This window comes from Paractinoplanes atraurantiacus (assembly GCF_900215205.1).
GTDB lineage: Bacteria > Actinomycetota > Actinomycetes > Mycobacteriales > Micromonosporaceae > Actinoplanes > Actinoplanes atraurantiacus.
The window spans coordinates 234,993-348,654 of record NZ_OBDY01000003.1; the positions used below are offsets into that span (position 1 = coordinate 234,993).

103 protein-coding genes, 2 tRNA genes and 3 pseudogenes (1 of these 108 running past the window's edge) are annotated in these 113,662 nt (G+C 70.6%); 50 read left to right on the forward strand and 58 right to left on the reverse strand.

What is annotated here, in order from left to right:
* The coding region (locus CRP55_RS53880; protein ID WP_218854284.1) for a hypothetical protein at positions 1-273 on the forward strand (273 nt) is incomplete at its 5' end.
* A 251-nt stretch (positions 274-524) separates the two neighbouring features.
* On the opposite strand, the gene CRP55_RS10390 is transcribed toward CRP55_RS53880, so the two are convergent.
* The 4 genes from CRP55_RS10390 to CRP55_RS10405 all read right to left on the reverse strand — a co-directional run bounded on the left by CRP55_RS10390 (position 525) and on the right by CRP55_RS10405 (position 4,093).
* Positions 525-845, reverse strand: a complete 321-nt coding sequence (locus CRP55_RS10390; RefSeq protein WP_097319491.1) for a DMT family transporter — start codon at positions 843-845, stop codon at positions 525-527.
* Between the two features lie 93 nt (positions 846-938).
* The gene (locus CRP55_RS10395) at positions 939-2,171 is read right to left on the reverse strand and encodes an MFS transporter (RefSeq protein WP_097319492.1); all 1,233 of its coding nucleotides are present in this window, start codon (positions 2,169-2,171) and stop codon (positions 939-941) included.
* A 60-nt stretch (positions 2,172-2,231) separates the two neighbouring features.
* Positions 2,232-2,810 (reverse strand): nicotinamidase, encoded by a 579-nt coding sequence (locus CRP55_RS10400; RefSeq protein ID WP_097319494.1) that lies wholly within the window; start codon positions 2,808-2,810, stop codon positions 2,232-2,234.
* A complete protein-coding gene (locus tag CRP55_RS10405) occupies positions 2,807-4,093 on the reverse strand; it encodes a nicotinate phosphoribosyltransferase (protein ID WP_097319495.1) in 1,287 nt (428 codons plus the stop codon). Before CRP55_RS10405 ends, CRP55_RS10400 begins: the two co-directional genes overlap by 4 nt.
* Positions 4,094-4,198: 105 nt before the next feature.
* On the opposite strand from CRP55_RS10405, the gene clpS reads away from it, so the two are divergent.
* The 5 genes and pseudogenes from clpS to CRP55_RS10430 all read left to right on the forward strand — a co-directional run bounded on the left by clpS (position 4,199) and on the right by CRP55_RS10430 (position 6,892).
* Positions 4,199-4,489: an ATP-dependent Clp protease adapter ClpS gene (gene clpS / locus CRP55_RS10410; protein WP_097319498.1), complete on the forward strand. Its 291-nt coding sequence runs from the start codon at positions 4,199-4,201 to the stop codon at positions 4,487-4,489.
* 19 nt (positions 4,490-4,508) lie between these two features.
* Positions 4,509-5,009 (forward strand): DUF2017 domain-containing protein, encoded by a 501-nt coding sequence (locus CRP55_RS10415; RefSeq protein WP_097319500.1) that lies wholly within the window; start codon positions 4,509-4,511, stop codon positions 5,007-5,009.
* 47 nt (positions 5,010-5,056) lie between these two features.
* Positions 5,057-5,547 (forward strand): annotated as a pseudogene (locus CRP55_RS10420) (M67 family metallopeptidase).
* Positions 5,548-5,606: 59 nt separating this feature from the next.
* On the forward strand, positions 5,607-5,921 hold the full coding sequence (locus tag CRP55_RS10425) for a MoaD family protein (RefSeq protein WP_097319502.1): 315 nt from the start codon (positions 5,607-5,609) through the stop codon (positions 5,919-5,921).
* Positions 5,922-5,926: 5 nt separating this feature from the next.
* Positions 5,927-6,892, forward strand: coding sequence for a PLP-dependent cysteine synthase family protein (locus CRP55_RS10430; protein WP_097319503.1), 966 nt, complete (start codon positions 5,927-5,929; stop codon positions 6,890-6,892).
* Here CRP55_RS10430 and CRP55_RS10435 read toward each other — a convergent pair.
* Positions 6,889-7,299 carry a hypothetical protein gene (locus CRP55_RS10435; RefSeq protein ID WP_097319506.1) on the reverse strand — a complete coding sequence of 137 codons (411 nt, stop codon included), beginning with the start codon at positions 7,297-7,299 and terminating at the stop codon, positions 6,889-6,891. The two genes, CRP55_RS10430 and CRP55_RS10435, sit on opposite strands and share 4 nt — an antisense overlap.
* 263 nt (positions 7,300-7,562) lie before the next feature.
* Here CRP55_RS10435 and CRP55_RS10440 point away from each other — a divergent pair, with 263 nt between their 5' ends.
* The 5 genes from CRP55_RS10440 to CRP55_RS10460 all read left to right on the forward strand — a co-directional run bounded on the left by CRP55_RS10440 (position 7,563) and on the right by CRP55_RS10460 (position 11,504).
* Entirely contained in the window at positions 7,563-8,309 is a 747-nt protein-coding gene (locus tag CRP55_RS10440; RefSeq protein ID WP_097319507.1) for an MBL fold metallo-hydrolase, read from the forward strand.
* A gap of 46 nt (positions 8,310-8,355) precedes the next feature.
* Positions 8,356-9,561 (forward strand): glycosyltransferase, encoded by a 1,206-nt coding sequence (locus CRP55_RS10445; protein ID WP_097319510.1) that lies wholly within the window; start codon positions 8,356-8,358, stop codon positions 9,559-9,561.
* Between the two features lie 61 nt (positions 9,562-9,622).
* The gene (gene rph, locus CRP55_RS10450; RefSeq protein ID WP_097319512.1) at positions 9,623-10,351 is read left to right on the forward strand and encodes a ribonuclease PH; all 729 of its coding nucleotides are present in this window, start codon (positions 9,623-9,625) and stop codon (positions 10,349-10,351) included.
* Complete coding sequence (gene rdgB / locus CRP55_RS10455; RefSeq protein WP_097319515.1) at positions 10,348-10,962, forward strand: RdgB/HAM1 family non-canonical purine NTP pyrophosphatase; 615 nt, start codon at positions 10,348-10,350, stop codon at positions 10,960-10,962. Before rph ends, rdgB begins: the two co-directional genes overlap by 4 nt.
* A gap of 119 nt (positions 10,963-11,081) precedes the next feature.
* Entirely contained in the window at positions 11,082-11,504 is a 423-nt protein-coding gene (locus CRP55_RS10460; protein WP_143234531.1) for a hypothetical protein, read from the forward strand.
* Positions 11,505-11,607: 103 nt separating this feature from the next.
* On the opposite strand, the gene hutH is transcribed toward CRP55_RS10460, so the two are convergent.
* From hutH to CRP55_RS10490, 6 genes are read right to left on the reverse strand one after another with little or no spacing between them, the layout of a single operon-like run.
* A complete protein-coding gene (hutH, locus tag CRP55_RS10465) occupies positions 11,608-13,143 on the reverse strand; it encodes a histidine ammonia-lyase (RefSeq protein WP_097319521.1) in 1,536 nt (511 codons plus the stop codon).
* Positions 13,140-14,291, reverse strand: coding sequence for an imidazolonepropionase (gene hutI / locus CRP55_RS10470; protein WP_097319522.1), 1,152 nt, complete (start codon positions 14,289-14,291; stop codon positions 13,140-13,142). Before hutI ends, hutH begins: the two co-directional genes overlap by 4 nt.
* On the reverse strand, positions 14,288-15,700 hold the full coding sequence (locus tag CRP55_RS10475; RefSeq protein WP_097319525.1) for a formimidoylglutamate deiminase: 1,413 nt from the start codon (positions 15,698-15,700) through the stop codon (positions 14,288-14,290). Before CRP55_RS10475 ends, hutI begins: the two co-directional genes overlap by 4 nt.
* Positions 15,697-16,869 (reverse strand): allantoate amidohydrolase, encoded by a 1,173-nt coding sequence (locus tag CRP55_RS10480; protein WP_097319528.1) that lies wholly within the window; start codon positions 16,867-16,869, stop codon positions 15,697-15,699. Before CRP55_RS10480 ends, CRP55_RS10475 begins: the two co-directional genes overlap by 4 nt.
* Positions 16,866-18,506: a urocanate hydratase gene (gene hutU / locus CRP55_RS10485; protein ID WP_097319530.1), complete on the reverse strand. Its 1,641-nt coding sequence runs from the start codon at positions 18,504-18,506 to the stop codon at positions 16,866-16,868. Before hutU ends, CRP55_RS10480 begins: the two co-directional genes overlap by 4 nt.
* A 12-nt stretch (positions 18,507-18,518) precedes the next feature.
* On the reverse strand, positions 18,519-19,343 hold the full coding sequence (locus CRP55_RS10490) for a MurR/RpiR family transcriptional regulator (protein ID WP_097319889.1): 825 nt from the start codon (positions 19,341-19,343) through the stop codon (positions 18,519-18,521).
* 439 nt (positions 19,344-19,782) lie between these two features.
* Between CRP55_RS10490 and CRP55_RS10500 the strand changes: the two genes are divergently transcribed.
* Complete coding sequence (locus tag CRP55_RS10500) at positions 19,783-20,172, forward strand: hypothetical protein (RefSeq protein ID WP_143234533.1); 390 nt, start codon at positions 19,783-19,785, stop codon at positions 20,170-20,172.
* Between the two features lie 246 nt (positions 20,173-20,418).
* On the opposite strand, the gene CRP55_RS10505 is transcribed toward CRP55_RS10500, so the two are convergent.
* Positions 20,419-21,135: a TioE family transcriptional regulator gene (locus tag CRP55_RS10505; RefSeq protein WP_218854287.1), complete on the reverse strand. Its 717-nt coding sequence runs from the start codon at positions 21,133-21,135 to the stop codon at positions 20,419-20,421.
* A 59-nt stretch (positions 21,136-21,194) separates the two neighbouring features.
* Between CRP55_RS10505 and CRP55_RS10510 the strand changes: the two genes are divergently transcribed.
* The 6 genes and pseudogenes from CRP55_RS10510 (at position 21,195) to CRP55_RS10535 (ending at position 27,625) form a co-directional block, all read left to right on the forward strand.
* Positions 21,195-22,313, forward strand: coding sequence for an erythromycin esterase family protein (locus CRP55_RS10510; protein WP_097319538.1), 1,119 nt, complete (start codon positions 21,195-21,197; stop codon positions 22,311-22,313).
* 258 nt (positions 22,314-22,571) lie between these two features.
* Positions 22,572-22,667, forward strand: a pseudogene (locus CRP55_RS52035) (hypothetical protein); the annotation flags it as partial.
* A gap of 420 nt (positions 22,668-23,087) precedes the next feature.
* Complete coding sequence (locus CRP55_RS10520; protein ID WP_097319540.1) at positions 23,088-23,540, forward strand: MarR family winged helix-turn-helix transcriptional regulator; 453 nt, start codon at positions 23,088-23,090, stop codon at positions 23,538-23,540.
* A gap of 35 nt (positions 23,541-23,575) precedes the next feature.
* Positions 23,576-25,771, forward strand: a complete 2,196-nt coding sequence (locus CRP55_RS10525; RefSeq protein ID WP_179855115.1) for a P-loop ATPase, Sll1717 family — start codon at positions 23,576-23,578, stop codon at positions 25,769-25,771.
* Positions 25,772-25,794: 23 nt separating this feature from the next.
* Positions 25,795-26,595, forward strand: coding sequence for an MOSC domain-containing protein (locus CRP55_RS10530; RefSeq protein ID WP_097319544.1), 801 nt, complete (start codon positions 25,795-25,797; stop codon positions 26,593-26,595).
* 64 nt (positions 26,596-26,659) lie between these two features.
* A complete protein-coding gene (locus CRP55_RS10535) occupies positions 26,660-27,625 on the forward strand; it encodes an expansin EXLX1 family cellulose-binding protein (protein WP_097319546.1) in 966 nt (321 codons plus the stop codon).
* A gap of 1 nt (position 27,626) precedes the next feature.
* Here the strand turns inward: CRP55_RS10535 and CRP55_RS10540 are convergent, their stop codons facing one another.
* The 4 genes from CRP55_RS10540 to CRP55_RS10555 all read right to left on the reverse strand — a co-directional run bounded on the left by CRP55_RS10540 (position 27,627) and on the right by CRP55_RS10555 (position 30,073).
* Positions 27,627-28,145 (reverse strand): GNAT family N-acetyltransferase, encoded by a 519-nt coding sequence (locus tag CRP55_RS10540; RefSeq protein ID WP_097319548.1) that lies wholly within the window; start codon positions 28,143-28,145, stop codon positions 27,627-27,629.
* Between the two features lie 59 nt (positions 28,146-28,204).
* Positions 28,205-29,311 carry a hypothetical protein gene (locus CRP55_RS10545; protein WP_143234537.1) on the reverse strand — a complete coding sequence of 369 codons (1,107 nt, stop codon included), beginning with the start codon at positions 29,309-29,311 and terminating at the stop codon, positions 28,205-28,207.
* The gene (locus CRP55_RS10550; protein WP_218854290.1) at positions 29,308-29,697 is read right to left on the reverse strand and encodes a PadR family transcriptional regulator; all 390 of its coding nucleotides are present in this window, start codon (positions 29,695-29,697) and stop codon (positions 29,308-29,310) included. The genes CRP55_RS10545 and CRP55_RS10550 overlap by 4 nt, the downstream gene beginning before the upstream one ends.
* A 292-nt stretch (positions 29,698-29,989) precedes the next feature.
* Positions 29,990-30,073 (reverse strand) — tRNA-Leu (locus tag CRP55_RS10555).
* Between the two features lie 118 nt (positions 30,074-30,191).
* Between CRP55_RS10555 and CRP55_RS10560 the strand changes: the two genes are divergently transcribed.
* A complete protein-coding gene (locus tag CRP55_RS10560) occupies positions 30,192-30,857 on the forward strand; it encodes a TetR/AcrR family transcriptional regulator (RefSeq protein ID WP_097319554.1) in 666 nt (221 codons plus the stop codon).
* Here CRP55_RS10560 and CRP55_RS10565 read toward each other — a convergent pair.
* Together CRP55_RS10565 and CRP55_RS10570 are read right to left on the reverse strand one after the other, a co-directional pair.
* Positions 30,854-31,690: a nickel/cobalt transporter gene (locus CRP55_RS10565; protein WP_097319891.1), complete on the reverse strand. Its 837-nt coding sequence runs from the start codon at positions 31,688-31,690 to the stop codon at positions 30,854-30,856. The two genes, CRP55_RS10560 and CRP55_RS10565, sit on opposite strands and share 4 nt — an antisense overlap.
* On the reverse strand, positions 31,687-32,349 hold the full coding sequence (locus CRP55_RS10570) for a hypothetical protein (protein ID WP_097319556.1): 663 nt from the start codon (positions 32,347-32,349) through the stop codon (positions 31,687-31,689). Before CRP55_RS10570 ends, CRP55_RS10565 begins: the two co-directional genes overlap by 4 nt.
* 135 nt (positions 32,350-32,484) lie before the next feature.
* On the opposite strand from CRP55_RS10570, the gene CRP55_RS10575 reads away from it, so the two are divergent.
* Genes CRP55_RS10575 through CRP55_RS10600 form a run of 6 tightly spaced genes read left to right on the forward strand, consistent with a single transcriptional unit; the run spans position 32,485 to position 41,126 of the window.
* Complete coding sequence (locus CRP55_RS10575; protein ID WP_097319557.1) at positions 32,485-33,885, forward strand: APC family permease; 1,401 nt, start codon at positions 32,485-32,487, stop codon at positions 33,883-33,885.
* Positions 33,886-33,908: 23 nt separating this feature from the next.
* The gene (gene arcC, locus CRP55_RS10580; protein ID WP_097319559.1) at positions 33,909-34,835 is read left to right on the forward strand and encodes a carbamate kinase; all 927 of its coding nucleotides are present in this window, start codon (positions 33,909-33,911) and stop codon (positions 34,833-34,835) included.
* 10 nt (positions 34,836-34,845) lie between these two features.
* On the forward strand, positions 34,846-37,536 hold the full coding sequence (locus CRP55_RS10585) for a cation-translocating P-type ATPase (RefSeq protein ID WP_218854297.1): 2,691 nt from the start codon (positions 34,846-34,848) through the stop codon (positions 37,534-37,536).
* An 11-nt stretch (positions 37,537-37,547) separates the two neighbouring features.
* Positions 37,548-38,792, forward strand: a complete 1,245-nt coding sequence (locus CRP55_RS10590) for an arginine deiminase (protein ID WP_245922909.1) — start codon at positions 37,548-37,550, stop codon at positions 38,790-38,792.
* Between the two features lie 19 nt (positions 38,793-38,811).
* Positions 38,812-39,813, forward strand: coding sequence for an ornithine carbamoyltransferase (gene argF, locus CRP55_RS10595; protein WP_097319562.1), 1,002 nt, complete (start codon positions 38,812-38,814; stop codon positions 39,811-39,813).
* Between the two features lie 29 nt (positions 39,814-39,842).
* A complete protein-coding gene (locus CRP55_RS10600; RefSeq protein WP_097319564.1) occupies positions 39,843-41,126 on the forward strand; it encodes an APC family permease in 1,284 nt (427 codons plus the stop codon).
* Positions 41,127-41,245: 119 nt separating this feature from the next.
* Here CRP55_RS10600 and bcp read toward each other — a convergent pair whose 3' ends face one another.
* The 5 genes from bcp to CRP55_RS10625 all read right to left on the reverse strand — a co-directional run bounded on the left by bcp (position 41,246) and on the right by CRP55_RS10625 (position 44,556).
* Positions 41,246-41,716, reverse strand: a complete 471-nt coding sequence (bcp, locus tag CRP55_RS10605) for a thioredoxin-dependent thiol peroxidase (RefSeq protein ID WP_097319566.1) — start codon at positions 41,714-41,716, stop codon at positions 41,246-41,248.
* Positions 41,713-42,699 (reverse strand): hypothetical protein, encoded by a 987-nt coding sequence (locus tag CRP55_RS10610; RefSeq protein WP_179855116.1) that lies wholly within the window; start codon positions 42,697-42,699, stop codon positions 41,713-41,715. Before CRP55_RS10610 ends, bcp begins: the two co-directional genes overlap by 4 nt.
* Positions 42,696-43,448 (reverse strand): DsbA family protein, encoded by a 753-nt coding sequence (locus tag CRP55_RS10615; RefSeq protein ID WP_097319571.1) that lies wholly within the window; start codon positions 43,446-43,448, stop codon positions 42,696-42,698. The genes CRP55_RS10610 and CRP55_RS10615 overlap by 4 nt, the downstream gene beginning before the upstream one ends.
* Positions 43,445-43,942, reverse strand: coding sequence for a DoxX family protein (locus CRP55_RS10620; RefSeq protein WP_097319893.1), 498 nt, complete (start codon positions 43,940-43,942; stop codon positions 43,445-43,447). The genes CRP55_RS10615 and CRP55_RS10620 overlap by 4 nt, the downstream gene beginning before the upstream one ends.
* A gap of 77 nt (positions 43,943-44,019) precedes the next feature.
* A complete protein-coding gene (locus CRP55_RS10625; RefSeq protein WP_097319572.1) occupies positions 44,020-44,556 on the reverse strand; it encodes a sigma-70 family RNA polymerase sigma factor in 537 nt (178 codons plus the stop codon).
* Positions 44,557-44,677: 121 nt separating this feature from the next.
* On the opposite strand from CRP55_RS10625, the gene CRP55_RS10630 reads away from it, so the two are divergent.
* The 4 genes from CRP55_RS10630 to CRP55_RS10645 all read left to right on the forward strand — a co-directional run bounded on the left by CRP55_RS10630 (position 44,678) and on the right by CRP55_RS10645 (position 51,912).
* A complete protein-coding gene (locus tag CRP55_RS10630; protein ID WP_097319574.1) occupies positions 44,678-46,315 on the forward strand; it encodes a copper resistance CopC/CopD family protein in 1,638 nt (545 codons plus the stop codon).
* A 138-nt stretch (positions 46,316-46,453) separates the two neighbouring features.
* On the forward strand, positions 46,454-50,869 hold the full coding sequence (locus CRP55_RS10635; RefSeq protein ID WP_143234538.1) for a hypothetical protein: 4,416 nt from the start codon (positions 46,454-46,456) through the stop codon (positions 50,867-50,869).
* Between the two features lie 271 nt (positions 50,870-51,140).
* Positions 51,141-51,737, forward strand: coding sequence for an oligoribonuclease (gene orn, locus CRP55_RS10640; protein ID WP_097319578.1), 597 nt, complete (start codon positions 51,141-51,143; stop codon positions 51,735-51,737).
* A gap of 99 nt (positions 51,738-51,836) precedes the next feature.
* Positions 51,837-51,912: transfer RNA gene (locus tag CRP55_RS10645), tRNA-His, on the forward strand.
* Positions 51,913-51,960: 48 nt separating this feature from the next.
* On the opposite strand, the gene CRP55_RS10650 is transcribed toward CRP55_RS10645, so the two are convergent.
* Complete coding sequence (locus tag CRP55_RS10650; RefSeq protein ID WP_281260774.1) at positions 51,961-54,174, reverse strand: sigma-70 family RNA polymerase sigma factor; 2,214 nt, start codon at positions 54,172-54,174, stop codon at positions 51,961-51,963.
* 199 nt (positions 54,175-54,373) lie between these two features.
* On the opposite strand from CRP55_RS10650, the gene CRP55_RS10655 reads away from it, so the two are divergent.
* A complete protein-coding gene (locus tag CRP55_RS10655; protein ID WP_245922911.1) occupies positions 54,374-55,774 on the forward strand; it encodes a pectinesterase family protein in 1,401 nt (466 codons plus the stop codon).
* Between the two features lie 14 nt (positions 55,775-55,788).
* Positions 55,789-57,219, forward strand: coding sequence for an RICIN domain-containing protein (locus tag CRP55_RS10660; protein ID WP_097319581.1), 1,431 nt, complete (start codon positions 55,789-55,791; stop codon positions 57,217-57,219).
* Between the two features lie 357 nt (positions 57,220-57,576).
* Here CRP55_RS10660 and CRP55_RS10665 read toward each other — a convergent pair whose 3' ends face one another.
* From CRP55_RS10665 to CRP55_RS10680, 4 genes are read right to left on the reverse strand one after another with little or no spacing between them, the layout of a single operon-like run.
* Positions 57,577-58,161, reverse strand: coding sequence for a CPBP family intramembrane glutamic endopeptidase (locus CRP55_RS10665; protein ID WP_097319582.1), 585 nt, complete (start codon positions 58,159-58,161; stop codon positions 57,577-57,579).
* Positions 58,162-58,202: 41 nt separating this feature from the next.
* The gene (locus CRP55_RS10670; RefSeq protein WP_097319585.1) at positions 58,203-60,098 is read right to left on the reverse strand and encodes a response regulator; all 1,896 of its coding nucleotides are present in this window, start codon (positions 60,096-60,098) and stop codon (positions 58,203-58,205) included.
* On the reverse strand, positions 60,095-61,246 hold the full coding sequence (locus CRP55_RS10675; protein WP_179855117.1) for a sensor histidine kinase: 1,152 nt from the start codon (positions 61,244-61,246) through the stop codon (positions 60,095-60,097). Before CRP55_RS10675 ends, CRP55_RS10670 begins: the two co-directional genes overlap by 4 nt.
* 11 nt (positions 61,247-61,257) lie before the next feature.
* Positions 61,258-62,532 (reverse strand): hypothetical protein, encoded by a 1,275-nt coding sequence (locus CRP55_RS10680; protein ID WP_245922912.1) that lies wholly within the window; start codon positions 62,530-62,532, stop codon positions 61,258-61,260.
* Between the two features lie 115 nt (positions 62,533-62,647).
* On the opposite strand from CRP55_RS10680, the gene CRP55_RS10685 reads away from it, so the two are divergent.
* Positions 62,648-64,369 carry an L-lactate permease gene (locus CRP55_RS10685; protein WP_097319590.1) on the forward strand — a complete coding sequence of 574 codons (1,722 nt, stop codon included), beginning with the start codon at positions 62,648-62,650 and terminating at the stop codon, positions 64,367-64,369.
* A gap of 74 nt (positions 64,370-64,443) precedes the next feature.
* Positions 64,444-65,271, forward strand: a complete 828-nt coding sequence (locus CRP55_RS10690) for a S1 family peptidase (RefSeq protein ID WP_097319591.1) — start codon at positions 64,444-64,446, stop codon at positions 65,269-65,271.
* 7 nt (positions 65,272-65,278) lie between these two features.
* On the opposite strand, the gene CRP55_RS10695 is transcribed toward CRP55_RS10690, so the two are convergent.
* Positions 65,279-65,635 carry a VOC family protein gene (locus CRP55_RS10695; RefSeq protein WP_097319593.1) on the reverse strand — a complete coding sequence of 119 codons (357 nt, stop codon included), beginning with the start codon at positions 65,633-65,635 and terminating at the stop codon, positions 65,279-65,281.
* A gap of 10 nt (positions 65,636-65,645) precedes the next feature.
* Positions 65,646-66,374, reverse strand: coding sequence for a hypothetical protein (locus CRP55_RS10700; protein WP_097319595.1), 729 nt, complete (start codon positions 66,372-66,374; stop codon positions 65,646-65,648).
* Positions 66,375-66,615: 241 nt separating this feature from the next.
* On the opposite strand from CRP55_RS10700, the gene CRP55_RS10705 reads away from it, so the two are divergent.
* On the forward strand, positions 66,616-67,611 hold the full coding sequence (locus CRP55_RS10705; RefSeq protein WP_097319596.1) for a carbon-nitrogen hydrolase family protein: 996 nt from the start codon (positions 66,616-66,618) through the stop codon (positions 67,609-67,611).
* A gap of 75 nt (positions 67,612-67,686) precedes the next feature.
* On the opposite strand, the gene CRP55_RS10710 is transcribed toward CRP55_RS10705, so the two are convergent.
* The 5 genes from CRP55_RS10710 to CRP55_RS10725 all read right to left on the reverse strand — a co-directional run bounded on the left by CRP55_RS10710 (position 67,687) and on the right by CRP55_RS10725 (position 71,445).
* Positions 67,687-68,460, reverse strand: a complete 774-nt coding sequence (locus tag CRP55_RS10710) for a hypothetical protein (protein WP_097319598.1) — start codon at positions 68,458-68,460, stop codon at positions 67,687-67,689.
* Between the two features lie 98 nt (positions 68,461-68,558).
* Positions 68,559-68,861, reverse strand: coding sequence for a hypothetical protein (locus CRP55_RS52040; protein WP_143234540.1), 303 nt, complete (start codon positions 68,859-68,861; stop codon positions 68,559-68,561).
* A gap of 51 nt (positions 68,862-68,912) precedes the next feature.
* Positions 68,913-69,146, reverse strand: coding sequence for a hypothetical protein (locus tag CRP55_RS10715; RefSeq protein ID WP_097319599.1), 234 nt, complete (start codon positions 69,144-69,146; stop codon positions 68,913-68,915).
* A 38-nt stretch (positions 69,147-69,184) separates the two neighbouring features.
* Entirely contained in the window at positions 69,185-70,189 is a 1,005-nt protein-coding gene (locus tag CRP55_RS10720) for a polysaccharide deacetylase family protein (protein ID WP_438865777.1), read from the reverse strand.
* A gap of 239 nt (positions 70,190-70,428) precedes the next feature.
* A complete protein-coding gene (locus CRP55_RS10725) occupies positions 70,429-71,445 on the reverse strand; it encodes a YncE family protein (protein ID WP_097319601.1) in 1,017 nt (338 codons plus the stop codon).
* Between the two features lie 1,149 nt (positions 71,446-72,594).
* On the opposite strand from CRP55_RS10725, the gene CRP55_RS10730 reads away from it, so the two are divergent.
* The 3 genes from CRP55_RS10730 (at position 72,595) to CRP55_RS10740 (ending at position 77,554) form a co-directional block, all read left to right on the forward strand.
* Positions 72,595-73,170, forward strand: a complete 576-nt coding sequence (locus CRP55_RS10730; RefSeq protein WP_245922913.1) for an RNA polymerase sigma factor — start codon at positions 72,595-72,597, stop codon at positions 73,168-73,170.
* The gene (locus CRP55_RS10735) at positions 73,163-73,954 is read left to right on the forward strand and encodes a hypothetical protein (protein WP_097319602.1); all 792 of its coding nucleotides are present in this window, start codon (positions 73,163-73,165) and stop codon (positions 73,952-73,954) included. Before CRP55_RS10730 ends, CRP55_RS10735 begins: the two co-directional genes overlap by 8 nt.
* 114 nt (positions 73,955-74,068) lie before the next feature.
* A complete protein-coding gene (locus CRP55_RS10740; protein WP_245922914.1) occupies positions 74,069-77,554 on the forward strand; it encodes a S8 family peptidase in 3,486 nt (1,161 codons plus the stop codon).
* 52 nt (positions 77,555-77,606) lie between these two features.
* On the opposite strand, the gene CRP55_RS10745 is transcribed toward CRP55_RS10740, so the two are convergent.
* Positions 77,607-78,554, reverse strand: coding sequence for a helix-turn-helix domain-containing protein (locus CRP55_RS10745; RefSeq protein ID WP_245922915.1), 948 nt, complete (start codon positions 78,552-78,554; stop codon positions 77,607-77,609).
* 75 nt (positions 78,555-78,629) lie between these two features.
* Here CRP55_RS10745 and CRP55_RS10750 point away from each other — a divergent pair, with 75 nt between their 5' ends.
* The 4 genes and pseudogenes from CRP55_RS10750 (at position 78,630) to CRP55_RS10765 (ending at position 83,615) form a co-directional block, all read left to right on the forward strand.
* Entirely contained in the window at positions 78,630-79,766 is a 1,137-nt protein-coding gene (locus tag CRP55_RS10750) for a type III PLP-dependent enzyme (protein ID WP_097319604.1), read from the forward strand.
* 31 nt (positions 79,767-79,797) lie between these two features.
* Complete coding sequence (locus CRP55_RS10755) at positions 79,798-81,063, forward strand: DUF4874 domain-containing protein (protein ID WP_179855118.1); 1,266 nt, start codon at positions 79,798-79,800, stop codon at positions 81,061-81,063.
* A gap of 112 nt (positions 81,064-81,175) precedes the next feature.
* Positions 81,176-82,360: pseudogene (gene mptB / locus CRP55_RS10760) on the forward strand (polyprenol phosphomannose-dependent alpha 1,6 mannosyltransferase MptB); the annotation flags it as partial.
* 121 nt (positions 82,361-82,481) lie between these two features.
* Positions 82,482-83,615, forward strand: coding sequence for a glycosyltransferase 87 family protein (locus CRP55_RS10765; protein WP_218854306.1), 1,134 nt, complete (start codon positions 82,482-82,484; stop codon positions 83,613-83,615).
* A gap of 153 nt (positions 83,616-83,768) precedes the next feature.
* Here the strand turns inward: CRP55_RS10765 and CRP55_RS10770 are convergent, their stop codons facing one another.
* The 3 genes from CRP55_RS10770 to CRP55_RS10780 are packed head-to-tail and all read right to left on the reverse strand — an operon-like array spanning position 83,769 to position 85,348.
* On the reverse strand, positions 83,769-84,152 hold the full coding sequence (locus tag CRP55_RS10770; RefSeq protein ID WP_097319608.1) for a hypothetical protein: 384 nt from the start codon (positions 84,150-84,152) through the stop codon (positions 83,769-83,771).
* A gap of 5 nt (positions 84,153-84,157) precedes the next feature.
* Positions 84,158-84,472, reverse strand: coding sequence for a hypothetical protein (locus CRP55_RS10775; protein WP_097319611.1), 315 nt, complete (start codon positions 84,470-84,472; stop codon positions 84,158-84,160).
* Positions 84,473-84,493: 21 nt separating this feature from the next.
* A complete protein-coding gene (locus tag CRP55_RS10780) occupies positions 84,494-85,348 on the reverse strand; it encodes an NmrA family NAD(P)-binding protein (protein ID WP_097319613.1) in 855 nt (284 codons plus the stop codon).
* Positions 85,349-85,418: 70 nt separating this feature from the next.
* Between CRP55_RS10780 and CRP55_RS10785 the strand changes: the two genes are divergently transcribed.
* On the forward strand, positions 85,419-86,276 hold the full coding sequence (locus CRP55_RS10785; RefSeq protein WP_097319615.1) for a LysR family transcriptional regulator: 858 nt from the start codon (positions 85,419-85,421) through the stop codon (positions 86,274-86,276).
* 30 nt (positions 86,277-86,306) lie between these two features.
* Here CRP55_RS10785 and CRP55_RS10790 read toward each other — a convergent pair whose 3' ends face one another.
* Together CRP55_RS10790 and CRP55_RS10795 are read right to left on the reverse strand one after the other, a co-directional pair.
* Complete coding sequence (locus tag CRP55_RS10790) at positions 86,307-87,611, reverse strand: ABC transporter permease family protein (RefSeq protein ID WP_097319617.1); 1,305 nt, start codon at positions 87,609-87,611, stop codon at positions 86,307-86,309.
* Entirely contained in the window at positions 87,611-88,315 is a 705-nt protein-coding gene (locus CRP55_RS10795; RefSeq protein WP_218854309.1) for an ABC transporter ATP-binding protein, read from the reverse strand. Before CRP55_RS10795 ends, CRP55_RS10790 begins: the two co-directional genes overlap by 1 nt.
* Before the next feature lie 131 nt (positions 88,316-88,446).
* On the opposite strand from CRP55_RS10795, the gene CRP55_RS10800 reads away from it, so the two are divergent.
* Positions 88,447-89,226: an ArsR/SmtB family transcription factor gene (locus tag CRP55_RS10800; RefSeq protein WP_097319901.1), complete on the forward strand. Its 780-nt coding sequence runs from the start codon at positions 88,447-88,449 to the stop codon at positions 89,224-89,226.
* Positions 89,227-89,228: 2 nt separating this feature from the next.
* Here CRP55_RS10800 and CRP55_RS10805 read toward each other — a convergent pair whose 3' ends face one another.
* From CRP55_RS10805 to CRP55_RS10815, 3 genes are read right to left on the reverse strand one after another with little or no spacing between them, the layout of a single operon-like run.
* Positions 89,229-89,549, reverse strand: coding sequence for a hypothetical protein (locus tag CRP55_RS10805; RefSeq protein WP_097319902.1), 321 nt, complete (start codon positions 89,547-89,549; stop codon positions 89,229-89,231).
* A 41-nt stretch (positions 89,550-89,590) separates the two neighbouring features.
* Positions 89,591-91,408 (reverse strand): glutamine--fructose-6-phosphate transaminase (isomerizing), encoded by a 1,818-nt coding sequence (gene glmS / locus CRP55_RS10810; protein WP_097319620.1) that lies wholly within the window; start codon positions 91,406-91,408, stop codon positions 89,591-89,593.
* Positions 91,409-91,453: 45 nt separating this feature from the next.
* The gene (locus tag CRP55_RS10815) at positions 91,454-93,625 is read right to left on the reverse strand and encodes a bifunctional polysaccharide deacetylase/glycosyltransferase family 2 protein (RefSeq protein WP_097319622.1); all 2,172 of its coding nucleotides are present in this window, start codon (positions 93,623-93,625) and stop codon (positions 91,454-91,456) included.
* Between the two features lie 55 nt (positions 93,626-93,680).
* Between CRP55_RS10815 and CRP55_RS10820 the strand changes: the two genes are divergently transcribed.
* Positions 93,681-94,661, forward strand: a complete 981-nt coding sequence (locus CRP55_RS10820; RefSeq protein ID WP_097319625.1) for a glycoside hydrolase family 18 protein — start codon at positions 93,681-93,683, stop codon at positions 94,659-94,661.
* Here CRP55_RS10820 and CRP55_RS10825 read toward each other — a convergent pair.
* From CRP55_RS10825 to CRP55_RS10850, 7 genes are all read right to left on the reverse strand, one after another.
* Positions 94,651-97,275, reverse strand: coding sequence for a putative bifunctional diguanylate cyclase/phosphodiesterase (locus tag CRP55_RS10825; protein ID WP_097319627.1), 2,625 nt, complete (start codon positions 97,273-97,275; stop codon positions 94,651-94,653). The two genes, CRP55_RS10820 and CRP55_RS10825, sit on opposite strands and share 11 nt — an antisense overlap.
* Positions 97,276-97,323: 48 nt before the next feature.
* The gene (locus CRP55_RS52045; protein WP_143234542.1) at positions 97,324-97,545 is read right to left on the reverse strand and encodes a hypothetical protein; all 222 of its coding nucleotides are present in this window, start codon (positions 97,543-97,545) and stop codon (positions 97,324-97,326) included.
* A 154-nt stretch (positions 97,546-97,699) separates the two neighbouring features.
* Positions 97,700-98,755 carry a VWA domain-containing protein gene (locus CRP55_RS10830; protein WP_097319629.1) on the reverse strand — a complete coding sequence of 352 codons (1,056 nt, stop codon included), beginning with the start codon at positions 98,753-98,755 and terminating at the stop codon, positions 97,700-97,702.
* On the reverse strand, positions 98,755-99,723 hold the full coding sequence (locus CRP55_RS10835; RefSeq protein ID WP_097319632.1) for a VWA domain-containing protein: 969 nt from the start codon (positions 99,721-99,723) through the stop codon (positions 98,755-98,757). Before CRP55_RS10835 ends, CRP55_RS10830 begins: the two co-directional genes overlap by 1 nt.
* On the reverse strand, positions 99,720-100,601 hold the full coding sequence (locus CRP55_RS10840) for a DUF58 domain-containing protein (RefSeq protein ID WP_097319634.1): 882 nt from the start codon (positions 100,599-100,601) through the stop codon (positions 99,720-99,722). Before CRP55_RS10840 ends, CRP55_RS10835 begins: the two co-directional genes overlap by 4 nt.
* Before the next feature lie 3 nt (positions 100,602-100,604).
* The gene (locus CRP55_RS10845; RefSeq protein ID WP_097319636.1) at positions 100,605-101,606 is read right to left on the reverse strand and encodes an AAA family ATPase; all 1,002 of its coding nucleotides are present in this window, start codon (positions 101,604-101,606) and stop codon (positions 100,605-100,607) included.
* Between the two features lie 15 nt (positions 101,607-101,621).
* On the reverse strand, positions 101,622-102,440 hold the full coding sequence (locus CRP55_RS10850; protein ID WP_097319639.1) for a S1C family serine protease: 819 nt from the start codon (positions 102,438-102,440) through the stop codon (positions 101,622-101,624).
* Between the two features lie 122 nt (positions 102,441-102,562).
* On the opposite strand from CRP55_RS10850, the gene CRP55_RS10855 reads away from it, so the two are divergent.
* Positions 102,563-103,048: a TspO/MBR family protein gene (locus CRP55_RS10855; RefSeq protein WP_097319641.1), complete on the forward strand. Its 486-nt coding sequence runs from the start codon at positions 102,563-102,565 to the stop codon at positions 103,046-103,048.
* Here the strand turns inward: CRP55_RS10855 and CRP55_RS53885 are convergent.
* Positions 103,041-103,352: a hypothetical protein gene (locus tag CRP55_RS53885; RefSeq protein ID WP_218854326.1), complete on the reverse strand. Its 312-nt coding sequence runs from the start codon at positions 103,350-103,352 to the stop codon at positions 103,041-103,043. The two genes, CRP55_RS10855 and CRP55_RS53885, sit on opposite strands and share 8 nt — an antisense overlap.
* Before the next feature lie 59 nt (positions 103,353-103,411).
* Between CRP55_RS53885 and CRP55_RS10865 the strand changes: the two genes are divergently transcribed.
* From CRP55_RS10865 to CRP55_RS10880, 4 genes are all read left to right on the forward strand, one after another.
* A complete protein-coding gene (locus tag CRP55_RS10865; protein ID WP_097319643.1) occupies positions 103,412-105,130 on the forward strand; it encodes a YncE family protein in 1,719 nt (572 codons plus the stop codon).
* Positions 105,127-105,552, forward strand: a complete 426-nt coding sequence (locus CRP55_RS10870; RefSeq protein WP_097319646.1) for a sigma factor-like helix-turn-helix DNA-binding protein — start codon at positions 105,127-105,129, stop codon at positions 105,550-105,552. Before CRP55_RS10865 ends, CRP55_RS10870 begins: the two co-directional genes overlap by 4 nt.
* A gap of 34 nt (positions 105,553-105,586) precedes the next feature.
* Positions 105,587-106,282 carry an anti-sigma factor gene (locus tag CRP55_RS10875; RefSeq protein ID WP_101536178.1) on the forward strand — a complete coding sequence of 232 codons (696 nt, stop codon included), beginning with the start codon at positions 105,587-105,589 and terminating at the stop codon, positions 106,280-106,282.
* Between the two features lie 117 nt (positions 106,283-106,399).
* A complete protein-coding gene (locus tag CRP55_RS10880; RefSeq protein WP_097319650.1) occupies positions 106,400-108,523 on the forward strand; it encodes a DMT family transporter in 2,124 nt (707 codons plus the stop codon).
* Position 108,524: 1 nt separating this feature from the next.
* Here the strand turns inward: CRP55_RS10880 and CRP55_RS10885 are convergent, their stop codons facing one another.
* Complete coding sequence (locus tag CRP55_RS10885) at positions 108,525-109,163, reverse strand: SDR family oxidoreductase (protein WP_097319653.1); 639 nt, start codon at positions 109,161-109,163, stop codon at positions 108,525-108,527.
* 96 nt (positions 109,164-109,259) lie between these two features.
* Complete coding sequence (locus CRP55_RS10890; RefSeq protein WP_245922916.1) at positions 109,260-109,532, reverse strand: hypothetical protein; 273 nt, start codon at positions 109,530-109,532, stop codon at positions 109,260-109,262.
* 148 nt (positions 109,533-109,680) lie between these two features.
* On the opposite strand from CRP55_RS10890, the gene CRP55_RS10895 reads away from it, so the two are divergent.
* Positions 109,681-110,628, forward strand: coding sequence for a Ppx/GppA family phosphatase (locus CRP55_RS10895; RefSeq protein WP_097319657.1), 948 nt, complete (start codon positions 109,681-109,683; stop codon positions 110,626-110,628).
* 31 nt (positions 110,629-110,659) lie between these two features.
* Here CRP55_RS10895 and CRP55_RS10900 read toward each other — a convergent pair whose 3' ends face one another.
* The 4 genes in view from CRP55_RS10900 to glxA are tightly spaced (at most 4 nt apart) and all read right to left on the reverse strand, a layout consistent with a single transcriptional unit that may run on beyond the window.
* Positions 110,660-111,622 carry a quinone oxidoreductase family protein gene (locus CRP55_RS10900; protein WP_097319658.1) on the reverse strand — a complete coding sequence of 321 codons (963 nt, stop codon included), beginning with the start codon at positions 111,620-111,622 and terminating at the stop codon, positions 110,660-110,662.
* On the reverse strand, positions 111,619-112,257 hold the full coding sequence (locus tag CRP55_RS10905; protein WP_245922917.1) for a 4'-phosphopantetheinyl transferase family protein: 639 nt from the start codon (positions 112,255-112,257) through the stop codon (positions 111,619-111,621). The genes CRP55_RS10900 and CRP55_RS10905 overlap by 4 nt, the downstream gene beginning before the upstream one ends.
* A gap of 4 nt (positions 112,258-112,261) precedes the next feature.
* Positions 112,262-113,278: a glycoside hydrolase family 6 protein gene (locus tag CRP55_RS10910; protein ID WP_245922918.1), complete on the reverse strand. Its 1,017-nt coding sequence runs from the start codon at positions 113,276-113,278 to the stop codon at positions 112,262-112,264.
* On the reverse strand, positions 113,275-113,662 hold the final stretch of the coding sequence (gene glxA, locus CRP55_RS10915) for a radical copper oxidase GlxA (RefSeq protein ID WP_179855119.1). Its footprint extends 1,565 nt past the window's final position; only the last 388 of its 1,953 coding nucleotides appear in the window; its start codon lies off the right edge, out of view; its stop codon occupies positions 113,275-113,277. The genes CRP55_RS10910 and glxA overlap by 4 nt, the downstream gene beginning before the upstream one ends.

Here is a 113,662-nt window from a genome sequence, read left to right on the forward strand (position 1 = left end):
GCCCGCGCCTGCTGCGCCCGCGCCTGCTGCGCCCGCGCCTGCTGCGCCCGCGCCTGCTGCGCCCGCGCCTGCTGCGCCCGCGCCCGCGCCTGCGCCTGTGTCTGCCGCGCCCGCGCCCGCCGCGCCCGCGCCCGCCGCGCCCGCGCCTGCCGCGCCCGCGCCCGCCGCGCGCGGGTGCTGCTCGTCAGGCGAGGGATAGGCAGAGGCGGCGGGAGCTGGGGGAGGCCCGCTGTCGGCAAGGGCTGGGGTAGCCGCGGGGTCGGCGAGGGCTGAGGGAGTCGCGGGGCTGGTGGGAGCTGAGGAAGGCAGGGGGTTGGTGGGAGCGGAGGGATATGCGGGGTTAGGAGGAGGAGCTGAGGGTTGTGCTGGGTTGGTGGGAGCTGCGGGATGCGCGGCGTCAATAAGAGCCGGGGGATCCGCTGGGTCGGCGGAAGGTGAGGCAGGGTCTTCGGGAGCGGGAGCGGGAGCGGGAGCGGGAGCGGGAACGGGAACGGAGGGACTCGGTTGGTTGGCGGGAGGGAAGGTCAATGGGCACCGCCCAGGTTGACGATGACCACGCCGGCGATGATGAGGCTCACGCCGATTACTTTGGGCAATGTCAAAGGCTCGCCCAGGAATGCCGCGCCGATGGCGACGATGGCGGCTGTGCCGACGGCTGACCAGACGGCGTAGACGACGCCCACCGGCAGGTCGCGGACGGTCAAGGCCAGCATCAGGAATGAGACGGCGTAGCCGGACAGGCAGGCGAGGGTGGGCCACAGCCTGGTGAAGCCGTCGGTCGTCTTGAGCATGCTCGTGGCGGCGACCTCGGAGGAGATGGCGAGCAGCAGGAACAGATACGGCACGACGACTCTCCCGACTTGTACGTCTGTACAAGAGCGAACGTACAAGAAAAGTCTTCACGAGTCACTGCCGTCAATTCGGCCCCAACTGACCCGCTAAGGGGTGGCGCCGGCCGTCGCGGGGGTGGGGAGGTCATCCGGCTGGGGGGAGACCGTCGACGTGCGCCGATGACGGAGCTCGGCCGGGAGGACCAGGAGGGCGATCAGAATGCCCACGCCGCCGACGGCTACGAAGCCCCACGGTGGGGAGAGCGTGTCGGCGGCCAGGCCGGCCAGCGGGCCGCCCAGGGCCACGCCCACCGTCAGGGCCGAGTTGTGCAAGCCCATCGCCTCGCCCCGGGCGGCGGCGGGGGTCATGCGGCTGACCGCGTCGGCGCTGGAGGTGATCAGCGGGGCGCACAGGGCGCCCGCCGGCAGCAGGAGCAGGGCGATCAGCCACCAGTGGGACGAGCCCAGGCTGACCGCCGCGGTGGCCAGCGCCATGGGGGCCAGCAGGACGATCGGTGGCAGGCCCCGGCGGATCGTGCCGTAGGCGAAGCCGCCGAGCAGGGAGAAGAACGCCCACAACGTCATGACCAGGCCGGTCCAGCCGAGTTCGCCGTTTTCGCGCAGCACGGCCACGACCGCGACGTCTGTGCCGGCCAGGACGACCGTGGCGGCCGACGTGATGGCCAGGATGGCGACGAAGCGCGGGGTCAGCCAGCTGCGGCGGGGGACCCTCTCGCCCGACTCGATGGAGGCCTCGTGTGCGCCCCGGACCGGCGGGTTGAGCAGCCACAGGCCGATGCCGGAGACCAGGATGCCGCTGCCGATGGCCAGCATGGCCCAGCGCGGGCCGGCGCTCGTGGCGATCAGCACGCCCAGGGCGGGACCGGTCATGAAGCTGAGCTCGGTGGTGATCGAGTCGAGCGCGAAGGCCGGCAGGCGCTGCGACTCGGGTGTCATCGCCGCGATGGCCTGGCGGGCCACCGAGAACGCCGGCAGCGCCAGGAAACCGCCGACCAGCGCGATGGCCAGCAGCACCGGGAACGGCACGGCCTGGGCCAGCGACCAGAACAGCACCTCGGCGACCGTGGTCAGCACCAGCACCAGCCGCAGGCCCCGCCGGTCGATGAGGCGGCCCATCACCGGGGCGCCGACCGAGCCGCCGATGGTGAAGGCGGCGCCGATCAGCCCGGCGGCGCCGTAACCCCGCCCGAGGTCGTTCACCACGTGCAGGGTGAGCGTCACCGCGCCGGCGGCGATGGGAATGCGCGCGAGCGTCGCGACCACCAGCAACGACTTGATGCCGGGCAGGGCGAGCGTCTCGCGGTAAGGCTTGAGCAGCATGTGGATCCTGACCTCCGGGACACATCCTGCCCCGGAGGTACGACAGAAAACCAGCGGAGATCAGGCCGAGACGACCGGTGTGCCCGTCGTCTCAATCTGCGCCGACCGCATCTCTTCCAGCGCCGACGCCGTGGTGCCCTCGGCCACGCCGGCGGTCAGCTCGAGCAGCACCGTCGTCGCGAAACCCTCCGCCTTGGCGTCGAGTGCTGTAGCCCGTACGCAATGGTCCGTTGCGATGCCGACCAGCTCGACCTCCGTAACGCCCCGTGAGCGCAACCAGTCCGCCAAGGTCTCCCCGCCGTCGGTGTGGCCCTCGAAGCCGGAGTACGCCGCCTTGTGCTCACCCTTGTGGAAGACCGCCTCGATGCGGTCGGTGCTCAGCTCCGGGTGGAACTCGGCCCCGTCCGAGCCGACCACGCAGTGTGCCGGCCAGGTGTCGTGGTAGTCGGGGTGGTCGCTGAAGTGGTTGCCGGGGTCGATGTGCCAGTCCTTGGTGGCGACCACGTGGTCCCAGCGGGCGCCCGCCTTGCGCAGGACCAGCGAGATGCCCTTGGCCACGGCGGCGCCGCCGCCGACGGCCAGGGAGCCGCCCTCGCAGAAGTCGTTCTGGACGTCGACGATGATCAGCGCGCGTGTCACGGGACCCCCACGATGGTGACCGGAATGGCCGGGTCGCCGGCCGACAGCTTCAGACCCTCCCACGGTATCGAGATCAGGCACTGGCGCAGATGTTCACGGGATTCCCGCAACGCCGGCTGTTCGACGATCTCGCCCGCGGCGACGATCGGGCGCTGGAGAAGCCGGTCGTTCGGCTCGTGATCGGGCACGCCCTGGGACACGATGATCTCTTCGGTGGCCGTGCCGGTGGGCTTGTGCCGGCGGACCGCCGTCTTGCGGCCGCCGACGGTCGCTTTGTTCTCCGAGCGCTTCACCACCGGGCGGCCCTCGACCTCGACCAGCTTGTAGACCAGGCCCGCGGTCGGCGCGCCGGAACCGGTGACCACCGCCGTGCCGGCGCCGTACATGTCGACGGGCTCGGCCGCGAGGGCGGCGATCGCGTATTCGTCCATGTCGCCCGAAACGACGATCTTGGTCTCGGTGGCGCCCAGCGAGTCGAGAAGCTCGCGCGAGTGCTGCGCGAGCACCGACAGGTCGCCCGAGTCGATCCGGACCGCCCGCAGGTCGGGGCCGGCCACCGCGATCGCGTTCCGGATGCCCTGGGCGATGTCGTACGTGTCGACCAGCAGTGTCGTGTTCTTGCCGAGGGCGGCAACCTGTGAGGCGAAGGCGGCCGGCTCGTCGTCGTGCAGCAGCGTGAACGCGTGGGCCGACGTGCCAGTGGTCGGGATGCCGTAGCGGGCGCCGGCCGCGAGGTTGGACGTCGAGGCGAAACCCGCCAGGTAGGCCGCGCGGGCCGCGGCCACGGCGCTGTCCTCGTGCGTACGCCTCGAACCCATCTCGATGATCGGGCGGCCCCGGGCCGCCGTGACCATGCGCGCGGCCGCCGAGGCGATGGCCGAGTCGTGGTTGAGCACCGAGAGGATGAGCGTCTCGAGGACCACGCACTCGGCGAACGTGCCCGAGACGGTCATGATCGGCGAACCGGGGAAGAAGAGCTCGCCCTCCGCGTAGCCGTCGATGTCGCCACTGAAGCGGTAGTCGCGCAGCCAGGCCGCCGTGGTCTCGTCGACGATGCCCGCCTCACGCAGGAAGCCGACCTCGGCCTCGCTGAAGCGGAAGTCGCGGATCAGCTCGACCAGGCGGCCGGTGCCGGCGACCACGCCGTACCTCCGCCCGCCCGGCAGCCGCCGCGCGAAGACCTCGAAGACGCACGGCCGGCCGGCGGTGCCGTCCTTGAGCGCGGCGCTGACCATGGTCAGCTCGTACTGATCGGTGAGCAGCGCGGGGGCGAAGGAGTTCACAACCCCACCCTATTGCGCCGGACGGCCCCTTACGAACTGCCCGCTGACCTGCGGTTCGGCGTTCCGGTTCACCGATGCGGCAAATCCGGTGGCAACATGGGGGGCATGGCGTTGCCTCAGGTTGCTCCCGTCGAGACGCCGGAGATCCAAGAAGCACCGGAAGACGACCGGCCGTGGGTGACCATCGTCTGGGACGATCCGGTCAACCTCATGTCGTACGTGACCTGGGTTTTTCAAAAGCTCTTCGGTTACAGCAAGGAGAAGGCCGAGGCCCTGATGCTGGACGTGCACACGAAGGGCAAGGCGGTGGTCAGCATCGGTGCGCGCGAGCGCATGGAGATGGACGCCAACCAGCTGCACGGTTACGGCCTCTGGGCCACGGTCGACCGGTCCTGAACACCGCGGGAGAGGGCAGATGTTCCGACGCAACGGCAGCCAGTGTGTGGCCACCTTCGCGATCGACGAGGTGCGTGTGTTGCGCAAAGTCGCCGGTGAGGTGGTCGGTCTGCTGACCGACGGCATGGATCACGGCGATCCCGTGGTCTCGCGCCTGTTCCCCGACATCTATCCGGATCGCCCGGACGACTCGGCCGAGTTCCGCCTCTACACCGAGGGCGAGCTGAAAACCGGCAAGATCGACCAGGCCGGTGCGATTCTCGCGGCTCTGCCGGACGAGGGCGAGGGGGAGGTACGCCTCGACGGTGAGGCCGCCGAGGCCTGGCTCCGTGCCATCAACGACGCGCGGCTGGCCATGGGCACCAGGCTCGACATCAGGGCCGACACCGATCTGAGCGAAGAGCTGGAGACGGCGGTCGTCCGCGATCCCGGCTCCAGCCGCGTCTTCCAGCTCAGCGTCTACGCGTACCTGGGCTATCTCCAGGAGTCGCTGCTGAACGCCCTGCCCGAGATAGAGTGAGCCCCGCCACGCTCGGGGTGGGGAAATCTCACGGTAATGTGAACAACGTGCTGACCATCGACAGCGCGATCGTCGACGCGATCGTCGCCCACGCCCGCCGGGACCACCCCGACGAGGCCTGTGGCGTGGTCGCGGGCCCGATCGGCAGCGACCGGCCGGCCCGGCTCATCCCGATGGACAACGCGGCCCGCTCGATGACGTTCTACGAGTTCGACTCCATGGAGCAGCTGCGCGTCTGGCGCGAGATGGACGACAACGACGAGGAGCCGGTGGTCATCTACCACTCCCACACGGCGACCGAGGCCTATCCGTCACGGACGGACATCTCCTTCGCCGGCGAGCCCGGTGCGCATTATCTTCTGGTCTCCACCCGCGAGCCGGATTCCGAAGAGATCCGGTCGTTCCGCATAGTGGACGGCGTGGTGACCGAGGAAGAGATCAACATCGTGGATGCGACGGTAGACGCGTGATGGCGAGCGCTGTGCAGTCGTACATGTTCGGGCAGAGCCCGGTGTCGGTCTTCTACGAGTGTCGCTGACGACCTCGTACAGAAGACCCTGCCCACAGTTCGTTCTTCCTTTTGGAGCATTCACCGTCATGGCTATCGAAGTTCGCGTCCCGACCATCCTGCGCAGCTACACCGGCGGCGCCAAGACCGTCGAGGGTGCCGGCTCGACCCTCACCGAGCTGATCGACGACCTGGACGCCAAGCACAACGGCCTCAAGGGCCGCCTGATCACCGCCGAGGGTGGTCTGCACCGGTTCGTCAACATCTACGTCAACGACGAGGACGTCCGCTTCCTCGGCGCGCTCGACGCCAAGCTCAGCGACGGTGACTCGATCACCATCCTGCCGGCCGTGGCCGGCGGCGCCCTGGGCTTCGCGGCCGCCGCCGCCCTGCTCGGCCGTTAATCGTCATGGCTCGCTATGAGAGCCTCCTCGACGCGCTAGGGGGCACGCCGCTGGTCGGCCTGCCCCGCTTGTCACCGGCGGTGCCCGAGGGGGCGCCGCCGGTGCGGCTTTGGGCCAAGCTCGAGGACCACAACCCGACCGGCAGCATCAAGGACCGCCCGGCGTTTTTCATGGTGCGCGAGGCCGAGGAGTCCGGGCATCTGCGCCCGGGCGACACCATCCTCGAGCCGACCAGCGGCAACACCGGCATCGCGCTGGCCATGGTGGCCAAGCTGCGCGGCTACCGCCTGGTCTGCGTGATGCCCGAGAACGTCTCCTCCGAGCGGGTCCAGCTGCTCCGCATGTACGGCGCGGAGATCATCTTCTCGCCGGCCGCGGGCGGCTCGAACCAGGCCGTGGCCACGGCCAAGCAGATCGCGGCCGAGCACCCGGACTGGAAGATGCTGTTCCAGTACGGCAACCAGGCCAACGCCCGCGCGCACTACGAGACCACCGGTCCCGAGCTGCTGCAGGACCTGCCCACGATCACCCACTTCGTGGCCGGCCTGGGCACCACGGGCACGCTGATGGGCACCGGCCGCTTCCTCAAGGAGAAGGTCGAGGGCATCCAGATCGTCGCCGCCGAGCCGCGGTACGGCGAGGTGGTCTACGGCCTTCGCAACATCGACGAGGGCTACGTGCCGGAGCTGTACGACGCGTCGGTGCTCGACCGCCGGTTCTCGGTCGGCACCCGCGACGCCGTGCTCCGCACCCGCCAGCTCGTCGAGGTCGAGGGCATCTTCGCCGGCTTCTCCAGCGGCGCGATCCTGCACGCGGCCCTGGCCGTGGCCCACGACGCGGTCAAGAACGGCAAGCGGGCCGACGTCGCCTTCGTGATCGCCGACGGCGGCTGGAAATACCTGTCGACCGGCGCGTACGGCGGCACGCTGAACGACGCCGAAGACGCCCTCGAAGGGCAGCTCTGGGCTTAATACAGGGCGGCGATCAGTACGTCGATCGCGAGTGGCCCGGTGGCGCCGAGCAGAAGCAGCCACGGGAGGACCGGGCGGTGGATCGACAGGAACGAGCCCACCGCCAGTCCGACGCTGATGAGACCGAAAAGGGTCAGCACCGGTACGTACCAGAAATCGGCGCCGCCCAGCACCGTGACGAATGCGCGCACGCCGACTCCCATGCCCGCGAGACCGAGCGCCGCGGCGTAGAGGGACAGAATCAGCAATCGCGCGGTACCCGGCGCGGGATCGTCCGGGGCCGGGAAGCGAAAGAGTGTTTCGTTGTCCCCGAATCCGGTCGGAGCCGGTGTAATCTCCCAGCCACCGAACGGCATGATCTCCGCCGCCTCGGTCTGCGTGGGGCGGCTCCTCTCGGCCGTGGTCACGTGTTGCCTCCGCCTGTTGCGTCCGTCAAAGTCGTCACTTCGTGCAACGCGAACGACTCACCGGACGTAACGGGAATTGCGTTAATGGCCGAGGTCACGGGCGGTGTGATGTACGTTGTCGATTTAGCGACAAATCGATCAGACGTTTACATGGCGCGCAGGTCCCGGCGTACGCTTCGCTCCGTGATTGACTGGTCTGACGACTCCAGCACGGACCGGTCGGGCGGGGCGTGTACGACCCAGTGTGAGCCAGAGGGACCCGCATGCGACTGACCGTTCTCGGCTGTGCCGGCAGTTTTCCCGGCCCCGAGTCGGCTTGTTCCGCCTATCTCGTCGAGGCTGAGGGCTTCCGGCTTCTGGTCGATTTCGGCTCGGGCTCGTTGTCCGCTCTTCAGCGCTACTCGGACATGAACAAGATCGACGCCATCGTCCTGACGCATCTGCATTGCGATCACGTCCTGGACGCTTGTACGTACATCGTGGTGCGCCGCTACGACCCGTCCGGCGCGCTGCCGCCGGTGCCGGTCTACGCGCCGCTCGGTGCGGCGGAGCGGATCTCCTCGGCCTACAGCCAGGAGAACGAGGCCATCGACGACGTGTACACCTTCTACGGTCTGCAGCCCGGGACGTTCCCCATCGGCCCGTTCTCGGTCACTGTCGATCGGGTCAATCATCCGGTCGAGACGTACGGGGTGAGGATCGAGCACGGAGGGCGTGTGCTCGCCTACTCTTCGGACACGGCGCCCTGTGAACCGCTGCTGCGACTCGCCGCCGGCGCAGATCTTTTTCTTTGTGAGGCGAGTTACGCCGACGGGGTCGAGAACCCTCCCGGCCTGCACCTCACCGGCCGCGAGGCGGGCGAGGCGGCGACCAAGGCGGACGTCGGGCGACTGTTGCTGACCCATCTGGTGCCCGCATGGGTCTCGGAGGCATCTATTGTGGATGCCGCCGTGGCCGCATTTGCGGGACCGGTTGAGGTCGTGCGCCCCGGTGCCCGTTACGATCTCTGAGCCGGGGGACTGAAGCACCAGCGGATCGTGATCTTGGAGTTGTTGCATGCGCATCGTTCGCCTGGCCAACTTCGTGACCCCTCATACGGGTGGCCTGCGGACCGCACTTCGGAACCTCGGCGAGGGCTATCAGCGCGCCGGCCATGAGGCCGTGCTCGTGGTGCCCGGTCGCGAGCGCTCCGACAAGATGACCAGCCAGGGCCGCGTCATCACGCTGCCCAGCGCGCCACTGCCGCGCACCGGCGGGTACCGCGTCATGACCGGCCGCCGCGACCTGGCCAAGCTCCTCGACTCCCTCGAGCCCGACCGCATCGAGGTCTCCGACCGCACCACGCTGCGCTGGACCGGCAGCTGGGCCCGGCAGCGCGGGGTCGGCTCCATCATGGTGTCGCACGAGAGCCTGGCCGGCCTGCTCGGCGTCTGGGGCATGCCCAAACGTGAGCAGCTCGCCGACAAATACAACCTGCGCACCTCCGAGTTCTTCGACCAGATCGTCTGCACCACCTCCTTCGCGGCCGCCGAGTTCCGCCGCATCGGCGCGCCCAACCTCATCGAGGTGCCGCTCGGCGTCGACCTCGACGCCTTCCACCCGTCCCGGGCCGACGGGGCCGTCCGCGCCCGCTACGCCCGCCCGGACGAGGTGCTGGTGGCGTTCTGCAGCCGTCTCTCCGGCGTGAAAAAGCCCGAGCTGGCCGTGGACGCGCTCGCCGTGCTGCGCAACGACAAGGTGCCGGCCGTGCTCGCGGTGGCCGGAGACGGCGTACGGCGGGCCGCCCTGGCCTATCGCGCGGCTCGCCTCCCGGTGCGCTTCGCCGGGCACATCAGCGACCGCTCGACGATGGCCGCCCTGCTCGCCAGCGCCGACGTGGTGGTGGCGCCGGGGCCGGTCGAGACCTTCGGGCTGGCCGCGCTCGAGGCGCTCGCCTGCGGCACACCGGTCGTGGTCAACGAGTCGAGCGCGCTGCCCGAGGTGGTCGGCGACGCCGGCGTCGCGGTTCCGGGCACGGCCGAGGCCTTCGCCCAAGGTGTACGCACGCTGCTGGAGCGCCCCGAAGCCGAGCGGCGGGCCGCGGCCCGCGCCCGCGCCGAGCAGTTCGGATGGCAGACCGCCGTGGACGGCTTCCTGCGCGCCCACCGGGCCCTGCCCGAGGTCGCGGTGGCCGGCGTGCCGGCGGCCCGTCAGCGCCCGGCCGCGGTGCTGCGCCCGGCCGTTCCCCGGCCCGACCAAGCTTTCACCGGCTGGTTCGGCTGAGTTATCCACAGGAGCCGGGGCGGCTGAGGCGCGCCGGGCCCACTGCGCATAAGGTTTGGGCATGGCACGACCCGACGGCCGAGCGGCCGACCAGCTGCGACCGGTGACTCTCACCCGTAAATGGAGCATCCACCCCGAGGGGTCGGTGCTCGTCGAGTTCGGCGACACCCGGGTGCTCTGCACGGCCAGTGTCACCGAGGGCGTTCCCCGGTGGCGCAAAGGCTCCGGCCTCGGCTGGGTCACCGCGGAATACGCGATGCTGCCCCGCGCGACGAACACCCGCGGCGACCGCGAGAGCCTCAAGGGCAAGGTCGGCGGGCGTACGCATGAGATCTCCCGCCTGATCGGCCGCAGCCTCCGCGCCAGCATCGATCTGAAGGCCCTGGGCGAGAACTCGATCGTCCTCGATTGTGACGTCCTGCAGGCCGACGGCGGCACCCGCACGGCCGCGATCACGGGGGCCTATGTGGCCCTGCACGACGCGGTCAACTGGCTGGCCGACCGCAAGTCCCTGGCCGGCAAGGTGGAGAACGTGATGCACCGCTCGATCCAGGCGGTCAGCGTCGGCATCATCGACGGCGAGCCCCGGCTCGACCTGATGTATCTCGAAGACGTGGCGGCCGAGGTCGACATGAACGTGGTCGCCACCGGCGACGGCGACTTCGTCGAGGTGCAGGGCACGGGGGAGAACGGCGTGTTCCGCCGCGACCAGATGGACGCCCTGCTCGACCTGGCCCTGGCCGGCTGCGCCGATCTGGCGGCCGCCCAGCAGAAGGCGCTCGCCTCGTGAGCGCCAAGCTGCTGCTCGCCACGGCGAACAAGAAGAAGCTGGTGGAGCTCCAGCGCATCCTCGACCAGTCGCTGGGCACCAACCGCATCCAGCTGGTCGGCCTGGCCGACTTCGAGGGCTACCCCGACGTCCCCGAGACGGGCCTGACGTTCGGCGAGAACGCGCTGATCAAGGCCCGCGAGGGCGCCAAGCGCACCGGCCTGCCCACGGTGGCCGATGACTCGGGCATCGCGGTCGACGCGCTCAACGGCATGCCCGGCGTCTTCAGCGCCCGCTGGTCCGGCACCCACGGCAACGACGACGCCAACCTCGACCTGCTGCTGGCCCAGATCGGCGACGTGACCGACGAGCAGCGCGGCGGCGCCTTCGTGTGCGCGGCCGCCCTGGTCCTCCCCAACGGCCGCGAACACCTGGTCGAGGGCCGCCAGCAGGGTAAAATCCTCCGCGCCCGCCGAGGCGACGGCGGTTTCGGCTACGACCCCATCTTCCTGGGCGACGGCCAGTCAAAAACGAACGCCGAGCTGACCCCAGCCGAAAAAGACGCGATCAGCCACCGCGGCAAGGCTTTCCGCGAGCTCTCCAAGGTGATCGCCAAAGAAGTACCGGCCTAGGCGAGCCACCCGCCACCTACCGGGAACTTCTCAGGTAGGTGGCCGGCCGGTCGATGGCGTTTGGCGTGAATCCGCCCCACCGTTTCGCCGTCGGTAGGCCCGGGCCCGAGGGGTCGCTCGTGCGGATGGCGATCGGCGGGGCGACCGTCGTGGTGCTGGCGATTGGTGTCGTGGTCGTGACCAAACCACCGGACGGCGCCTCTGACCGGCTGGTGGCGCCGCACATGGTGATGACCCGCAGCCCGGGCCCGCACGGCATGTACAAGCAGGTGGCCGTGCCCGGCCCGGTCAGCCGAGATCAGCGGGTGGCCCTGACCGGCGACACTGGCGTCCGCGTCGAGGTCGGCCAAAGCCACCAGGGCGACCACATGCGCTCGGAGATGGTCGACATGACCGCGGAACCACCTCAGCTGGAACCGGGCTGGGAGGTCGACCTGACAGCAGGTTTCCCTGTCCCCGAGGACGCCGAGTTGACCCGGCTGCACATCGCGCTCCCGATCGGCGGCGACACGCCCTACGCCGAGTGGAACCTGCGGCGATGAGACCTTCGGAGGCCACCCAGGCCATTGAACGCCACCGTGAAACGTATTCCGCGGCGCCGGCCCGCCGGTGAAGTGCTGGCCGGCGCTGGATGCCGGGTGAGCCTCAGCGGAGCGGGCCGGTGCTCTGCTCGATCTCGTTGCGCAAAGCGCGGTCGGCCACGACTCGGCGGGACTCCTCCATGACCGGGGCCAGGAAGAGGTCGGGGCCAGGGGTGCCGGCGGTGGGGGCCAGGGCCGCGACGGCGGCTGTGCCGGCCGGGGACGGGGTGAGCGGGGCGCGGAGCTGGAGGCCACGGACGGCCGACAGCAGTTCCACGGCCAGCAGGCTTGTCAGGTTGTCCAGGACTGTTCGCAGCTTCTTGGTTGCGGCCCAGCCCATCGAGACATGATCCTCCTGCATGCCGCTCGTCGGGAGGGAGTCCACCGAGGCGGGTGCGGCCAGGCGGCGGTTCTCCGCGACGATGCCGGCCGCCGTGTACTGGGCGATCATCAGGCCCGAGTTGACGCCGGCGTCCGGCGACAGGAACGGGGGCAGGTCGCGGTTGCGGGTCACGTCCAGCAGGCGGTCCACGCGGCGTTCGGCGATCGCTCCCACCTCGGCGGCGGCGATGGCCAGGAAGTCGGCGGCGAAGCCGAGCGGGGCGCCGTGGAAGTTGCCGGTCGACTCGACCCGGCCGTCGGGCAGGACCACCGGGTTGTCGACGACCGAGACCAGCTCGCGGGCGGCCACCTGGCGTACGAAATCGAGGGTGTCCCGGGCCGCGCCCGCCACCTGGGGGGCGCAGCGCATCGAGTAGGCGTCCTGGACCGCGTGCGCGAGGTCGTCGCGGTGTGAGTCCATGATCGGGGAGTTCTGGAGCAGCTTGAGAATGTTCGCGGCCGAGGCCGTCTGACCCGGATGAGGGCGGATCTCGTGCAGTTCGGGCAGGAACGGGCGTTCCGAGCCGAGCATCGCCTCGATGGCCAGGGCCGCCGTCACGTCGGCCATGGTGAACAGGTGGGCCGCGTCGTCGATGGCCAGCAGCAGCATGCCGAGCATGCCGTCGGTGCCGTTGATCAGGGCCAGGCCCTCCTTGGCGGCCAGCTCCAGCGGCTTCAGCCCGGCCGCGTGCAGCGCCTCGGCCGCGGAGTGGCGGGCGCCGTCCTTGCCGATCACCCAGCCCTCGCCGAGCAGCACGATCGCGCAGTGGGCCAGCGGGGCCAGGTCGCCCGAGGCGCCCAGCGAGCCGTGCTCCGGCACCCAGGGGGTGATGTCGTGGTTGAGCAGGTCGGCCAGGCCCTGTGCGAGCACCGGCCGTACACCCGAACGCCCCAAAGCCAAAGACCGCAAGCGAAGCAACATCATTGCCCGTACGACTTCGCGGGCCATCGGCGCGCCGACACCGGCCGCGTGCGAGCGGATCAGCGCGTGCTGGAGCTCGGCCCGGCGGGACGGCTCGATGCGGGTGTTGGCGAGCGCGCCGAAACCGGTCGACACGCCGTAGACGGGCTTGCCGGACGCCTCGATCCGGTCGACGATCGCGCGGCTCGCCTCCATCGCGGCGACGGTCTCGGCGGCGATCTCGACGCGGGCGTCGTGGCGGGCCACGGCGATGACGTCGGCGGGGGTGACCCCAGTAGGTTGAACGATGACGGTCATTGCGCCACTCCGTTGTGCAGAACGGTTCTGATCAGGGGTACGCCGGGCCGGTAGGCCAGGTGCAGGTGGGACGGCGCGTCGAGCACCGTCAGGTCGGCCTTGGCGCCGGGTCGCAGCCGGCCGACGTCGTCGCGGCGCAGGGCGAGCGCACCACCGGCGGTCGCCGCGTGCACCGCCTCGGCCGGGGTCATCCGCATGTCGCGGACGGCCAGGGCGATGCAGAAAGGCATTGAGGTGGTGTACGACGATCCGGGGTTGCAGTCGGTGGCCAGGGCGACCCGGACACCCGCGTCGATCAGCCGCCGAGCGTCGGGATAGGGCGACCGGGTCGAGAACTCGGCGCCGGGCAGCAGCGTGGCGACGGTCTGCGACCCGGCGAGGGCGGCCACGTCGGCGTCGCTCAGGTGCGTGCAGTGGTCGGCGCTCGCGGCGCCCACCTCGACGGCAAGTTGCACGCCCGGCCCTTCGGTCAGCTGGTTCGCGTGCAGGCGGGGCAGCAGCCCCCGCTTGATGCCGGCGGTGAGGATCTCCCGCGCCTGGTCACCGTCGAAGGCGCCGCGGTCACAGAAGACATCGACCCATTTGCTGTACGGGGCACAGGCGTCCAGCATCTCGCCGGTGACCAGTGCGACGTAGTCGTCCGGGTCGTGCCCGGCCGGAACGACGTGTGCGCCCAGGAAAGTGGTCTCGCTGGTCAGTTCCCGGGCGAGGCGCAGCGAACGGGCTTCGTCGGCCACGTTCAACCCGTAGCCGCTCTTGATCTCGACGGTCGTGGTGCCCTGCCGCCGCATCTCGGCGACCAGCCGCGCCGCGTTGCCGAGAAGCTCGTCGTCGGCGGCGGCCCGGGTCGCGGCCATGGTCGTGCGGATGCCGCCGCCGGTATAAGGCTCACCGGCCATCCGGGCGCCGAACTCCTCGGCCCGGTCACCGGCGAAGACCAGATGCGCGTGACTGTCCACAAAGCCCGGTAGAACGGCCGCGCCACCCGCATCGATCCGCGCGTCGGCGGCCGGGGCGTGTCGGCGCGGCCCGATCCAGGCGACGCGATCCCCGTCGGCGACGAGAGCGACGTCGCGCCGAAGCCCGAGCAGCCCGTCCCCGTCGTCGTTGGTGACGAGCTCCCCGATGTTGTCGATCAGCAGGCTCATGAGTCGGCCCCCTCGATCGCGGCGGAGGAAGACGCGGCGGGCGGGGACAGGGTGGGGGAAGGCCGCGCGGTGCAGGGGGTGTGAGCCAGGACGGCGGAGATGGCCGTGGACAGGGCGGTCGGGACGTCGATGGTGACGTGGCGGCCGTCGGCGACGATCAGGCGGCCGTCGGCTATCACGTGGGTGATGTCGGCGGCGGTGGCGGCCAGCAGCGCCTGGGCCGGGTCGGTGCCCGCGGTGCGGACGCTGTCGAGGCGGACGCAGACGAGGTCGGCGCGCTGGCCGACGGCGATGCTGCCGGCGTCGGTCCAGCCCAGCGAGGTGTGAGCGGTGGCCGCGGTCATCAGCTCGGCCGGGGAGAAACGGCCGCGCTGGAGACGGGACACGCGCTCGTTCATCTCCAGGCCGCGGATCTCCTCGAACATGTCGATCACGGCGTGGCCGTCGCTGCCGAGGCTCAGTGGGGAGCCGTGGGCGGCCAGCTCGCCGGCCGGTCCGATGCCGTCGGCCAGGTCGCGCTCGGTGGTCGGGCACATGCACACCCCGGTGCCGCTGCCGCCCAGCGCCTTCACGTCGCGGCCGGTGAGGTGGGTGGCGTGCACCGCGGTGACGTTCGGGCCGAGCAGCCCGTGCCGATCCAGCAGCTCGGTCGGCGTGCACCCGTGGACCGCCCGGCATTGCTCGTTCTCCGCGGGCTGCTCCGACAGGTGAACGTGGACCGGCCGCCGTGCCGCGTCCACAGCGGCGTGCGCGGCCGAACTGCTCGCCCACGTGGCCATCTCGCTCATCGCGGGGGCCGGCACCGCCCGTACGGAATGAACTGCCGCTCCGATCCGAGCGTGCGGGGCCGCAGCCAGCCCGGCCACCCGCGAAGCCCAGCCGTCGAAGTCGGTGTCGCCGAAGCGGCGCTGCACTCCGGTCAGGGGCGCGCCGTCGACGCCGGCCGTCAGGTAGAGCGTGTCCAGCAGCGTGATCCGGATGCCGGCCTCGGCCGCGGCGGCGATGAGCGCGTGGCCCATGGCGTTCGGGTCGGCATACCGGACACCGTCGGGAGCATGGTGCAGATAGTGGAACTCTCCCACGGCCGTGATGCCGGCCAGCGCCATCTCGGCGTAGACCGCGCGGGCCAGCTCCAGGTAGGAGGAGGGGTCCAGGCGCGCCGCGACCTCGTACATCTTGTCGCGCCAGGTCCAGAAGCTGCCGCCGTCACCATGCGTACGACCTCGCAATGCTCTATGAAAAGCGTGCGAGTGAGCGTTGGCGAATCCCGGCAGCACGAGTCCAGGCAGGACGACGTCGGGCTTTTTGTCCGAGTCCAAAGACGCGAAACGGCCGTCCACGACTTCGATGTGGACATCTCGCGCCAGGCGGTCGCCCAGCCAGGCGTACGACGCGAAATAGACCGTCATGTCAGATCCAGCAGGACCCGGGCCAGAGCCTGGATCCCCTCGACGCAGTCCGCCTCCTCGGCGTGCTCGGCCGGCGAGTGCGAGACGCCGGTCGGGTTGCGCACGAAGAGCATCGCCGTCGGCACGTGCGCCGACAGCACACCCGCGTCGTGGCCGGCGCCCGTCGGCAGGATCGGCGCGTGGCCCAGCAGCTCGGAGATGCGCGCGGCCAGCGACGTCTCGAAGGACACCTCCTGGCTGAACGACTCGTTCGTCACCGACACCTCGACGCCGTCGCGGGCCGCCCGGTCGTAGGCTCGCTTGATCACGGCCTCGACCAGGCCGTCCAGCGTGTTCGTCTCGGCCGCCCGCGCGTCCAGCCAGCCGCGCACGAGCGACGGGATGGCGTTGGTGGCGTTCGGCTCCACCTCGACCCGGGCCACCGTCGCGTGCGCGCCGGCCAGCCGGGCCTCCTTGTTGGCCGCCAGCACCGTGTAGGCGAAGGTCAGCATCGGGTCGCGCCGGTCGGCCATCCGGGTCGTGCCCGCGTGGTCGCCGTGGCCGGTGAAGTCGAAGCGCCAGCGGCCGTGCGGCCAGATCGCGCTCGCGACGCCGACCGGCACCTCCAGGGCCCGGCCCTGCTCGATGTGCAACTCGATCAGCGCGCCGATCCGGCTGGTCAGCCCGGGCAGCCGGCCGGCCGGGGTGGTGCCGAGGGCCTCGCCGAACGTGACGCCCTCACGGTCGGTCAGCGCGGCCGCCGTCTCCGGCTCGATCGCGCCGGTGAGCAGGCGCGACCCGAGGCAGGGCAGGCCGAAACGGCCGCCCTCCTCGTCGACGAAGGCGACCACGGCGATCGGCCGGCGCGGCACGTGGCCGCGGCGGCGCAGCTCGTCGACGGCCAGGAAGCCGCTGACGATGCCGAGCGGGCCGTCGTAGCCGCCGCCGTGCGGCACCGAGTCGAAGTGCGATCCGGTCAGTACGGCGTCGTGGCCCCACTGCCCGCCCCACCAGGCGAACAGGTTGCCGTTGCCGTCGTCGGTGACCGGCATGTCGCGCCGGGCCGCCTGGTTGCGGAACCAGTCCCGCAGGACCAGCTCCGGCTCCTGGAGGGCGTAACGCTCGTAGCCGTTGGCCACCCGGCCGATCGGGGCGATCTCGGCCCAGAGCTCCGCGAAAGTCGCGCTCACTTGTCGTCCTGTCGCATCGGGATGTGGACGCCGCCGGCGGCGTCCGAGTCGTAGCCGGCGTCGACGTGCCGGATGACGCCCATGCCGGGGTCGTTGGTCAGCACCCGCTCGATCTTCTGCCCGGCCAGCGCAGTGCCGTCGGCCACGCACACCTGCCCGGCGTGGATCGAGCGGCCGATGCCGACGCCGCCGCCGTGGTGGATCGACACCCAGCTGGCGCCGCTGGCCGTGTTGACCAGGGCGTTGAGCAGCGGCCAGTCGGCGATGGCGTCCGAGCCGTCGAGCATCGATTCGGTTTCCCGGTACGGCGACGCGACCGACCCGGAGTCGAGATGATCACGGCCGATGACGATCGGGGCGCTGATGTCGCCGCGGGCGACCATGTCGTTGAAGCGGGCGCCGGCCACGTCGCGCTCGCCGTAGCCGAGCCAGCAGATGCGGGCGGGCAGGCCCTGGAAGGCCACTCGCTCGCCGGCCATCCGGATCCAGCGGGCCAGGGCCTCGTTCTCGGGGAAGAGGTCGAGGATCGCCTTGTCGGTCTTGTGGATGTCGGCCGGGTCGCCGGAGAGGGCAGCCCAGCGGAACGGGCCCTTGCCTTCGGCGAAGAGCGGGCGGATGTACGCGGGGACGAAGCCGGGGAAGTCGAAGGCGCGCTCGTAGCCGCCCAGTTTGGCTTCGCCGCGGATCGAGTTGCCGTAGTCGAAGACCTCGGCCCCGGCGTCCTGGAAGCCGACCATGGCGGCCACGTGGCGGGCCATGCTGGCGCGGGCCCGATCCGTGAACTCGTCCGGTTTGTCCGCGGCAAATGTCGCGGCGTCCGCGAGCTCGACCCCCACCGGCAGATAGGAGAGAGGGTCGTGAGCGCTTGTCTGGTCGGTGACGATGTCGATCTCGACGCCCTTGACCAGCAGCTCGGGGAAGATGACGGCGGCGTTGCCGACTACGCCGATGCTGACCGCTCGCTTTTCGGACTTAGCGTTTATAGCCCGATTTACCGCATCCTCGAGGTTGTCGGCGATCTCGTCGAGGTAACGCGTCTGGACCCGGCGCTCCAGCCTTGACCGATCAACATCGACGATCAGGCAGACGCCGCCGTTCATGGTCACGGCGAGCGGCTGCGCGCCACCCATGCCCCCGCAGCCGGCGGTCAGGGTGAGCGTGCCGGCCAGGGTGCCCTTGAAGCGCTTGGCCGCGACCGCGGCGAACGTCTCGTACGTGCCCTGCAGGATGCCCTGCGTCCCGATGTAGATCCACGAGCCGGCGGTCATCTGCCCGTACATGGTGAGGCCGAGCTTTTCCAGGCGGCGGAACTCGGGCCAGGTCGCCCAGTCGCCGACCAGGTTCGAGTTGGCGATGAGCACGCGCGGCGCCCACTCGTGGGTGCGGAAGACGCCGACCGGCTTGCCCGACTGCACGAGCAGGGTCTCGTCGTCCTTCAGCTCGTCGAGCTCGCGCACGATCGCGTGGAAGGAGGGCCAGTTCCGCGCGGCGCGGCCGGTACCGCCGTACACCACAAGATCTTCAGGCCTTTCGGCCACGTCGGGGTCGAGGTTGTTCATCAACATCCGCTTGGCGGCTTCTTGCGGCCAGCCCTTCGCGGTGTACGCCGTACCGCGCGGCGCCCGGATCTCCGTCATTGGTCTTCCCCTCTACCCCTGAAAAAGTTGCCGCCGAGCCGCGGCCGCCTCGAACTCCTCGAGCCGGCGCTGAACCGGCTCCGGGTCCGCGTCACACATCGCCTGCAGAAGCACCATGGCCATGGCCATCGGCCCGGTGTGCAGGTCGAACACGAGCCGCGTGCCCACCGCGGCCGGAAGCACGACCGCGGCGTCCTCGGCGACCGGGCTCACCGCCGAATCGGTGATCGCGACCACCGCGTACCCCATGGCCCTGGCCTCTTTGACCACCTCGAGCGACTCCCGCGGATAGCGCGGCAACACCAAGGCCAGCATGGCACCGGCACCCGCCACCCGGGCCTGATCGAGCCGGTCGAGCAGCGACGTCCCACCCGTGTCCCACACCCGCACATCCGGATGCACCTTGCTAGCGAAATACCCGAAATATCCCGCCAGAGGAGCGGCTGCCCTGAGCCCCAGAACCGGCAGAGGCCGACTGGCAACGAGCAAATTCGCCGCTTTCTGTACGGCGTCAAGACTGCCCAACTGCTCTTTCAACCGTTGCAGATGCTCGGCTTCAGCCTTGATCGCCACCTGCATGGCGTTGTCCTCACCGCCGTCATCGGCGGGCCCACCACCGACGTCCCGCAGAGCCCGCCGCAGGGCGGGATATCCGGGATACCCGAGCGCGATGGCAAACCGCGTCACCGACGGCTGACTGACCCCCGCCAGCTCAGCCACCTCAGCCGACGACAGAGCAGCCGCCGTCCCGGCCCGCTCCACCAGGCAGTGCGCAATCCGCCGCTGCGTGGGAGTGAGCCGAGCCCCAGCGAACAGGTCAAGCACTCCGCCATTCACCACTGCAGACTATGCATAAAAACTTTCAGAAGCCAGGGCTCGTCCAGTGATACGGCGGCTGCCCCGCTGTGGGTTCTCAGCGAAACCAATGCACTCGTGAGCAACATCCGGCCGACAGTCGCCGGGGCGGCAGCGGGTGACGAGCTAGCCGGCGGCTATCTTCGTCACCGGATTCGAGGCGCCGCAATGACCCGGTGGCGGGAGAGGAACCAGTGGCGAAATCAAAACGCGGCGGCGGACGACCCGACGGCATCCGGGCGCTGAACCGTGACCAGCGAGCGGCAGTGCTGAGTCGCGCCGCCCGACTGGTCGCCGAAGTGAACGCCGGCCAGGCCCGATGCGTGCACAACGGCGCGCTGATGGAACGAGGCGCGAACTTGATCCGAGTCAAGCTTGAGCCGATCCCCGTTGCCGTCGCTGTGCAAGGTCCTCTCGGAAGTTGCCTGCTCGCGCCGCCGCCGATGGGATCATTCCACTCGCCGACGGCGGCACTATGCAGCGCAGCGCCGGACTCGCCCAATGGAACGGCGCTGGGCATTTGCTGATGTTCTCGCGGGAGTTGCAACACTTCTATGACCCGACCCTTGACCAGGTCGCCGCGAGGACCGGCATCGGGCGCGGGGCGCTGATCATGCGGGCCGTCGCCGACGACTTCGACCACGACCTGCCGATCGAACTCGACTCCGGCTTGCTGCTGTACCGGCCGGTTCTGTCCGACCAGTCATGGCGCAGCGGATACAACGGCGAGTACGTGAAATGCGGTCCGTTGGCCCGAGAGATGATGCAGCGAGCCTTGGAGCTCGAGGGCCTCGACGAGAACCTTATCTGACCAGCCGAACCCCGAGACTTGGTCCGCCGTCGTCCCAGTTACCTTGCCAGCCGGAATCTCCGGATCCGGGAGAACGTCTCGACCTGCGAATCACTGGCCGCGCTGGCCGGCCTCGTGACCAGCGCGATCTCGCCAAACGCCGCAGAAAGGGCGAGTAGTGCCATGTCGTCTCGCGTCTGTTCGAGCGATGCCGAAGTTGGCTTCGGAGCGTTGCCTAATCCGCCGTCGCCGGCGTCTTTCGCTACATCAAGGCCGAGGATCGGCAATAGGAAGCCGCAGGTACGAATCGAGGGCGGCCGCCCCGGCCAGCATGGCTCGGCTTCGGGACGTCAGGCGGTCGTGCCAGCCCCGCAAAGCTGACTCCAGAGGCTCTATCCCGCCGGCCGAGCGGACCTGGGCGATGAACGGGGCTATCTGCTCCAGCAGGTAGCCGCCTCGGCGTAGCTGGTGGATGAGCTGGGCGTCTCTGGTGTCGGCGGGGGAGTAGACGCGGTAGCCCGTTTGCGGGTCTCGTCGTGGGTGGACCAAGCCGGCTCGTTCCCACTTGCGCAAGGTGGCCGGGCGTAGGCCGAGCCTGCGGGCCAGCGGGCCGACGAAAGTCTCGGCCTGCGAGGGCTCCACCGGGCCCAAGTCGCGCAGCGCGGCCTCGACCGCCCGCAACGTTTGGCGGTCACTCAAGAGTTGGACGTGGCTTTCGTCGATGAGGCGGAGCGCATCAGAAAGAGCGTCCCGGTTCAGCGCCTGCATGATGGCGGCCGCTGTTCGGTGGCCGTGGCCGGGCTGAAGGGCCAGGAATGCCCGCAGTGCCAGCGCGTGCCGGGGCGTGTAGGTGCGGTAGCCGAACTCGGTGCGCTCGGCTTCGGGCAGGATGCCCAGCGCCTCGTAGTTTCGGATCGCCTGGGTCGACAAGCCGTGCTCGCGGGCCAGGTCGACCGGGCGCAGCGTTTGAGGGTTTTGGGTCACTGGCCTGCCAAGGAAGCGGGAAAGTCTCAACCGACGGTTCAACGATACTGTTGAGAGGCATGACTGACGATGTGATGGCACTGCTTCCTGAGCGGCCCCGCCTGCTGGCTCTTGGGGAGCCCACCCACTTCGAGGACTCGCTTCTTCGCGTGCGCAACGACCTCTTCCGGCGGCTTGTCGAGCGGGAGGGGTTCCGGGCCATCGCCATCGAGAGCGACTGCCTGATGGGGCTGCTAGTCGACGACTATGTCGTGCACGGTGCCGGCACGCTGGACGATGTCATGCGGCGGGGCTTCAGCCACGAGTTCGGCACGATGGCGGGGAATCGTGAGCTTGTGCGCTGGCTGCATGCGTACAACCGAAGCCGCCCTTTGCCCGAGAGAGTGCACTTCGCGGGCTTCGACGGACCGCTGGAGATCACCGGCGGCGCGAGTCCGCGGGAGGCCCTTCTCGGGCTGCACGGCCTGCTCGGCGACAAGCCCTGCACGGTGGCGGAGCTCGACCGGCTGATCGGCGACGACGAGCGGTGGCCCAATCCGGACGCGATGATGGATCCGTCGCAGTCGGTGGGCCGGACGCCCGAGGCCCGGCAATTGCGGCTGCTGGCCGATGAAATGGTCGCCCTGCTCGAGGCGGAGAGTCCGGCAAAGGACGAAATGGACCGGGGGCGGTTGTACGGGCGTACGGCAACCGGCCTTTTGCTTTATCACCACTGGATGGCCGATCCGTCGCCGGCGCGGCTGACCCGGGTGCTCGGCCAGCGGGCCGCGATGATGGCGGCCAATCTGCTTGCCCTCACACAACAGCACGGCCCGATCATGGCCTTCGCGCAGAACAGCCACCTCCAGCGCGCGAAAAGCAGCATCCGCCTGGGTGGCCCGCTGCTGCATTGGTGGAGCGCCGGCGCGATCGTCGCCGCCCAATTGGGCTCGGACTACGCATTCGTGGCCACGGCGCTCGGCACGATCCGCCATCGCGGCGTCGAAACACCGCCGATCAACACCATTGAGGGCTTGCTGTACGTCCGGACCGGCGACCATTTCATCGTCGACCCCCGAAAGCTGCCGGCCGACGCGGAAAAGCGGGAGTCCCCCTGGTTCGGCTATGCCCCGCTCGACCCGGCCCACCTGCCGGAAATCGACGCGATCGTCTACGTGAAGGACGCCATAGTGGAGTGATGATCGGGGACAACGTCTTTGTCGAGCGGTTCCGCGCGGCGTCCGGCGGCCTTCTCCCCACGACCCTGATCGCCTCGTGGGAGCAGGTCGTGGGGTGGTGTGAAGAGGGCTTCTACGACGACGAGGAACCGGACGAGTATTTCAATGACATCAGTGCCCGCAGATGGGCTGGGTCCGGAAGCGGGTGGCAGCCCTCGACGCCCGCTTCGCGGCGACCGGTAGGGCTTTGCCAGGTGCAGGGTGATGTTGGTGTCGTCGCGCGGGTTGATGCTCGATGGGCGGCGTACGTCGATCCAGCCGTTGGCCGCACGGTTGCCGGGGCCGCATGAGCAGGCGCTGAGCCATTTCGTCAGCAACCCGCGCCCACGATCCGTGATCTGCTGCTGACAGCGGGCCGTAGGCCGCGTGGCGGATGACCTGGCGCGACAGCTCCGCCACCACACCCAAGCGCACCCTGATCCGGCTCGCGAGGCTGCGCTGGCACATCGAACATGACTACCGCGAAGTCAAACCGGAGGCCGCACCTGGCAAGGCTGGCACCACCCTGCAACGCCTGGGCCCAAACCCCAGCGCCGCAATGGCTCTCGACGCCGTACTTGTTCGAGTCGGATGATGCGGCGTTCCGAAGCAACAGCGGCCCGATCACCGCCCGCGCTTCATCTGTCAGCTCGCCACGCCACCACCCGACACATCAACCAGAACTGATCAACCGATCGGCGGTACGCGAACTAATCATTCAGATTGAGAATCATCTTTGACCGCTATGGTGGCGCCATGGCAAGTGACAGGCCGCGGACGCCGGTGGGGAGCGTCTCGTTCCGGCTCGGGGTTCTCGGGGTCTCCCAGGAGGCGCAGTTCGCGGCGGGGCTGGCCGGGCTCGAGCTCAAACCGAAGCATGTGGCCGTGCTCAGCGTGCTGCGGCTCAAAGGCGCCGAGTCGCAATTGGAGCTGTCGCAGGTCATGCGGGTCGCGCCGAGCCTCGTCGTGCTGCTCGTCGACCAGCTGGAGATCCGCGGGGCGGTGCGGCGGGTTCGTGATCCGGCCGACCGGCGCAAGCAGCAGGTGCACCTCACCGTCGAGGGCGCGCGCCTGCTCGAGGCGGCCACCGAGGTGTCGGCCCGTCTCGACGAGGAGCTGATCGCCTCGCTCAGCGCCGACGACCGGGCTGCCCTCGCTCGCGTGCTCGACCGGCTCGCCGCCGGCGACGGACTGTTGTCGGGGACGTAGAAGGGACATAGAAGAGCACCGCTACCGTGTGCAGGGTGACCGACACGCTGCCGATCCGCCGCCGTGAGCTGACCGAGATCCTGGCCGACCTCGAGAACGGTCGTTCGGCCGGCGTGCTGGTGCTCGGCATCGACGGTTCGGGCAAGACGGTGTTGCTGCGCATGCTCGGCGACGACCTGCGCCAGCGGGGCCGGCTCGTCTTCCACGTCGACCTGTCCGGGGTGCGCCGGGCGGCCGAGGTGGGCAGCCGGGCGCTGGAGGCGGTGGCCGGGGCGCCGACGCTGCAGTCCTCTTCGGGCGCCCCGCCGGTGTCCGAGGTGATCGAGGTGTTGCGCGCCGCGGAGCCCGGGGTTCTGCTTTTCGACAGCCTCGACTCGGCGGTCGATCCGGCGGGCACGGCGTCCGCCATCGCCGAGCTCAGCGCCGCGCTGCCGCGCTGGCAGTTCGTGGTCGGCTCGCGGCCGCCCGTGACCGGTGGGCTGGAGCAGTTCGCCGCGTACACATTGGCCCCGCTCAGCCGGGACGAGGCGGCGCTGTTGTTCCGCCGCCTGATCCAGGGAGTCGACGGCGTGGAGACCGCCGGCGAGGCGTCGATCCGCGACTACATCGAGCGGATCATCGAGCGCGTCGTCGACGGCACCCCGGATCCCGCCAAGACCCGGTCCCTGCTCGACCGGCTCGCCCTGACCGGCGGGAGCGAGCGCATCGACGTGCTGGCCGCCCAGTCGGGGGTCCTCCCGGACGAGGCGGTCCGCCTGTTTCTGAACGGGCCGGCCGGTTCGGCGTCGGGCCCGACCGTGGTCCTGCCCGACCTGGTCCGCGACGTCTACCTGGCCTGGCGGCTCGCGGGCAGCCCGTTCGAGCTGGCCGACCTGCGGTTCGGCGCCGAGGACGCCGAGCGCGACGACCTGCTGGAGGAGAGCTTCGTGCTCTGGCAGAACGTCGGGTCGATCCTCAGCCAGCGCCGCTCGATCGTCGTCGGCGACCGCGGCGCCGGCAAGAGCGCCATCTTCCACAAGCTCTCCGCCGGTCAGGACAACGTCGAGGTCTTCCCGGTGGCCAACCCGAGCGACCTGCTCCAGCGCATCGCCGGGCCGAACACCCACGACGCCGACACGCTGCGCGCCGCCTGGCTGGTGGTGGTCGCGGCCGTGGTGGCCGCGGCGCTGCCCGAGGACGCTCCCCGCAAACTGCTTCAGGAGGGCGCCGAGCTGCGTACGGCCGTGGGACTGCCCAGCCGGGCGATCGGCCGCACCAAGCGGGCGTTGCGGGCCATGGCCCGCCCGTTCGGCGGCACCACGCTGCGGTTCGCCGTCGGGCCGGTCAACCTGGAGGCCGAGCTGCCGGTGGGCAGCGCGCCCAGCACCAGCACGGTCGACGTCGAGGCGTTCCTGAACGTCACCGACAAGATCCTGCGGGCCGAGAAGCGCCGGGCCGTGGTGCTCTTCGACCGGATCGACGAGCTTTTCAAGTACGACCGCGCCCGTCAGGAGGCCGTCGTGCAGGGCTTGCTGCAGGTGGAGGGGCGGATCAGCCTGCTCGACGGCCTCGACCTGGTCGTCTTCCTGCGCACCGACCTGTTCGAGCTCTATGACATCCAGGAGAAGAACAAGCTGGTCTCGCGCCGCCTGGTGCTCGACTGGACCGAGGAGGACTGGCTTCAGGTGCTGGTCCGCCGGGTGCTGGCCAACGCGCCGCTGGGCTGGGTGGCCGAGCGGCTGCGGCTGCCGGCCGGCGGCTTCGAGACCCGTCCGGCGCTCAGTGTGCTCTTCCCGGCCACGGTCGAGGGCCGTCCGATCGATCGATGGCTTTCCGATTCCGTACGCAATGGAAATGGTGACGTTTCGCCGCGTCTGGCGGTGCTCCTGCTTCACCTGGCGCGCGAATATTCGGCCCGTCCCCGCGAGACCGTGAGCGCGTTGCCGCTCTTCTCGGCGGCGGCGGTCGCGCGGGCCATGACCGAGGTGTCGGAGCTGAGCTTCTCCGAGGTCGTCAACGACTTCAAGGTCGCGTCGTCGTTCGTCCTGAACTGTCGCGCCGGCAAACGCACCCTGTTCAGCCTGGCCGACGTCGAGGGGCTCTTCGAGCCTTCGGAAGGACCGGTCAGTGAGCAGGTACGCCTTCTGGAGCGGCTCGGCTTCCTCGAGCGGGTGGTCCGCGACAACGGCGACGGCGCCCGCTCGATGTTCCGGATCCCGGAGCTCTACACCCGCTGCTGGGGAGCCTCTTAGACGGGCGTGAAAGGCTGGCCGGCATGCACATCACGGCCCTGTACTCGTACCCCGTCAAGGGTTGCCACCGCATCGAGCACGACGTGGCGGAGGTGGAGCCGTGGGGCCTGGCCGGTGACCGGCGGTGGCTGATGGTCGACCCCGACGGCGTCGGCATCACGCAGCGCGACACGCCTCGCCTCACCCAACTACGGGTTCGTCACCGCCCGGGCGGTCTGGTGCTGAGCGCCCCCGGCCTGCCCGACCTCGACGTCGACGAGCCGGCAGACGGGCCGATTGAGGGTGTACGGGTGTTCCGGCGCAAGCAAGAGGTGCCCGGCCGCGTCGCCGAGAAGGAGTGGAGCAGCCGTTTCCTCGAACGCGACGCGCGGCTCGTGTGGCAGCACGACACCCGGGGCCGGTCGATCGAGTCGCACGCGCGGGCGGACGACCGGGTCAGCTTCGCCGACGGCTTCCCGGTGCTGCTCGCCAACGAGGGGTCGCTGGCCGCGCTCAACGACTGGCTTCCCGAGCCCGTGCCCATGACGCGGTTCCGGCCCAACCTGGTCGTCGGGGGCGCGGCCGCCTGGGCCGAGGACGGGTGGCTGGGGCGGCGGCTGCGGGTCGGGGAGGCGACGTTCCGGGCGGCCAAGTCGTGTGCGCGCTGCCTGGTGACGACGATCGATCAGGAGACGGGGGAGAAGGGGCGGGAGCCGCTGCGGATGCTCGCCCAGCACCGGCGCTTCGACGACGGATTACTCTTTGCTATCAACCTCATTCCCGACATTTCCGGTGTGTCCATTAGGGTGGGCGATCCGGTCGACGTACTCGGACCTAATGGGTGACGCAGTCTTAGGAGTGTCTTAGGAAAGTTGCCGCTGCCCCGGCGAGCGTGCAGGGTCGGACGGCGTGACCGGAAGATTTCGCCTGCTGACGCCCCGCTGGCTCGCCGCCGGAGGCGCCGCCGTCCTCGCCGCCGTGCTGGGTCTGGCCCTCGTGTTCCAGAACAGCGGCGCGGCGTGCGCGGCCCCGCCGTCCACGAGCGCGAGCAAGGGCAAGGCGACGTACTTCTCCCTCGACGGGACGCTGGGTAACTGCTCGTTCCCGTCGGCGCCGGCGGACGACCTGTTCGTGGCGCTGGGGCAGACGAACCAGTATTCGGAGGGTGCCGCCTGCGGCACGTACATCGACGTGAAGGGGCCGAAGGGCTCCACCCGCGTCAAGGTGATCGACTCCTGTCCCGAATGCCCGGTGGGCCATCTTGATCTGAGCCTCACGGCGTTCAAGAAGATCGGCGTGCAGTCGGACGGGATCATCCCCATCACGTACAAGACGGTGCCGAACGCCGCCGTGCCGGGCCCCATCTCCGTACGAGTGAAGGAAGGCTCGTCGCAGTACTGGCTGAGCGTGCTGATCGACAATCACTCGAACCAGCTGGCCTCAGTCAAGATCGCCGGTTCGGGCGGCACGTTCAAGTCGGCGGAGCACGAGGACTTCAACTACTGGACGCTGCCGAGCGGCGCCGGCAACGGCCCCTTCAAAATCAAGATCACCGACATCTACGGCAACTCGGTGACCGTCCCCAACATCAAGCTGGCCGAGGGCAAGACCCAGAAGACGGGCGCCAAGCTGGCGTCCACCACTTCCTCCTCGGTGAAATCCTCCCCGGCGAAGAAGAAGGCCCCGGCCACCAAGAAGGCCACCCCGTCGCCCACCTCGTCGAAGAAGCCGGCGGCACCCAAGGCCGCGCCTTCGTCGGCGGCGCCCCTTGTGGAATCGACGGCGACCTCCTTGGCGACCGCCGAGCCCACGGTCACCCCGCCGGCGCAGGCGGCCGTCGACCTGGCCGCCGGCACGCCGTCGAAGTGCGGCTGACCTACGCCAGGCCGAGCCACATGTAGGTCTCGTCGCGATCATCCCCGGGCGCCAGTCGCAGGGCGCCCGGGATGCGCCCCACCTCGCGATAGCCGAGCCCCAGATAGAACCGCTCGATGCCCAGCCCGCCGCGCACGGTGACCTGCAGCGCGGCCAGCCCCATCCGCCGCCCGAGGGCTTCGGCCTCCCGCATGAGCGCGGCCCCGTATCCCTTCCCCTGGCTCTTGGGCGTGACCATCACCCGCTTGAGCACACGCCAGTGGTCCTTCAGCGCGAACCGGTTGCTGACCACGAAGAGCAGCGCCACCAGCTCGTCCCCGTCGAGCCCCACCAGCAGCCGGTCATACCCGTCCGCGACCCCCTGAAAGGCGGCCTCAGCCACCGGCCGCACCGCACTGGCCTCGACCGGCGCCACAAAGCCCACGGCCCCACCGGCGTTGGTGACGTCGACCCACAGAGCAACCGCCCGCTCCTTGAGGTCTTCGGTGAGCGGCGGATCCACGACGAACTCGATTCCCATGCCCTCATCTTCACGGCATTCCATCCGTACGCCCGTGTGCCTTCCGTCTCGCCGAGCTCTTACGGCGTTTCGGCGGCCGGGTCCGGCGCGGGGCGCCTGGCAAGGGCGGCCGCGATGAGCGCGACGGCGAAGGCGGCGATTCCCGCGAGGGCGCAGCCATATCCGTACGTCATGGTCAGTGACCAGAAGGGCTTGATCGGCGGGCCGCCGGAAATCGTGTCGGAGACGAGGATGGCCAGCCCGAGGAGCGCCTGCGGCACCAGGAACACGAGGGCGACCACGGACGAGAGAAGGGTGGTCGTGCGAGGCGCCGTCCGCGCGAACTCGGTGCGGCGGCTCGCCCAGCCGGTGACCAGCCACCCGATCAGCGCCCCGGCGAGCATCCCCAGGACCGTGGCCGCGTCGACGAAGCCGGGCGTGAGCCGGTCGAGCCGCACGCTGGCGTAGAACGACCCGGCCGGCGTGTCGACGACATCGGTCATGGACTCGACCTTGATCGCGAGACCGTCGCGGGTGGCACTGAACGTACGCCCGCTGTCATCGATCTCGCCGGTGGCGATCCAGGTCGCCCCGGTGACCTCGGCGTCCCCGACCTGCCACCCCTCTCTGACCAGCCGTTCCTGCGCCTCAGTGGTCCAGGAACGATAGTCGCCCGGTATGAACCACTTGTCCGGGGTAATCGTCACCGCGGAGAACTCGAAGTCCTCATCGTGACCCCGCAGGAGCACCTCGGCCGTGCTGCGCTCCGACACATCGTGGAACAGTTCGTCGCCGGCCGGCTCGGCATGGGCCCGCACCCCCGGGAAGATCGTCCCCGAGATGGCTTCCAGTGCCTTCCCGCTCGGATGGTCGAGCGCGAACTCCCAGGCCGCCCGCGCGCTGACGGCCGCGCCGAGAAAGCCACCGATCAGAGCGACCAGAGCGGCCAGCACAACCACGCCTTTGCTGGCCGGCCGCCCGAGCCGAGCCCGCATCCCGTGCCGGACAAGGTTGACCCCTTCCCGCACGGTGGGCCGCCGCCGATCCGAAGGCGCCGCCTCGAGAAGCGTGTCGAGCAGTTCGTCTCGACGCCGCCCCTTCGGATACGCCTTCAGGACCATCCGATAGCGAGCCCCAAGGCCGCCCCGCTCGATTTCGCCGGTGGCGCCGGCACGGTCGCGGGTCATGCGGTGACCGGGCCGAGGTCGGGCGCGGCGGCGCTGCCGAGGCCGGGAGTGATGGCGTTGCCGCGGCCGGGGCGGGCGGCCAGTTGACGGCCGGCGGTGCGCGCGTTCTGGGCCAGGCGGGCGATCTCGGCATCAAGCGCGGTGACGCCGCCGGCGGTGAGGCGGTAGTAGCGGCGGTCGCGACCGTCCACTTTCTCATCGTGGTCGACCTCGACGAGCCCTTCGGCGTGCAGCCGGTCAAGGGCCGCGTACAGCGTGCCGGCCTGCAACTTCACCTGCCCTTCGGAAAGCGAGGCAACCGCCTGGATGATCCCGTAGCCGTGCCGCGCTTGCTGCGCGAGCGCCGTCAGGATCCAAAACGTGGGTTCACGCATAGCCTTGGCCATGCGAGGCAATATAAAGATGATCTGACTATCGGGTCAACCCCTCAGCACGAGGCCGCAAGGCCCGGCTCTGCTCGCGTCGACCTCAGCTGCCCGCAGGGTGTGCGGCTCAGGCTCAGCCGCCATGCCGAGCTGGACCTCGACGCCCCAGTCCGGCCCGTGCGGCGATTCGGTCTGGGCCTGACCGTCCATGCCGAGCCTGGTTCGGGTGGCAACGCGGCCTGGCTTGACCTGTGTGTGCCGCTCTGGCTGCCGGCGTGAGGCGGCTCTGCGCGGTGACCGTATCCACGATGGGTGCGGAAGGGGGGACTTGAACCCCCACGCCCTTTCGGGCACGGGCACCTAAAACCCGCGCGGCTGCCTATTACGCCACTCCCGCTCGAACCGGCCCGGATGATCGGACCAGCGCGTTGAAGAGATTCTAGACGGTCCGGTCACGGATCAGGGGCCCGGTATTGCCTTGACGGAGTGAGTACTCACTCCGTAGCGTGGAACGCATGACATCCTCACCTTCCGCCCGGCGCCGCGCGCCGGGTATGACACCCGAGCAGCGGCGCGAAACCATCGTCAGCGCCGCCCTGCCCCTGGTCGCCGAGCGAGGTGCCGCCGTGACCACAGCCCAGATTGCCCGTGCCGCGGGCATCGGCGAGGCGACGATCTTCCGCGTCTTCGACGACAAAGACGCCCTGCTCCAGGCCTGCATCCTGCGGGCGCTCGATCCGGCCAACGTCCTGTCGCAGCTCCACTCGATCTCGCTGGACCAGCCCTTGGCCGACCGCTTGGTCGAGGCCCTGGAAGCCCTGGACGCCCACGGCGCCCGCATCGGCGCGGTGATCGGCGCCCTGCACGCCTCCGGCATGCCCCACCGCCGCCCCCGCCCAGGCGACGACGCCTTGCCCCACCGCCGTTCCGGCACGGGCGATGGCGACGGCGACCGTGGCGGCGACCTGTCCGCTCTGTCTGCCTCGCGGGACGAGTCCCAGGCCGCCACCCGCCGAGCCGTACTGGACCTCATCGAACCCGACCGGGAAACCCTGCGCCTCCCCGCCGAGGCCGTGACCGATGCCTTCCTGGGCATCATCACCGGCCGGGGCCGAGGTCCCCAACTTCCGGCCGCCGAGTTGGTCGACCTTTTCCTGTACGGGGCCCTCGCCCGCCCTTAACTCACCGTTGTCAGGTGGACGGCGGCGATGGTCACCAAGCCGGCGCCGAAAAGGGTGATGCCGGCGGCGGCCAGGACGGGAGTCACCCTGGTGGCCCTCGTCAGCAGGGCGAATGACCGCGAGCTTCGGGTGATCAGGGAGCTGCCGGCGACCGCCAGGACGCCGACGCCGAAGAGGACCACCGCCATGCCGGCGCCGAAGGTCAGCACCAGCAGCAGGGCGAAGCCGGCGCGGCCCAGGAACAGGCCGGTGGCCAGCACCAGGAAGGCGGCGGGCGAGGGAGTCAGCCCGCCCGAGATGCCCAGCAACAGGAGGCCGGGGCGGCGCGAGTGGTCATGGCCGTGGGAGTGGCCCGCGGAGGGGCCGTGGGCGTGATCATCGGAGTGGTCGTGTGACGGGCCGCCGGGGTGGTCGTGTGAATGGCCGTGGGAATGGTCGTGTGAGTGACCGTGGTGGTGGTGATGATGGCCGCTGAGATGGCGGCGCAGCATCCAGATGCCGGTGGCCACGATGAGGGCTCCGGCGGCTACTTGGAGCCACGTAGTCAACTGCTCCATGCGTACGAAATCGGAGAGTGACAAGAACGTCCAGGCTATGCCGATGACCAGCACCGAGAAGGTGTGCATCGCCGCCACCGAACCGCCGAGCCAGGCCGCGTCGCGGATGCGGCCCTTCGAACCCGCCAGGTAGGCGGCCGCCAGCGTCTTGCCGTGACCGGGGGCGACCGCATGACCCGCCCCGGCCAGGAAGGCGATGAGGAACGCCAGCGGCGTCACTCCCGGCGTGTGGATGAGGTCCTGCATCCGCTCGGACAGGACAGTCCCGTCGATCATGCCGGCACCGCCCGGCGACGGCGCTTCAGCCACAGAAATGCCACCGCCACGAGGGGCACGATGATGACCGCCGCCAGCTGGCCGAAGGCGCTGTTCGTGGCCGGCGCGCCCACCACCGTCCAGGAATGCGACTCGTTGCCGTCCTCGTAGACGTACCGCTGCCCCTCCGGCCCGGTCGCCAGCGTCCGGTAAGCCGGGTTGAGGTCGGTCAGCATCCGCACCGCGACCGTCGCCGACGTGACCGGCGACGGGCAGGCGAACTCGGCCGTAGCGCCCTTCAGTGCGAGCGCCTCGATCGGCCCCCGCACCTGCCCAGCACACTCCCGCGCACCGTCCGTGACCTCAATCCGTCGCAGGAAGTAGTCGGCGAACTGGGACGACGCCCCCACGATCCCCGGGTCGGTGTAGCGGTAGTCGACGTTCCCGTCCGCCTTCACCCGCTGTTTCGGCAGCAGCCCGAGCGCCACTCCGAGCAGGGTCAGATCGTCCGGGCCGCCGACCCGCCACTTCACGTGGATCACCGAGGGCCGCTGTTCGTCGAACGAGATCGCCACCGTCTGCGGATCACCGAACGGATGCGCCTGCGCCGGTGACGGCGCTGCGATCGCGATCCCGGCCACCACCAGGGTCAGCAGGGCGCGTGAGCTGTGCAAAACCACGGAACGCAGTCTGGCCATTCTTGGTGATCTTGGTCTGGACCGAACATGAACACTGCGAACTCATCCCTCACGGAGGAGGCGACACACGAGTATCAATCGGACCTTCTAGGTGACGCTGCCGCCCTAGGAGGGGCCATGGTTGAGCTCAAGAAGACGGGATCGAAACCGGAGGCCGGCGCCGGGCTGGGCCTTCCGCAGGCCACGGCACTGATCCTGGGAAGCATCATCGGGGTCGGCATCTTCAACCTGCCGTACTCGCTGGCCTCGATCGGGCCGATCAGCATCATCGCGATGGCCCTGACCACGGTGGGCGCGGTCGCGCTGGCGCTGATGTTCGCCGCCCTGTCGCGGCGGCTTCCGGCCGACGGTGGCCCGTACGCCTATGCCCGGGCCGCGTTCGGCAACGGCATGGGCTTCACCAACGCCTGGTCCTACTGGATCACGGCCTGGGCCGGTAACGCGGCCATCGTCACCGGCTGGGTCTTCTACGTCGAGAAGTTCCTCAACAAGGGTCACCTGGCCGGCTGGTCGGTGCTGATCGCCCTGGTCGGCCTCTGGATCCCGGCCGCGGTCAACCTCACCGGCGTGAAGAACATGGGCGCGGTCCAGCTCTGGACCTCGATCATCAAGTACGTCCCGCTGGTTCTCATGTCGACGGTCGGCCTGCTCGCCATCAGCACCGGCAACTTCACGCCGTGGAACGTCAGCGGCGACTCGAACGTGGCCGCGATCGGCAGCGCCATGGCCATCTGCCTGTTCAGCTATCTGGGCGTGGAGACGGCCGCGGTCGCCGCCGCGAAGGTGCGCGACCCCGAGCGCAACATTCCCCGGGCGACCGTGCTCGGCACTCTCGCCGCCTCCGTCGTCTACCTGCTGTCGATGGTCGCCGTCTTCGGCACCGTGCCCACGACCGAGCTGGCCCTCGACGAGAACAAAGCGTCGTACTCGGTGGCCGCGGACGCGATGGTCGGCGGCGGGTCCTGGGCCGGCACGCTGGTCGCCATCGCCGTGATCATCTCGGGGTTCGGCGCACTCAACGGCTGGACCATGATCTGTGCCGAGATGCCCCTCGCGGCGGCCAAGGACGGCCTGTTCCCGGCCGTGTTCGGGCGGCTGTCGCGGCGCGGCGTCCCGGCCGCCGGCATCATCGCGTCGACAGTGCTGGCCAGCATCGCCATGGCGGTCAGCTTCATGGGCACCAGCGGCGCCGCCGTCTTCAACACCTTGGTGCTGATGACAGGCATAACCGCGGCCATTCCGTACGCCTTCTCGGCGCTGGCCCAGCTCAAATGGCGGCTGCGCGACAGGCGAGAGCTGCACACGCCCCGCTTCGCCCGCGACGCCACGGTGGCGATCCTCTCGCTGGTCTTCTCGATTTTGTTCATCTGGTACTCGCGCAACACCGGCCAGGACCACTGGTACCAGGTCTGGGGCCCGTTCCTGATGGCCGGCGTGGCCTTGCTCATCGGCATCCCGGTCTACCTCCACATGCGCACCCGCATGTCCGCGCCTCCGCCCGTTCCGCCCTATCACTGATCCTGAGAGGAACACCACGGACCATGCGCATCGTGATCGCCATCGGCGGTAACGCGCTGCTCGAGCGCGGGCAGAAGCCCGACGCCTCAGTGCAGCAGGAGAACATCCGGCGGGCGGTGGAGGCGCTCGCGCCGCTGGCCGTCCACAACGAAGTGGTCGTCACCCACGGCAACGGCCCCCAGGTCGGAATGCTCGCGCTGGAGAGTGCCAACGATCCGGACCTCACCCGCCCGTACCCGCTGGACGTGCTGGGCGCACAGACCCAGGGCATGATCGGATATTGGCTGCTCCAGGGGCTGCAGAACGCGCTGCCCGGCCGCCAGGTCGCGGCCGTGGTCAACCAGACCCTGGTCTCGGCGGCCGACCCGGCGTTCGCCGCGCCGGCCAAGTTCGTCGGCCAGGTCTACGACGAGCAGACGGCCCGGCGGCTGGCCGCCGAACGCGACTGGGACGTCAAGCCGGACGGCAAGCACTGGCGTCGCGTCGTGCCGTCCCCGGCGCCGAAGCGGATCGTCGAGACCCGCGTCATCCGGCAGCTGCTGACCTCCGGGGCGGTGGTGGTGTGCGCCGGTGGCGGCGGCGTGCCGGTGATCCGCAACGAGGCCGGCCGTCTGGAGGGTGTGGAGGCCGTCGTCGACAAGGATCTCGCCACCGCCGTACTCGCCGAATCTCTCGACGCGGACGCGCTGCTCCTGCTCACCGATGTGCCGGCGGTGCTGCGCGGCTTCGGCACCGACAGGCAGGAGCCGATCTCGCGGGCCACCCCGGCCGAGCTGCGCCGCGAGGACTTCCCGGCCGGGTCGATGGGTCCCAAGGTCGACGCCGTCTGCCGGTTCGTGGAGCTCACCGGCGACATGGCCGCGATCGGCGCGCTGACCGACGCCGAGCAGATCGTCGCCGGCAAGGCGGGCACCGTCGTGACGCCGCGCGGCGACTACGGCGCGGTCTAGGGCGGCCGGAATGGCGATCACGCAGGAGGCGCGGGGCACCGAGTGGCACGCCATGGCGGTCGACGAGGTGGAGCGGGCGCTGACGGTCGACACCGGCCAGGGCCTGTCCGCGGCCGAGGTCACCGCCCGGCAGGCCCGCTATGGGCCCAACGCCCTGAGCTCGGCGCCGCCGCCGCCCTGGTGGCGGCTGCTGCTGGGGCAGTTCACCGACGGCCTGATCCTGATCCTGTTCGGCGCCGCGGTGCTGTCGCTGGTCATCGGCGAGATCGAGGAGGCCGTCTTCATCGCCGTGCTGCTGGCGTTCAACGGCATCCTCGGCTTCTGGCAGGAACGGCAGGCGCAGCAGTCGCTGGCCGCGATCGAGGCGCTCGTCGTGCCGCAGGCCCGGGTGCGCCGTGATGGCGGCGTGCACCAGATCCCGGCCGATCAGATCGTGCCCGGCGACGTCGTGCTGCTGGAGGCGGGTGACACCGTTCCGGCCGACGGCCGGTTGGCGGCGGCGTTCCGGCTCGCGGTGGCCGAGGCCGCCCTCACCGGCGAGGCGGTGCCGGTCGACAAGAGCATCGCCCCGGTCGGCCCGGACACCGGGCTGGCCGACCGCACCGACATGGCGTTCACCCACACCGCGATCACCGCCGGGCGAGCCGAGTTGCTGGTCACCGCGACCGGCATGGACACCGAGATCGGCAAGCTGGCCACGCTGATGTCCGAAGTGGAGTCGGAGCCGACGCCGCTGCAACGGCAGACGGCCCAGCTCGGTCACCGGCTGGCCCTGATCGCCGGCGTCGCCGTGGTGGTGCTCCTGATCATCGGGCTGGCCCAGGGCGAGGAGTTCCAGGAGCTGATCGTCGGCGCGATCGCGCTCGCCGTCGCGGCCATCCCGGAGGCGCTGCCGGCCACGGTCACGGTGACGCTCGCGGTCGGCATGAGCCGGCTCGCCAAACGCCGGGCGGTGGTCAAACGCCTGCACGCGGTGGAGACGCTGGGCTCCACCTCGGTCATCTGCAGCGACAAGACCGGCACCCTGACCCTCAATCAGATGACCGTGAGCAGCATCGTCCGCGGCGACGAGGAGCTGACGGTCAGCGGGCAGGGCTATTCGCCGGACGGGCGGATCGGCGGCGCCCACATCGACGGCCGGCCGCCCGAGCTGCGCCAGCTCACCGCGGCGCTGGCCCTCTGCAACGACGCCGTCATCCGCGACGGCGCCTGCATCGGCGACCCGACCGAGGGCGCGCTGGTGGTGCTGGCGGCCAAGGCCGACATCGACGTGGCCGGGGCGCGGCAGCGTTTTCCCCGGATGGGCGAGGTGCCGTTCGACTCCACCACCAAATACATGGCCACCCTGCACGAGGACCGCTCCGGCGGTCATCCGGGCGAGATCGTCATCTGCGTCAAGGGCGCCGTCGAGTCGGTGCTCGAACGGGTCGACCACGTGGCCGACCGGGACGGTGAGCCGCGCCCGCTCGACGACGCCGGGCGGGCCGCGATCCGCGAGGCGGCCGACCGGCTGGCCGCCCGCGGCCGGCGGGTGCTGGCGGCGGCCGGCCGCTGGGTGCCCCGCGACAGCGTCGACCTCGACGGCGACCTGGCCCGGGCCGCCACCGACCTGACCTTCCTGGGCCTGGTCGGCATCGTGGACCCACCGCGCACCGAGGCCGGCGAGGCGATCGCGGCCGCGCACCGGTCCGGCATCGGGATCAAGATGATCACCGGGGACCATCCGGTGACGGCGCACGCCATCGCGGACGCCCTGGGCATCACCGGCGACGTGGTCCGCGGGGCCGACCTCGAGGACATGGACGACGAGGAGCTGGCCCGGCGGGTGCGCGAGATCGGCGTGTTCGCGCGGGTCGCGCCCGAGCACAAGCTGCGCATCGTCCGGGCGCTGCAATCGCACGACCTGGTCGTGTCGATGACCGGCGACGGCGTGAACGACGCGCCCGCGCTGGAGCAGGCCGACATCGGCGTGGCCATGGGGATCACCGGCACCGAGGTGACCAAGGAAGCCGCCGACATGATCCTGTTGGACGACAACTTCGCCACGATCGTCACCGCGGTCCGCGAGGGCCGCACGATCTACGACAACATCGTGAAGTTCGTCCGCTTCCAGCTGGCGACCAACCTCAGCGCCATCATGACGGTGCTGACCAGCGCGCTGTTCGGGCTGGCCTCGCCGTTCACGACGATCCAGATCCTGTGGGTGAACCTCATCTGCGACGGGCCGCCGGCGCTGGCGCTCGGTGTCGACAAGCCCCGGGACGGGGTGATGGACGATCCGCCCCGCCCCAAGAAGGCCCAGATCCTGCCCGGTTCCCGGTTGCGGGTGCTGCTCTGGCTCGCGGTGATCATGGGCGCCGCGACGCTGGGCGTGGCCGCTTGGGCCGATCAGATGTACGGCGCGGCGGTCGCGGCCACGATGGGCTGGACCACCTTCGTGCTCGCCCAGTTGTTCAACGTCTTCAACGCCCGTACGGAACGCGCGTCCGCCCTGGGCGCCGGCTTCTTCACCAACCGCTATCTGTGGGCGTCGGTGATCGTCGTGGCCTTCGCCCAGCTCGCCATCGTCAAGGTCGACTGGCTGGGTGACTTCTTCGACGCCGCCCATCTGACCGGCGCCCAGTTCGCGATCTGTTTGGCGGCCGGCTCGGCCGTCCTGTGGATCGAGGAGCTACGCAAGCTATTCATTCGTCACAGATGAGGAGCGACCTCGTGTCTACGCCGAAACTGACCGGCATGTCGCTAGGAGTGCATTCCGAGGTTGGCAAGCTACGAAAGGTGATGGTGCACCGGCCCGGGCTGGAGCACACGCGGCTCACACCGTCGAACGCGGAGGAGCTCCTGTTCGACGACGTGCTGTGGGTCGACCGGGCCAAGGCAGAGCACGACGCGTTCTGCGCCGTGATGCGCGACCGCGGCGTCGAGGTCTTCGAGGCCGAGACCCTGCTGGCCGAGGCGCTGGCCGAGCCCGCGGCCAAGGACTGGGTCAGCGGCCACATCCTGAACGAGCGCGAGGTCGGCATCACGGCCGCCGCGCGCGCCCGCGAATGGGTCGGCGAGGCCGCGCCCAAGCTGGTCGCGGACTTCCTGATCGGCGGGATCACCAAGGCCGACGTGGCCCAGCCGCTGGGCCTGGTGTGGGAGTCGGCCGCGTCGACGACGATGTTGCTGCCCCCGCTGCCGAACTTCCTGTTCCAGCGTGACCCGTCCTGCTGGATCTACGACGGCGTCACCCTCAACCCCATGACCAAGCCGGCCCGCAAGCCGGAAACCATGATCATGGAGACGATCTACCGCTTCCACCCGATGTTCACCGCCGAGAAGTTCTCGACCTGGCTGGGCGGCGCCGACGAGGACTGGGGCCGGTCCCATGTCGAGGGCGGCGACGTCCAGCCGATCGGCAACGGGGCCGTGATGATCGGTATGGGCGAACGCACCACCCCGCAGGCCGTGCTCTGGATCGCCCGTTCGCTGTTCCGGGCTGGCTCGGCCCAAGTCGTGCTGGCGGTGCTGCTGCCGAAGTCGCGCAGCTACATGCACCTCGACACGGTCATCACCATGTGCGACCGCGACGTCGTGACCGCCTTCCCGCAGGTGGTGAACGGTGCCAAGATCTGGGCCATCCGGCCCGGCGACAACCCCGACGACCTGGTCGTCGAGCGCCGGGACGGCTCGCTGCCCCAGGTCATGGCGTCGGTCCTCGGCGTCGGCGACATGCGGGTCATCGAGACCGGCGGCGACACCTTCGGCGCCGAGCGCGAGCAGTGGGACGACGGCAACAACGTGGTCGCCCTGGAACCGGGCGTCGTCGTCGGCTACGAGCGCAACACCAGCACCAACGCCGCGCTGCGCAAGGCCGGCATCGAGGTGATCCCCATCGAGGGGTTCGAACTGGGCCGCGGTCGTGGCGGCTCGCACTGCATGACCTGTCCCCTCCAGCGGGACCCCGCGTTCTGATCCGATCGGGAGCTGTTCCATGGCGTTCAACCTGAAGAACCGCAACTTCCTCAAGGAGATCGACTTCGAGCCGGCCGAGCTCCGCTACCTGCTGAAGCTCGCCGAGGCGCTCAAGCTGGCGAAATACGCCGGCACCGAGGTCAAGCGGCTCGAGGGCAAGGAGATCGCACTCATCTTCGAGAAGTCGTCCACCCGTACCCGGTCCTCCTTCGAGGTCTCCGCGTACGACCAGGGCGCGCACGTGACCTATCTCGACCCCTCCGGGTCGCAGCTGGGCCACAAGGAGTCCATCGCCGACACCGCGGCCGTGCTCGGCCGCATCTACGACGCCATCGAGTTCCGCGGCAACGCGCAGACCGACGTCGAGGCGCTGGCCGAGCACGCCGGCGTCCCGGTCTACAATGGACTGACGAACGAGTGGCACCCCACCCAGATGCTGGCCGACTTCCTGACCATGCACGAGGCGAGCAACAAGCCGTACGACGCGCTGCGCTACGCGTACGTCGGCGACTGCCGCTTCAACATGGGCCGCTCCCTGCTGGTCATGGGCGCGCTCATGGGCAGCGACGTGCGGCTCGCCGGCCCGGCCGACCTGCACCCGCCCAAGGACGTGGTCGACCTGGCCGAGGACATCGCCCGCACCACCGGGGCCCGGATCAGCGTCACCGACGACGTGTCGGGCGCGGTCAACGGCGTCGACTTCATCCACACCGACGTCTGGGTCTCGATGGGCGAGTCCAAGGACGTCTGGACCGACCGGGTCCGGCAGCTCGCGCCCTACCAGGTGAACGCCGGCCTGCTCCAGCGCACCGGCAACCCGGCGGTCAAGTTCATGCACTGCCTGCCCGCGTACCACGACACCAACACGATCGTCGGCGCCGAGATCATGGAACACACGGGCATGACCTCCGGCCTCGAGGTGACCGACGAGGTCTTCCAGTCGGCCGCCAGCATCGTCTTCGATCAGGCGGAGAACCGCCTGCACACCATCAAGGCCATCCTGGTGGCCACCCTCGCTTGACCCCTCACGGCCGGGAGGAGGCGGCAGCAATGACGTCCACGGAGACGAAGTATCTGAGCGTGCGGCAGGCGGCGTTCATCGGCGTCGGCGCGATGGTCGGCGCCGGCATCTTCGCTCTCCTGGGCGCCGCCGGCGAAGTGGCCGGCGCGGCCGTCTGGCTGTCCTTCCTCCTGGCCGGCGTCATCGCGGCCCTGCAGGGCTACTCGTTCGCGAAGCTCGGCGCCCGCTACCCGTCGGCCGGTGGTCTGCTCGAGTACGTGACCAAGGGCTTCGGCCCGGGCCACGTCACCGGGGTCACCGCCTGGCTCACGTACGCGGCCAACGCCATCGTGACCGCGATGGTGGCCGTCTCCTTCGGCGGTTACGCGAGCGCGATGTTCGCCGACGAGAACGCCACCTGGGCCAAGGTCTTCGCCGTCCTGATCATCGTGATCATGACCGCGGTCAACATCGTCGGATCGGCGCTGGTGGCCCGGGCGCAGACCGTCATCGTCTACGTGGTGCTGGGCATCCTGGTCGTCTTCGCCGTGGTCACGCTCGTCAACATGGACCCGTCGCTGCTGGCCTTCTCCGGCTATCCGTCGTTCCGGGACATCGTCTCCAGCGTCGCCCTCACGTTCTTCGCGTTCCTCGGCTTCGGCATCATCACCTTCACCGCCAAGGACCTGCAACGGCCGGAGCGGCAACTGCCCAAGGCCATGTATCTCGCCCTGACCATCGCGACGGTCATCTACGTCGCCATCGCGCTGGGCGTCTTCGGCACGCTGACGGTGAACGAGGTGATCGACTCGGGCGGCACCGCGCTGGCCGTCGCCGCCCAGCCGTCGCTCGGCGACGCCGGCTACTGGCTGATGGCCGTCACCGCCCTGTTCGCCACGGCCGGCGCCACCAACGCGGGCCTCTACCCGGCGTCCGGTCTGTCCGCCCGGCTCGCCGAGACCGGGCTCTTCCCCGGCCTGATGGCGCGCATGGTCGGCGGCCGGGCCTCGGCCGGCCTCCTGATCGAGGCCGCGGCCTGCATCCTGCTGGCCGCCTTCTTCGACCTCGACGCGATCGCCTCCATCGGCAGCGCGGTCGCCCTGCTCATCTTCTCGTTCATCACCGCCGCCCATTTCCGGGTGCGGCACGAGACGGGCGCCAACGCCGGCGTGCTCGCCCTCGCCATCGGCTCGTCGCTCGTGGTGTTGCTGACCTTCATCTTCACCACGCTCATCCACGAACCGGCCTCGATCATCACCCTGGCCGGCGTGCTCGTGCTGAGCATCGTCATCGACCTGAGCTGGCGCCGTAGATCCGCACCTCAGCCCTTGTGACAGATACAGCACGGCGGCCGCCTCGCGAATCAAAGCCGCGTGACAGCCGCCGTGGGACAGGGGACCTCAGGCCGGTCGCCCTCAAGCATCGGCAAGAAGTTGCAAGACTGAAGGATTTCTCAGTCGATGCCGAGATCGCGGCGGAGCTTGGCGACGTGGCCTGTGGCCTTCACGTTGTAGAGCGCGCGCTCGATCTTGCCGTCCTCGTCGATCACGAACGTGGAGCGGATCACGCCCATGACCTTCTTGCCGTAGTTCATCTTCTCGCCGAAAGCGCCGTACGCGGTCAGAACGCTCTTGTCCTCGTCGCTGATCAGCGGAAAAGTGATCGCGTCGCGCTCGCGGAACTTGGCCAGCTTCTCGGGCTTGTCGGGGGAGATGCCGACGACCTCGTAGCCGGCCGCCTGCAGCGAGCCCAGCGAGTCGCGGAAATCGCACGCCTGCGTGGTGCAGCCGGGGGTCATGGCGGCCGGGTAGACATACAGGATGACCTTGCGCCCGCGCAGGTCGGACAGGGTCAGCCGGTCGCCGTTGTCGGTCGGCAGCGAGAACTCGGGTGCGGCGTCGCCGGCGGAGAGTCGGTCAGTCATGCTGCGACGATAGTCCGGTCGGGTTGCGCCGCCGGCAAGGCGGCACGCAGCCGCAGAACGCCGGTGAGGGCCAGTCCCGCCCCGGCGCCGATCGCCACGGCCACGGCGGCGCGTGAGAGGAAACCCGGCCCGGCCGCCGGCAACACGGCCGCGTCGAACACCCCGGTCGAGTTGAAGCCGCCGAACAGCGCCACCACCGCCCCGGCCAGGGCCAGGAAGAAGGGCGGATGGCGATAGGCGGCGGCCACCCCGATGAGCCCGGCCAGCACCAGGACCGGCGACGGGCTGCCGCCGTCGAGCGCGGTCGTCGAGGCGTACACCAAAGGACTCAAACCCGCGATCAGCGCGAGTGGCCGCACGGACCCGGACCAGCGACGGGCCAGGGCCACCGTGGCCAGGCCCACGAGGCCGGCGCCGAGCCACCAGAGCCAGGCCCGCGGCGGCGGCTCCCAGTCGAGGGTGCCGCGCAGCTCGAACGGGCGGACCTGCTCGCGCAGCGGCACCACCCAGTCGCGCAGGCGATGGGCGCGGGAGGGATCGGCCTGCGCCTGCGGCGGCAGACCGGGGCTGAGCCAATGGGTGCGCTGATCGTGCCAGCGCACGGTGGTCGAATTGGAGATCTTGCGCCAGGTGGGGGCCGAGGCGGGATTGGCGTACGCCGGGACGGGCGTGTCGCCGGTGACGGTCTCATTGATGTACGAGGCGGGGGAGCTCGTGTTCTGGTACGTCCCGTCGGGGCGGACGTCGAGGTACGGCTCGCCCGAGTAGCCCAGCACCTCGACCGAGTGGCCGGTCTCGTTGCTCAGCTCGAGCCGGGCCCCGGCCTCGACCGTACGGACGCTCAGGCCCTTCTCCGGTGTGCTGATCTCCGTGATCGCCGTCCGGTAGGCCGTGGCGTCGGGCGTGTCGCCGGCATGCGCGAACGCGGGCGTGGCCGGCGTCAGGAGAAAGACGCCGGCCACGAGCAACGCGAGTCTTTTCACCCCTCGGCGGCCTGCACGGCCTGCTCGAAGACGGCCGTCGTGGGCAGCGTGTTGTTCGGGCCCTCGACCTGCTTGCCGTTCACGACGATCGTCGGCGTGCCGTTGAAGCCGCGCGACGCGAACGTGTCGGTCACCTTGGTCATCCAGTTGTCGTACGTCTTGTCGTTCACGGCGGTCTCGAAGCTCGCGCCGAGACCGACCGACTTGCCCAGCTCGATCAGCTTGGCGTCGGTGAGGCCGGAGCTGCCCTCCTCGGGCTGGTTCGCGTAGAGCACGTCGTGGTACTCGGTGAACTTGCCGTCCACGGCGGCCGCGGCGGCGGCGCCACCGGAGCGGGTCGAATATTTGGTGCCGTTCGACGCCTCGTCGAGGATGGCCACCGGGTGGTAGCGCACGGTCACCCGCTTGTCGGTCACCATCTGCTTGATCGTGGGGCCGGTCTGCTGCTCGAACTGGTTGCAGATCGGGCACATGAAGTCCTCGTACAGGTCCACGGTGACCGGGCCCGTGCCGACGGCGAAGGCCGTGCCCTCGTCGACCGCGACGCTCGGCGTGGTCACCTGCGAGGCCTCGGTCTTCTTGTTCTGGCTGGCCAGCACGCCCCAGCCGATGCCACCGGCGATCACCAGCACCGCGACGACCGCGACGGTCGTCCAGATGGTGACCTTGCGGCGCCGCTCGGCCGCCTTCTGCGCCTCGACGATCTTGCGCGCCTGCGCGCTCTTCCGGTCTCTGTCGCCCTTGCTCATCTCTCTCCCAACAGAAGGCCGTCGACCGAGAACTTGGAGCGCGGTTTCCACAGCAGGATCCCGGCCAGGACGAGGAAACCCACGTCGCGCAGGATGTCCAGGCCGTACTCCGCGGTCCGCCCTCCGGTCAGCTCCCCGCCCTTGCTGAAGCAACCACAGTCGATCTGCAGCCCCCGCGCCCAGGCGGAGATGATGCCGCCGATGAAGATCACCAGCAGGACGGCGGCGATGGCCGCGCTCAGCCGGGTGGCTATGCCGATCAACAGCAACAAGCCCACTGCGATCTCCAGGAACGGCTGCACGGCACCGACCACCTTGGCGGTTTCCCAAGACATCAGGTCGTACGCGTTCACGGCGCGGCCGGAGGCGGCCAGGTCGGTCACCTTGAGCCCACCGGAGATCAGGAAGACCGCCGCCAGGCCGAGTCGCGCGAGGGTGGAGATCCAGGGCCATGCCGCCGTCAGCCGTGTCGACTGCTGCTGCTTCAAGTCCATGGTCACGCCCACTTAGTCGATGCCACTGTCCCGCCGGTTCCCCTCATTCTGCTGGGGTTTCGCTGGGAAAAGGCTGACTAGACGGCGCGAGCCTCGGCCACAGCGGTCACGAGCTCGTCCCGGGCCCGGGCCACCCGGGAGCGGATCGTGCCCACCGGAACATCCTCCACCTGCGCGGCTTCGGCGTAGGAGAGTCCAAGGACCTGTGTGAGCACGAACGCGGTGCGGCGCTCGTCACTCAGGCGGCTGAGAAGGTCGGCCGTGCTCAGCCGGTGGGCCGGATCGGGCGACGGCTGGTCGGTCCAGGCCTGCGCGGCCAGCCGCACGTCGAGGCGGCGCCGGCGCACGACCGCGCGCAGATGGTCGGCGCAGGTGCGGCGGGCGATGCCGAGCAGCCAGGTGCGGACGCTGGAGCGGCCCTCGAACGCGGGGAGGGCCTTGAAGGCCCGCAGGAACGTCTCCTGGGTGAGGTCGTCGGCGGCGCCGGGATCGACGAGGGCCGCGCAGAACCGCCACACCTCGGCCTGGGTGGCGCGGACGAACGCCGCCTGGGCGGCGGGATCGCCGGCGCGGGCCAGCTCGGTCGTCTCCTCCAGGCCGTCCATGGCGGTCATCGTACGCGGAAAGGCGCTCATCGATGTGTGCCGACTGCCGCCTGTTCGCCGTTTTCGCCACCTCCCAGTGGGCGTTCAGGTGGAGATCGGGCAGCATGTCGGGGTGACTAATCGGCGGCGCATGCGCGTGTACGGGGCTCTAGCCGGTCTGCTGGTCGGGTTCTTCGCGGTTCTGCTGGGGCCGGCCGCGCCCGCGAGCGCGCACGCGGCCCTGGTCAACAGCGATCCCGCCAACGGCACGATCGTGCCCGACGCGCCGAACAAGGTGACGCTGACCTTCAGCGAGTCCGTCCAGCTGCTCTCCGGCAAGATCCAGGTGCTGGCGCCGGACAGCAGCCGGGCCGACCAGGGTGAGCCGACCGTCGACGGCGGTACGGTGACGATCCCGCTGCGCTCGGGCGGCAGCCGCGGCACGTACCTGGTCAGTTATCGCGTCATCTCGGCCGACAGCCACCCGGTCGGCGGCAGCATCACCTTCTCGGTCGGCGCTGCCTCGGCGCCGCCCTCGGCCACGGTCGACGAGACCAAGGTCAACCCGGTCGTCCGCGCCCTCATCCCGGTCGGCAAATACCTCGGGTACGCCGGTCTGGTGCTGCTCGTGGGTCCCGTGCTGGTGCTGGCGCTGCTCTGGCCGCACCGGCTCAGCCGCCGCGGCCCGGCCCGGGTGATCTGGACCGGCGTCGGGCTGATCACCGTGAGCACGCTGATGGCGCTCTGGCTCCAGGCGCCGTACTCGACCGGCTCCACGCTCTTCGACGTGCGCGTCGGCGACCTGCGCGACGTGCTCGGCAGCACCTTCGGCGCGGTCATGCTGGTGCGCCTCGGCGTCGTCTGCGCGGCCGCCCTGCTGCTCAGACCGCTGCTGAAGGGCCGGGGCAACGAGTCCAAGGCCGACCTGGCCCTGCTCGGGGTGCTCGGCGTGGCCGCGCTGGCCACCTGGCCGCTGACCGGCCACCCGACCGCCTCCCCGGTGGCCGGCGTGTCGGTCGTGGTCGACGCGATCCACCTGGCCGCGATGGCCGTCTGGCTCGGCGGGCTGGTCATGCTCGTCGCCTTCCTGCTGCCGCAGGCCGACGAGCGGGAGCTCGGCGCGATCCTGCCGATCTGGTCGCGCTGGGCCGCCACCGCGGTGAGCGCGCTGATCATCGCGGGCGTCGTCCAGGCGCTGATCGAGGTGGCATCGCTGAAGGGGTTGGTCGACAGCACGTACGGCCAATTGATTCTGGTCAAGGTGGGCCTCGCGGCCGTGGTGCTCGGTGTGGCCTGGTGGTCCCGTCGACTCGTACGGTCGAAATCAGCCGAAACCGAACCGCGCGGCCTCCGCAAAATCGTGATCGCCGAGCTGGCGATCACCGCGGTGATCCTCGGCGTCACCTCGGCCCTGGTGCAGATCTCGCCGCCGCGCACGGCCGAGGCGGCGTCGTCGGCCGACACGAACACGACGGTGACCAAGACCCTCACCGATCCGAAGATGGCCGTGCAGATCGACATCTTCCCGGCTCAGGTCGGCAACAATTCGATTCACCTGTACGCCTTCACGCCCGACAACAAGCCGCTGACGGTCGTCGAGTGGAAGGCGACGGCGGCGCTCCCGGCGAAGGGCATCGAGGCGATCGAGATCCCGCTGCTGCGCATCACCGACTTCCACGCGGTCGGCGACATCGCCCTGCCCCAGCCCGGTGAGTGGACCTTCAAGATCACGGCCCGGACCAGCGACATCGACCAGTCGACACTGACCACCACGGCCACCATCAACTGAAGTTTTCCCAGGCCCGGTTCCCGCTTTTGCCGGGGGCCGGGCTTTTTCGTGCTAGTGATTCGCGGCTGTTTGACCACTTTAGGGGTATTTGGATCTGTATGGTCGGCGCAGTTAGTGCTGATACAGGGGGAGAAGCTGATGCGGGTGTTCCGCACCATCCTCGGGATGCTGCTGCTGGCCATCGGCCTGCCGTCGCTGCTCGCCGGCGCCGGCCTCTGGGCCGCCATGCAACACCGCGACCCCGGCGGCGCCTTCAGCGGCGAACTGCAGCGGCTGTCCACACCCGGCTACGCGTTCGTCGTCCCCGACGTCGACCGCCTGCTGCGCGCGGACGCGTCCTTCACCCGCATCGGCGACACACAACTGCGCCTGCGGGCCGACACCCAGGCCGGCCCGGCGTTCGTCGGCCTGGCGCCCACGGCCGAGGTGCAGCGCTACCTGGGCGGCGTGCCGTTCTCGGTCGTCCGCACGGTCGACATCGGCACCGGAGCCCTTCCGGTGGCGACGACCTTCAACCGCGGCCGTACGGCCCCGGCCACGCCCCCCACGCGCAACGACTTCTGGACCAGGAGCGGCCTGGGCCAGGTCTCCTGGACACCCGGCGACGTGACCGGCGGCCCGTACAGCCTGGTCGTGATGACACCGACGGCCCAGCCCGGCCTGCAGTTGACGGCCACGGCCGAGATCCGCCCCGGCTGGCTCAACTCGAGCACGTGGGGCCTGCTGACCTTGGGCACCCTGCTGCTGATGGTCGGCCTGATCACCGTGGCCTGGCCGTCCCGCCGCCGCGAAATCGTCTACGTGGTGGAGCCCAGCCAGGTCCCGGCCCTGATGGCGGCGATCGGCGCCCCCATGCCCACGGCCGCCCTGACCCCACCCCGCCACGGCGGCGCCCACCGCCCCCGCACCTTGGCCGACGCCCAGAAGCGCCACCCGGCGGCCCTGCCCCCGGCCCTCGACTGGCCCCCCTCCGGCGAGCCGGCCATGGCCGGCGCCCGGCCGGCGCTCGGCCCCGCCGCCTCCGGCTCCCCACTCTCCCCGGCGGGCCCCTCGGCGTCGTCCCTTTCCCCGTCGTCCATATCTCCAGCCGGCACGTCAGCTTCGACCCTTTCCTCGGCTTCAGCCGCCGCGCCTGTCTCTCCGACCGGCCCGTCGGCGTCGTCCCTTTCCTCCCACTCCGGCACGACAGCTTCCAGCGCTTCGCCTGAAGGACCTCTTGCCGCCGGACCGGGCGTCGACCGTGCGGCGTCTTCGGCCGGTGCTTCGTCCTTGGCCACGGGATCGCTTTCACCTTCCGATGGCGCCGCTGCGACGGCTTCACCCTCGGCCGGTGCGCCGCTTTCGTCCTCGGCCGGTGTGCCGCTTTCGTCCTCGGCCGGTGTGCCGGCTTCGCTCTCGGCCGGTGCTCCGGCGCAGGCGGGGCCCGGGTCGGCGCCGCAGGGACGTCAGCCGGACGGTCCGCCTTCGGCCGCCGAGTACGCGGCCGCCACGGCGATTCCCGGGCGTTCCCCGCGACCGAACGGTCAGCGAACACCCGCCCCCGGCGAACCGCTGAGCTACATCGGCGCGCACTCCGCCGCCGGCCCGGTCTCGCTCCCGATGGGCGACGCCCCCAGCATGCCCGACCCACTGTTCGGCGGTCGCCCCGAGCGAGCCGCCCGCCGCCACGCGGCCGCCCCCACCGACATCCCGATGTTCCGGGCCTCCGCGGTAGGAGCCTGGGTCGCCGAAACCGCCCCCGCCCGGGCCCGCCAGGCCGAGGCCCAGGCCGCCGCCCGGGTGGCCGAAGCCGCCCGCCGCCGAGCCGCCGCCATGGAGAACGCACCCTCCAACCTGGCGCCCGCACCGGACACCACCTCGCCGGCCCCGGCCCCCGAAGCACCGGCCACGGCCACCCCGGAACCGGCCGGTTCCCGCTTGATGACCAGCGCCGACCTTCCCACCGCGCCCCCGTCGGCGGACTCCGGCCCACGTCCGGCTACGCCGCCTCGCCGCCCCGCCGGAACAAAGCCGTCCCCGCGCCCAACCCGAAACCCGGCCGAAGCCGCTCCCACACCCGACACCTCCATCACCCCGACCGAGTCACCGGCGCAGCAGGCGCCTGACGTTGCGTCCGTGGCGGACGGTTCCGTCGCGTCGGCCGAGTCGGTGGCCGACCGCGGCGATCGCGCGCCGGGCGAGGCCGTTGGGCCGGTCACTCATGGACGAGCGAACGTCGGTTCGGCCGAGCGGGACGATCTCGAGTCGGCAACCGGTTCGGCGCGGGCGGACGAGACGATCGACGTCGATGCTGTGGCGGCCGCCTACGCGGCGGGCGCGGCGGATGCTCGGGCATTCCGCGGTGAGGCGGCGGGCTCGGCGGGCGAAGCTCCGTCGGAGGTCGATGCGGGCATGGCCGGGTCCGTCGGCGATCGGGACCTTGCGGCCAGCTCCGCCCGCGCCGCCAGTGGGAGCTCGGAGGCGTCACGTGATCCGCGCATGGCGGGTCAGCGGGTTTCCATGGTTACCGGGCCCAAGGCCACCGACTGGGCCGCGACCGGCCTGCGGCGGTCCCAGCCGCCGCGGGTTGGCCGGCAGTCCCCGTCGAACGGCCGGCCCTCTCCGAACGGTCGCCCTTCGCCCTCGCCCGCCGGGTTCGTGGCCAACGGCTCGGGTCCTGACGTGGAGGCGCCGGCTGGGTTCGTGGCCAGCGGCTCGGGTCGCGACGTGGAGGCGCCGGCTGGGTTCGTGGCCAGCGGCTCGGGTCGCGACGTGGAGGCGCCGGCTGGGTTCGTGGCCAGCGGCTCGGGTCGCGACGTGGAGCCGCCCGCCGGACTCGCGGCGAACGGGTCCATCTCTTCGTCCGGCGGGTTCGGGGCTGACGGCTCCGCCCCGGACGTGGCACCGACCGCGGACCGAAGCCGTCGTTCGGCTGGGGCGCCCTCACCCGCTGACGTGGCTCGGTCGCTTCACCGTGATGGGGTGGGAAGCCGCGGAGTGAACGGTGGTTCAGCGGTCGGTGGCGGGGCTCACCACGGCAGTGATGTTGATCGCGGAGAGGGTGTCGATTCTGGCGTTCGGGGCGATTCGGCCGTACATGTTGAATCGGTCGTCGCGGTTGACCCGGCTTCGCTGGGGAAGGTGACGACTTCGGGTGAGTACGCGGAGAGCTTCCGCGCGGAGCCCGGAACGGCTGTGTCAGGCAGCGCTGGCGGAACGGCTCGCGACGACGAGCAGGCCGCCGAGCCGATGCGGGGGCAGCCCACGAAGCTTTACCCGGAGTCGGCCACCCCATCCGCCAGTGGGGGCCGGCCGGCCGTGGAGGCCGGCACCGAGGCCACCGGCGAAAGCCAGGGCCCGGTGCCGGTTTTCCCGCCCCGCGCGGAGAACCGCGCGGAGAACCGCGCGGAGAACCGCGCGGAAAGCGGTGCAGAGAGCGGCGCGGAGAACGGCATCGACGAGCAGCAGCCCGAGAACGGGCGCCGCGAGGGCGTGTCCGAGGGGAAGCCTGCCGCAACCACAGCGCCGGCGCCGCCGAGGCCTGCCGTGCCCCAGCCGCCCGCACCGTCGCGGCCGATCGTTCCTTCACCGGCCCGTCCGTCGCCGGAAGCATCGGCCCGTCCGTCGCCGGAAGCGAATGCCACCGAGGCCGCGGCACCCGCCGAACCGGCCGCGCAGTCCACGGACGGTGCGGTCACGAAACCGGCCGCCGAGCCGCTGGCGGAGTCCGGTGCCGGGTCGGTGCCCGAGCCGGTCGGGGACTCGAGTGCTGCGGCGGCTGGTGGTGCTGAAAGTGCAGCGTCCGGTGAGGAAGCCGCTGAAGGTGCGGCGGCAGAGGGAGCAGAGATGCGGGGTTTGGGGCGGCGGCAGGTCGAGGGTGGTCTGCTTGCTCAGGCGCAAGGGCGTGTCGAAGGTGGGATGCCTTCCACCTTTGCCGGGCGGCTGCCGGGCAACGGGTCGGGCCGCCCGGCGCCGGTTGCCTGGCGGCGGGCCGCGGAGAGTGTGGCGGCGCGGGCGGCGGCCGCAGCCGAGAACGCCGGGGATGAGGCCGAGCAGCCAGGGGTGACCGGGCGGCCGGGACGGGCTTCGGGGAAGACGGCGCGGAGCCGCGCCGTTCGGGCGAAAGCGCCGGAGCTGGAGCCGTCGGTGGCCGCTGATGTCGAAGAGGAGCCGGTCGCCAACGGTAAGGCGGCGCCGGCACGGGTCGCCAAGTCGTCGGCCAAGCCTGCCGTGAAGGCAGCGGCTCCGGCCAAGAGCACGTCGGCCCGGTCGAGTGGGGCCGCGAAACCGGCGGCGCCGGCCAAGACGCCGGGGCAGGCGAAGGCGGCGAAGGCGGCCAAGGCCAAGCCGGCCCGGCAGCCGGATGTTCCGGTGCGGACCAGCACGGGCACCATTCCGGCTCGCAGCGGCACCCCGACCGGCTGGCTGGCCGCCTATCAGAAGGAAGCCGCGGAGCTGCTCGCCGCCTCTGGTCAGCGCCGCCGGCGCCGGACCACGGCGACCACCGACGAGCAGCCGGCGGAGAATACGGAGTCGACCCGTCGACGGCGTCCGGCTCCGCCCGCCAAGGACTGACGCACCGCCACGAAGGCCGCTCCGCGCTGGAGCGGCCTTCGGCGCGTCTGGGCCCCGTACGGCCGAAAGGGCCCTCCACGCTGCCGACGCGGAAGGCCCTTTACCGGGGGAACGGAGTAACCGAAGGGGGGCTTCGTCCGTTAAGACCAGTTTAGCCCTTGGTGCGGCGATGTGGGAAGTCATCGCCCGAAAGCGGGCAATCGTGCCTGTCGTGCCCGGACGGGTGGCTCGGAAACACGTCGCAGCGGTTCGGGGGGTTGCGGCGTACGCTGTGCGGGTGGCGGATCTTCTGGTGTGGATCGACTGTGAGATGACGGGCCTCGATCTGGGCAAGGACAAGCTCATCGAGGTGGCGGCGCTGGTCACCGATCCCGACCTCAACGTGCTCGGCGACGGCGTCGACCTGGTCATTCACGCCGACGACGCGGCGCTCGACGCGATGCCGCCGGTGGTGCGCGACATGCACGCCAAGTCGGGGCTCACCGATGAGGTGCGGGCGTCGGCGATCACGATGGCGGAGGCCGAGGAGGCCGTGCTGGCGTACGTGCGTCAATTCGTGCCGAACCCCCGCACGGCACCCCTTTGCGGCAACTCGATCGCGACCGACCGCGGCTTCCTGGCCCGCGACATGCCGGCGCTCGACGACTTCCTGCACTACCGCATGATCGACGTCTCCTCGATCAAGGAACTGTGCCGCCGGTGGTACCCGCGGGTGTACTTCGGGCAGCCGGCCAAGGGCCTGGCCCACCGGGCGCTCGCCGACATCCGGGAGAGCATCCGCGAGCTGGAGTACTACCGCCGGACCATCTTCGTGCCGCTGCCGGGGCCGGACGTGGAGACGGCGAAGTCGATCGCGGCCGAGCTGTAAGAGGTGTCACCCGGGCGTGCGCGGTAACCCACTCGACGGGGCCCCGAAGGATTCGGCTATGATTGCTCGGCACCACGGGGAACGCTCCCGTGCGCGATGGTGGTCGTAGCTCAGCTGGTAGAGCACCGGGTTGTGGTCCCGGGGGTCGCGGGTTCAAGTCCCGTCGATCACCCCATTGAAAAAGGCGCGGTCATGGCGACCGCGCCTTTTGCTTTTCCCGAGCTCAGCCGCCCATCGAGGCGCCCACGCCGTTGCCGGTGGTCAGGAAGATGGTCTTCGGCAGGGTGCCCGACGGTGGGCGTGGGGCCTCGGCTGTGGTCGGGTCGACGGAGCGGAAGCTGGCGGCGGACCAGTCGTCCTCCTGCCAGCTGTTGCGGGTCTCGGAGGAGCCCTCGGCCAGGCCGGCGGGCTCGATCCGGTTGTCCACGGCGGCGTTCGTTCGCAAGGTGGCGGGGCCTCCGGGGAGGGCGAATCCGGAGCCGCCGTTGCCGTAGGCGGTGTTGTTGGTCAGAGTCAGGCCGGTGACCTGGCCGGCGTCGTCGGTGAAGCCGTGGTTGCCGTTGGTCCACGCCGCGTTGTGACGCAGGGTGTGTGGGGCGCCGCCGGTCAGGACGAAGCCGTTGCCGCCGTTGTCGTAGGACCAGTTGTATTCGACGGTCACCGGGTCGGCGAAGTTGAGGTCCAGGCCGGACTGGGCGTTGTGGGCGAAGCGGTTGCCGCGGACGCGGTTGCCGGTGCCGTCGCCGAACATGAAGCCCAGGCCGATGCCGTTGCCGTCGGTGAAGTCGCTGTCGAGGACCTGGTTGCCGGTGGTGCCGGGGTCGCGCAGCAGCAGGCCCGAGCGGGCGTTGTTCCGCATCAGCAGGTGGCGGAAGACGGTCGATCGGCAAGAAGAGCAGACGTACGCGTGGCCAGCCGAATTGATCACCGAGAGGCCCTGGACCGTCCAGCTCACGGTCTGTTGCGTCACGGCCCATTCGGTGTCGGGCAGTGACGACGCATCGATCACAGGCCGTTCGTCGCGGTAGTTGCTCAACGTGACGCCGGTGGCCTTCGACGAGATCGTGAGGCCGGACGACAGGCGATAGGTCCCTCCGCGCAGCGCGATCGTCTGGCCGGTCCGGGCCGTCGAGACGGCCTTCTGGATCGAGACGTACGGGCGGGCGAGCGACCCGTCGCCGGAGTCCGACCCGTTCGGCGCCACGAAGACGTCGGCCCGCTGCACGCCGAGGCCCGCGACCGGCAAAGCCGAGGGGGACGCGGTGGTTGACGAGGCATTGGGTGTACGGCTGCGGACCGCCGCCCCCGGAGCAAGCGGTCGCACCGCGCCGGACGGTGGAGCGACGGCCACCGGCGGCGGAGCCGTGGACGGGGTCTCGTAGACGGCATAGACGAACCCGCCACCGGCCACGGCCGCCGCGGTCGCCGTGACGGCCGCGATCTTGGCCTTGAAACCGAGCCATCCGGAGGCCGCGCCGGGCCCCGACAGGGCACCGGTGCCCGAGCCCGACAGCGCGCCGGCGGCTGACCCCGACGCGGCGCCGGCGGCAGACCCGGACACGGCGCCGGCGGCAGACCCGGACACGGCGCCGGCGGCCGGCCCCGACAGCGCGCCGAGCGCCCCCGCGGCCGACGCCGACAATGCCGCGGCGGCTGGGGGTGACAGCACCGCGGCGGCCACCGCGAGCGGGACCGGCAGGGCGGCGACGCCCAGCAGCAGTTCCTCCGGGGCGACCAGGCCGTGCCGGGCCAGGACGCATTGGGGGCAGTTTCGAACATGGCGCACGAGCCGCTTGCGCCACAGTGGATCGGCGACCCCGTTCCACCGGCGCACTTGTTCCTGCAATGACGGGCAGCGCGGCCGGGACCGCAGCGCCCGGACCACCGAGCGGGCCGCGTCGAGCTGGGCCTTCATCCGCTGCACCCGCACGGCCGCGTGTTTGGGCTGCACCTCCAGGGCCGCCGCCAGCTCCGGCCGGCTCAGCTCGCCCGCCGCCTCCTGCCACCACAGGCCGAGCAGTCGTCGGTCGCCGTCGTCGAGCCAGTGGGTCGCCTCGATCAGTTCGCGCCGCTGTTCGGCCACCACCAGCTCGGCCGTCGTGCGCTCGGCGAAGTCGCCCACCGGGTCGGGCACGTCGAACGACAGCGTGAGCCGCGGCGCCGACTTCTGCGAGCGGAAGTGCATCTGGATCTGCCGGTACGCGATCGCGATCAGCCACGACCGGAACCGGGCGGGCTCGCGTAGCGTCGGCAGGCCGCGCAGGGCCCGCAGCATCGTGTCCTGCACCAGGTCGTCGACGTCGGGATGACCGTCCAGCGCCCGCCCGACGATGTTGTAGATCAGCGGCAGGTGCTCGGCGATCAGCTCGTCGCGGGCCGCCGCGTCCCCGGCCTGCGCGTCGAGCACCAGGGAGGGCGCGATCTGACTCTGAGTCACGACACCTCCCGGCAACACATCGAACATCATCAAGCGCGAAAAGCGTGACACAGCAGGTGGCGATAGGCCAGCAAACAACTTCGGCAAGTTTTTGTTGTCGCCCGGCGACACCAGCATCTACCAGGATGCCGCGTCCCCCAGCGCGGTCACAGCGCAGCGTAACCGAATGGGAGCGCTCCCGAAATGTGAGAGGACCATCGTGAGACGTCTCGTCGTGGCCGCCTTGGCGGTCGCCGTCCCCACCGCCGCGATCGTCTACAGCGTCCTGCCCGCGGCGGCGGCCACCCTGCCCGCCACCAACGGCATCTATCAGCTCAAGGTCACCAAGAGCGCCAAGTGCATCGACGTCCCGGGCGCGTCGAGCGCGAACGGCGCCCTGCTCCAGCAGTGGGGCTGCACGACCGGCGCCGCCTGGCAGCAGTTCAAGTTGCTGCCAAATGGCGCAAATTACTCACTGCAGAATGTCAGCAGCGGCAAATGCATCGATGTCCCTGGAGCGAGCACGACGAGCGGCGTCCAGCTTCAGCAATGGGGCTGCGCGAGCAGCCAGGCGAATCAGCAGTGGCGCCTGAACCCCAGCGGCACCAACACGTTCCAGATCATCAACGTGGGCAACGGTCTCTGCATCAGCGACAAGGACGCCTCCACCGCGTCCGGCGCCGCGATCATCCAGGAGACGTGCACCGCCAACAGCAACAAGCAGTGGGCTTTCGTCACCGAAGCGACCCAAGCGGCCACGGTGGCGAAGGACGGCACGGGTCAGTACACGACCGTCCAGGCCGCCATCGACGCCGTCCCGGCCAACAACACGACCCGCCGCGTGATCACCATCAAGGCCGGGACCTATCGCGAGATCGTCACCGTCCCGTCCAACAAGCCGTACGTCACCCTTCAAGGCCTCGGCGGCAGCGCGAGCCAGACGCTGATCGTCAACAACCACAGCAGCGCCGGCGGCTACGGCACCTCGGGCAGCGCGACCGCCTTCCTCGACGGCCACGACTTCGCCGCGACCAACCTGACCTTCTCCAACGACTACGGCGAGGGCAGCCAGGCGGTCGCGGTCAACCTCAACGCCGACCGCTCGGTCTTCACCAACGTGCGCTTCCTCGGCAATCAGGACACGTTCCTGGTCAACAACAACCGGTCGTACGTCAAGAATTCGTACGTCGAAGGCACCGTCGACTTCATTTTCGGCGGCGCGACCACCGTCTTCCACGGCAGCACGATCCACGAGAAGCGCACCAGCGGCGGCCCGATCACCGCGGCCAGCACCGACGCCGCCAAGACGTACGGCCTGCTCTTCTACCAGTGCACGATCACCGGCGCCACCAGCAACGTGACCCAGCTCGGCCGCCCGTGGCGCCCGAACGCGCAGGTTCTGTACCGCGAGTCGAACCTCAGCGCCACGATCAAGAACGCCCAGCCCTGGACCGACATGTCCGGCAACACGTGGCAGAACGCCCGGTTCCTCGAATACAAGAACACCGGCTCCGGTGCCACCGTCAACGGCAACCGGCCGCAGCTCAGCGACGCGCAGGCCGCCAACTACACCCCGCAGAAATATCTGGCCGGCACTGATGGCTGGAACCCGGTCGGTTGAGAGGGATCAAAACCATGAAAAAGCCGATTTTGTACGCCGCGGCGCTCGCCCCCGCGTTGATCATCGTCGCCACGAGCGTGCTCCCGTCGGAAGCCGCCGCCCTCCCCGCGACCGGTGGCACCTATCAACTGAAGGTCACCAAGAGCGGCAAGTGCATCGACGTGCCGAGCGCGTCGAGCGCGAACGGCGCCCTGCTCCAGCAGTGGGGTTGCACGACCGGCGCCGCCTGGCAGCAGTTCAAGTTGGTCGCCGCGGGCAGCAACTACCTCCTCCAGAACGTCAGCAGCGGCAAATGTGTCGACGTTCCCGGGGCGAGCGCGGCCAGCGGCGTACAACTGCAGCAATGGGGTTGTGCCTCTGGCCAGGCCAACCAGCAGTGGCGCCTGGCCGCCAGCGGCACGAACACGTTCCAGATCATCAACGTCGGTAACGGTCTGTGCATCAGCGACAAGGACGCCTCCACGGCGAGTGGTGCCGCCATCATCCAGGAGACGTGCACCGCCAACAGCAACAAGCAGTGGGCGTTCGAGGCTTCGAATCAAGGCCGCACCTGGCCGTCCACTCCGGACGGATTTGCCTCCACCGGCGGCGGCACCACGGGCGGCGCGGCCGGGCCGACGGTCACCGTCAGCACGATGGCCGACCTGCAGAAGTACGTCACGGCGACCACCCCGTACGTCATCAAGGTCAATGGGGCCATCACCATCACGCCCAAGGGCACCGAGCTCAAGGTGCAGTCGAACAAGACGATCGTGGGGGTCGGCACGAGCGGTCACATCGTCGGCGGCGGCTTCTTCCTCGGTACGGGGGTACGCAACGTCATCATCCGCAACCTCACCATCCGTGACACCGCGATGCCGGACGACGACCCCGACGACAAGGTGTACGACTACGACGGCATCCAGATGGACACGGCCGACCACGTCTGGATCGACCACAACACCATCACGCGGATGAACGACGGCTCGATCGACAGCCGCAAGGACACCAGCTATCTGACCGTGTCGTGGAATGTGCTGTCGAGCAACAACAAGGCGTTCGGCATCGGCTGGACCGACAACGTGACCGCGCGGATGACGATCCACCACAACTGGATCCACGACACCAATCAACGCAACCCCAGCGTCGACAATGTCGCCCTGGCTCACCTCTACAACAACTACCTGCAGAACATTTCGTCGTACGGCAATCTCTCGCGCGGCAGCACCAAGCTCGTGCTGGAGAACAGCTACTTCGACAACGTGAAGAACCCCTACTACAACGACACGTCCGCCGCCCAGCTCAAGCAGAGCGGCAGCATCGTCGTCAACAGCTCCGGCAAGCAGCAGACGAACGGCTCCGCCTTCACACCCAGCAGCTACTACTCGTACACGCTGGACCCGGCGGCGGACATCCCCAGCCTGCTCAAGACCTACGCCGGCCCGCAGGCCACCATCGGCCAGTAAGCCTTACCGCGCGAGGGGAATGGCCGGCCGGGGCTCCAACGGCCCCGGCCGGTCAGGCTCAACGGCGCTCCCAGCAGCACGCGGCAACGGTCCGGCCGGTGATCGAGCCGGACCTGGCCGCTTTCGCAGCGGCGTTCGAGACGGACGAGGTCGCCATTCGATGCCTCCGACGTCTGCCTTGTGGCGTTCGGCCCCAGCGGCGGTTTCATGAAGGCCGTCCGGATCAGTGCCGATGACAAGACCCGCACAACCTCGGCCGAACTGATGCGTAAGGCGGCCGAGCTGCAGATGCCGCATCTCAGGAACCGGTCCATCGTCCAAGGCGTCGGTGTCTAACGTCTACCTGCCCGGACTCCCTCAAGAAGCGTGATAGAAGAAGCGGCCCAGGCCGATGGTGAAGATCGTGATGCCGTAGAGGGCGTGCTCGATCGAGACCACCAGCAGTGAGCCGGTCCGCTGGTAGCGCCGGGCGAAGAGCCACCCGCCGGCCAGCGTGGCGACCACCGCGAGCACGTTGCCGAAGAGCAGGTGGACGAAGCCGAACGCGACAGCGCTGGCGGCGGCGCCGTAGGGATATCGGTGCATCAGGAAGCCGCGATAGAGCAGCTCCTGCGGATAGACCGAGAGCAGCGGATAGCCGATGCAGATGGCGAGCCAGAGCCACGGCTGTTCGCGGGGCAGAATGAGTAGATTGTCGCGATCGAACAGGGCGACCGCACCGAGCGCGAATACCGACACCACGGCCCAGAGCCCGACGACACCGGGCAGAGCCGCGGGCAGGGCGGACGCCCGCAGAAGCGGCAGCGACGAGCGTCGCATGTAGACGATTACCAGCGCGGCCGCGACCAGCAACACCGGAATCGGGCCGCCGGGCACGTCCAGCACGATGTAGAGGCCGGCGACGCCGTAGAAGAGCAGCAGATGTTCGGCGAGTCGGCTCATCACCGGCGACGCTAGGCGGCGCAGATGTCGGGCGGGTGGACTCAGCGTGGCAGAAGCTGGTGCAGTGCCCCGATCAAATGCTCGGTCTGGAACGGCTTGTGCAGCAGGGGCGCGTCGGCCGGCAGCTCCTGGCCGCCCGGGGCCGGGCCGCTCGTGTAGCCCGACATGAACAGCACCGGCAGGTCGGGCCGGGTGCGGCGCAGCTCGGCGGCCAGCTGGGTGCCCGACATGTTGGGCATGATCACGTCGCTGAGCAGGGCGTCGAAGGTGAAGTCGTCCTCGCGGCACATGCGCAGCGCCTCCAGCGGGTCGCCCGCCGCGTGCACCTCGTATCCCGCCTTGCGCAGGATGCGGCAGACGATGTCCCGTACGCCGTCCTCGTCCTCGACGACCAGGATGCTGCGGCCCTGGCCCGACGCCGCGGCCGGGCGGGGGATCAGCGTGGCCGCCGGCGCCGTCACCTCGGCCGGTGGCAGGCAGACCCGCACCGTCGTGCCCTCGCCCAGCACCGACTCCAGCCCGATCGTGCCGCCGGCGTCGGCCACCACCCCGTACGCCGTGGCCAGGCCCAGACCCGTGCCCTTGCCCCGGCCCTTCGTGGTGAAGAACGGCTCGAACGCCCGGGCCGCCACCTCCGGCGGCATGCCGCTGCCGTTGTCCGTGATCGTCAGGCAGACGTGGCCGGTGTCGCGGTCGACGCCGGTCGCGATGGTCAGCCGGCCGCCCGACGGCATGGCCGCGCGCGAGTTCATGACCGCGTTCATCATGACCTGCTCCAGCTTGCTGCGATCCATGGTGATCGGCGGCAGGTCGAGCGACAGTGTCGTCCGCAGCTCGATGTCCTCGCCCAGCGTGCGGCCCAGCAGGCGCTGCATGTCGGTGGCGACCGCGTTCAGGTCGAGGGTCTCCGGGCGGGACGGCTCGAGGCGGCTGAAGATCAGCAGTTGCCGGGTCAGGCCGCTGCCCCGGGCCGCCGCCTGCTCGATCGCCTGGGAGTCGGGGTGCAGCGGGTGACTCGGCCCGAGTTCCTCGGACAGCATCGCGGCGTAGCCGGAGATCACGGCCAGGATGTTGTTGAAGTCGTGGGCGATGCCGCCGGCGAGCTGGCCGAGCGAGTCGAGCCGTTCGGCCTGGCGCAGCTGCTGCTCCATCTCGGCGCGTTCCTGCTCGGCCCGCACCCGCTTGCTGATGTCGCGCATGATGCCCTCGACCGCGATCGGCTGCCCGTCGGCGTCGGTGACCGCGCTCGCCCGCTGCTCGATCCAGGCGACCCGGCCGTCGTGGCAGTGCCAGCGCATGGTCAGGGTGCCGGGCTGGGCCGAGCGCCACGACTGCTCCAGCGCGTGCCGGTCCTCGGGATCGACCAGCCGGAAGATCAGGGCCGGGTCGGCGTAGAAGTCCTCCGGCGGGTGGCCGGTGATCGGCTCGACCGCCGGGCTGAGGTATTCCATGGCCGGCGCCGGGTGCAGCCGGAACCGGAAGATGATGTCGTGCGCGTGCTCGGCCAGCAGCCGGAAGCGTTCCTCGCTCTCGCGCAGGGCCGCCTCGGCGTGGCGGTGCTGGCGGCGCTCGGCGGCCTCGGTCAGCTCGCGCTGCACGGCGGGGGCGAGGCGGGCCAGCCGGTCCTTGAGCACGAAGTCGCGGGCGCCGGCGCGCATCAGCGCCGCCGCCGTCTCCTCGCCGATCTGGCCCGACACCAGCAGGAACGGGATCTCCAGGTCGTGCTCGCGGACCTGGTCGAGCACGTCCTCGGCGCGCACGCCGGGCATGTTGTAGTCGCAGATGACGACGTCCGGCGTCCGCTCGGCCAGCGCCGCGGCGACGCCCTCCGCGTTCTCGGCACGGGTGGTGGTGACGGTCAGCCCGGCCTTGCGCAGGGCCCGGGCGACCAGCAGCGCGTCGTCCTCGCTGTCGTCGACGACCAGAACGTGGATCATCGGATCGTCCACCCGTCCGGGGCCGGGGAGAGGCTGAACGAGAAGGCCGCGCCCTGGCCCGGTTCGCCCGCGGCGCAGATCTGGCCGCCGTGCCGGGTGACGATGCGGTGCACGATGGCCAGGCCGATGCCGGTGCCCTCGAACTCGCTCTGCGCGTGCAGGCGCTGGAACGGGTCGAACATCTTGTGCGCGTGCCGCATCTCGAAGCCGGCGCCGTTGTCGCGCACGGTGAAGACGGCGACGTCGTCCTTGAGGGAGACCGACATCGTGATGCGCGGCTCCGGCTCGTACGACGTGAATTTGTAAGCGTTTCCGAGCAGATTCTGCAGCACGAGCCGGATCAGGTGCGGATCACCCATCGCCTCCAGCCCGTCCGGGATGTCGAAGACGACCGTGCGCAGCGGGTCCGAGGCGAGCAGCTCCTCGGCCACCTCGCGGGCGAGACCGCTGAGGTCCGTACGCTCCCGGCGCAGCTCGCTGCGGGTGGCGCGGGACAGGTGCAGCAGGTCGTCGATCATCTGCGCCATGCGCTCGGCGTTGGCCTGGATGCGCGACAGGTAGCGCTGACCCTCGGCGTCGAGCACGCCGGCGTAGTCCTCCAGCAGCACCTGGCTGAAGCCCTCCAGGGAGCGCAGCGGCGCCCGCAGATCGTGCGAGACCGAGTACGCGAACGCGTCCAGTTCCCGGGTCGACGCCTCGAGCTGGGCCGTGCGCTGCTCGACCCGCAGCTCGAGCTCCTCGTTGAGCAGGCGCACCTCCTCCTCGGCCCGCTTGCGCTCGGTGATGTCGGTCGAGATGCCGCAGACCGCGTACGCCTTGCCCTCGCTGTCGGCCAGGGGGAACTTGACCGTGATGTACGTGTGCAGGCCGTCGTCGCCGGGAGCCTGCTCCTCCACCTTCACCGGCTCGCCGCGGGCGAACGCCTCGAGGTCGTTGTGGCGGAACTCGTCGGCCAGTGGCTCGGGGAACAGGTCGTGGTCGGTGAGCCCGACGATGTCCTCGCGGCGCAGCCGGAACAGTCGCTCGTACTCCCGGTTGACCAGGAGATAGCGCCCCTCGGCGTCGCGCATGTAGATCACGGCCGAGGTGTGGTCGATCAGGGCCATGAGCTGCTCGGGGCCCACCTCGACCAAGGGCCGAGTGCTCATCTCGACCTCTCTCATCCCACCTGTGCGACGGAAACCGACGCTACCCGGGACGCCGGTATCCGGGGGGCTTTTATGGCTTTTTGCAGGCCGGACAGCAGATGGTCCTGGCGGGCGCGGGTGAGCCGCTCCAGGAACGTCTCGTTCATCCCGGTCGTCCCGCTGCGGTTGGAGACCAGCGGCCGGTCGCCGAGTCCGTTCGCGTCGCGCTGCCGCTGCGGCTTGAACAGGAACTTCTTGCTCAACATCAGATGGGCCCCGGCGGCCCGGGCGTGCTCGGTCAGCAGCCGGTACCAGTCGGCCAGCGCCGGATGCCGGCCGAGCAGCCGGTCGAGGTCGGCCGGATCGGCCACGGCCAGGTCGTCCGCCGCCACGTCGATCGCGCTCAGCAGCCGCTCCGGCAGGGTCGGCTGGGTCATCAGGTCGTCCAGCACCGCCCGTTCGCCGTCGAGCAGCGCCGGATAGATCCGCCGCACGTGCCGGTGGTAGTCGGGGATCGCGATGCCGAGCAGGAAGTCGCGCTTGAGCGCCTCCGGGTCGAGAGCGCCGCTGGGCGGGATGTCGTCCTCGGTCCAGTGCACCGCGAACTGCCGGAACACGTCCATGAAGAATTCGGCCGGCATGCTGGCCTCGGGCGGCGAGGCCGCGAAATCGAGGAACAACTGCCGAAGAGCGGTCAAGATCTCGGCGGCCAGCCGTACGCGCCCGACGGCGTCCTCGCAGACCAGCCCGGCCCCGTCGCGGGTGAGAGGGTCGAGCACCTCGTTGACCGCCAGCTCCAGCGCCTCGCCCTGCTTGACCAGCAGGAAGAACCGTTCCTCGCTGCCCGTGCCGGTGTAGCTGCGGATGCGCCCGTCGTCGAAGACCCCCGGCAGCTCGGCCAGGCACTCGTCGCCGCGGTGCACCTGGAGGGTGCCCACGTTCCAGCGGACCAGGGAGGCGTAGCTGTCCCGGCCGCAATGGCCCTTGCCGGTGTGCGTGGCCAGGGCGGCGAAGTAGTCGCGGAACGGCATCTCGCCGGCCCCGGCCAGCAGGCCGTCGAAGGCGCGCTCCGGATGGTGGCGCCCGTTGGGCGTCCATTCCTGGTAATGCCGGGACACGGAGGCGCCGACGAAGCCGAGCCGGACCACGAGCCGCTGTGCCTCGAGCTGGTCGAGCCGGCAGACGGCCGGCAGGTGCGGGAGCAGGACCTCGCGGGCCTGCTCGGCCAGCAGGCCGGGCGGGGCGTCGCCGTCGAGGATGGCCCGGTTGAGGCGGGGCACCTCATCGTCCAGCCATGCGTCGATCATGTTCCTTCTTTTCGACGTGATACCGCATTTCCTTAACCTCGAGATGCGCTTCGGCGACGATTCGGCGACCATGGCGGTTCAACCAGGGAATATCGATAGCTCTGGATGGTGATCCATGGATGAGACGTTCCGGATCGTGACCGACCCCGTGTCCGATTCCGTCGCGATCTCCGCGATCTTCGCCGCCCTGCCCCTGCTGACGCTGTTCGTCCTGCTCGGCGCGCTGCGCATGAGAGCCTGGCTGGCCGGCGTGATCTCGCTCGTGGTGGCCCTGGTGGTCGCCGTCGCGATCTACTCCATGCCGGTCGGACTGGCGCTGCTGTCGGCGAGCGAGGGTGCGGCCTTCGGCTTCTTCCCCATCCTGTGGATCGTCATCAACGCCATCTGGGTCTACAACCTGACCGTGGCCAGCGGCCACTTCGACGTGCTGCGGCGCTCGATGGAGCGGGTCAGTCCCGACATGCGCATCCAGGCCGTGATCGTGGCGTTCTGCTTCGGGGCGCTGCTCGAGGCCCTGGCCGGCTTCGGCACGCCGGTCGCGGTGACCGTGGTGATGCTGATGGCGCTGGGCTTCCGGCCGATCAAGGCGGCGGCGGTCGCGCTGATCGCCAACACGGCGCCGGTCGCCTTCGGCGCCCTGGCCACACCCATCACCACCCTGGGTACGGTGACGTCGGGCGCCGCCGACGATCCGCGGCTCAACGCCGACACCCTCGGCGCGATGGTGGGCCGGCAGACCCCCGTACTCGCCGTGGTCGTGCCTCTGGTCCTGGTGGCCGTGATCGACGGCAGGCGGGGCGTGAAGCAGACGTGGCCGGCCGCCGTGATCGCCGGTGTGGTCTTCGCGGTGGCCCAGTTCGTCGCGTCCAACTACATCTCGGTGCCGCTGACCGACATCATCGCGTCGCTGGTGGCCGCGGCCGCCGTGATGCTGCTCCTGCGGGTGTGGCGCCCGGCGGAGTCGCCCGACCTCTCGGCCCGCGCCGACGAGCCCTCGCCGTCGGCCCGCGCCGATGAGCCCTCGCCTGGACCGGAGCCCTCCCCTCTCGGCGGCCCGGTCAGGACCGCCGTCCAGCGGGACACCAACGCCGAGGTCCTCCGCGCCTACGCGCCGTACCTCATCATCATCGTCATTTTCGCCATCGCGAATCTGGGCCCGGTCAAGGACGCGCTCGCGGTCCCGCCCTGGACGGTGAAATTCGCCTGGCCCGGGCTGGATGTGCTCGGCGAGAACGGCAAACCGCTCGCCTCGACCACCTTCACCCTCGGCTGGCTCCCGGCCGCGGGCACGCTCATGATCTTCGCCGGCATCATCACCGCGGCGGTTCTGCGCGTGCGCCCGCGTCGCGCCCTCGAGGCGTACGGGAAAACGTATGTCGAACTTCGCCACGCGATCGTGACGGTCATGGCGGTATTGGCGCTGGCCTATGTCCTCAATCAGTCGGGGCAGACCAACACGCTCGGCGAGTTCCTGGCCGGCGCCGGCACCTTCTTCGTCTTCCTGTCGTCGATTCTCGGCTGGATCGGCGTCGCCGTAACGGGATCCGACACCTCGGCCAACGCGCTGTTCGGCGCGCTGCAGGTGCAGACCGCGGCCGACGCCGGCCTCGACCCGGTCCTGCTGGCCGCGGCCAACTCCTCCGGCGGCGTCCTCGGCAAGATGATCAGCCCGCAGAACCTGGCCATCGCCGCGGCCGCCGTCGGCATGGCCGGAAAGGAGGGCGACATCTTCCGCCGCGTCGTCGGCTGGAGCGTGATCCTGCTCCTCGTCATGTGCGTGCTGGTCACCCTCCAGGCCACGCCGGTGCTGGACTGGATGGTGCCGTCATCGGTATGACGCCGACGTTATAGATTGACATCTATTAATTTGCGGTGCGAGGGTCTGACTGCCAAAAGCAGAAAGGAACACCCATGCGCGTACGCCGTGCCCTCGCACTCGCCGCAGCCGCTGTCGCCGCCGCGACCGGAGTCCTGGCCGGGCCCACATCGCCCGCCCAGGCGGTCGCCGCCACCACGCTCGCCAACACCATCGCCCTGAGCAACTGCTCCGCCTCGCTGGTCCGCTATCCCAGCTCGGTGAGCAGCGACCGGGCGATGATGCTCACCAACGGCCACTGCTACGAGGGCGGCTTCCTCAGCGCCGGCCAGGTGCTGGTCAACCGCACCTCCAGCCGCTCCGGCACGCTGCTCAACAGCTCCGGCGGGTCACTCGGCACGGTTCGGGCCGACCGGGTCCTGTACGCGACGATGACCGGCACCGACGTCACGCTCTACCGGCTCACCAGCACCTATGCCACGCTGCAGTCCCGGTACGGCGCGACGGCGCTGACCATCGCGAGCGCCAAGCCCGCGGTCGGCGCGAGCATCGCGATCCCGTCCAGCTACTGGAAGCGGATCTGGAACTGCAAGGTCGACGGCTTCGTGGGCCAGCTCCGCGAGGGCGAGTGGACCTGGAAGGACTCCATCCGGTACGACGCGGCCTGCGACACCATCCACGGCACGTCGGGCTCGCCCATCGTGAGCGCCTCCAGCGGCCAGATCGTCGGCATCAACAACACCGGCAACGACGACGGCGAGATGTGCACCTTGAACAACCCGTGCGAGGTCAACGCCGACGGCACGACCACGGCGGTGCAGGGGCAGAGCTACGGCCAGGAGACGTACTGGTTCACGACCTGCCTCACGTCGACCCGCACGATCGACCTGAACAAGTCGGGCTGCCTGCTGACCAAGCCGTAGCGGGTTTCTAAGCCACGCAGAACTCGTTGCCCTCCGGGTCGAGCATGACCACATGACTCAGGTCAGGGCCATAACGATGATCCCGTACGAACGTCGCCCCGGCGGCTTCGAGCTCGGCCACCTTGACCCGGATGGCCGGCTCGGAGCCGACCCGGACGTCGACGTGCATCCGGTTCTTGGCCGTCTTGGGCTCGGGGACCCGGAGGAAGGAGATCGCCGGGGCGCGCCCCTCCGGATCCACGATCGACGCCCCGTCCGGCTCGTCGTAGCCCGGCTCGGGCACGTATCCCAGGGCCAGCGCCCAGAAAGCGGCCAGCCGATGGGGGTCCGCCGCGTCGCAGCCGAGCGTCCAAAGCGTCGTCATGACACCGAATCTACGGCTCGCGGCGCCCGAACTCGATGTCGTCGAGATCCCCGTGGAACTGGTCGGTGTCGACGTCGTTCTGGGCCGCGTTGATCCGCTTCCCGCCGATCACGACGTTGCCGCTGGGCAGGATGTCCTCCAGCGGGCCGGTCTGCTGCCGGGGCGGCGTGACCTGCCGGCCGGTCACGGCGTCGTGCACCCTGATCTGGAAGAGCACCGGCGACAGCCGGATGCAGGTCACCCGGAACCAGCGGCCCACGGCCAGGCTCACGTCGGCCGGCAGCAGGACGAACTCGTCGCCGTCGGACCAGCGGCACGACGGCACCCCGTAGTCGACCTGAAGCTTCCACTGGCTGATCCCGGCACCGGCCGCGCCGAACTGGAACACGTTCATGCCGGCGTCGGGCGACGGGGGCTCGGTGAGCCGGATGTCGGCCCCGTAGACGAACCGTCCGTCGCCGGGCGCGAGGGTGACGGTGCTCGACGGCCGGACGATGGCCTGCGGGCAGGGCGCGGTCGTGCAGTGACCGCCGGGGAAGCGCAGGAAGCGGTTGCCGCCCTCGGTCTCCGACGTCAGCGTGCCCCCGCCGCCGGTCAGGACGGCCCCGTGCAGCCCGTTGCCGCTGCTGTCGGCGACCTGGGTGGGGCTCGCCAGATCACCGGTGTAGCGAAGCTCCAGGTGGCCGGGCGGCGGAACGGCCAGAAGGAGGGCGGAGGCGGCGATACTCGCAATAGTCATGTCCAGCAGTCCAGCGCCATCCCGGCCTCCGACTGCGGCGACTTTGTGCGACGTAATCCGACGGGTATCTGTGCTACCGTCCGGACCGGCGTAGCCCACGCCCAACCTCCAGCGACCGTCCCCGGCGCGCGGTCCCCGACGGAGGCAAAGGGACTTCTCGTCTCGGGCCGCTGTCCTGACCCGTTGGTCTCGGACGCGACGATCGCCCGGGGGATCGGCGTGCGGGACAGCGGAGGTCCAGATGACAGCGAACAGGAATCTCAAGCGCCGGGTCCGGGCCCGTGCGGCCAAGACCGGCGAGTCCTACACCGCTGCGCTGCGGCACTTCCGCACGACTCCGCGAGGAGATTCGATGCGTTCGTCCGTACGACTGTCAGTCGCGCAGCTTCCGGTGGGAAGCGACCCGGGCGACACCGCCGCACTGCGTGGCAGCGGCCAGCTGATCCGCCGCCTCATGCACGAGGCCCACGCGGCCGGGGCCCGGCTGCTGCACCTGCCCGAGGGTGCGCTGACCTGCCCCGACAAGAGAATCATGTCGGCCATCGGCCCTGATCTCGTGGGGCCGGCCGACTGGGAGCGCGCCGACTGGGCGACGCTCGCCGACGAGCTCCGGGAGATCGCGGCCCTCGCCGGATCGCTGAAGCTGTGGACGATCCTGGGATCGGTGCACCCGTTGACCCCGCCCCGGCGCCCGCACCTGAGCCTGTACGTCATCGCCGACGACGGCACGATCGCCACCCGCTACGACGAGCGGATGCTGTCGAACACCAAGGTCAGCCACATGTACACGCCCGGCTCGGAGCCGATCACCTTCACCGTCGACGGCGCCCGCTTCGGCTGCGCGCTCGGCATGGAGGCCGTCTACCCCGAGATCTTCGGCGAGTACGAACGGCTGGACGTCGACTGCGTCCTGTTCTCCACCCACGGCCCGGGCGTCCCCGCCAACAACGGGCCGTTCGCGTTGCAGTCACAGGCCCTGGCCGCCGCGAACAGCTACTGGGTCAGCTACGCCGGCATCGCCCAGGACGCACCGAACGCCCCGTCCGGCGTCGTGACCCCGTCCGGCGACTGGCTGACCCGCTGCCCACCGGCTCCCGCGACGGCACTGGTCACGGCCGACCTGGACCTGACCGCCGAGAACCACGCCCGACCGTGGCGCCGAGTCGCCCGAAGCGGCCTGTACACCCAGTACCAGGCCCCCGCCGACCCGAGAAGCCTCAACCGGGCGAACTGCTGACCTGAGGCCCGGCCTACTCGTCGGGCGCGATTCGCGCTTCGGGCGGCGGTGGGACCTCGGCGTGTGGTCGGCGGGTCAGAGCAAGCCCGGGCGGGCGGCCATCACGTGCGGGGCCGGGCCGTCCGCGGTGGCCGGGAGCAGGTGGTGCAGGCGGGCCGCCCGCTCGCCGGCCGACCAAGACTCCTGGCGCAGGCTGTCGCTGGTGGTGCGGGCCAGCCAGGCGTCGTGGCGGGCGGCCTGCTCGGCCCGGACGGCGTGCTCGTAACGGTCGCGCAGGTGGCCCTCGGCCGCGCGGTGCACCACCAGCTCCTGCTCCAGCGGGTGCAGGCGGGGGTCCCAGCCCGCCCGGCCGGCCAGGGCGTCGCCCACCGCCGCCGTCGGCAGCCAGCCGTGTGACGCGGCCTCGCGGACGGCGCGGTGCAGGAAGCGCTCGCGGGCCGCGTACTCGGTCGGGGTCTGCGCGCTCCACGGCGTGCCGAACGCGGCGGCCGAGCGGCGGGCCCGCAGCCGGGCGTCGGCGTCCAGCCAGGACTGCCAGGCCGAGGTGACGTCGTCGGCCGTCTGCTCCCAGCGCTCCTGCCAGCGGGCGGCGGCCAGCTCGGCCCGGTCGGCGGCCACCCGCACCTCGTCGGCGTACTGGGTGGCGGCCAGGGCCTCCAGCGGAAGCCGGCGGCGCCGGTCGCCCCGCTCACGGAACAGGGCCACGATGTCCCGCAGCGCCTGCCGCGGGTGGCGAACGCCCTGCGGGCTGGCCAGCACCAGCACGGCCGGCAGAGTGAGCAGCATCAGCGTCGCCCAGATGGCGGCGGGGGCGGGGGTGGTCAGCAGCGTTTCGGCAACGACGTTCATGGGTGTGGGAGTCCTGTCCGCTCAAAGGAAAAGTCCGCAAAAGGGCAGCGACCACCTCGGCGCGGCGGCAACGGCCGCGGCGCTACGTCAGAGGATGGTCAGGCGCGAGCGGACGGCGGACCGCGGGATCCGGTGGCCCCGACGGTGTGCTGAGCGGAGAGGACGCGCGTGCGGTCGGCGGCTGGAGCGCCGGGCGTACGAGCGGGCGCCGTGTCCGGAGACTCCGGAGTGTCGGCTGTGGACCCTGCGGCCGGCGCGGCGGGGGAGCTGGTGCTGTGGGTGACCCCGGCGGCGAGCGGCCCGGCGGCGGCTGCGGCGGGGGCGGCGAGGCCCAGCGTCAGCAGCAGGAGCAGGGCAGGCAACGATCGCAGCAGAGCGCCGCGTAGAGAGATCGTTGCCATGTCCCCAATGTACCGATTCGATCACGGAAAGCCCGCACGCCACTCCGGTCCTCAGGACGGCTTGATCTTCTGCTTGCCTTTTTCGCCCTCGAGCCACTTCTCGACGCCGGTCCGCTGCTGATCGGTGATCTCGGACTTCAAAAAGACGGAGAAGCCGGCCGCGTTCTCGATGTCGCGGGCGAGCTGCTTCTCCTGGGCCTCCCGGGGCGAATCGCGGAACAGGCTGCAACCGGTCAGGGCAACTATGGCGAGGAGCGTGGCTATGAGAGTCGTCGATCGGCGCACCGGCGCGACGCTAGCAAGAAGCGCCGCGCCGGAGCGACTCAGGACGTTCGGCAGGACAGGGACGGCCACGTCCAGTTGCCGTTGTGCTGGACGGTGAAGCCGAAGACGTTGCCGCTGCCGTTGGGCCGGGCGGTCATGACCAGGCCGGTCGAATCCCAGCTGGCGGCGGTGTTCCAGGTGGCGATCACCCTCTGCGGCGAGCGGAAGGTCACGGTGACGATCCAGCTCGAGGAGCCGCTCACGGTCACCTGGCCGTTGAAGCGGTCCGACCACTTCTGACCCTCGGCGTACGTGGCGGTGCAGTTGCCGCCGGTCGGCGGCGGAGTCGTGGTGGGCGGTGTGGTGGGCGGGGTCGTCGGTCCGTCCGAGGGTGCCACCGCGCGCCCGGTGGACGGCGAGATCGTGCCGGCGCACAGGCCGCGCTGGGCCAGGCCGGCGGCGATCTGGGGTATGGCCTGGATCGTGGTCTGGTAGTTGTCGTGCATCAGGATCAGCTGGCCGTTGGTGAGCCGGCTCGCGGCCTGCACGATCTGCGCGGTGCTGGCCCCGTTCCAGTCCTGCGAGTCGACGTCCCAGGTCACCGTGCGCAGCCCGAGAGCCGAGGCGGCCGATTGCAGGGTGCCGTTGGTCTCTCCGTACGGCGGCCGGAAGATCGTCGGTGTTCCTCCGCCGCCGTTGCGGATGGCGGTCTGGGTGCGCGACAGCTCGGAGGACATCTGGGCCTGGCTGAGCGAGAGCATGTGCGGGTGGGTGTAGCTGTGGTTGCCGACCCACATGCCGGCCGCGACCTGGGCACCCACGAGGCCCGGGTTGGCGGCGGCGTTCTGGCCGGTGTTGAACATGGTCGCCCGCAGCCCGGCCGAGCGCAGCGCCGACAGCAACTGGTTGGTGGTGCTCGGGTTCGGCCCGTCGTCGTACGTCAGCCCGACATATCCGTTCTGGCAGGAGGCGTCGGCCGAGGCGCTGAGCGGCGGCGCCACGGCGACGGCACCGGCGGCCAGCATGGCGCCGGCGAGCAGCAGGGAGCGGGTCCATTTGGGCACGGGGAATCACCTCTCGTCGGTAAGGGGGAGCGGCCGGGCCGCCGGTGGAAGCGGCCCGTCCACGCGAATCGACGATCGTCGTTGCGTCCCATCTTGGGAGCCGCGACGTCGGTGAGTCAACCATTAACTTCCGGCAATTCCTCGTAACTTTCGACCCATCTAGCCAGGAGTAGGGCGAGGTGAAGATCCAAAGACCCAAATTCCCAACCCCGAAAGTTCCGGTTGTACGGCGAAAAGCCTCATCCCACGTGCACCAACCCCGTCACCCCGTCGACGGGCACCCGCCCGAGCACCCGCCCGGACGAGACGTCCAGCCAGGCCACCCGGTCACGGCCCCCCGCGTACAGATGCCCGCCGTCCCGGCTGAGCCGCAGCCCGCACACCGGATCGGACAGCGACCACTGCGCAACAACCTGACCCGTGCCCCGATCGGCCACCTGCACCTCCGTACCCCAAGCGGCAAAAGCCCGCCCCCCACCCAGCGCAAGATGACCACCCGCCGCCCCTGCCGGGACCCGCAGGACCTTTTCGATCGTCAGCGAGGACGCCGACGCGACCGCGACCGACCCGCTGGCGGCGTCGAAGACCGCCACGTGCGTGGCGTCGGCCGCCAGCGCGTGCCCCTCCGGCGCCCCGTGGCCGAACGGGTCGGGCAGATCGAGGCAGAAGGCCCAGCGCTCGCTGAGATGCAGCACGTGCACGAAGGCGTGCACGTCGTTGTGTGTCCCATTCAGCAGATTGCGCGTGTGCTGATGGTCGGGCTGATGCGTGTACAGCGTGTAGAGCACCAGCCGATCCGGCGACAGAACGGCCTGCCTCCCGCTGCCCCGCATCTCCTCCTCGGCACCGGCCGGCACCGGCACCTTGTTCCGGGTGAGCAGCGGATCGAGCCGCCCGGTGCTCAGATCGAGCAGCCGCACGCGGTACCGGTCCGGCGCCGACGCGGGCAGCCACTCGAGAACGAAAAGCCCGGTTCCATCACTGGTGAACGCATCCGGTTCCACCACTCCATTGAGGTCGAACCGCCGCGTACGCCCGCCATCGGCGACCACCAGCAGCGCGCTGCTCGCCCGCGCCGCCGGCGGTTCCGCGTGCTCGTCGCGCGCGAGCACACAAGCGTTTCCCGCCTCGGCCACCACACGGGGCACCCATCCACCCCCGATCTCGATCGTCTGGATGGGCGCCCCCGTGGCGGTGTAGACCCGGCTCAGCCTGGTCCCATCGGCGACATACGCGATGGTGCCGTCCCGGCTCACCGTCGTCGCCGCCCCGAGCCCACGCGACTCGGTGCCGCTCAGCCGGACAACCCCCCCGCTTCGTCTCCGCCAGCACCAGATCCGGCACGGAAACGGGCGCCGCGACAGCCTTCGGCTCACGGCAGGCGGCAAGACCAGAAGCGGCAAGGGCGCCCCCGGCAAGACCAAGAAAGCTACGACGCGTTGTCATACGCAGATGACACCGCCCAGCCCACCAAGGTTCCCGAAAACGCTGGGCGGTCCCGGCTCTTCGGCACCCCAGCTCTTCGGCACCCCTACCGGAGCCACTCACGACCGCCGAGCCGCTCACCGCCCCTCACGTCGAGCCCTTCCCCCGGAGCCCTTCACCACCGCGAGCCGCTGATCGGCGCTCACGCCGGGTTCTTTTGCGGCCGGAGTCCTTTGCTGCCGTCGAGCCGCTGCCTGGCGTTCATGCCGGGTCCTTTGCGGCCGGAGCCCTTCACCACCGCCGAGCCGCTGACCGGCGCTCACGCCGATTCCTTTGCCGTCGGAGTCTTTTGCTGCCGTCGAACCGCTGACCGGCGTTCACGTCGGGTTCTTTGCCGCCAGAGCCCTTCACCACCGCCGAGCCGCTCACCGCCGCTTACGCCGAGCCCTTCGTCGCCCCCGACCCCTCACCACGCCGGGCCGTAAAGAGGGCCGTGGCCGGCGTAGGGGATTGGGTGGTGAAGGGCTAGGTGCGGCGAAGGGCTGGGGCGGTGAAGGGCCGGGCGTGGTGACGGCCGGGCGTGGTGACGGCCGGGCGCGGCGACGGCCAGTGTGGTGACGGCCGGCGTGGTGACGGCGATGCGTGGTGACGGCGGGCGTGGTGACGGCCGGCGTGGTGACGGCCGGGTGTCGTGAGGGGCGGCGGAGAGGAGGGGCGAAGCAGATGAGGGGAGGGCGTGGTGGGAGGCGGCGGTCAGGAAGGGTGGATGGGCGCGAAGGCAAGGGGGCGGATGGAGCGGGGAGGGCGGCGGCGAACGGGAAGGCGGCCGCTAGCAAGGGATTGAGGGAGGAGGGGACGGCCGCCGGCAACGGGGTGGAGAGGAACGGCCGCCGGCGACGGGGGTGAGGGCGGTCCTCGATGTGGATCGGGGCGGAACCCTTTTGGCGTGGGCGGTGTCAGTGCATTGTCGGGGCGATGAGGTGGAGGTAGGCGAGCTGAGCGAGACCACCGAGCTGGGTGACGCGGCGGCGGTGACGCGGGCGCGTGGCGGTGATCTGGGGGCCTATGAGCTTCTGGTCGCCCGCTACACCGTGCCCGCGCATCGGGCCGCTGTGCTGCTCGGGGCCGGGGATGACGCCGATGATGTGGTGCAGGAGGCGTTTGTGAAGGCATACCGGCAGCTGTCGCGTTATCGCGGCGAGTCCGGCTTCCGGCCCTGGCTGCTGGCCATCGTCGCCAATGAGACCCGCAACCTGCACCGCTCCCGCCGTCGCCGCGACGGGCTCGCCCTGCGGGCCGCCGTGTCTGAAGGGCCTCGGGCCGACGTGCCCGACCCGGCCGAGTCGGTGATGGCCCACGAGCGCCGCGAACGGCTGGTCGAGCATTTGAAGAAGCTGAGCGACCGCGACCGTGAAGTGCTCGTCTGCCGCTTCCTGCTGGACCTCTCCGAGTTGGAGACCGCCGTCGCCCTCGGTGTGCCGAAGGGCACGGTCAAGTCGCGGACCAACCGGGCCCTGGCCCGGCTGCGCGAAGGCATGGAGGTGCTCGATGCCTGACCGCGATGACGACCTGATCGCCGAGCTCCGCGACCTGGCGACCTGGCTCGAGACCCCCGAGCCGGCCGACCAGCGCGCCGCCGTCCGCACCCGCCTGGCGAAGCAGACAAGTCGCCGATGGTCGTGGGTGCCGGCAAAGCGGCCAAATCCATGGACGGCGGCAAAGCAGACGAATCGTCCGGCTCCCTGGGTGGTGGCGAAGCGCGCAAATCGGTGGCGCGCCTGGGGAGCGGGGGTTCTGGCCGCACTGGCGGCGGCGGTGATCGCGGTGGCCCCGGCGCGAGCGGCCGTGGTTGACGTGCTGGCTGACGTGCTTCGGGTGGCCGGGATCGAGGTGCGGCGTGAGGCCGTTCCGCCGACGCCCGCGGTCAGCCCCAGCCCGCTGCCCGACGCGGGGAGCATCTCGCTGGGCGAGGCCCGGAAGATGGCCAAGTTCCCGGCGGCGCTGGGCGACCCCGAGCGGGTCGAGGTCTATGACCAGCGGCGGGTCGTCTCGCTCTTCTACCGGGGTGGGACCATCCGGCTCGACCAGTTCGACGGGTCGGCCGCGGCCTTCCTCAAGCAGGCCGGGCAGGCCGAGTGGACCGACGTCGGTGGCGCCCTCGCCGTCTGGCTTCCGGGGCCGCACACCCTGACCTACTACGACCGTTCCGGTGTCGAGCGCAGCGCCACCGCCCGCCTGGCCACACCCACCCTGATCTGGGACACCAACGGGACCACGTACCGGCTCGAAGGCTTCACCGATCTCGCCGAGGCGCGCCGGGTGGCTCTCTCCGTGCAGTGAGGCAACGGTTGTCCACATCGCGCCATGTCGCTACTACGGCAGGAGATAGATCTCCCGGCAAGCAACGGGTGAACTCCAGAATGCGTGTCAACTCGCACGCTAAGGAGCCCGACCTTGCCAGCATCGAAGCGCCTCGCCGGTGCCCTCGTCGGCGTCCTGGTGGGAGCCGGCGGCGCGACCTGGTTGCCGCCAGGCCAAGCCGCTGCCGCCACCCCGGCCGTACCCGCCCGCGCGACCGTTCCCCCTGCGGCCGCGCAAGCGATCACGCTCATCACGGGCGACGTCGTCGAACTGGCTTCCGCCGGTGACGGCAGGGTCGCGGCAACGGTACGGCCGGGGTCCGGGCGGGAACACGTCCGCTTCTCCACCGTCGAGACCAGCGAGGGCGTTCGCGTCCTGCCCTCCGACGCCCTTCCTCTGCTGCGTGAGGGGCGGCTCGACGCCGAGTTGTTCGACGTGCAGCACCTCATCGAGCAGGGCTACGGCGACGCCCGAAGCGGCACCCTTCCCTTGATCATCCAGGGTGAGAAAAGCGCGAGCGCCAAGGTCAAGGGCACTCCCTTGCCCAGCCTCGGCGCGGTGGCCGTCAAGGCCGACAAACAAGGGCTCACAGACTTCTGGCGTACGCAAGTAGCAGCCGGCACAGGCGCACGGACCGCCACCACCGCCACGCACATCTGGCTCGACGGCAAGGTGAAGCCGGTGCTCGACCGGAGCACCGCGCAGATCGGCGCCCCGCAGGCCTGGGCGGCCGGGCTCGACGGCCAGGGCGTCAAGGTCGCCGTGCTCGACACCGGCGCCGACGCGAGCCACCCCGACCTGGCCGGCAAGATCGACGAGGCGCGGGACTTCAGCGGCAGCGCCGACACCGGCGACCACTTCGGGCACGGCACCCACGTGGCGGCCACCGTCGCCGGCACCGGCGCCGGCTCGAACGGCACCCGCAAGGGCGTCGCCCCGGCCGCCCGCCTGCTGATCGGCAAGGTGCTCGACGACAGCGGCTCCGGCTACGAGTCGGGGATCATCGCCGGCATGGAGTGGGCGGCCGGCGCGGGCGCCCGTGTGATCAACATGAGCCTCGGCGGTTCGGCCACCGATGGCACCGACCCGATGAGCGCGGCCGTCAACGAGCTCAGCGAATCGACCGGCGCGCTCTTCGTGGTGGCGGCCGGCAACGAGGGCGCGAGCTACCAGGTCGGCACGCCCGGCGCCGCCGCCGACGCCCTCACCGTCGGCGCCGTCGACCGTGACGATCGGATCGCCGACTTCTCCAGCCGTGGCCCGCGGGTCGGCGACGAGGGCCTCAAGCCCGAGATCACCGCGCCCGGCGTCGGCATCGTCGCCGCCCGGGCCGCCGGCACCGAGATGGGTACCCCGGTCGACGAGCTCTACACCGCGGCCTCGGGCACCTCGATGGCCACGCCGCACGTGGCCGGCGCGGCCGCGATCGTCGCACAGCAGCATCCCGGCTGGACCGGCCGGCAGATCAAGGACGAGCTGGTCAGCACCGCGAGGACCACACCGGACACCCCGGTGTTCTCGCAGGGCGCCGGCCGGGTCGACCTCGCCCGCGCCACGACCCAGAAGGTCGCGGGGACGGGCGTGGCCGACTTCGGCCTCCACCAGATGGGCGAGAAGCCGGTCACGCGGACCGTCACCTACACCAACGGCGGCGCCGCCCCGATCACGCTGACCCTGAGCGACACTTTGGCCGCGATCACCCCGTCGCGGTCCACGGTCACGGTTCCGGCCGGCGGCCAGGCGGACGTCGTTCTCACGTACGACCTGAAGACCCCCGGCCAGATCAGCGGCTGGCTGACCGCGACCGGGCCGGGCGGCGTGCTCGTCACGACCGCGCTCGCCGGCACACTCGACCGGCCGCACCACACCGTGACCGTCAAGGCGGTCGGCCGTGACGGCCGGCCCGCCGCGGCGCCCGCGATGCTGATGTTCGGCGACGACCCGCGCTTCGACGTGCTCGACGCGATCTTCGCGGGCCAGACCCGGACGTACGAGGTGGCCGAGGGCGACTACCTGCTCGACGCCACGATCACCGACGGCCACCCGCTCGACGAGCAGGACACGCTGATCACCAACCCCGAGCTGCGGGTGGACCGCGATCTCACGATCACGCTCGACGCCCGTACGGCCAAGCCTGTCAAGATCGAAACGCCGAGGCCGGCCGAGCAGCAGACCGTGTTCAGTTACTACGTGCACCGCGTGACCGGTTCGGGCCGAGGGATCATCAACGGCTTCATGAACTTCAGCTCGGTGCAGGCGGTCAACGTGACGCCGACCGCCAAGCTCCGCCAGGGCAGCTACGAGTTCTCGTCCCGCTGGCAGCTGGTCGCCCCGCTCGCCACCTCCTCGATCCCCGGCGTCGACCTCAACCTGACCGCGTCCTCGCCCGTCTACAGCGGGACCAGGCGGTTCGACCTGGTCGCGGGCCTCACCGGCAACGTCAGGGGCAAGGCGGTCGTCCTCGAGACCGACAACTACTACGACGCCGCGCTGCAGGCGGCCGAGGCGGGCGCGGCGGTGGCGCTGGTCGTCTTCCCTGACACCATGTCGGCCTGGGGTTCCTGGCAGCCGGACGGCGAGCGGATGCCCATCATCAACGCGGTCGTCCCCAACGACGACGGGCAGCGGCTGCTCGCCCAGGCCCGCAAGCGCGGCGCCTCGATCTCACTGACCCTCACCCCGGACAGCCCTTACCTGTACGACGTCTTCCAGGTCAGCAAGGACCGCGTGCCCAGCCAGATCGTCTACCGGGTGACGCCGGCCAACTCGCAGCGGATCACGTCGCGCTACCAGGACAACGGCGGCTTCGACTACGTGCGTGAGCAGCGGTTCGGCTGGCGGCCGGCCCAGGAGTACTCCTGGAACGACGCCCAGCGGGCGGTCAAGACCCCGTTCGTCCGTGAGGAGTGGATCAGCACCGGCGACACGCTGTGGCAGCACCAGGTCCACCACGAGTACCCGTTCAACAGCATCGGCGCCTCGCTCGACGGCGGCTTCCAGGACGACCCCATCTCCTACGGGAAAGCCGGCCGCTCATCGGAAACGTGGGCCGCGCCGGTGGTCCGGCCCGCCGGCGAAGGCACCCGTGAGGGCAACCTGCTGAAGCTGCGGGTGGCCGACTTCGTCGACGCGGACGGCCACTACCAGGTCGACCTGGCCGGCCAGGCGGCGACGCTGTCCCGCAACGGCGTGGTCGTCGGCGAGTACCCCAACGCGTGGCGCGACGTGGCGGTCCCGGCGGGTTCCTTCAAGTTGTCGATCACGACGAAGCGCGGCGGCGAAGAGTGGCTGTACGGCACGTCGACCTCGACGGAGTGGACCTTCACGTCGGCCCGGGACGGCAAGCTGCCGCTGCTCCAGCCGAAGTACGACGTGCCGGTTGATCTTCAAGGGGTGGCGCGCGGAACTGCCAGAATCACCGTGCCCGGTGCCAAGCAGGTCAAGGTCGAGTACTCGATGGACGAGGGTAAGACCTGGCGCGCCAAGGCGGGAACGGGAACCGTCTCGCTGCGGGTCACCGCGAGCGACCGGGCCGGCAACACCGTCCGGCAGACCGTGATCCGGGCCTACGCCCGATGAGGCCGATCGAGGAGAACGCCGGCCCGGTCGGGGTGACGGTGGCTCACCGGCGTCACAACCAGCCGCGCCGGGCGGCCTGGAACGCCAGCCCGGGACGGGTGTCCACGCCGGCGATGTCCATGAGGCGGTCCAACCGCCGCTGGACGGTCCTGCGGCTCACGCCGAGCTGGGTCGCGATCGACTTGTCCGGCATGCCGGACACGAAGAGCGAGAGCAACAGCCGATCGGGCTCCTCCGTGCCACCGTCCGGCACCAGCGGAGTGGCCCGGTCCCAATAGCTCTCGAAGAGCGCGACCAGGGCGTCGAGCAGCTCGCTGGGGCGGATCAGCGCCGCGGTGGGCGGCCCGACGCCCCGCGCGGCGTCCGGCACCAGGGGGCAGATGGCCAGGCGGTGGTCGGCGATGGCGAGGCGGACGGGCAGGGCGGGCAGCGTGCGGGACTGCTCGCCCAGGCCCATCGCCTCGACGATGCTGTCCAGTTCGCCCGGCTTTTCGAGCAGCTCCCGCTCGTAGATCGCCCGGTACCGGACGCCGCGCTCCAGCGCCGAGTTCTCCTCGGTGTTCTCCGGGCCCTGCATCGCTATCGGGTTGGCCCGGCAGAACCAGAGGATCTCCTTCTCGGCCGAGTCCTGCATCTCGCGCAGCCGGTCGCGCAGCGGCTGGGCCCCGACGACGATCTCGACGAGATGCTCGGCGCTGCGCCGGCGGGTGTTGCTGCGGTACTCCTCGCTCAGCGAGGCCACCATCCGGCGGGCCGACTCGAGGGCCTGCTGCTCGCGCAGGAGCGCGTCGCCCAGGGCGACGTCGGCCGGCAGGGCGTGAAAGGTAGGTCCGCCGGTGGCCAGGCCCTTGCGGTGCAGGGACTCCAGCACCTGGGCGGCTTCGGGCGCGGAGAGTCCGTCCTGCTCGGCGAGGTCGGCGGCGGTGGCCCCGGACATGCGGACGAGCAGGCGGTACGCGTGCTGCTCTCTGGTGGTGAGCAGGTCCAGCCGTTCTGACACGGCGACAACTGTAAACCTGTCTATTAACCGTCCCCGGATCGACAACTCTACGCATTCACAGCGATACTCTGTGTCATGACGCTGACAGCGGATGAGGAAGTGACGGCGTCCGGCGCCCTCGGCCGGACCCCCTGTCTGGTGATCGACGTGGAGGTGGCCGGCGAGCAGTACCGCCGCATCGCCGCCGCCTTCGCCGGGGCGCAGATCCACTACGCCGTGAAGGCCAACCCGGAGCCGGCGCTGCTGCGCGCGCTCGTCGAGGCCGGATGCCGGTTCGATGTGGCCAGCCGGGCCGAGATCGATCTCTGCCTCGCGGCCGGGGCGTCGCCGGCGGCGCTCAGCTACGGGCACCCGATCAAGAAGCCGGGCGACATCGCCTATGCGTACGCCCGGGGGGTCCGGCTCTTCGCCTTCGACAGCGAGGGGGAGCTGGGCAAGATCGTGGCGCACGCGCCGGGCTCCGGAGTGATCTGCCGGTTGCTGGCGTCGTCCCAGGGCGCGCGCTGGCCGTTGAGCCGCAAATTTGGATGTACGCCGGATATGGCGATCGATCTGATGAAATCAGCCGCCAGGCAAGGGCTCGACCCGGCGGGACTGGCGTTCCATGTCGGGTCGCAGCAACTCGATCCCGGGCGGTGGGAGCCGAGCGTCGCGCTCGCCGCCGACATCTTCCGCACACTCGAACAAAGTGGACATAGGCCCCGCATTCTCAACGCGGGTGGCGGCTTCCCGGTCGACTATCGGGTTTCCGCCCTGCCGATCACCGCCTACGCCGCGGCGATCGAGGCGGCTATGTCGCGACATTTCGGGCGGGACCGGCCCGCTCTGATGATCGAACCGGGCCGGTACATCGCGGCTCCGGCCGGCGTGCTGCACGCCGAGGTCGTCCTGATCGCGCGTAAGTCCTATGAGGACGAGTCGCGGTGGGTCTACCTCGACGTGGGCCGTTTCGGCGGCCTGGCCGAGACCGAGGACGAGGCCATCCAGTACGCCCTGGCCACCACCCGCGACGACGGCCCGATGGGCCCGGTGATCCTGGCCGGCCCGACCTGCGACAGCGTCGACATCATGTACCAGCACGCCCACTACGAGCTGCCGCTCTCCCTGAAGGCCGGCGACGTGGTGCGCATCCTCGGCACGGGCGCGTACACCGCCACGTACGCCTCAGTGGGTTTCAACGGTTTCCCCCCGCTGCGAACCCAGATCACTTAAGTACGGCGCGGCGGGACCGATGGTCGTCTTCGTGCGCTTCCTCCCCGCCGCCGCCGTGGCCGTAGCCGTCCTCCTGCCCGGCGCCGCCGTGGCCGCCACCCCGTCGACGGCCACGGTCACCTACGCCTCGTCCACGGCCTCGATCGCCAATCCCGGGCGCGGCCTCTTCACGTACACCGAAACGCACTTCGGGTCTTATACGCCGTTGAACGCGGCTGATCTCACCGCGGCTCGCGTGCGGCAGGCCCGCAGCCTCGTCTACCGGATCTTCTACCTGGAGAAGTACCAGGCCGTCGACCAGATCTCGGCCGCCGACCTGGCCCTGGTCAGGGCCGACTTCGCCGCGGCCCGGACGGCCGGCGTCAAGATGGTGGTCCGGTTCGCGTACGCCTCGGAGACCGACGCCGACGCCCCCGAGGCCCGCGTGCTGAAGCACATCGCCCAGCTCGGCCCGATCCTGAAGGCGAACGCCGACGTGATCACCGCGGTGCAGGCGGGCTTCGTGGGGCGCTGGGGCGAGTGGTATTACAGCCGGAACTTCGGCACCGAGGGCACGCCGGACTGGACCTCCCGCGGGCACGTGCTGGCCGCCCTGCTCGCGGCCACCTCGCCGTCGACCGTCGTGCAGGTGCGCACGCCGGCGATCAAGCGGCGCCTCCATCCCACACTGGCCCGGGTCGGCGTGCACAACGACTGCTTCCTGGCCGGCACCGACGACTACGGCACCTTCACCGGTGACGACGCCGCCTGGCTGGCGAAGTCCCCGATCCTGGTCGGCGGCGAGACCTGCGACGTGTCGGCCCGCTCGACCTGGACCAACGCCCGCGCCGAGATGGCCCGGTACCACTGGACCTATCTCAACCCGTCGTTCAACACCGACGTCCTGAACTCCTGGGGCGCGGCCGGGCTCGCCGAGGCCAACCGCCGCCTCGGCTACCGCCTCCGCCTGGTCAAGGCCGTCCTGCCGGCGACCGCCAAGGCCGGCGCCAAGGTCACCGCCACGATCACGCTCGTCAACGACGGCTACGCCGCGCCCGCCCAGAACCGGCCGGTCCGGCTCGTCGTCGGCTCGAAGGTCGTCGCCGTGAACGCGGACCTCCGCACCTGGACCCCCGGCCGGCAGGTGACACTGAAGGCGACCTTCACGGCGGTCAAGGGCGCCTACTCGCTGAGCCTGCCCGACCCCGCCGCGAGCCTGGCGGCCCAGCCCGCGTACGCCATCCAACTCGCCAACCCCGGCGTCTGGAACGCGGCCACGGGCCGCAACAGCCTCGGCCGCTCGCTCACGGTTAAGTAGGCCGTTCATCGGCCGTACCCACTTCGACACCCTTCACTGAGAAGGTGCTGCGGTGTTCGGTGATCACGGCTGGTCGCGCGCCGTTGGCTTCGTCGGGGCCGTGCTCGTCGCCGTGGGCGGCCTCGGCGCCGGTGCGCTGCCGGTCGGGGTGAGCTTCTTCGCCGGCATGACCCACGTGCGCCTCGGTCTCGTGCTCGTCTACAGCGGGCTCGCCCTGCTGCTGCTCGCCTGGTGGTGGTACGGCCAGGTGCTGCCCGGCGACGTCGGCGCGATGTGGCGGACGCTGGCCCTGTGGTCGGCGCCGCTGCTGTTCGCGCCGCCCCTGTTCAGCCGTGACGTCTACAGCTATCTCGCGCAGGGCCTGATGAGCGGCGAGGGACTCGACGTCTACCGGCAGGGGCCGGCCAGTCTCGGCGGCTTCATCGCCGCGCAGGTTCCCGCGATCTGGCAACACACCCCCAGCCCGTACGGCCCGGTCTTCATGGGAATCGCCCGTCTCTTCGGCGGCGAGCATCTGCTGGGCGGGGTGGTCGCGATGCGGTCGGTCGCGGTGGCGGGGCTGGCGCTTCTGGCGTACGTCCTGCCGATCCTGGCCAGGAGCACGGGCGTCCGGCCGCCGGCCGCGCTGTGGCTGGCCGTGCTCAACCCGCTCGTGCTCATCCACTTCGTGGGCGGCGCCCACAACGACGCCCTCATGGTCGGCCTGCTCGCCGCCGGCCTGGCCGCCGCCGTCCAGCGGCATCCCGTGCTCGGCGCCGTCCTGGTCATGGCGGCGGCGCTGGTCAAGGTGCCCGCGATCCTCGGCCTGGCCGCGGTCGCGATGATCTGGGCCGCACAGATGCGGGGCCGTTGGCGCCTCCTCCGGGCTTCTTCTCTGGTGACGGCCGTCGCCGCCGCCGCGACCGCGGCCCTCACCGCCATCGCCGGCACCGGATACGGCTGGCTCAGCACCCTCGACACTCCGATCTCCCCGCACAACCTCTCGCTGGTCAACGTGCTCGGTCGCTGGACCGCGGGCCTGCTCGAGGGCGTCGGCGACGCCTTCGTCCTCGATCTGTGGCGCTGGGCCGGCGTGCTGGCCACCCTCGTCGTCGTCGGCCTGGTCTGGTCGCAGATCAAGGAGCTCGGCGTCCTCTACGGCCTCGGCATCGTGCTGATCGCGATCGTGGTCTTCGGTCCCGCGCTGCGGCCCTGGTACCTGATCTGGGGCCTGGTCCCGCTGGCCGCCGCGGCCGGCCATCGCTGGGTGCGGCACTCCCTGGCCGCGGCCTGCGCGGTCCTGGTGCTGGCCGTCCTCCCGGACGGCTTCGCCGTCGACTTCGAGGAGTTCCTCCTCGCCACCTCGGGCGCGCTTCTGGGTGCTTGCGGCTTTCTTGTCGTACGCCTGGCCGCGGCCCCCTCTCGAGAACTGGCCCCCGATGACCCGTACACGTCACATCCTGCTGGTCGCCGCGGCCGCGACCGCCGTCGGCGTCTTCCTGGTCACCGTCCCGACGTTCCGCGAGTTCTTCGACCTCGGCGTCTACCGCGGCGCCGTCCGCCACTGGCTGGTCGGCGGCGGCGAACTCTACGACTACCTCTACCAGGGCACCGAGTACGGCTTCACCTACCCACCGTTCGCCGCCCTCGTCCTCAGCCCGCTCGCACTGACCAGCTGGCCGGTGGCGATCGCGTTCAGCGTCGCCCTGAACGCGGCCTGCGTGGCCCTGCTGCTCCGCTGGTATGTGCTCCCGATCCTGCGCCGGCCTTTGTGGATGCCGATCGCCTTGGTCTTCCTGGCCGTCCTCGTCTTCGAACCGGCCCGCGACACATTCAGTTTCGGCCAGGTCAACCTGGCCCTGCTCGTGCTGGTCTGCTCCGACCTGCGCCGCACCCAGTGGCGCGGCATCGGCATCGGCCTGGCCGCGGCGATCAAACTGACCCCCGCGGTCTTCATCGGCTACCTGATCCTGACCCGCCAATACCGGGCCGCCGCGATCGCCTCCGGGACCGCCGCCGGTGCTACGGCCCTGGCCTTCCTGGTCGCCCCCGACACGTCACGCCGCTTCTGGACCGAGGCGTTGTGGGACACCGACCGGGTGGGCAACCTCGCGTACGTCTCGAATCAGTCCTTGCGCGGGGTGGTGGCCCGCCTCGACATCTCGTCGATCTGGTGGCTCCTGGCCGTCGCCGCGATCCTGGTCGTCTGGTGGCTGGGGGTCCGCTCCCTCGACGACGACCCCACCGGCTTCGCCATGACCGGCATCGTGGCCTGCCTGATCAGCCCCGTGACCTGGGTGCACCACCTGGTGTGGCTGCTGCCCGCACTGTTTCTGCTGGCCGCCCGCGCCTCCCGCCGCGGCCTGGTCGCGCTGGCCGCGGTCTACGTGCTCCTCAGCAGCAGCGTCGTCTGGCTCTGGTGGGCCGGCGCCGACGGCTTCCTCGCGGTGATCGGCAGCAACACGTACGTCTGGATCTCGATCGGCCTGCTCCTGGCCCTGCAAGCCCCTGGCCGAGCGACCGATCCGTGGCGGCGACGCGCTCCCTCCATCCGAAGGGTTCCAACGACCTAGGGCGAGCTGGTGTTGCAGGCGTCGAAGTACGGCGCAGAGAGTCATTCCGGCGCGCGAACCTCGAGCTCATCGAGACCGGCCGCCCGGCCCGCGGCAGCTCCCGCGGTCAGTAGCAACACCCGAACCGGGATCGCGGGTTGCCGGTAGACCCCTTCAGCTGTCGATCAACGCTCTTTCGTCGTCGCGCGGCTCCCGGCCCATCAAGCCGACCGGCACCATGAGAAGGGCGCCCGCGGCCATGCATCCCAGGAACTGCGCGACCGGCAAGCCGTCGCCCACGCTCGGTCGCCAGGCAAGCATGCCGGCGGCCACGGCGCACAGCGCGGCCGTCGCCACGCCGGCCCTCGCGAGGTGCGGAGCCCGCCGGCCCTTGGCCACCGGCCCGGGCCCCCACCGGCCCCCGATCGCCGTGCCCACGACGAGGAAGGCGCAGAACGCCACGCCGAACGGGGTTCCGGCGCCGCTGCCGGCGCTGAGCATGATGAGCAAACCGGCGCCGAAGGCGACGCCGGCTAGAAAGAACAGTGTCCTCCGCATGCCGCTCAGCTCTGTCGCATCGCATACCAGGCGGCAGACGACAGGAGCGCGACACCCGCCGCCGCGAACATCAGCCGGCCCACGGCAAGCGGAGTGTCCACGACGTTGGGCGTGATCGACATCAACAACGCCGCACCGATCAAGACCCAGAAGCCGCCGAGCCGAACGGGATACCGGGCACTTGTCTCACCCCTGAGCCGGACCAGAGGCCGCGGAACGCGCCGGGTCGTCAGGGTCCAGACGCCCAGCACGACGAGACCGCCGGCAACCAGCACCGCCAGCGTCACCAACACGTGGTCGAACAAGCTCTGCGGGAACATCCACAAAGGATGTCATGGATGTCAGGCGAGGTTGTCCAGGCACCACTGGCGGAACGTGGTGGGAGTGCGCGGGATGCCGGGGGTGACGTGGTCCAGGCCGTTGTTCTTGGCCAGGGCCATGTCCAGCAAGCCCTGGGCGATGGCGCCGGAACTGCCGAAGCGCTGCATGTCGGCCTTGAAGACGTCGGGTGGGGTCTGCTCGTAGCGGACCGGGCGGCCCAGCACGTCGGCGACGATGGCGGCGATCTCGGTCCAGGTCAGGTCTTCGGGGCCGATGACCGGGACCTCCTCGAAGCCGGTCCACGTGTTGTCGAGCAGCAGGCCGGCGGCTACGGCGGCGATGTCGCGGGTGGCCACGGTCGGTAGGGGCAGGTCGGGGACGTACGGGCCGCGCAGGATCCCCTGCTCCTTGATCGGCGTGGCCTGTCGCCGGACGTTGTCCATGAAGGACGGCATGGTCAGGGCGCGGTACGGTACGCCGGTGGCGGCGATCAGGTCGTCCTGGGCCAGCGAACCGGTGACGTGGCCGGCCCGGGCGGCCACGGGAGTGCCGCGGCCGAGGGCGGAGATGCCGACGACGCGCCCGGCCTTGGCCAGCGACGGGAGCACCGGGCGGGTGAAACCCGTGTAGGCGTCGTCGATGGTGGTGGCCCGCGGGTCGGCCATCACGAGCCAGAAGACGGCGTCCGCGCCTTCGAGGGCGGCGGCCACGGCCGGATCGCCGTGGGAGCCCTGGACCACGTCGACACGCTCGGCTACGCCGGGGGCCAGACGGGCCGGGTCGCGGGCGATGACGCGTACGGGGGCATCGGCTTTGAGCAGGTCCTGGACGACCTGGGAGCCGATCTGGCCGGTGGGTGCGGTAACAACGATCATGACTTTGAGTGAACGCCGACTTGGAGGAAACGGGAAAGACCGATCGCGTCCGGATTGATACCGTGGCGGTATGAGTGATCTGGAGACGCGGCAGCTGCGCTACTTCGTGGCGGTGGCCGAGGAGCGGCACTTCGGGCGGGCGGCCGAGCGCCTCGGCATGGCCCAGCCGCCGCTGTCGCGGGCCATCCGGGAGCTGGAGCGGCAGCTCGGGGTGCAGCTGCTGGTCCGCACGACTCGCCAGGTCGCGCTCACCGAGGCGGGCGAGACGCTGCTCGCCGACGCGCGGGTGGCGCTGGACGCGGTGGCGGCGGCGCAGCGACGGGCCCGGCGGGCTGGTCAGCCGACGCGGTCGCTGCGGCTGGCGCTGAAAGCCGACTACGACGCGGGGCTGCTGCCGCGGATCCTCGACGCGTACGACGTCATGCCGGTGGAGCTGCAGCTGGGCGGGCGCGGCGAGCAGGTGCCGGCGCTGCTCGACGGGCGGGCCGACGTGGCGCTGCTGCCGGCGCCGTTCGACGAGAGCGGGCTGGACACCGAGACGCTGCTGAGCGGGCCGACCGTGGTGGCCCTGGCCGCGGCCGACCCGCTGGCCGCGCGCACCACGCTGACGCTGGCCGACCTGCGCGGCCGGAAACTGCCGGACGGGACGGACGCGTCGGAGGGCCGGATGGCGGCGGGGGTGAGGAAATTCGACCTGTCGCAGATCTTCAATCTGGTCGAGGTGAGCGGCGTCGTCTGGTTCCTGCCGGAGTGGGTGGCCCGGCGCTTCCCCCGACCGAACACCGCCTTCCGCCCGATCGAGGGCCTCGACCCGGTGGCGCTGAAGGTGGTGTGGCCGGCCGAGTCCCGCTCGCTGGAGGTTGCGGCCTTCGTCCGGGTCGCGAGGGAGATCGCGCAGACGCCCGAGGTGGCCCTGGCCGGGGGCTAGGACGCTCAGCGCGCCGGCGCGCAGGTGGCTCTATTCGGGGGCTAGCACGCTCGGGACCTCGTGTCGCAGGGCGACCGCGGTGGGCAGCACGGTCGCGGCCAGGACGAGCACGAGACTTCCCAACGCCACGGTCAGGGCGGGAACCGCGCCGAACGACGGGAAGCCTCCGGCCGCCCAGGCGCCGGCCAGAGCAGTGGCCAGCACGGAAGCGCCGCCCAGCAGCAGGGCCGTGCCCACGTAGATGACCGCCTCCCAGGCGGCGGCGGTCAGGACCGTGCCGGGGGTGCCGCCGGCCGCGACGATCAGGGCGAACTCGCGCTCCCGGCGGCGGCTCGACATGAAGACCGTGGCCACCGCACCCAGAACGGCCAGCAGGAGCGGGCCGCCCAGCAGCAGGACCACCGCCCCGGTGCCGAGGTCGGAGTGGCCGTGACTGGCCGTCTCGTTGGCCGAGTACAGGCCGCCGGCCAGGGCGATGGCCACGGTGAGGGGGCTGATCGTGGCCGTGCTGCGGCCGACGTTGAACGCGGTGCTGTTGCGGGCCAGATACCAGGAGCCCTCGAACGGCAGCAGCGACGTCCAGGCCCGCACCAGCCGGGACAGGAAGAGCGGGCCGAACGCGGCCAGCGCCCCGGCCGTCAGCGGAGCGATCAGCATGAGCGGCTCGGCCAGCGTGTCGGGGCCGGTGCCGGGCAGCGACGCCAGGATGGCCACGATGATGCCGGCCGTGGCCAGGCCGCCCACCCAGCGGGCCACGGTCATCCGTCGGTCCGGCGGCTCGGTCTCGCGCAGCGAGCGGATCGGCGGGGTGCGCGAGGCGCGGCCGGCGCTGCGCGAACCGCCGATGGTCAGGACCACGACGACGAACAGCACGACGGGAACGGCCGCCCCGGCGCCGAACCGCGGGGTCAGCGCGGCCAGCTCCGGTGAGTCCGTGAAGGCGTACTCATAAAGCGGTTTGAGGAAGGGAATCGCGACCACGCAGCCGAGCACCGCGCCGAGCAGGGAGACGATCAGCAGTTGGCTCGTCACGACCGTGCGGACGAGCGCCGGCCGAATGCCGACGAGCTGCCACAACGCGTACCCCCGCTGTTGCAGCGTGACCGTCAGCCCGGCGACCGAGCCCACCACGATCAGAGCGGTGACGATGGTGAACGCGGCGATGACGCCGCTGATGCCGTACAGCGCAAGGGCTTCGTTGCCGCCCACCGAGATCGCCGTGGCGATCTCGCTGGCCACGACGGCCCCGACCAGAGCCGTGGCGGCGGCGATGAAGAAGGTGCCCAGCCAGACCCGGATGTTCGCGACCAGGTCGCTGAGGACGAGTTTGAGCACTAGGACTCCCCGAGCGCGGCGAAGACCTCGGCCGCCGACGGGCGCAGCAGCGACCGGTGGACGAGGCCGTCGCGCAGCACGACGACCCGGTCGGCCCGGGCCGCGGCCGAGAGGTCGTGCGTCACCATCACCACCGAGCGGCCGTCGGCCGGGATCTTCGCGAGCAGGTCGAGCACCTGGCCGCCCGACGCGGTGTCGAGGGCACCGGTGGGCTCATCGGCGAAGACGACGTCCGGGCGTACGGCCAAGACCCTCGCGATCGCCACCCGCTGCTGCTGACCGCCGGAGAGTGCGGACGGCCGATAGGCCGCCCGGTCGGACAGACCCACGTCCGCGAGTGCCTGATCGACGTCGGTGGCGGAGATCTTCCGTCGCGCCAGGCGGGCCGGCAACGCCACGTTCTCCCTCGCGGTGAGGGAGGGAATCAGGTTGTACGACTGGAAGACGAACCCGACGTGGTCACGGCGCAGTGCGGCCAGCGCGCCGCGCCGCATCCCGCCGAGCTCGTGCCCGAGGATGCGCACCGAGCCGGAGGTGGCCGGCTCCAGACCGGACATGCAGTAGAGCAGCGTCGACTTGCCCGAGCCGCTCGGGCCGACCACGGCCAGGAACTCACCGGGCTCCACGCCGACGCTGACGCCGCGCAGCACCGGGTTGCCGCCGAACTCTTTCGTGAGGCCGTCGACCTCGACTGATGCCATCATCCCGCCAGGAGGAGCGTGGGGTACAGGTGGATGCCAACCGTACGTGGGGATACCCGCAACTGGACCGCGATCTTCCTGTTACGCGGGCCACGCCCTTGATAGGCAGCCAAATGGATGCCTATTGTGTGGTGGTGGATGACGTGTTCAAGGCGCTGGCCGACGCCAGCAGGCGGCGCCTGCTCGACAGCCTCGACGAGCGCGACGGCCAGACCCTGCGAGAGCTGTGCGCCGGCCTTTCCATGGCCCGGCAGTCGGTCAGCAAACACCTGGCCGTGCTCGAGGCCGCCAACCTGGTCACCACGATGCGACGCGGACGCGAGAAGCTCCACTTCCTGAACGCCGAGCCGATCCAGGCCATCAGCGAGCGCTGGATCAGCCGATACGACCGGGATCGCGTCCTCGCGCTGGCCGACCTCAAGACCGCCCTCGAGGAGGACACAGTGGAACCGTTCGTCTACACCACCTACATCAGGACCACGCCCGACCGCTTGTGGCAGGCCTTGACCGACCCGGCGTTCACCGCCCGCTATTGGGGCGTGACCTTCGAGTCCGACTGGAAGCCCGGCGCGTCGATGACCTGGACCGAGAACGGCAACACCATCCTCGACGCGGAACAGGTGGTGCTGGAGTCCGACGCCGGCCGCCGCCTCTCGTACACCTGGCACACCTTCACCCCGCAGTGGGCGGCCGCCGCCGGCGTCGCCGACGACCTGCTGGCCAAGCTCCGCGACGAGCCCCGCTCCCGGGTCACCTTCGACCTCGAGCCCGCCGGCGACACGGTCAAGCTGACGGTGACCCACGACCGCTTCGACCCGGACAGCACCCTGCGCACGATGATCAGCCAGGGCTGGCCCGCACTGCTCTCCAGCCTCAAGACCCTGCTGGAAACCGGAGAGCCCCTGGCAGGCTGAACCTAACCGCGCTCGCGGCCCGGCAGGGGTGCGCCGTGCAGGAACGCCGCGTACGCCTCGCGGGCGTCGTCGTCGATCTCGGGGCGGATGGTGCTGTAGCGCGTGTCGGCCCGGTCGCGGTGTGGGCCGGAGAGCCAGTACTCCTCGTCGGTCTCGACGTCGTAGAAGTTGGCGTCGAACATGCCCGGCCAGCGCCGGAGGGTCTTGCCGTGCCAGTAGGCCGTCTTCCAGCTCCGGTTGAACCGCACCCGGCTGATCCAAGCGGGCCCTTTGTCGGTGTCGTGACCGGTCTTCAACTGTACGAACATCACACGCTCCGCCATGAGGAGCATCGTCCAGCGGATCTCCTCCGGGCGCATCGCCTTTATTCGACCGTCACGGACTTGGCCAGGTTGCGGGGCTGGTCCACGTCGTGGCCCCGGGCGGCGGCGATCTCGCAGGCCAGGATCTGCAGGGGGACCGTGGTCAGCAGCGGGGCCAGCAGGGGCTCGGTGGGCGGGACGGTGATCAGGTCGTCCGCGTACGGGCGGGCCGAGTCGTCGCCGTCCTCGGCGATCACGATGGTGCGGGCGCCGCGGGCGCGTACCTCCTGGATGTTGGAGACCACCTTGTCGTGCAGGACGCCGCCGGGGGAGGGGAGTACGCAGATCACCGGGGTGGCGTCGTCGATCAGGGCGATCGGGCCGTGCTTGAGCTCGCCGGCGGCGAAGCCCTCGGCGTGCATGTAGGCCAGTTCTTTCAGCTTGAGCGCGCCTTCCAGCGCGACCGGGAAGCCGACGTGCCGGCCGATGAACAGCACCTGCGGGGCCGAGGCCAGGTCACGGGCCAGCTTTCGCACCGGGTCCATCGTCTCCAGCAGGCCGGCCAGCTGGGACGGGACGGCCAGGAGCCGGCGGGCGGCGGCCGGGTCGGCGGCCGGTGCGAGTTGCAGGGCGACCAGGTAGCAGGCGGCCAGTTGAGTCAGGAACGCTTTCGTGGACGCGACCGCGATCTCCGGCCCGCCGTGCGTGTAGACGACGGCGTCCGACTCGCGGGCGATCGTCGAGCCGTTGGTGTTGCAGATCGCCAGCACCCGGGCGCCCTGCGCGCGGGCGTGACGCAGCGCCATCAGCGTGTCCATGGTCTCCCCGGACTGGCTGATCGCGATCACCAGCGTGGAGCGGTCCAGGATGGGGTCGCGGTAGCGGAACTCCGACGCGAGCTCGGCCTCGCACGGGATCCGCGCCCACTGCTCGATCGCGTATTTGGCCACCATTGCCGAGTGATAGGCGGTGCCGCAGGCGACGATGACGACCTTTTCGACGTCGCGCAGGTCCAGGTCGCCGAGGTCCAGGTCGACACCGCCGTCCTCGCGGAGCCGGCTGCGCAGCGTGTCGGCCACGGCCTGCGGCTGCTCGGCGATCTCCTTGAGCATGAAGTAGTCGTGTCCGCCCTTCTCGGCGGCGGACAGGTCCCAGTCGATGCGGTAGTCGGTGCCCTGCACAGCCGTACCGTCGAAGTCGGTGATCTCGATGGCGCCCGGGGTGATCAGGACGACCTGGTCCTGGCCGAGCTCGATCGCGTCGCGGGTGTGCTCGATGAACGCCGACACGTCGCTGGCCAGGAAGTTCTCGCCCTGGCCGCGGCCGACCACGAGCGGCGAGTTGCGGCGGGCGCCGACCACCGCGCCGGGCGTGTCCGCGTCCACCGCGAGGAGCGTGAACGCGCCCTCCAGCTGCCGGGAGACCCGTCGCATGGCTTCGGCCAGGGCTTGCGGTCCGGTCACGCCTTCTTGACGTACGGCGGCAAGCGCCCCCGACAGCAGATGCGCCGCCACTTCGGTGTCGGTCTCGCTGACGAGGGTGACGGACAGAGATGCCCGCAGCCGGGCGAAGTTCTCGATGATGCCGTTGTGGATGACCGCGACCCGGCCCGCGACGTGCGGGTGGGCGTTGCGGTCGGTCGGGCCGCCGTGCGTGGCCCAGCGGGTGTGCCCGATGCCGGTCGGCCCGTCGGAGAAGCCCTCGGCCAGGGCCTTCTCCAGGTGGACGAGCTTGCCCGCCCGCTTCTCGGTCCACAGCAGGCCCTCGTCGAGGACGGCCACGCCGGCCGAGTCGTAGCCGCGGTACTCCAGGCGCCGCAGGCCGTCCATCACGATTTCCAAGGCCGGCCGCTCGCCGGCGTATCCCACGATTCCGCACATGTCAGCGACGGTAGAAAGGCAGCCTGTGCGGATTCCATGCGCTCGCTATGAAGCTCGCGTGCCGTCTCCGGTCGGCAGTTGCTGGCCCATCAGCGCGTTCAGGCCGCCGGTGCGGCGCAGCTTCTGCCAGCCGAGCCGGATGCCGCGGATCGCCGACAGCATCGACTGGATCAGCACCAGGTACATGAGCTGGCGGTAGACGAACTGCTGCAACGGCATTCGCCACAGTGGGCGCATCGACTCCTTGTCCAGCCGGAAGGCGTACATCGTGCTCAGCAGTTGCAGGAGAAGCACGCCGAGCCAGGCCGCCACCGTGAGCAGCGGCTCCAGGAAGATCAGGCCGTAGATCAGGAACACGTCGATGAGTGGCGACAGCAGCGGCATCAGGGTCTGGAACAGGGCCAGGTTGAGCAGGCCGCGCCGGCCGAACTTGCCGCCCGGTCCGCGTTCGAACAGCGCCCGGCGGTGTTTCCACATCGCCTGCATGGTGCCGTAGCTCCAGCGGTAGCGCTGCTTCCACAGCTGCGCCATGGTCGACGGCGCCTCGGTCCAGGCCCGCGAACGGTCCTCGTAGACCACCCGCCACCCGGCCCGGATGATCGCGATGGTCAGGTCGGTGTCCTCGGCCAGGGTGTCCTCGCTCAGGCCGTTGACCTGTTCCAGTGCCGCGCGCCGGAAGGCGCCGATGGCGCCGGGCACGGTGGCCATGCAGTGCATGACGTCGTACGCGCGGCGGTCGATGCTGAAGCCGACCACGTATTCGATGTGCTGCCAGAGCGGGATCATGCCCTTGCGGTTGGCCACCTTGGCATTGCCGGCGACCGCGCCGATGCCCTCGTTCGCGAACGGCTGCACCAGCAGGGCCACGGTCTCGGGCTCGAAGACCGTGTCGCCGTCCATCATCACGACGACTTCGGTGTCGGCGTGCGCGATGCCGTTGTTGAGCGCGGCCGACTTGCCGCCGTTGGGTTGCCGCACCACGGTGACGTTCGGATGGCCCAGCGCCTCGGCGATCTCGGCGGTGCCGTCGGTCGAGCCGTCGTCGATCACGATGATCCTGATCGGGTGCGTGCTCCGCACCAGCGAGGCCAGCGTGTCGGCGATCATCTCCTTCTCGTTGTAGGCCGGGACGAGAACGGTCACGGGTTTCTCGTACGCCGGACCCCAGCCCTTGACGTTCTTGGTGAACCGCCGGGCGTGCTTGCGGGCGAGGCCGAGCATCAACAGCAGCCGCAGAATCATGAGCACGCCCAGCACCAGCAGCAACGTGGCGAACCAGTCGGTGATCTTCTGGGCGACCTGGACGGCGCCGACGATGCCGAGCCCGTAGATCCGCTCGTCGGTGGTGGCCTTCGGGTTGACCGTCGACATGCCGGTCAGCGCCTTGATCGTGGTGAAGGAGTAACCCTCGTTCTTGAGGTACGGGATGACCGACTCGAGCGCGGTCGCCGTCTTCGACCGATCGCCGCCGCCGTCGTGGAAGAGCAGGATCGCGCCCGCGTTGTCGTCGGGCAGCACGGCGTCGATGATGTCCTGGGTCGTGGTGTCCGGCTCCCAGTCCCGGCTGTCCAGGTTGTTGACGACCGTCAGGTAGCCCTTCTCGCCCATCTCGGCCATCACCGACCAGGTCGGGTTGTCCAGGGCGGCCACCGTCGACGAATAGGGCGGCCGGAAGATCACGCTGGAGACGTTGGTCGCGCCGGCCAGCGCGAACTGCGTCTCCGACATCTCGACGTCCTGCCGCCAGGCCGACTTGCCGGACATCTCGGGGTGGGTGAACGTGTGGATGCCGATCTCGTGCCCGGCGTCCTTGACCTGCTTCGACACCGACGGATAGCGGCTGATCTCGGAGCCGATCTGGAAGAAGACACCCGGCACGTCGTACTCGTCGAGGACCTTCAGGATCTCCGGGGTGTACTCCGGGCTCGGCCCGTCGTCGAAGGTCAGCACGATCTTGTTGTCCGGCACGGTCACCGTGGTCGTGGTGGTGCCGTCGGTCTGGATGATCGGCCCGCCGTTGAGCGCCGCGTCCGGCACTTCGTCGGTCTCGGAGGTGGACTCGGCCGCGCCGTCCTGGGTGAACTCGCCCGTCACGAGCCCGTTCACGAGAAGGATGCTGGCGAACAGGCCCAGCAGCACGACGAGCAGGATCCAGCGCGGCTGCGGCACGCGAAGGCGCCGTGACCTGGGCGTCTCCTTGACTGTTTCGACGGACACGACTCAGCGTACGGTTTTGGTCTTTTGCGTATCTGTGGAATGGGATAGTTCGGGAGTGCTCGCCCGAATCGCTGTGGTCGCTCTCGTGTTCGCCGCGGCGGCCTGCTCATCGTCCTCGTCCACCTCATCGGAGCCGTCCGCCTCGGCCTCCTCGGCCGGCGCCCCGCCCGCGGTGGCCCCGTACGTCGACATCGTGAGCGGCACGGCCGACATCAGCGCGATCGCCTCGGCCACCGGCCAGAAGGACTACACGCTGGCCTTCATCCTGGCCGACAGTTCGGGCGGTTGTACGGCGACGTGGGGCGGCAAGACGGCCCTGGACGACAGCACGATCGCGGCCGAGATCGCCAAGTTCACGGCGCTCGGCGGCACCCCGATCGTCGCCACGGGCGGCGCGTCCGGTACGTATCTGGAGACGGCCTGCACCTCGGCCGACGACCTGGCCGCCCAGTACGAGGCGGCGCTGGACCAGGCCGGCAGCAACTTCCTGGACGTCGACATCGAGCAGACGGTCACCCCGGCCACTGTCGTGTCGGCCCTGAGCAAGCTCCAGGCGGCCCGCGGCACGTCGATCACCCTGACGGTCCCGGTCGGCGGCACCGTCCTCGGCCTGACCGACGCCAGCATCGCGCTGCTCACGGCGGCCGAGGCGGCCGGCCTGGACGTCACGATCAACGCGATGACCATGAACTTCGACGGTGGTACGGCCGACTGGGGCACCGCGATGACCACGGCCACGGAAGCGGTGAAGGCCGACGTGGCCGCCGTCTGGTCCGGCAAGAGCGACACCGAGATCTACGGCATGCTCGGCGTGACCCCGATGATCGGCGTCAACGACTCCTACGCCACCACCACCGTCGCCAACGCCACCACGCTGCGCGACTGGGCCGAGGACAAGGGCTTGGCTTTCGTACGCTTCTGGTCCGTCAACCGGGACAACAACGGCTGCACCGACGGCACGGTCAGCGCCACCTGCTCCGGCATCGCACAGACCGAGTACGCCTTCACCAGCCTGTTCGCCGAGTTCACGACCTGACCGCGGTGGCGCCGAGGCGGGCGCGCAGGTCGGCCGCGCTCATCGGGCGGGCGAAGTGGAACCCCTGGGCCCGCTCGTAGCCGAGCCGGGTCATCAGGGCCGCCTGCTCCGCCGTCTCCACGCCCTCGGCCACCGTCTGCAGCCCGAACGCCCGCGCCATCTGGGCCACCGCGCGGGCGATCGCGTCCGAGCCGCCGTCCGGCACGAACGAGCGGTCCAGCTTGATCTGGTGCACCGGGCAGGTGGCGAGCAGGCTGAGCGTGGACGCGCCGGTCCCGAAATCGTCGAGGGACAGCCGCACGCCCAGATCCCGCAGGCCCTGAAGGTTCTCGGTCGTCGCGCCACCGCCGACCGCCACCGACTCGGTGATCTCCACGGTCAGCCGGCGCGCCGGGAGTCCGCTCTCGCGCAGCGCCGCCTCCACCACGGCCGGAAAGCCGGCCTCGCGCAGCTGCCGGGCCGACACGTTCACCGACACCGTCAGCTCGCCCGGCCAGGTCGCCGCCTCGCGCGTCGCGGCGCGGAGCACCCGGACGCCGAGCGGAACGATCAGGCCGGTCTGTTCGGCGGTGTCGATGAAGGCACCCGGGCCGAGCAGACCGTCGACCGGGTGCTGCCAGCGGACCAGCGCCTCGGCACCGGTGATCCGGCCCTCCGGCAGCGTCACCACCGGCTGGAAGTGCACCACCAACTGGTCCTCGATGATGGCCGTGCGCAGCGCGGCGGCCTGGCGGCTGCGCTCGGCGCCGCGGGCCTCCATCTCCGGCCGGTACCGCTCGTAGCCGCCCTCGCCGCGGCCCTTCGCCTCGTACATCGCGATGTCCGCCTGGCGCAGCAGGTCGCCGGCGTCGTCGCCGGCATGGCCGTCGACCACGCCGAAGCTGGCCCGCGCGGTCAGCGGCTGGCGGTCGACGAGGGCCGGCTCGAGCAGGGCGGCCGCGATCCGGACGAGCATCCGTTCCACGTCCTCGCCGGCGACGCCCTCGAAGAGGATGGCGAACTCGTCACCGCCCAGCCGGGCGACCGTGTCCACCGGCCGCACGCTGGCCCGCATCCGCTCGGCCACGTGCACCAGCAGCGCGTCGCCGGTCGCGTGCCCGAGCGTGTCGTTGACGGTCTTGAAGTCGTCGAGGTCGACCAGAACGATGCTGAACCGCTCGTCCGGGCCGGCGCGGCGGATCGCGGCGGTGACCCGCTCGTGGAACAGCGCCCGGTTGGCCAGGCCGGTCAGCATGTCGTGCGAGGCCTCGTAGCTCAGCCGGTCCTGGACCTGCCGTGTCTCCGTGATGTCGCGGGCGTTGCTGACGATGCCGCCCACGCTGGGCTCGCCGGTCAGGTTCGCGCTGATGATCTCGAGCCAGCGGTACGTGCCGTCGTCGTGCCGCAGGCGGGCCTGATAGGTGGTCGTGGTGCCGGGCGTCGCGGTCACCGTCGCGATCCGCTCGGTCACCGCGGCCAGGTCGTCCGGGTGCACCCACGCCATCATGTCGGTGCCGATCATGCCGGCGGGATCCGCGCCGAGCACCCCGCGCGCGGCCGGGCTGACGTAGGTCAGCGCGCCGCCCGGCTCGGCGATGGTGACCATGTCGGTGGAGTTCTGTACCAGCCGCCGGAACCGTTCCTCCTGCACGCCGATGCGGGCGAGCAGGGTGTCGTTCTGCCGGAAGGCGATCAGCTGGCGGATGACCACCAGCGCGGTCAGCACGACCGCGACACTGTCGATCAGCAGGCCGTCCCCGGTGCCCCGGACGTTGTTGATGACGACCATGGCGTCGACGGCCGCGATCGCCATGTACGGCATGAGGCTGTAGCCACGCCGGACACGCCGCTCCCGTGCGCCGGCCGCGGTGTCCACCACCTGCACCCGGGCGCCGGCCGCGGCGGCGTAGGCGGCGAACGGAAGCACCAGGAGCAGCAGGTTGCCGCTGGGCTGGTGCGGGTGCAGGAAGCTGATCGCCGAACCGAGACCGCCGATCAGGCCCGACGCGCCGATCCAGTAGAGCCCACGCCGGGCGAACGACTCGACCCCGGCCAGCACGACCTTCGCGGCCAGGTGGACGCCGTTGAGGCCGGCGCCCATGATGACGGCGGCGGCGAGCACCCGGGGCAGGGTGACCCGGCCGTCGGCGAACTGGGCGGCCGCGGCGAAGTGCCAGATCAGCAGCCCCGCGGCGGCCGACAGGGTGCCGAGATCGAGCCAGACACCCACCATGCGGTCGCGGGCGCTGAGCGGCAGGCCGACCAGCGGCCAGGTGAGCACGGCGCCGGCCAGAACGTGCAGGACCACCGAAGCCGGCAGCAACCAGCCGGCGAGGCCGATCTCGGACAGGACGCGCAGCGCGACGACGCCGACGAACAGCGAGATGCCGATCGTCATCGTGCGCCAGTAACGCCGCACCACCGGAGCGGACTCCGGATCGGTCCGCGCCCGCCGGCAGAGCAGGAGGGTGGGGACGATGACCGCGATCACCAGGAGCCAGTTCACCGGAGCCGGCCACAGCGGGCCGGTGTGCTCCTGGAGCAGGAACGCTGCCACATTGACGATCAACAATGCGGTGACGGCCTGGAACGCGCGATCGGCGAAGAGCGGCGGGCGGCCGGGCGTGTCGAGCACGTCCTCTCATCGACACGGCGGTGGCCGAGGTGAGCGATGTTCGGCGACTCAGCTGGAGCTGCTCGACGAGGAAGACGTCGAAACGGTGGCCTTCGTCGACAGCCCGGAGTCGGCGGCCTGGATGACACTGGCGCCCACGACCGCCATGTAAACGGTCGCGAAAAGGGCCAGGAAAAAGCCGAGAACGGCGACCAATCGCTTTCGGCGGCCGGTGGAATCCACGAATACCTGGGTGGTGGTTTCGGCGGGAACGACAGCGGAACGAATCATTTCCAAAAGGTAGGCCCGGAAAGGGGCGGAATTCCTGTCCGAAGCCTAGGGCGCTCCTGTGGATCGACACCACGGAGAGTGACAATTTGAGCGCTTCCGGTGACCCGGCGCGCGGGAATCGCGGAAGCTCTCACCACGCCGGGTGACCAAAGTTCTACCTCTTCGGTAGCGGCGCCCTGTTCCACCACAGCGACAGACCCACTCCGGCGAACACCAGCAATGCCCCGGCCAACACGAACCAGACCGACACCTCGACCTCCTGCTTGCGCAGGTTGAACTCGCGCGGCAGATCGGTCAGCACGTCGACCAACTGATCCGCGTCCTCGGCCCGGAAGTATTTGGCGCCGGTCACGTCCGCGACCTGTGTCAGGGCGTCCTCGTCGATCTCCTGATTGCGGCCGGCGCCCCGCCCGCCGCCGCCGAACCGGCCCCCGCCGAAGGGCGAGTCGCCGCCGATCTGGTCGGCCGTGCAGACCATCGGAGCGGGCGTGGTCGTGCCGAAGCCGATCGTGTAGACGCGCACCTTGCGGGCCGCCGCCTGCTCGGCCGCGGTCACCGGGTCGACGCCGGTCGTGTTCGAGCCGTCCGTCAGCACGACGATCGTGTCCGGCTCGTAGTCACCGGTGTTCTCCAGCGGCGGCAGGTCGGCGCCCGTCTTCGCCACGTTCGGGTTCGTCTCGGCGATCGCGTCGATCGAGGTCAGGATGGCCTGGCCGATCGCCGTTCCCCGGGCCGTGCGCAGCGTGCCGATCGCGTCGATCAGCGAGTCCTTGTCCGTCGTCGGCGCCACCAGCAGGCCCGCGATCCCGGAGAAGGCGACCAGGCCGATCCTGGTCCCGTCCTGCTGGGCCTTGATGAACTCGCGGGCCGCCTCGGTCGCCACCGAGAACCGGTTCGGCTCCACGTCGGTCGAGCACATCGAGCCCGACACGTCGATGGCCAGCAGGATCGACGTGCTGTTGGACGGCACCGACACCGTCGCCTGGGGCCGGGCCAGCCCGACCGCCAGCGGCAGGAAGCCGGCCAGGAAGAGCCAGACCGGGATGCGGCGCTTCCAGGACGTCCGCCCGGGGAGCGCGGCCCGGATCACCGCGACGCTGGAGACGGTGACGGCGGTCCGCTTGCGGCGCCGGTTCAGCCACCAGCGGGCCGCCAGCAGCAGCGGCACGGCCAGCAGCGCGAGCAGCGCCCACGGCCAGCTGAACGACATCAGACGATCCTTCCGTGCCAGCGGGTGCCCAGCAGCGCGCCGAGCATGAGCAGCAGCAGGGCCACGCCGGCGAACGGCGCGGTCAGCTCGACCGGCTCCTTCTTGGCGGTCAGCCGCAGGTCGATCGATTTCGTCGTGTCGGACACCGCCGCGGCGTCACCGGCCGGGTGATAGGCGCCGCCGGTGACCTGCGAGATCGTGGTGAGGGTCTGCTCGTCGAGCCGGGTGCCGAGCTGGAAGCCGTCCACCTCGACGGTCCCGCCCTTGGCCGTGCCCACGCCGACGGTCTGGATGCGCACCCCCGCCGCGGCCGCCAACTCGGCCGCCGCCTCGATGTCGGGCCCGCCCGTCTCCTGCCCGTCGGAGAAGACCACGATCGTCGCCGACGGCCAGTAGCCGAGCTCGGGCGCCGGCGCGCCCTCGTCCGGCAGGGCCACCGGCTTGCCGGTGATCGTGCCGAGCCCGACCAGGATCGCCTGCCCCAGCGACGTGCCGCCACTGGCCGAGAGCCGCCCGATCGCCGCCATCGCCGCGTTGTGGTCGTCGGTCGGCGCCTGCGTGAGCAGCGCCTGGTCGCCGAAGACGAGCACACCCACGTCGACCGTGTCCGGCTGGTCCTCGACGAAGTCCTTCGCCGCCTGCTGGGCCGCCGCCAGCCGCGACGGGCTGACATCGGTCGCCCGCATGCTGTTCGACACGTCGAACGCCAGCAGCACGGTCCCCGACACATGCGGCACACTCAACTCGGCCTGCGGCCGGGCCAGTCCCACCAGCAGAACCGGCAGGGCGAAGAGAATCAGTCCGTACGGCAGGTGACGGCGCACCGCCGAGCCCCGGCCGACCATCGACGCGAAGCCGGCCGCCGCCAGCGCCGAGCTGCGGCGCCGCTGGAGCCAGACGTAGCCGTAGACCGCCGCCGCCGTGACGACCACCGCGACGATCAGCAGCAGGGGATGGAGGAAGCTCACCGGCGCCCCCGTCCGGACCGGCGCACCATGTCGATCAGTGCGGTCAGCATGTCCTGGTCGGTGGTGACCCGGTGGGCCGCCACTCCGGCCTTGCGCATGCCCTCGGCCACCGCGTCCTCGCGGGCGCCGACCTGGTCGGCCAGCCGGCCGCGCAACAGCGGGTCGCTCGTGTCGACCAGCAGTTGCTCGCCCGTCTCGGCGTCCTCGACCAGGATCACGCCCACGTCGGGCAGCTCCAGCTCGGACGGGTCGACGACTCGGATCACGACCACCTCGTGCCGATGGGTCAACATCGCCAGAGAGCGGTCCCACCCCGGCTCGCCGATGAAGTCCGACATCACGAAGACGAGACTGCGGCGCCGCGAGGTCGTAGCCGCCGCCATCCTAAACATTTCCGATAAATCCGTAATAGCGGAAGATTTGGGCGCGGGAGCCAGCAGCGCTCGCGTGATCCGCAGGATCTGATCGCGTCCCGGCCGGGGTGGGATCACCTGGTGGCTGTCGTTGTCGAACAGGACCGCCCCGACCCGGTTGCCACCCTGCGAGACGAGCCGGGCCAGCGCTACCGCGAGTTCCGCGGCGACTGATTCCTTGCCCTGACCTCGCCCGAAGCGCATCGAGGCCGACCGGTCCACCACCAGCCAGGCGGTCAGCTCGCGGTCCTCCGTGTACTGACGGATGTACGGCTCGTCGAGCCGCGCCGTGACGTTCCAGTCGATGTGCCGGACGTCGTCCTCCGGCACGTACGCCCGCAGGTCGGTGAAGTCGATGCCGGTGCCGTGCCACACCGTGCGGTACGCGCCCTGCAACCGCCCGTCGAGGCGGCGGCCGAGCCGCCACTCCAGGCGCCGCAGCAACCTGTCCGAAGGGGTGGTCATGCGTCAGCGGCCTCGCCCGGCGGGCTCCGGGATCGCCACGTTGGCCAGGATCTTCGACAGGATCAGGTCGGGCGTCACCTCGTCCGACAGCGCCTCGTAGGACAGCACCATGCGGTGCCGCATCACATCGAGGGCCAAATCCGTCAGATCCTCCGGTACGACGTACTCGCGCCCCCGGATGAACGCGAGCGCCCGCGCCGCGAGCACCAGGCTGATCGACGAGCGCGGGCTGGCCCCGAACGTCACGTAGCGGGCCAGGTCGGTCAGGCCGATCCGGGCCGGGTCCCGGCTCGCGTGGGCCAGGTTGACCGCGAACTCGATGAGCGACGGGTCGACGTACACCCGGTCGGTCTGCTCCTGAAGCTCGACCAGCGTGTCGGGGTCGATGATCTTCTGGATGGCCGCGGCCCTGGTCAGCGCCCGCTCGACCACCACGAACTCCTCGGTGACGCTCGGATAGCCCACGAGGACCTTCATCATGAAGCGGTCGACCTGGGCCTCGGGCAGCGGATAGGTGCCCTCGGTCTCGATCGGGTTCTGCGTGGCCATGACCAGGAACGGGTTGGGCACCTTGTGGGTCTCGCGGCCGATGGTGACCTGGCGTTCCTGCATGACCTCGAGCAGCGCCGACTGCACCTTGGCCGGCGCGCGGTTGATCTCGTCGGCCAGCAGCAGGTTGGTGAAGACCGGGCCCAGCTGCACCTGGAACTCGCCGGTCGGCTGGTGGTAGACGCGGGTGCCGACGATGTCGGCCGGCACCAGGTCGGGCGTGAACTGGACCCGGTGGAAGTCACCGCCGATCGCCTCGGCCAGGGACTTGACGGCGAGGGTCTTGGCCAGGCCGGGCACGCCCTCGACCAGGATGTGACCGCGGGAGAGCAGGGCCACGATGAGCCGCTCGAGCAGGATGTCCTGCCCCACGATGGTCTTCTTGACCTCGTAGAGCACCTTCTCGATCGGCCCGGCCGAGGCCGCCGGGGCATCGGCCCAGTTGTAAGGGCTCATGGTCCGTCCTTTTTCTCAGAGGGGCGGTGCTTGTCCGTCGCCCTCGCCGGCGCCGAGAGCGGCCCCGATGGGTACGGCGAAACCGATGCCGATGAAGGTGCCGGCGTCGGTCGGGTTGGCCAGCGCCACCACGACGCCGACGACCTGGCCCTGCGTGTTGATCAGCGGCCCGCCCGAGCTGCCCGGGTTGACCGCCGCGTCGAACTGGATGAGACCGGCGATGTCGCCGCCCCGGTCGCGCGACAGCGTGCGCTCCAGGCCGGAGACGACGCCGCTGGTGGTGGTGGCGGTCAGGCCGAGCGGGTTGCCGATGGCCACCACGTCGTCGCCGATCGCCGAGCCGCCGCCGAGGACCGCCGGCACCACCGTCTCGGGCAGCTTGGCCGGGGTCAGGGTGGCGATGTCCTGCGCGGGCTCCGAGCTCGCGACCTGTGCGGTCGTCTCGCTGCCGTCGGCGTACGCGACCTGGATGTTCTTGGCGCCCTCGATGACGTGGTACGCCGTGAGGATCGTGCCGTCCGCGTTGACGATGAAGCCGGTGCCGCTGTCGGCGCCGGCGCTGCTGCCGCTGGCCTTGATCAGCACGACCGAGGGGCGCAGCGCCTGATAGACCTCGGTGACGGTCATCGGCCCCTGCGAGGCCGACGGCGAGGGAGCCGGCCGTGGCGCCGCGGCGGGCTCCGGTGAGGACCGGAAGAGCACGACCGCGGTGATCGCCACCGCCCAGAGCACGACGGCGCCGGTCAGCAGCTTCCTGCCCCGGCCGATCTTTTTCGGCGGCGGCTCGGGCGGCGGCGGGTCGGGCGCGGCGCCGTCGGACCGCAGCACTTCCATCACGTCGCACCCGCAACAGTGAGCATCTCTCGACTCTAAGAGCGGTTTCTCAAAATCCGCTAAGAGCTTGCGCCGCTTTTCATAAGGCGTTTCACCTGCCGGGACGCGGGCATTTGGGTCTTATGACGTACGCCGCCCGGAGCCCGCACGCCACACACCGCTGGATCGCCCTCGCCGTCTTCGGGCTGGCCGTCTTCGTCGCTGCCGCGATCGGTGGCCTCGGCGTCTCCGGTACCTCGACCGAGTACAACGGCCTGGAGCAGCCCGCCTGGGCGCCGCCGTCGTGGCTGTTCGGGCCGGTCTGGACGGTCCTCTACGTGATGATCGCGCTGGCCGGCTGGCTGGTCTGGCAACGGGTGGGCTTCACGCTGCCGATCTGGCTCTACACCGCCCAACTGGTGCTCAACGCGATCTGGACGCCGCTGTTCTTCGGCGCCGGCCAGTACGGCCTGGCCTTCGCCGACATCGCCGTGCTGTGGCTGCTGATCGGCGCCACGGTCGTCACCTTCTGGAAGGTTCGCCGCGGCGCCGCGCTGCTCCTGCTGCCCTACTGGGCCTGGGTGACCTACGCCAGCGCCCTCAACCTGGCCATCTGGCAGCTCAACTGAACAGGATCTTGGCGCCGTCCTGACCCAGCGCCGCGAAGTCGGCCTCCACGTCGTCCCGGCTCAGCACCCCCTTGCGGACGGCCCGATGACGCACCATGTGCCAGACGAAGACGTCGAGGTTGTCGAAGCGGGTGTCCGCCTCGATGACCTCCTCCTCGTGGAACCAGACGGCGACCTGCCCGTTGGTGAGCGGACCCGCCGGTCGAGAGCGGCCAGTGCGGCCGCGTCCGCCGGCGCGAGCCGGGCCAGGTCGGCGCCGAGCGCGGATCTTAGCGGCAACGATCCATATCGAAACAGGTGCCAACTTCGCTCCGTGTCTTCCAAAAGTCCCCTCCGTCACAGCATGATGATCGCGGTGACACTATGAGTGAAGAGCAGCTGCCGCCGAGTGTGCTTTCCGAGATCGGGAGCCCGATCCGGGAGAACAGGCTGTCCGCCGTGGAGGAGCTGTCCCGGCTGGCCTGGGGCAACGACCTCGAGACGGCCGCCGCCGCCCGGCTGGCCCTCCAGCAGATGATGGACGACGACAGCCGCAGTGTGTCCGCCGCCGCGGCCGCCGCCCTCGAGCGCACGGCCGTGCGCCTCGACCCCGAGCGCGTCGACTTCGGCGTGGTCGCGGCCGAGACACCCCGCCTGGTCGCCGACGTCCTGGTCGAGGGGCCACCGCTGGCGATCGCCGGCGCCACGGTCACCGTCTCCGGTCCCGGCCTGCGCGCCATGCTCACCGACCGCCAGCTGCGGATCATGTGGCTGCCCCGCTCCGACTGGCTCGACGGCTCGGTCACCGTGCGCGGCCCGGCCGGCTGGGCCGACGTCCGGGTCACCGGCCAGATCGCGGCCACGGTCCCGATGGCCCAGGTGCCGGCCGATGCCGGCGGCATGCGGACGTACGACGGGGTGCCTGGCTACGGCGCCTACGGCCCGGCCCGGGTGACCGTGCTGCCACCGCCGCCACCGCCCGCGAGAAGGCAGATCGGCACGACCGTGCTCGTCGCCATCCTCACCACGCTCGTCGTCCTCGGCGGCGCCGGCGTCGCGATGGCCCTGCTCAACGGCACGGCGCCCAGCCGGAACGTGGCCGCCGAGCCCACCACGCCCGAGGCCGTCGAGGCGATCGGCTCCGCCGACCCGGCGACGCCGCAGGTCACCCGGGTGCCCCTGGGCGCGCGGGTGAAGAGCCTGGCCGTGCCCAAGGTCGCCGGGACGGTCCGGGTCGGCACCGAGCCCGAGGGCCTCGCCATCTCGCCCGACAGCCGCACGGTCTACGTGGCCAACCAGAACTCGCACATCCTCTCGATCATGGACGTGCCGACCCGCAAGGTCACCTCGGTGACCCTGCGGAACAACCCCCGCTTCGCCACCACCTCGCGCGACGGCCGGCTGATCTTCGTCTCGATGTACGAGGCCGACAAGCGCACCGGCAGCGGCGTGGCCGTGGTCGACGCGCGCACCAAGAAGGTCCTGCGCTACCTGCAGACCGGCCTCCAGCCGTACACGTTGTCGGTCGGCCCCGACGGCAACCTGTGGGTGCCGATCCACAGCGAGGGCCGGGTCGAGGTCTTCAAGGCGGGCAGCCTGGAACGGGTCGGCAACATCATCCTGCCGCCGAACCCGCACGCGGTCGGCTTCTCGGCCGACCTCGGCCGCGCGTTCTCCGCCAACCACGAGTCCAACCTGGTCTCGGTCATCGACATGCGGACCAACAAACTGGTCACGACCATCCCGGTGAGCCGCGCGCCGCACAGCATCGCCGTCTCCCCGGACGGCCGGGTCGTGCTGGTGGCCGGCTACGAGGCGAACACGGCCGACCTGATCGACGCCAACACGCTGCGGCGCAGCGGGCCGTACCCGGTCGGGCGCGAACCGCAGAGCGTCGGCGTCTCGGCCGACGGCAGACACGCGTACGTGGTGAACGAGGGCGACAACACGGTCTCCGTGCTGAACACGACCACCGGCGTGGCCACGGCCACGGTGAAGGTCGGCGGCAGTCCGCGCAGCATCGTGGTGGCGCCCGACGGCAAGCTCGCCTACGTCTCCAACGGCAAGGACCACACCATCACGGTGCTGCGGGTGGGGGAGTGAGCCGGCGCGACCGTGCCGCCGGCGAGGTGCTCGTGCGGCGGCTCTTCACCGAGCACGGCGCCGCGCTTCTGGCGTACGCGTCCCGGCTGCTCGGCGACCACACGCAGGGGGCCGAGGTCGTTCAAGAGGCGCTGGTGCGTGCCGCTTTCACCGATACAAGGGCGGATCTCTTCGAGGCCGTACGCGACCTGGCCGTCGCCCGCCTCCGCACGCGCCCCCAGGCCGTCATGCCGGCCACGGGGTCGATGGAGATGCTGCGTGCCGTGGAGGCCCTGCCGCCCGAGGAGCGCGCGGTGCTCAACGCGCTCTACTTCCAGGGCCGCAACGTCAAGGAGGCGGCCACGACGCTCGGCATGCCCGCCGAGACGGTCAAGACGCGCAGCTACCAGGCCCTGCGCCACCTGCGCGGAGTCTCGGCATGACGGGCCACGCGAGAGATCAGCTCGGGGTGGTGGCGTGAGCGGGCACGTGACTGATCAGCTCGGCGCCTACGCGCTCGGCGTGCTCGGCGACGACGAGTGGGCGGCGGTCCACGCCCACGTCGAGGGGTGCGAGACGTGCCGGCGCGAGCTGGGCGAGCTGCGCGCGACCGAGGAGCTGCTCGGCGAGGTGCCGCCCGAAGCTTTCCTGGACGGGCCGCCGCAGGGCGGCGATCTACTGCTCGAACGCACCCTGGCCCAGGTGCGGGAGGAAGGCGACCGCCGCGACCGCAGCCGTCGTCTGGTGTGGACCCTCGCGGCCGCGCTCGTCGCGGTGGCGGCGCTCGGCGGCGGGGCGCTGGCCGGTCGCAGCGCGGCGCCCTCACCCGTCGCGGCCACCCAGCCGCCGGCGCCGGCCTCGGCCGCCCCGGCCGTCTCGGGCGCCGCGACCAACGCCGCCACCGGCGTCAGCATGAACGTCACCGTCCGGCCCGCGGCCGGATGGGTGCGGCTCAGCGCCTCCGTCGGCGGCGTTCCCGCCGGCGAGCAGTGCCGTCTCTACGTCGTCGGGGCGGACGGCGCCCGGCAGTTGGCCGGCAGCTGGCTGGTCTCCGAGACCGGCGACTCGACCGGCACCACCGTGGACGGCAGCGCCCTGGTGGCCCCGGCCGACGTGGCCGCCGTCGAGGTCGAGACCTACGCGGGCCGGCCGCTGGTGCGGGTCGACCTGTAGATGGTCTTGGGCCAGCTATCGCCATCGTCTAAGTAGACGCATATCATCAGAGCGTAATTGGACGGTCGCATAGCGTTATTTTCTGAACGGCGTCACCTTCTGGCGGGGGTGGTTCGGATGACCACAGCAGGGTGGTTCGCTCTCGGCATCACCGTGTTCGGCTCCCTCTGCTATGCGACCGCGTCCATCCTCCAGGCCGTCGGCGCCCGCCGCAGCGTCGGCACGGTCCGCACCATGGCCCACCCGCTCTACATGCTGGGCCTGCTCTTCGACATCCTGGCCTGGATCGGCGCGATGATCGCCCTGCGCGAGCTGGCCGTCTACGTCGTCGAGTCGATCCTGGCCGGCTCGCTCGCCATCACCGTCCTCGTCGCCCGCTTCGCCCTCGGCTGCCGCCTGCGCCGGCGCGACGCGGCGGCGGTCGTCGTCACGATCGCGTCGCTGAGCTTCCTGGCCCTGTCGGCCGGCCCGCAGGACGACGTGCACACCAGCGACGAGCTGCGCTTCGCCCTCTGCGCCGCCGCGATGGTGATGGTGCTGGTCGGCTGGGGCGCGGCCAAGGTGCAGGCCCCCGGCGGCCTGATCGCCGCGTTCGCCGGCCTGTCGCTCGGCGGCGCCGCCCTGATCGGCCGCTCGCTGCCCGTCCCCGAGGGCCTGAGCACCGGCCAGACCGCCCTGGCCATCGTCACCGAACCACTCACGCTGGCTCTGCTGACGTTCGCGGCCACCGGCATGATGCTCTACGCGCACGCCCTCCAGCACGGCGACGTAGGCCCGGTCACCGCCATCCACTGGACGGCCGAGGTCTGCGCCCCCTCAGTGGTGGCGATGGCCTTCCTGGGCGACACCGTCCGCGACGGCTGGCTGCTCCCAGCAGTCATAGCCGGCGTGGCCACAGTGAGCGCGGCCGTGGTCCTGGCCACCGCCCCAGCCACCCACGTCACGGCCAAGCCGGAGGAGACCATGCAGCCGGCCCTGCCCCAGTCGGTCCGCGCGGCCCTTCCGGCCCCCGAGATCCCGGCCTGGGTACGCCCCCTCGGCGAAAAGGTCATCTGGTGGGGCGCCCCACCGATCTGGCGCCCACCCCACCGCGCCCACCCCGCCGAGCCGGCCTACCGAACCACCGCGTCCCCTTCCGCCGCCGCCTACCCGCAGCCCGCCTACCCGAGGCTGGCTTACTCCCAGCTCGACCCGCCACAGCCGGACTACTCGCAGCCTGCGCACTCGCAGCCCGCATACCCGCGGCCCGCATATCCGCAGCTGGCCTATTCGCAGCTCGACCCGGCACCGCCCGGCTACTTGCCGCCCACTCACCTGCAGCTGGGCCCGGCGCAGTCCGGTTACCCGCAGCCCGGCCATCCGGAGCTGGGCCCGGCGCAGTTCGGTTACCTGGAGGCCGGTTATTCGCAGTCCGGTTACCCGCAGCCCGGCTCTCCGGAATTCGGCTCTCCGGAGTTCGACCCGGCACAGTCCGGTTACCCGCAGCCCGGCTCTCCGGAATTCGGCTCTCCGGAGTTTGGCCCGGCACAGTCCAGGTATCCGCAGTCCAACTACTCGGAGCCCGGCTACCAGCAGCTCGGCCCGGCGTACTCCGGCCATGCGGAGCCCGGCTACGCGCAGCCCGGTCATCCCCAGCCCGGCTATCCCCAGCCCGGCTATCCGCAACACGGCTATCCGCAGCCCGGTTATCCCCAGCTTCCCGCGCGGCCCGCGCCCACCGCTCGCGCCCAGGCGATGGTGCCGCCGTACCAGGCGCAGCCCGGTATGCCGCCGTACCAGGCCGAGCCCGCTCTGCCGCCGGTTCAGGACCAGCCCGCCGCGCCGTCGATTCGGGGTGAGGCGATGGTGCCGCCATATCACGCGGAGTCCGCCCCGGCGGTTCGCGGTGAGGCGATGGTGCCGCCGTATCACGCGCAGCCCGCCCCGGCGGTTCGCGGTGAGGCGATGGTGCCGCCGTACCAATCGCGGCCCACCATGCCGCCCTACCACGCCGGGCCTGTCTCGCCGTCTCGCCAAGCGCCGCCCGCCGCGCCGTCTCGCCAAGCGCCGCCCGCCGCGGCGTCTCGCCAAGCGCCGCCTGCCTCGGCGTCTCACCAAGCGGGGCCCGCCTCGGCCTCTCACGCAGCGCGGCCTGCCTCGCCGCCCCACCCAGCGCGGGCGGTTCAAGCCTCCGACCCGGCCTCGGCGCCGGCCGGCGATCCGCGCTGGTGGAGCGATCCCGCCACCGATGGGGAATGGTGAGCTAGAGGAGGCGTACGGCCTCGGGAATCGGGGTTGCCCCGTTGTTGAAGTTGATCGTGCGGCCGTAGGTGGACGGCTCGCCCAGGACCTCGGCCACCACCGCCGCCACGTCGGCCCTCGACACCGAACCTGATGTCGCGCCCTGCTCGGCCGTCTCTATGCGGCCCGTGCCGGCGGCGTCGGTCAGCGCGCTCGGACCCAGGATCGTCCAGTTCAGCTTCGACTCGCGCAGGTGGGCGTCGGCCGCCGCCTTCGCCTGCGCGTACGGGTAGAAGCCGTTCTCCGGGGACACGCCGTGCTCGGGGCCCGCGCCGAAGTACGACACCATCACGTAGCGGTCGACGCCGGCCCGCTGCGCCGCGTCCATCGACCGGATTGCCGCGTCGCGGTCCACCGCGTACGTCCGCGACGGGTCTCCGCCGCCGGCCCCGGCCGACCAGACGATCGCGTCGTGGCCCGCGAACAGCGCCGCCATCTCCTCGACGCTTGCCCGCTCCACGTCGAACACCGCCGGTTCCGCTCCGGTCGCGGCCACCTCCGCCGTGTGATCCGCGTTGCGGAAGACCGCCGTCGCCTCGTCCAGCAGCGGCAGCAGCAGCCGCGCCACCTTCCCGTGCCCACCCACCACAAGAACGCGCATTCCTGACACGGTACCCGCGGTGGGGCCTCGGCGACGTCGTCGAACGATCCAGGGGGAGCGCGCCACCCTGGAGCGTGTCGGCGCCGCCGAGGCGGCTCAGCTCGCCGCGCGGTGCAGGTCGTCGCGCGGCACCCGCAGGTTGACCACGGCCGGCTCGCCTTCGACGCTGCCGGCGATCTGGTCTCCGCCGGCGTACACGTCGTTGGACAGCAGGCCCGTGCCGTCGATGCGCAGATAACCCGTGGTCACCAGGTGCTCGGCGACCCCCGCGACCGTGTCCGGGCGTACGTCGGTGCCCGGCATCTGGACGGCGGTCACGGAGCCGACCTCGTCGCCGGTGGAGTCGACCACGGTCATGCCTACGTTCACCGTTGCGATGGGAAGACTGTTCGGCTGCATGGTTCCGGAATTCCCCGACGGACCGGCGCAAAACACAACCTGCCGACGGGCCGGTTTAGGGCCGGTCACCGCGTGGTACCCGCCCTGCCCCGGGCTCACCCCGACGGGAAGGCAGGAGATGCGTGCGGCAGTGCTCGATGTGGGATCGAATTCGGTCAACCTGCTCATCGGCGTACCCGGTACGACATCTCGCTCGTGGAAGGCACACACCTCTCTCGCCGCCGGGCTCCGGCCGGACGGTGGCCTCGGGCCGGAGGGCCGGCGGCGGCTGATCACCGCGGTGGGCGAGGCCGTCGCCGAGGCCGGGCGGGAGGGGGTCCAGGAGTTCCTGGCGTACGCCACCGCGGTGATCAGGGACGCGCCGGACCGCGACGAGGTGCTCGACCAGGTGGCCGCGGCCACCGGGGTCCGGCTGGGCACGCTGACCGGCGTCGAGGACGCCGAGACGACCTATCTGGCCGCCCGCCGCTGGGAGAGCTGGTGCGGCGGCCCGCTGCTGCTGGCCGACATCGGCGGCGGCTCGCTCGAGCTGGCCTTCGGCCGTGAGGTGCGCCCGGACTGGGCGGTCTCGCTCGATCTGGGGGCCCGCGTCCTGACCCGGCGTTTCCTGCGCGGCGGGGCCTCACCGGCCACCCGGGCCGCCCGTGACCTGCGCCGGTACGTCCGCACCGAGGTCCATCAGGCGCTCGCCGGCACGTCGTGGGAGTCCCGGTCGACTGCGGTCGCCGCCTCCAAGACCTTCCAGCAGTTGGCCCGGCTCACCGGTGCTCCGTCGCTGCGCCGCGGACCCTACGTGGCCCGGCGCCTGCACCGGCGTCAGTTGCGCCCGTGGACCGATCGGCTGGCCGCCATGCCGGCGAAGCGCCGCGCGAAGCTGCCGGGCGTCTCCAAGCACCGCGCCTGCCAGATCGTGGCCGGTTCGATCGTCGCCGACGAGCTCATGCGCGGCCTGGGTCTCACGTCGTTGCGGATCAGCCCGTGGGGGTTGCGGGAGGGCGTCCTGCTGCGCCGCATAGAGGGCGGTTGGCCGGATTTCGTCAACGCCCGCTGGGCGCCGTTGCCGTGAGTCAATGCCGGCTGGGCGCCGTTGCCGTGAGTCAATGCCGGCTGGGCGCCGTTAGCGTGACTTTGCCGGTGGTGCGGCGGGCGAGCAGGTCTTCGACGGCCCGGCGGATGTCGGTCATCGGGTAGGCGGCCTCGACGAGGGGCCGCAGCTTCCCGGCCGCGACCAGGCCGAGCATCTCGGCCAGCGGCTCGCGATAGGCGCCGGGCACGGCCAGCGCCGGCCGCAGCCAGAATCCGGCGACGGCCAGGTTCCGGTCGGCCAGCGTGGCCGGGTCGACCGCCGGGCGGCCCTCGCGGGAGGCGTTGCCGAAGGTCACGAGCCGGCCGAAGTTGCCGAGCGCGTCGAGCCCGGCGCTGAACACCGCCCCGCCGACCGACTCCAGCACGACGTCGACGGGGCGGCCGCCGTTGGCTTCGACGACTCTCCCGGCGTACCCCCAAGCCTCTGAGGAGACCGCGACGTCCGCGCCCAGCGCGACCACCAGATCGCGTTTGGCCTCGGTCGAGGCCACCCCGATGACGCGGCCCGCGCCGAAGTGACGGGCGAGTTGCACGGCGAGCGAGCCGACCCCGCCGGCCGCGGCATTGACCACGACCGTCTCGCCCGGCCGGACGCGGGCGCTGCTCCGCAGCACATGCCACGCGGTCAGCCCTTGCACCAGCAATGCGAGCGCCTCGGCATCACCGACGCCGTCGGGCACGTCGACCGCGTCCGCCGCCGGCACCACCGCCCGCTCGGCGAAGCCACCACCGTCGAAAGTGGTCGCCATGACCCTTCGCCCGTCGACCGTACGCCCGATCACCTCGGTGCCCGGCACGAACGGCAGCACGGGCGTGGGCTGGTAGCTCCCGGCGATGCGGCTGGTGTCGGCGAAGTTCAGCCCGGCCGCGCTGACCTCGACCAGCAGCTGCCCGTCGGCGGGGACCGGCTCGGCGACGTCGGCCAGTTCGAGGACCTCGGGCCCGCCGAAGCGTGCGCACTGCACCGCGATCATGGAACGGACACTACCGTCACCGCGGTCATGACCAGATCGCGCTCGATCGTGAAGCGGCCGCGGAACTCGGGGAGCGGGGAGTCGACGAGCGGGCGGCCGGTGAACGTCCGTACCGCCGGGTCGATCGAGATCACACACTCGTCGAAGCCGAGCCAGCGGCCGGTCAGCGGGAACCACGCTTTGTAGATGGACTCCTTGGCGCTGAACAGCAGCCGGCCCCAGTGGATGCCGCTGCCGAGCGTGGCCAGCATGTCGCGTTCGGCGGGCAGCGTCACCCCGGGGACCACCTCGGGCGGCAGCGCGGCGTGCGGCTCGGCGTCGATGCCGACCGAGGCGATGTCGCCGGCCCGGGCGACCGCCGCCGCCCGATATCCGGCGCAGTGCGTGATGCTGCCGACCACCCCGTCCGGCCACAACGGCTGACGCCGCGCGCCGGTCAGGATGGGCACCGGGGCGAAGCCGAGCCGTCGCAGCGCCTCGCGGGCGCTGCGACGGCCGGTGATGAATTCGCGCCGCCGCCCCTCGGTGGCCCGCGCGATCAGTTGTTCCTCGCCGGGGAACGGCTGCTCGCCGGGGACGTCGCCGAACGCCTCGACGATCACCACTTCCGGCGGTACGAGGTCGGTCAGCGTCACGCCGTCATGATGCCAGCGCCAGCGCGTATTCGGGCCACCACTGCCCGGCGGGCGGGGCGCCGGCCGAGCAGGCGCCGTCGGATTCGCCCGGCCGCTTCACCCACAGGTACGCGTCGACCAGCGTGTGCCCGGTGCGGGTCGTCGGCGCCTCGCCCAGCTTGCGGCCGGGCGGATTGCACCAATGGCGGTCGCCCGCGCCCACCTTGGCCGGGCCGTTGCCGTTGCGGCTCGTGTCCACGACGAAGTGGGTGCCGCCGAGCTGACGCGACAGCGCCGTGCCGTACCGGACGTTGTCGGCGGTCCGCTCGAAGTTGGCCACGTTGAGCGCGAAGCCGCTGGCCCGCTGGATGCCGGCCCGGCGCAGGGCGGCGGCCATCTGGGCCGGCTTGCGGATCCACGTCGGGTTGCCCGCGTCCACATAGACCAGCGTGCCCGGGTTGGCCCGCAGCACCGTCACGGCGTGCAGGAGAAGCCCGAACCGTTCGGTCGCGGCCTTGGCGTTCAGGCAGCCGCGCACGGTCTGCGCGACCGCGTCGGGCTCCAGCACCACCACCGAGCGGTGCCCGCGGATGGCCGTGGCCAGGGCGCCGACCCACTGGCGATAGGCGACCGCGCTGGCCGCGCCGCCCGCCGAATGACCGGAGCAGTCCCGGTTCGGAATGTGGTACAGCGTGAGGACGGGCAGCTTGCCGGCCCGGCCGGCGTCGGTGACGAGCTGCCGGGCCCGTGCCGCATATCCGGTCGACTCGTCGGCGAACCAGGTCGCCGTCGGGCGGTCGGCGATACGCCGCATGATCGCGGCGTCTCTCGTACGGCCGGCCGCCTCCCACGCGCGGACCTGGTCGGCAGCGGCGCCGTTGGGATCGACGTAGAGGCCCTGGCCCGTGAGACGGCCGTCCCAGGCCTCGGTCGACGGTGCCGGGGCAGGCGACTTCTTCTCGCTGGCGCTTATGGCGACGGGAGCGGCGATGCCGGCGGCGACCAGCGCGCCCGCGGTCAGCAGGACGTAACGCCGCTTCACCGGACCCTCACCCACCGGCCCACGGACGGCACACCCCGGTCGTCGACGAGGAACAGCATGTACCAGCCGGACGGCATCACGCCGTCGCGCTTGGGAAAGGTCAGGGTGACCCCGTGCGGACGGCGGAGCAGCGGGAGCGCCACCGACCGCTGGTCGACGTCGAGCACATGGGTGACCGCGCTGGGCCGGATCAGCCGGGCCGCGACCGCGCGCCCCGCGTCCGGTGTGGGGAAGTGGATGACCGAGCCGTGCGAGACCTCGGCCGGGCCGCTCGAGATGACCGGGCGGTCGCCCTTCTTGAAGAGGTACGGCGGGCTGTAGACCTCGATGCGCTTCTCGAACGAGCCGGGGTTGCGCCCGGTCTCGTCGTACAGCGGGTCGCTG

Excerpts from the sequence above, each read along its gene's own strand:
- CRP55_RS10395 (WP_097319492.1), bottom strand. The coding sequence starts at position 2,171 with ATGCTGCTCAAGCCTTACCGCGAGACGCTCGCCCTGCCCGGCATCAAG.
- clpS (WP_097319498.1), top strand. The coding sequence starts at position 4,199 with ATGGCGTTGCCTCAGGTTGCTCCCGTCGAGACGCCGGAGATCCAAGAA.
- CRP55_RS10415 (WP_097319500.1), top strand. The coding sequence starts at position 4,509 with ATGTTCCGACGCAACGGCAGCCAGTGTGTGGCCACCTTCGCGATCGAC.
- CRP55_RS10425 (WP_097319502.1), top strand. The coding sequence starts at position 5,607 with ATGGCTATCGAAGTTCGCGTCCCGACCATCCTGCGCAGCTACACCGGC.
- CRP55_RS10430 (WP_097319503.1), top strand. The coding sequence starts at position 5,927 with ATGGCTCGCTATGAGAGCCTCCTCGACGCGCTAGGGGGCACGCCGCTG.
- CRP55_RS10440 (WP_097319507.1), top strand. The coding sequence starts at position 7,563 with ATGCGACTGACCGTTCTCGGCTGTGCCGGCAGTTTTCCCGGCCCCGAG.
- CRP55_RS10445 (WP_097319510.1), top strand. The coding sequence starts at position 8,356 with ATGCGCATCGTTCGCCTGGCCAACTTCGTGACCCCTCATACGGGTGGC.
- rph (WP_097319512.1), top strand. The coding sequence starts at position 9,623 with ATGGCACGACCCGACGGCCGAGCGGCCGACCAGCTGCGACCGGTGACT.
- hutH (WP_097319521.1), bottom strand. The coding sequence starts at position 13,143 with ATGACCGTCATCGTTCAACCTACTGGGGTCACCCCCGCCGACGTCATC.
- hutI (WP_097319522.1), bottom strand. The coding sequence starts at position 14,291 with ATGAGCCTGCTGATCGACAACATCGGGGAGCTCGTCACCAACGACGAC.
- CRP55_RS10475 (WP_097319525.1), bottom strand. The coding sequence starts at position 15,700 with ATGACGGTCTATTTCGCGTCGTACGCCTGGCTGGGCGACCGCCTGGCG.
- hutU (WP_097319530.1), bottom strand. The coding sequence starts at position 18,506 with ATGACGGAGATCCGGGCGCCGCGCGGTACGGCGTACACCGCGAAGGGC.
- CRP55_RS10510 (WP_097319538.1), top strand. The coding sequence starts at position 21,195 with ATGACTGACGATGTGATGGCACTGCTTCCTGAGCGGCCCCGCCTGCTG.
- CRP55_RS10520 (WP_097319540.1), top strand. The coding sequence starts at position 23,088 with ATGGCAAGTGACAGGCCGCGGACGCCGGTGGGGAGCGTCTCGTTCCGG.
- CRP55_RS10530 (WP_097319544.1), top strand. The coding sequence starts at position 25,795 with ATGCACATCACGGCCCTGTACTCGTACCCCGTCAAGGGTTGCCACCGC.
- CRP55_RS10540 (WP_097319548.1), bottom strand. The coding sequence starts at position 28,145 with ATGGGAATCGAGTTCGTCGTGGATCCGCCGCTCACCGAAGACCTCAAG.
- CRP55_RS10545 (WP_143234537.1), bottom strand. The coding sequence starts at position 29,311 with ATGACCCGCGACCGTGCCGGCGCCACCGGCGAAATCGAGCGGGGCGGC.
- CRP55_RS10550 (WP_218854290.1), bottom strand. The coding sequence starts at position 29,697 with ATGGCCAAGGCTATGCGTGAACCCACGTTTTGGATCCTGACGGCGCTC.
- CRP55_RS10560 (WP_097319554.1), top strand. The coding sequence starts at position 30,192 with ATGACATCCTCACCTTCCGCCCGGCGCCGCGCGCCGGGTATGACACCC.
- CRP55_RS10565 (WP_097319891.1), bottom strand. The coding sequence starts at position 31,690 with ATGATCGACGGGACTGTCCTGTCCGAGCGGATGCAGGACCTCATCCAC.
- CRP55_RS10575 (WP_097319557.1), top strand. The coding sequence starts at position 32,485 with ATGGTTGAGCTCAAGAAGACGGGATCGAAACCGGAGGCCGGCGCCGGG.
- arcC (WP_097319559.1), top strand. The coding sequence starts at position 33,909 with ATGCGCATCGTGATCGCCATCGGCGGTAACGCGCTGCTCGAGCGCGGG.
- CRP55_RS10585 (WP_218854297.1), top strand. The coding sequence starts at position 34,846 with ATGGCGATCACGCAGGAGGCGCGGGGCACCGAGTGGCACGCCATGGCG.
- argF (WP_097319562.1), top strand. The coding sequence starts at position 38,812 with ATGGCGTTCAACCTGAAGAACCGCAACTTCCTCAAGGAGATCGACTTC.
- CRP55_RS10600 (WP_097319564.1), top strand. The coding sequence starts at position 39,843 with ATGACGTCCACGGAGACGAAGTATCTGAGCGTGCGGCAGGCGGCGTTC.
- bcp (WP_097319566.1), bottom strand. The coding sequence starts at position 41,716 with ATGACTGACCGACTCTCCGCCGGCGACGCCGCACCCGAGTTCTCGCTG.
- CRP55_RS10615 (WP_097319571.1), bottom strand. The coding sequence starts at position 43,448 with ATGAGCAAGGGCGACAGAGACCGGAAGAGCGCGCAGGCGCGCAAGATC.
- CRP55_RS10620 (WP_097319893.1), bottom strand. The coding sequence starts at position 43,942 with ATGGACTTGAAGCAGCAGCAGTCGACACGGCTGACGGCGGCATGGCCC.
- CRP55_RS10625 (WP_097319572.1), bottom strand. The coding sequence starts at position 44,556 with ATGACCGCCATGGACGGCCTGGAGGAGACGACCGAGCTGGCCCGCGCC.
- CRP55_RS10630 (WP_097319574.1), top strand. The coding sequence starts at position 44,678 with ATGCGCGTGTACGGGGCTCTAGCCGGTCTGCTGGTCGGGTTCTTCGCG.
- CRP55_RS10635 (WP_143234538.1), top strand. The coding sequence starts at position 46,454 with ATGCGGGTGTTCCGCACCATCCTCGGGATGCTGCTGCTGGCCATCGGC.
- CRP55_RS10660 (WP_097319581.1), top strand. The coding sequence starts at position 55,789 with ATGAAAAAGCCGATTTTGTACGCCGCGGCGCTCGCCCCCGCGTTGATC.
- CRP55_RS10665 (WP_097319582.1), bottom strand. The coding sequence starts at position 58,161 with ATGAGCCGACTCGCCGAACATCTGCTGCTCTTCTACGGCGTCGCCGGC.
- CRP55_RS10670 (WP_097319585.1), bottom strand. The coding sequence starts at position 60,098 with ATGATCCACGTTCTGGTCGTCGACGACAGCGAGGACGACGCGCTGCTG.
- CRP55_RS10675 (WP_179855117.1), bottom strand. The coding sequence starts at position 61,246 with ATGAGCACTCGGCCCTTGGTCGAGGTGGGCCCCGAGCAGCTCATGGCC.
- CRP55_RS10680 (WP_245922912.1), bottom strand. The coding sequence starts at position 62,532 with ATGATCGACGCATGGCTGGACGATGAGGTGCCCCGCCTCAACCGGGCC.
- CRP55_RS10685 (WP_097319590.1), top strand. The coding sequence starts at position 62,648 with ATGGATGAGACGTTCCGGATCGTGACCGACCCCGTGTCCGATTCCGTC.
- CRP55_RS10690 (WP_097319591.1), top strand. The coding sequence starts at position 64,444 with ATGCGCGTACGCCGTGCCCTCGCACTCGCCGCAGCCGCTGTCGCCGCC.
- CRP55_RS10695 (WP_097319593.1), bottom strand. The coding sequence starts at position 65,635 with ATGACGACGCTTTGGACGCTCGGCTGCGACGCGGCGGACCCCCATCGG.
- CRP55_RS10700 (WP_097319595.1), bottom strand. The coding sequence starts at position 66,374 with ATGACTATTGCGAGTATCGCCGCCTCCGCCCTCCTTCTGGCCGTTCCG.
- CRP55_RS10705 (WP_097319596.1), top strand. The coding sequence starts at position 66,616 with ATGACAGCGAACAGGAATCTCAAGCGCCGGGTCCGGGCCCGTGCGGCC.
- CRP55_RS10710 (WP_097319598.1), bottom strand. The coding sequence starts at position 68,460 with ATGAACGTCGTTGCCGAAACGCTGCTGACCACCCCCGCCCCCGCCGCC.
- CRP55_RS52040 (WP_143234540.1), bottom strand. The coding sequence starts at position 68,861 with ATGGCAACGATCTCTCTACGCGGCGCTCTGCTGCGATCGTTGCCTGCC.
- CRP55_RS10735 (WP_097319602.1), top strand. The coding sequence starts at position 73,163 with ATGCCTGACCGCGATGACGACCTGATCGCCGAGCTCCGCGACCTGGCG.
- CRP55_RS10750 (WP_097319604.1), top strand. The coding sequence starts at position 78,630 with ATGACGCTGACAGCGGATGAGGAAGTGACGGCGTCCGGCGCCCTCGGC.
- CRP55_RS10765 (WP_218854306.1), top strand. The coding sequence starts at position 82,482 with ATGACCCGTACACGTCACATCCTGCTGGTCGCCGCGGCCGCGACCGCC.
- CRP55_RS10770 (WP_097319608.1), bottom strand. The coding sequence starts at position 84,152 with ATGCGGAGGACACTGTTCTTTCTAGCCGGCGTCGCCTTCGGCGCCGGT.
- CRP55_RS10775 (WP_097319611.1), bottom strand. The coding sequence starts at position 84,472 with ATGTTCCCGCAGAGCTTGTTCGACCACGTGTTGGTGACGCTGGCGGTG.
- CRP55_RS10780 (WP_097319613.1), bottom strand. The coding sequence starts at position 85,348 with ATGATCGTTGTTACCGCACCCACCGGCCAGATCGGCTCCCAGGTCGTC.
- CRP55_RS10785 (WP_097319615.1), top strand. The coding sequence starts at position 85,419 with ATGAGTGATCTGGAGACGCGGCAGCTGCGCTACTTCGTGGCGGTGGCC.
- CRP55_RS10795 (WP_218854309.1), bottom strand. The coding sequence starts at position 88,315 with ATGATGGCATCAGTCGAGGTCGACGGCCTCACGAAAGAGTTCGGCGGC.
- CRP55_RS10805 (WP_097319902.1), bottom strand. The coding sequence starts at position 89,549 with ATGGCGGAGCGTGTGATGTTCGTACAGTTGAAGACCGGTCACGACACC.
- glmS (WP_097319620.1), bottom strand. The coding sequence starts at position 91,408 with ATGTGCGGAATCGTGGGATACGCCGGCGAGCGGCCGGCCTTGGAAATC.
- CRP55_RS52045 (WP_143234542.1), bottom strand. The coding sequence starts at position 97,545 with ATGATTCGTTCCGCTGTCGTTCCCGCCGAAACCACCACCCAGGTATTC.
- CRP55_RS10830 (WP_097319629.1), bottom strand. The coding sequence starts at position 98,755 with ATGTCGTTCAGCTGGCCGTGGGCGCTGCTCGCGCTGCTGGCCGTGCCG.
- CRP55_RS10840 (WP_097319634.1), bottom strand. The coding sequence starts at position 100,601 with ATGACCACCCCTTCGGACAGGTTGCTGCGGCGCCTGGAGTGGCGGCTC.
- CRP55_RS10845 (WP_097319636.1), bottom strand. The coding sequence starts at position 101,606 with ATGAGCCCTTACAACTGGGCCGATGCCCCGGCGGCCTCGGCCGGGCCG.
- CRP55_RS10850 (WP_097319639.1), bottom strand. The coding sequence starts at position 102,440 with ATGGAAGTGCTGCGGTCCGACGGCGCCGCGCCCGACCCGCCGCCGCCC.
- CRP55_RS10855 (WP_097319641.1), top strand. The coding sequence starts at position 102,563 with ATGACGTACGCCGCCCGGAGCCCGCACGCCACACACCGCTGGATCGCC.
- CRP55_RS10865 (WP_097319643.1), top strand. The coding sequence starts at position 103,412 with ATGAGTGAAGAGCAGCTGCCGCCGAGTGTGCTTTCCGAGATCGGGAGC.
- CRP55_RS10880 (WP_097319650.1), top strand. The coding sequence starts at position 106,400 with ATGACCACAGCAGGGTGGTTCGCTCTCGGCATCACCGTGTTCGGCTCC.
- CRP55_RS10885 (WP_097319653.1), bottom strand. The coding sequence starts at position 109,163 with ATGCGCGTTCTTGTGGTGGGTGGGCACGGGAAGGTGGCGCGGCTGCTG.
- CRP55_RS10895 (WP_097319657.1), top strand. The coding sequence starts at position 109,681 with ATGCGTGCGGCAGTGCTCGATGTGGGATCGAATTCGGTCAACCTGCTC.
- CRP55_RS10900 (WP_097319658.1), bottom strand. The coding sequence starts at position 111,622 with ATGATCGCGGTGCAGTGCGCACGCTTCGGCGGGCCCGAGGTCCTCGAA.